At 71.7% G+C, this 112,840-nt stretch carries 106 protein-coding genes and 3 pseudogenes (2 of these 109 cut by a window edge); 72 read left to right on the top strand and 37 right to left on the bottom strand.

Going from position 1 to position 112,840, the window contains the following annotated elements:
- Positions 1-651, top strand: partial view of an epoxide hydrolase family protein gene (locus tag ABH928_RS14380; protein ID WP_370066054.1) — the 3' portion only. It extends 576 nt beyond the left edge of the window; the window shows 651 of its 1,227 coding nt (coding positions 577-1,227); its start codon lies off the left edge, out of view; the stop codon is at positions 649-651.
- A gap of 23 nt (positions 652-674) precedes the next feature.
- On the opposite strand, the gene ABH928_RS14375 is transcribed toward ABH928_RS14380, so the two are convergent.
- A complete protein-coding gene (locus tag ABH928_RS14375) occupies positions 675-1,931 on the bottom strand; it encodes an MFS transporter (protein WP_370066053.1) in 1,257 nt (418 codons plus the stop codon).
- 325 nt (positions 1,932-2,256) lie between these two features.
- Here ABH928_RS14375 and ABH928_RS14370 point away from each other — a divergent pair, with 325 nt between their 5' ends.
- Positions 2,257-3,174 (top strand): LysR family transcriptional regulator, encoded by a 918-nt coding sequence (locus tag ABH928_RS14370; protein ID WP_370066051.1) that lies wholly within the window; start codon positions 2,257-2,259, stop codon positions 3,172-3,174.
- 58 nt (positions 3,175-3,232) lie between these two features.
- On the opposite strand, the gene ABH928_RS14365 is transcribed toward ABH928_RS14370, so the two are convergent.
- The gene (locus ABH928_RS14365; protein WP_370066049.1) at positions 3,233-3,703 is read right to left on the bottom strand and encodes an ATP-binding protein; all 471 of its coding nucleotides are present in this window, start codon (positions 3,701-3,703) and stop codon (positions 3,233-3,235) included.
- 212 nt (positions 3,704-3,915) lie between these two features.
- Here ABH928_RS14365 and ABH928_RS14360 point away from each other — a divergent pair, with 212 nt between their 5' ends.
- The 4 genes from ABH928_RS14360 (at position 3,916) to ABH928_RS14345 (ending at position 6,470) form a co-directional block, all read left to right on the top strand.
- Positions 3,916-4,788, top strand: coding sequence for a helix-turn-helix domain-containing protein (locus tag ABH928_RS14360; protein ID WP_370066047.1), 873 nt, complete (start codon positions 3,916-3,918; stop codon positions 4,786-4,788).
- Complete coding sequence (locus ABH928_RS14355) at positions 4,785-5,075, top strand: DUF397 domain-containing protein (RefSeq protein ID WP_370066045.1); 291 nt, start codon at positions 4,785-4,787, stop codon at positions 5,073-5,075. Before ABH928_RS14360 ends, ABH928_RS14355 begins: the two co-directional genes overlap by 4 nt.
- Before the next feature lie 49 nt (positions 5,076-5,124).
- Positions 5,125-5,937 (top strand): SAM-dependent methyltransferase, encoded by an 813-nt coding sequence (locus tag ABH928_RS14350; RefSeq protein WP_370066043.1) that lies wholly within the window; start codon positions 5,125-5,127, stop codon positions 5,935-5,937.
- Positions 5,938-6,047: 110 nt separating this feature from the next.
- The gene (locus tag ABH928_RS14345) at positions 6,048-6,470 is read left to right on the top strand and encodes a hypothetical protein (protein WP_370066041.1); all 423 of its coding nucleotides are present in this window, start codon (positions 6,048-6,050) and stop codon (positions 6,468-6,470) included.
- Positions 6,471-6,518: 48 nt separating this feature from the next.
- Here the strand turns inward: ABH928_RS14345 and ABH928_RS14340 are convergent, their stop codons facing one another.
- Positions 6,519-7,856 carry a hypothetical protein gene (locus ABH928_RS14340; protein WP_370066039.1) on the bottom strand — a complete coding sequence of 446 codons (1,338 nt, stop codon included), beginning with the start codon at positions 7,854-7,856 and terminating at the stop codon, positions 6,519-6,521.
- A gap of 232 nt (positions 7,857-8,088) precedes the next feature.
- Here ABH928_RS14340 and rox point away from each other — a divergent pair, with 232 nt between their 5' ends.
- Positions 8,089-9,579, top strand: a complete 1,491-nt coding sequence (rox, locus tag ABH928_RS14335) for a rifampin monooxygenase (protein ID WP_370066037.1) — start codon at positions 8,089-8,091, stop codon at positions 9,577-9,579.
- 119 nt (positions 9,580-9,698) lie between these two features.
- Here rox and ABH928_RS14330 read toward each other — a convergent pair whose 3' ends face one another.
- The 4 genes and pseudogenes from ABH928_RS14330 to ABH928_RS14315 all read right to left on the bottom strand — a co-directional run bounded on the left by ABH928_RS14330 (position 9,699) and on the right by ABH928_RS14315 (position 12,604).
- Entirely contained in the window at positions 9,699-10,481 is a 783-nt protein-coding gene (locus tag ABH928_RS14330; RefSeq protein WP_370066035.1) for a maleylpyruvate isomerase family mycothiol-dependent enzyme, read from the bottom strand.
- An 89-nt stretch (positions 10,482-10,570) separates the two neighbouring features.
- Positions 10,571-10,768, bottom strand: a pseudogene (locus ABH928_RS14325) (VOC family protein); the annotation flags it as partial.
- 25 nt (positions 10,769-10,793) lie between these two features.
- Complete coding sequence (locus tag ABH928_RS14320; RefSeq protein WP_370066033.1) at positions 10,794-12,068, bottom strand: MFS transporter; 1,275 nt, start codon at positions 12,066-12,068, stop codon at positions 10,794-10,796.
- Entirely contained in the window at positions 12,059-12,604 is a 546-nt protein-coding gene (locus ABH928_RS14315) for a MarR family winged helix-turn-helix transcriptional regulator (RefSeq protein ID WP_370066031.1), read from the bottom strand. The genes ABH928_RS14320 and ABH928_RS14315 overlap by 10 nt, the downstream gene beginning before the upstream one ends.
- A gap of 85 nt (positions 12,605-12,689) precedes the next feature.
- On the opposite strand from ABH928_RS14315, the pseudogene ABH928_RS14310 reads away from it, so the two are divergent.
- Positions 12,690-13,079 (top strand): annotated as a pseudogene (locus ABH928_RS14310) (DUF1992 domain-containing protein); the annotation flags it as partial.
- 129 nt (positions 13,080-13,208) lie between these two features.
- Here the strand turns inward: ABH928_RS14310 and ABH928_RS14305 are convergent.
- Both ABH928_RS14305 and ABH928_RS14300 read right to left on the bottom strand, forming a co-directional pair.
- A complete protein-coding gene (locus tag ABH928_RS14305; RefSeq protein WP_370066029.1) occupies positions 13,209-13,853 on the bottom strand; it encodes a hypothetical protein in 645 nt (214 codons plus the stop codon).
- Entirely contained in the window at positions 13,853-14,698 is an 846-nt protein-coding gene (locus ABH928_RS14300) for a class I SAM-dependent methyltransferase (RefSeq protein WP_370066027.1), read from the bottom strand. Before ABH928_RS14300 ends, ABH928_RS14305 begins: the two co-directional genes overlap by 1 nt.
- Positions 14,699-14,871: 173 nt before the next feature.
- On the opposite strand from ABH928_RS14300, the gene ABH928_RS14295 reads away from it, so the two are divergent.
- The 3 genes from ABH928_RS14295 to ABH928_RS14285 all read left to right on the top strand — a co-directional run bounded on the left by ABH928_RS14295 (position 14,872) and on the right by ABH928_RS14285 (position 17,258).
- Positions 14,872-16,098 carry a serine/threonine-protein kinase gene (locus ABH928_RS14295; RefSeq protein WP_370066025.1) on the top strand — a complete coding sequence of 409 codons (1,227 nt, stop codon included), beginning with the start codon at positions 14,872-14,874 and terminating at the stop codon, positions 16,096-16,098.
- Positions 16,099-16,305: 207 nt separating this feature from the next.
- Positions 16,306-16,602, top strand: coding sequence for a hypothetical protein (locus ABH928_RS14290; RefSeq protein WP_370066023.1), 297 nt, complete (start codon positions 16,306-16,308; stop codon positions 16,600-16,602).
- A gap of 182 nt (positions 16,603-16,784) precedes the next feature.
- Positions 16,785-17,258 carry a hypothetical protein gene (locus ABH928_RS14285; protein ID WP_370066021.1) on the top strand — a complete coding sequence of 158 codons (474 nt, stop codon included), beginning with the start codon at positions 16,785-16,787 and terminating at the stop codon, positions 17,256-17,258.
- On the opposite strand, the gene ABH928_RS14280 is transcribed toward ABH928_RS14285, so the two are convergent.
- The gene (locus ABH928_RS14280; protein ID WP_370066019.1) at positions 17,251-18,237 is read right to left on the bottom strand and encodes a GNAT family N-acetyltransferase; all 987 of its coding nucleotides are present in this window, start codon (positions 18,235-18,237) and stop codon (positions 17,251-17,253) included. The genes ABH928_RS14285 and ABH928_RS14280 overlap by 8 nt on opposite strands.
- 205 nt (positions 18,238-18,442) lie before the next feature.
- Here ABH928_RS14280 and ABH928_RS14275 point away from each other — a divergent pair, with 205 nt between their 5' ends.
- The 3 genes from ABH928_RS14275 to ABH928_RS14265 are packed head-to-tail and all read left to right on the top strand — an operon-like array spanning position 18,443 to position 21,883.
- Positions 18,443-18,904 carry a hypothetical protein gene (locus ABH928_RS14275; RefSeq protein ID WP_370066017.1) on the top strand — a complete coding sequence of 154 codons (462 nt, stop codon included), beginning with the start codon at positions 18,443-18,445 and terminating at the stop codon, positions 18,902-18,904.
- Positions 18,905-18,944: 40 nt separating this feature from the next.
- Positions 18,945-21,191, top strand: coding sequence for a hypothetical protein (locus tag ABH928_RS14270; RefSeq protein ID WP_370066015.1), 2,247 nt, complete (start codon positions 18,945-18,947; stop codon positions 21,189-21,191).
- Positions 21,188-21,883, top strand: coding sequence for a hypothetical protein (locus ABH928_RS14265; RefSeq protein ID WP_370066013.1), 696 nt, complete (start codon positions 21,188-21,190; stop codon positions 21,881-21,883). The genes ABH928_RS14270 and ABH928_RS14265 overlap by 4 nt, the downstream gene beginning before the upstream one ends.
- Positions 21,884-21,899: 16 nt before the next feature.
- Here ABH928_RS14265 and ABH928_RS14260 read toward each other — a convergent pair whose 3' ends face one another.
- The 4 genes from ABH928_RS14260 to ABH928_RS14245 all read right to left on the bottom strand — a co-directional run bounded on the left by ABH928_RS14260 (position 21,900) and on the right by ABH928_RS14245 (position 26,949).
- A complete protein-coding gene (locus ABH928_RS14260) occupies positions 21,900-23,489 on the bottom strand; it encodes an alpha-amylase family glycosyl hydrolase (RefSeq protein WP_370066011.1) in 1,590 nt (529 codons plus the stop codon).
- 43 nt (positions 23,490-23,532) lie between these two features.
- Positions 23,533-24,432 carry a carbohydrate ABC transporter permease gene (locus ABH928_RS14255; RefSeq protein WP_370066009.1) on the bottom strand — a complete coding sequence of 300 codons (900 nt, stop codon included), beginning with the start codon at positions 24,430-24,432 and terminating at the stop codon, positions 23,533-23,535.
- Positions 24,429-25,469, bottom strand: a complete 1,041-nt coding sequence (locus ABH928_RS14250) for a carbohydrate ABC transporter permease (RefSeq protein ID WP_370066007.1) — start codon at positions 25,467-25,469, stop codon at positions 24,429-24,431. The genes ABH928_RS14255 and ABH928_RS14250 overlap by 4 nt, the downstream gene beginning before the upstream one ends.
- Positions 25,470-25,602: 133 nt before the next feature.
- Positions 25,603-26,949 (bottom strand): ABC transporter substrate-binding protein, encoded by a 1,347-nt coding sequence (locus ABH928_RS14245; protein WP_370066005.1) that lies wholly within the window; start codon positions 26,947-26,949, stop codon positions 25,603-25,605.
- A 532-nt stretch (positions 26,950-27,481) separates the two neighbouring features.
- Between ABH928_RS14245 and ABH928_RS14240 the strand changes: the two genes are divergently transcribed.
- Both ABH928_RS14240 and ABH928_RS14235 read left to right on the top strand, forming a co-directional pair.
- Positions 27,482-28,513 (top strand): hypothetical protein, encoded by a 1,032-nt coding sequence (locus tag ABH928_RS14240; RefSeq protein ID WP_370066003.1) that lies wholly within the window; start codon positions 27,482-27,484, stop codon positions 28,511-28,513.
- A gap of 89 nt (positions 28,514-28,602) precedes the next feature.
- Positions 28,603-29,901, top strand: coding sequence for a KamA family radical SAM protein (locus ABH928_RS14235; RefSeq protein ID WP_370066001.1), 1,299 nt, complete (start codon positions 28,603-28,605; stop codon positions 29,899-29,901).
- A gap of 68 nt (positions 29,902-29,969) precedes the next feature.
- Here the strand turns inward: ABH928_RS14235 and ABH928_RS14230 are convergent, their stop codons facing one another.
- Both ABH928_RS14230 and ABH928_RS14225 read right to left on the bottom strand, forming a co-directional pair.
- On the bottom strand, positions 29,970-30,662 hold the full coding sequence (locus ABH928_RS14230; protein WP_370065999.1) for a transcriptional regulator: 693 nt from the start codon (positions 30,660-30,662) through the stop codon (positions 29,970-29,972).
- 466 nt (positions 30,663-31,128) lie between these two features.
- Positions 31,129-31,635: a hypothetical protein gene (locus tag ABH928_RS14225; RefSeq protein WP_370065997.1), complete on the bottom strand. Its 507-nt coding sequence runs from the start codon at positions 31,633-31,635 to the stop codon at positions 31,129-31,131.
- Between the two features lie 328 nt (positions 31,636-31,963).
- Here ABH928_RS14225 and ABH928_RS14220 point away from each other — a divergent pair, with 328 nt between their 5' ends.
- The 8 genes from ABH928_RS14220 to ABH928_RS14185 all read left to right on the top strand — a co-directional run bounded on the left by ABH928_RS14220 (position 31,964) and on the right by ABH928_RS14185 (position 40,666).
- Positions 31,964-32,581 carry a hypothetical protein gene (locus ABH928_RS14220; protein WP_370065995.1) on the top strand — a complete coding sequence of 206 codons (618 nt, stop codon included), beginning with the start codon at positions 31,964-31,966 and terminating at the stop codon, positions 32,579-32,581.
- Positions 32,582-32,717: 136 nt separating this feature from the next.
- Positions 32,718-33,287, top strand: a complete 570-nt coding sequence (locus tag ABH928_RS14215) for a (2Fe-2S)-binding protein (protein ID WP_370065993.1) — start codon at positions 32,718-32,720, stop codon at positions 33,285-33,287.
- A gap of 14 nt (positions 33,288-33,301) precedes the next feature.
- Complete coding sequence (locus tag ABH928_RS14210) at positions 33,302-35,698, top strand: xanthine dehydrogenase family protein molybdopterin-binding subunit (RefSeq protein ID WP_370066102.1); 2,397 nt, start codon at positions 33,302-33,304, stop codon at positions 35,696-35,698.
- Positions 35,695-36,573 carry a xanthine dehydrogenase family protein subunit M gene (locus ABH928_RS14205; RefSeq protein ID WP_370065991.1) on the top strand — a complete coding sequence of 293 codons (879 nt, stop codon included), beginning with the start codon at positions 35,695-35,697 and terminating at the stop codon, positions 36,571-36,573. The genes ABH928_RS14210 and ABH928_RS14205 overlap by 4 nt, the downstream gene beginning before the upstream one ends.
- Positions 36,574-36,587: 14 nt before the next feature.
- Complete coding sequence (locus tag ABH928_RS14200) at positions 36,588-37,571, top strand: AAA family ATPase (RefSeq protein ID WP_370065989.1); 984 nt, start codon at positions 36,588-36,590, stop codon at positions 37,569-37,571.
- Positions 37,568-38,770 carry a VWA domain-containing protein gene (locus ABH928_RS14195; protein WP_370065987.1) on the top strand — a complete coding sequence of 401 codons (1,203 nt, stop codon included), beginning with the start codon at positions 37,568-37,570 and terminating at the stop codon, positions 38,768-38,770. The genes ABH928_RS14200 and ABH928_RS14195 overlap by 4 nt, the downstream gene beginning before the upstream one ends.
- A complete protein-coding gene (locus tag ABH928_RS14190; RefSeq protein ID WP_370065985.1) occupies positions 38,763-39,938 on the top strand; it encodes an XdhC family protein in 1,176 nt (391 codons plus the stop codon). Before ABH928_RS14195 ends, ABH928_RS14190 begins: the two co-directional genes overlap by 8 nt.
- 2 nt (positions 39,939-39,940) lie before the next feature.
- On the top strand, positions 39,941-40,666 hold the full coding sequence (locus ABH928_RS14185) for an SRPBCC family protein (protein ID WP_370065983.1): 726 nt from the start codon (positions 39,941-39,943) through the stop codon (positions 40,664-40,666).
- Positions 40,667-40,710: 44 nt separating this feature from the next.
- Here the strand turns inward: ABH928_RS14185 and ABH928_RS14180 are convergent, their stop codons facing one another.
- On the bottom strand, positions 40,711-42,318 hold the full coding sequence (locus ABH928_RS14180) for a PucR family transcriptional regulator (protein ID WP_370065981.1): 1,608 nt from the start codon (positions 42,316-42,318) through the stop codon (positions 40,711-40,713).
- A gap of 216 nt (positions 42,319-42,534) precedes the next feature.
- Between ABH928_RS14180 and ABH928_RS14175 the strand changes: the two genes are divergently transcribed.
- Complete coding sequence (locus tag ABH928_RS14175; RefSeq protein ID WP_370065979.1) at positions 42,535-44,034, top strand: sodium:solute symporter; 1,500 nt, start codon at positions 42,535-42,537, stop codon at positions 44,032-44,034.
- A gap of 41 nt (positions 44,035-44,075) precedes the next feature.
- On the top strand, positions 44,076-45,770 hold the full coding sequence (locus ABH928_RS14170; protein ID WP_370065977.1) for a thiamine pyrophosphate-binding protein: 1,695 nt from the start codon (positions 44,076-44,078) through the stop codon (positions 45,768-45,770).
- Between the two features lie 33 nt (positions 45,771-45,803).
- Here the strand turns inward: ABH928_RS14170 and ABH928_RS14165 are convergent, their stop codons facing one another.
- Positions 45,804-46,451 (bottom strand): hypothetical protein, encoded by a 648-nt coding sequence (locus ABH928_RS14165; protein WP_370065975.1) that lies wholly within the window; start codon positions 46,449-46,451, stop codon positions 45,804-45,806.
- Between the two features lie 20 nt (positions 46,452-46,471).
- Positions 46,472-47,143, bottom strand: a complete 672-nt coding sequence (locus ABH928_RS14160) for a TetR/AcrR family transcriptional regulator (RefSeq protein ID WP_370065973.1) — start codon at positions 47,141-47,143, stop codon at positions 46,472-46,474.
- Between the two features lie 107 nt (positions 47,144-47,250).
- Between ABH928_RS14160 and ABH928_RS14155 the strand changes: the two genes are divergently transcribed.
- Complete coding sequence (locus ABH928_RS14155; protein ID WP_370065971.1) at positions 47,251-48,297, top strand: hypothetical protein; 1,047 nt, start codon at positions 47,251-47,253, stop codon at positions 48,295-48,297.
- A 93-nt stretch (positions 48,298-48,390) separates the two neighbouring features.
- Here ABH928_RS14155 and ABH928_RS14150 read toward each other — a convergent pair whose 3' ends face one another.
- A complete protein-coding gene (locus ABH928_RS14150) occupies positions 48,391-49,461 on the bottom strand; it encodes a protein kinase (RefSeq protein ID WP_370065969.1) in 1,071 nt (356 codons plus the stop codon).
- A gap of 293 nt (positions 49,462-49,754) precedes the next feature.
- Between ABH928_RS14150 and ABH928_RS14145 the strand changes: the two genes are divergently transcribed.
- The 3 genes from ABH928_RS14145 (at position 49,755) to ABH928_RS14135 (ending at position 55,404) form a co-directional block, all read left to right on the top strand.
- Positions 49,755-50,717, top strand: coding sequence for a M23 family metallopeptidase (locus tag ABH928_RS14145; protein WP_370065967.1), 963 nt, complete (start codon positions 49,755-49,757; stop codon positions 50,715-50,717).
- 88 nt (positions 50,718-50,805) lie between these two features.
- The gene (gene helR, locus ABH928_RS14140) at positions 50,806-53,007 is read left to right on the top strand and encodes an RNA polymerase recycling motor ATPase HelR (RefSeq protein ID WP_370065965.1); all 2,202 of its coding nucleotides are present in this window, start codon (positions 50,806-50,808) and stop codon (positions 53,005-53,007) included.
- A 225-nt stretch (positions 53,008-53,232) separates the two neighbouring features.
- Entirely contained in the window at positions 53,233-55,404 is a 2,172-nt protein-coding gene (locus tag ABH928_RS14135) for a ricin-type beta-trefoil lectin domain protein (protein ID WP_370065963.1), read from the top strand.
- On the opposite strand, the gene ABH928_RS14130 is transcribed toward ABH928_RS14135, so the two are convergent.
- Entirely contained in the window at positions 55,395-56,060 is a 666-nt protein-coding gene (locus ABH928_RS14130; protein WP_370065961.1) for a hypothetical protein, read from the bottom strand. The genes ABH928_RS14135 and ABH928_RS14130 overlap by 10 nt on opposite strands.
- Positions 56,061-56,164: 104 nt before the next feature.
- On the opposite strand from ABH928_RS14130, the gene ABH928_RS14125 reads away from it, so the two are divergent.
- From ABH928_RS14125 to ABH928_RS14100, 6 genes are all read left to right on the top strand, one after another.
- Positions 56,165-56,902 (top strand): cyclopropane-fatty-acyl-phospholipid synthase family protein, encoded by a 738-nt coding sequence (locus ABH928_RS14125; protein WP_370065959.1) that lies wholly within the window; start codon positions 56,165-56,167, stop codon positions 56,900-56,902.
- A 223-nt stretch (positions 56,903-57,125) separates the two neighbouring features.
- Positions 57,126-58,211 carry an ABC transporter substrate-binding protein gene (locus ABH928_RS14120; RefSeq protein ID WP_370065957.1) on the top strand — a complete coding sequence of 362 codons (1,086 nt, stop codon included), beginning with the start codon at positions 57,126-57,128 and terminating at the stop codon, positions 58,209-58,211.
- A 3-nt stretch (positions 58,212-58,214) separates the two neighbouring features.
- A complete protein-coding gene (locus tag ABH928_RS14115) occupies positions 58,215-59,990 on the top strand; it encodes an ABC transporter permease (RefSeq protein ID WP_370065955.1) in 1,776 nt (591 codons plus the stop codon).
- Positions 59,987-61,147, top strand: coding sequence for an ABC transporter ATP-binding protein (locus ABH928_RS14110; protein ID WP_370065953.1), 1,161 nt, complete (start codon positions 59,987-59,989; stop codon positions 61,145-61,147). Before ABH928_RS14115 ends, ABH928_RS14110 begins: the two co-directional genes overlap by 4 nt.
- A 40-nt stretch (positions 61,148-61,187) precedes the next feature.
- Complete coding sequence (locus tag ABH928_RS14105; protein WP_370065951.1) at positions 61,188-61,994, top strand: COG4280 domain-containing protein; 807 nt, start codon at positions 61,188-61,190, stop codon at positions 61,992-61,994.
- Positions 61,991-62,209: a hypothetical protein gene (locus tag ABH928_RS14100; protein ID WP_370065949.1), complete on the top strand. Its 219-nt coding sequence runs from the start codon at positions 61,991-61,993 to the stop codon at positions 62,207-62,209. Before ABH928_RS14105 ends, ABH928_RS14100 begins: the two co-directional genes overlap by 4 nt.
- Before the next feature lie 52 nt (positions 62,210-62,261).
- Here the strand turns inward: ABH928_RS14100 and ABH928_RS14095 are convergent, their stop codons facing one another.
- The 3 genes from ABH928_RS14095 to ABH928_RS14085 all read right to left on the bottom strand — a co-directional run bounded on the left by ABH928_RS14095 (position 62,262) and on the right by ABH928_RS14085 (position 63,946).
- Complete coding sequence (locus ABH928_RS14095; protein ID WP_370065947.1) at positions 62,262-62,795, bottom strand: Chromate resistance protein ChrB; 534 nt, start codon at positions 62,793-62,795, stop codon at positions 62,262-62,264.
- A 308-nt stretch (positions 62,796-63,103) separates the two neighbouring features.
- Entirely contained in the window at positions 63,104-63,517 is a 414-nt protein-coding gene (locus ABH928_RS14090; protein ID WP_370065945.1) for a hypothetical protein, read from the bottom strand.
- Between the two features lie 192 nt (positions 63,518-63,709).
- Positions 63,710-63,946, bottom strand: a complete 237-nt coding sequence (locus tag ABH928_RS14085; protein ID WP_370065943.1) for a hypothetical protein — start codon at positions 63,944-63,946, stop codon at positions 63,710-63,712.
- 85 nt (positions 63,947-64,031) lie between these two features.
- On the opposite strand from ABH928_RS14085, the gene ABH928_RS14080 reads away from it, so the two are divergent.
- From ABH928_RS14080 to ABH928_RS14055, 6 genes and pseudogenes are all read left to right on the top strand, one after another.
- Complete coding sequence (locus ABH928_RS14080; protein ID WP_370065941.1) at positions 64,032-64,433, top strand: hypothetical protein; 402 nt, start codon at positions 64,032-64,034, stop codon at positions 64,431-64,433.
- A 145-nt stretch (positions 64,434-64,578) separates the two neighbouring features.
- Entirely contained in the window at positions 64,579-65,130 is a 552-nt protein-coding gene (locus ABH928_RS14075) for an isochorismatase family protein (RefSeq protein WP_370065939.1), read from the top strand.
- Positions 65,131-65,365: 235 nt separating this feature from the next.
- The gene (locus tag ABH928_RS14070; RefSeq protein WP_370065937.1) at positions 65,366-65,836 is read left to right on the top strand and encodes a hypothetical protein; all 471 of its coding nucleotides are present in this window, start codon (positions 65,366-65,368) and stop codon (positions 65,834-65,836) included.
- 51 nt (positions 65,837-65,887) lie between these two features.
- A complete protein-coding gene (locus tag ABH928_RS14065; RefSeq protein ID WP_370066100.1) occupies positions 65,888-66,265 on the top strand; it encodes a signal peptidase I in 378 nt (125 codons plus the stop codon).
- Between the two features lie 31 nt (positions 66,266-66,296).
- On the top strand, positions 66,297-66,683 hold the full coding sequence (locus ABH928_RS14060; RefSeq protein WP_370065936.1) for a nuclear transport factor 2 family protein: 387 nt from the start codon (positions 66,297-66,299) through the stop codon (positions 66,681-66,683).
- Between the two features lie 349 nt (positions 66,684-67,032).
- Positions 67,033-68,241, top strand: a pseudogene (locus tag ABH928_RS14055) (glycoside hydrolase family 10 protein); the annotation flags it as partial.
- Positions 68,242-68,562: 321 nt separating this feature from the next.
- Here ABH928_RS14055 and ABH928_RS14050 read toward each other — a convergent pair.
- Both ABH928_RS14050 and ABH928_RS14045 read right to left on the bottom strand, forming a co-directional pair.
- Positions 68,563-70,398 (bottom strand): ABC transporter ATP-binding protein, encoded by a 1,836-nt coding sequence (locus ABH928_RS14050; RefSeq protein WP_370065934.1) that lies wholly within the window; start codon positions 70,396-70,398, stop codon positions 68,563-68,565.
- A gap of 530 nt (positions 70,399-70,928) precedes the next feature.
- A complete protein-coding gene (locus ABH928_RS14045; RefSeq protein ID WP_370065932.1) occupies positions 70,929-71,492 on the bottom strand; it encodes a hypothetical protein in 564 nt (187 codons plus the stop codon).
- A 106-nt stretch (positions 71,493-71,598) separates the two neighbouring features.
- On the opposite strand from ABH928_RS14045, the gene ABH928_RS14040 reads away from it, so the two are divergent.
- Together ABH928_RS14040 and ABH928_RS14035 are read left to right on the top strand one after the other, a co-directional pair.
- Positions 71,599-72,105: a GNAT family N-acetyltransferase gene (locus ABH928_RS14040; RefSeq protein ID WP_370065930.1), complete on the top strand. Its 507-nt coding sequence runs from the start codon at positions 71,599-71,601 to the stop codon at positions 72,103-72,105.
- Between the two features lie 324 nt (positions 72,106-72,429).
- A complete protein-coding gene (locus tag ABH928_RS14035) occupies positions 72,430-73,431 on the top strand; it encodes a glycosyltransferase family 2 protein (protein WP_370065928.1) in 1,002 nt (333 codons plus the stop codon).
- Between the two features lie 34 nt (positions 73,432-73,465).
- On the opposite strand, the gene ABH928_RS14030 is transcribed toward ABH928_RS14035, so the two are convergent.
- From ABH928_RS14030 to ABH928_RS14020, 3 genes are all read right to left on the bottom strand, one after another.
- On the bottom strand, positions 73,466-74,026 hold the full coding sequence (locus ABH928_RS14030; protein ID WP_370065926.1) for an isochorismatase family protein: 561 nt from the start codon (positions 74,024-74,026) through the stop codon (positions 73,466-73,468).
- A 77-nt stretch (positions 74,027-74,103) separates the two neighbouring features.
- Complete coding sequence (locus tag ABH928_RS14025; protein WP_370065924.1) at positions 74,104-75,510, bottom strand: MFS transporter; 1,407 nt, start codon at positions 75,508-75,510, stop codon at positions 74,104-74,106.
- 81 nt (positions 75,511-75,591) lie between these two features.
- Positions 75,592-76,032, bottom strand: a complete 441-nt coding sequence (locus ABH928_RS14020; RefSeq protein ID WP_370065922.1) for a MarR family winged helix-turn-helix transcriptional regulator — start codon at positions 76,030-76,032, stop codon at positions 75,592-75,594.
- A gap of 368 nt (positions 76,033-76,400) precedes the next feature.
- Between ABH928_RS14020 and ABH928_RS14015 the strand changes: the two genes are divergently transcribed.
- The 6 genes from ABH928_RS14015 (at position 76,401) to ABH928_RS13990 (ending at position 83,805) form a co-directional block, all read left to right on the top strand.
- Positions 76,401-76,757 (top strand): hypothetical protein, encoded by a 357-nt coding sequence (locus tag ABH928_RS14015; RefSeq protein WP_370065920.1) that lies wholly within the window; start codon positions 76,401-76,403, stop codon positions 76,755-76,757.
- Positions 76,758-76,928: 171 nt separating this feature from the next.
- The gene (locus ABH928_RS14010) at positions 76,929-78,086 is read left to right on the top strand and encodes an acyl-CoA dehydrogenase family protein (protein ID WP_370065918.1); all 1,158 of its coding nucleotides are present in this window, start codon (positions 76,929-76,931) and stop codon (positions 78,084-78,086) included.
- Positions 78,086-79,711 carry a 5-guanidino-2-oxopentanoate decarboxylase gene (locus tag ABH928_RS14005; protein WP_370065916.1) on the top strand — a complete coding sequence of 542 codons (1,626 nt, stop codon included), beginning with the start codon at positions 78,086-78,088 and terminating at the stop codon, positions 79,709-79,711. The genes ABH928_RS14010 and ABH928_RS14005 overlap by 1 nt, the downstream gene beginning before the upstream one ends.
- Complete coding sequence (locus tag ABH928_RS14000; RefSeq protein WP_370065914.1) at positions 79,708-80,898, top strand: Glu/Leu/Phe/Val dehydrogenase dimerization domain-containing protein; 1,191 nt, start codon at positions 79,708-79,710, stop codon at positions 80,896-80,898. The genes ABH928_RS14005 and ABH928_RS14000 overlap by 4 nt, the downstream gene beginning before the upstream one ends.
- Positions 80,899-80,972: 74 nt before the next feature.
- Positions 80,973-82,994, top strand: a complete 2,022-nt coding sequence (locus ABH928_RS13995; RefSeq protein WP_370065912.1) for an acetate--CoA ligase family protein — start codon at positions 80,973-80,975, stop codon at positions 82,992-82,994.
- Between the two features lie 40 nt (positions 82,995-83,034).
- Entirely contained in the window at positions 83,035-83,805 is a 771-nt protein-coding gene (locus ABH928_RS13990; RefSeq protein ID WP_370065910.1) for an SDR family oxidoreductase, read from the top strand.
- 39 nt (positions 83,806-83,844) lie between these two features.
- Here ABH928_RS13990 and ABH928_RS13985 read toward each other — a convergent pair whose 3' ends face one another.
- Entirely contained in the window at positions 83,845-84,456 is a 612-nt protein-coding gene (locus ABH928_RS13985) for a TetR family transcriptional regulator C-terminal domain-containing protein (RefSeq protein WP_370065908.1), read from the bottom strand.
- A 110-nt stretch (positions 84,457-84,566) separates the two neighbouring features.
- Between ABH928_RS13985 and ABH928_RS13980 the strand changes: the two genes are divergently transcribed.
- On the top strand, positions 84,567-86,234 hold the full coding sequence (locus ABH928_RS13980) for an APC family permease (RefSeq protein ID WP_370065906.1): 1,668 nt from the start codon (positions 84,567-84,569) through the stop codon (positions 86,232-86,234).
- Between the two features lie 53 nt (positions 86,235-86,287).
- Here the strand turns inward: ABH928_RS13980 and kdpA are convergent, their stop codons facing one another.
- From kdpA to ABH928_RS13955, 5 genes are all read right to left on the bottom strand, one after another.
- Positions 86,288-87,943: a potassium-transporting ATPase subunit KdpA gene (kdpA, locus tag ABH928_RS13975; RefSeq protein ID WP_370065904.1), complete on the bottom strand. Its 1,656-nt coding sequence runs from the start codon at positions 87,941-87,943 to the stop codon at positions 86,288-86,290.
- Positions 87,940-88,851 carry a potassium-transporting ATPase subunit C gene (locus ABH928_RS13970; RefSeq protein WP_370065902.1) on the bottom strand — a complete coding sequence of 304 codons (912 nt, stop codon included), beginning with the start codon at positions 88,849-88,851 and terminating at the stop codon, positions 87,940-87,942. Before ABH928_RS13970 ends, kdpA begins: the two co-directional genes overlap by 4 nt.
- Positions 88,852-88,853: 2 nt before the next feature.
- Entirely contained in the window at positions 88,854-91,067 is a 2,214-nt protein-coding gene (gene kdpB / locus ABH928_RS13965) for a potassium-transporting ATPase subunit KdpB (RefSeq protein ID WP_370065901.1), read from the bottom strand.
- Entirely contained in the window at positions 91,067-91,156 is a 90-nt protein-coding gene (locus ABH928_RS13960) for a potassium-transporting ATPase subunit F (RefSeq protein ID WP_370065899.1), read from the bottom strand. The genes kdpB and ABH928_RS13960 overlap by 1 nt, the downstream gene beginning before the upstream one ends.
- A 73-nt stretch (positions 91,157-91,229) precedes the next feature.
- Complete coding sequence (locus ABH928_RS13955) at positions 91,230-91,670, bottom strand: SAV_915 family protein (protein WP_370065897.1); 441 nt, start codon at positions 91,668-91,670, stop codon at positions 91,230-91,232.
- Positions 91,671-92,160: 490 nt separating this feature from the next.
- Here ABH928_RS13955 and ABH928_RS13950 point away from each other — a divergent pair, with 490 nt between their 5' ends.
- From ABH928_RS13950 to ABH928_RS13940, 3 genes are all read left to right on the top strand, one after another.
- Positions 92,161-92,673, top strand: a complete 513-nt coding sequence (locus tag ABH928_RS13950) for a universal stress protein (protein WP_370065895.1) — start codon at positions 92,161-92,163, stop codon at positions 92,671-92,673.
- A gap of 66 nt (positions 92,674-92,739) precedes the next feature.
- Positions 92,740-93,537 (top strand): sugar phosphate isomerase/epimerase family protein, encoded by a 798-nt coding sequence (locus ABH928_RS13945; protein ID WP_370065893.1) that lies wholly within the window; start codon positions 92,740-92,742, stop codon positions 93,535-93,537.
- A 121-nt stretch (positions 93,538-93,658) separates the two neighbouring features.
- Positions 93,659-94,123 (top strand): CBS domain-containing protein, encoded by a 465-nt coding sequence (locus tag ABH928_RS13940; protein WP_370065891.1) that lies wholly within the window; start codon positions 93,659-93,661, stop codon positions 94,121-94,123.
- Between the two features lie 664 nt (positions 94,124-94,787).
- On the opposite strand, the gene ABH928_RS13935 is transcribed toward ABH928_RS13940, so the two are convergent.
- Positions 94,788-96,152 carry an MFS transporter gene (locus ABH928_RS13935; protein WP_370065889.1) on the bottom strand — a complete coding sequence of 455 codons (1,365 nt, stop codon included), beginning with the start codon at positions 96,150-96,152 and terminating at the stop codon, positions 94,788-94,790.
- Between the two features lie 236 nt (positions 96,153-96,388).
- Between ABH928_RS13935 and ABH928_RS13930 the strand changes: the two genes are divergently transcribed.
- The 11 genes from ABH928_RS13930 to ABH928_RS13880 all read left to right on the top strand — a co-directional run bounded on the left by ABH928_RS13930 (position 96,389) and on the right by ABH928_RS13880 (position 106,733).
- The gene (locus ABH928_RS13930; RefSeq protein ID WP_370066098.1) at positions 96,389-97,897 is read left to right on the top strand and encodes an aldehyde dehydrogenase; all 1,509 of its coding nucleotides are present in this window, start codon (positions 96,389-96,391) and stop codon (positions 97,895-97,897) included.
- 53 nt (positions 97,898-97,950) lie between these two features.
- Positions 97,951-98,898: a VOC family protein gene (locus ABH928_RS13925; protein ID WP_370065887.1), complete on the top strand. Its 948-nt coding sequence runs from the start codon at positions 97,951-97,953 to the stop codon at positions 98,896-98,898.
- A complete protein-coding gene (locus ABH928_RS13920) occupies positions 98,895-99,716 on the top strand; it encodes an aspartate dehydrogenase domain-containing protein (protein ID WP_370065885.1) in 822 nt (273 codons plus the stop codon). The genes ABH928_RS13925 and ABH928_RS13920 overlap by 4 nt, the downstream gene beginning before the upstream one ends.
- Entirely contained in the window at positions 99,716-100,531 is an 816-nt protein-coding gene (locus ABH928_RS13915; RefSeq protein WP_370065883.1) for an alpha/beta fold hydrolase, read from the top strand. Before ABH928_RS13920 ends, ABH928_RS13915 begins: the two co-directional genes overlap by 1 nt.
- Positions 100,532-100,591: 60 nt before the next feature.
- Positions 100,592-101,113 carry a cupin domain-containing protein gene (locus ABH928_RS13910; protein WP_370065881.1) on the top strand — a complete coding sequence of 174 codons (522 nt, stop codon included), beginning with the start codon at positions 100,592-100,594 and terminating at the stop codon, positions 101,111-101,113.
- Positions 101,113-101,871 (top strand): SDR family oxidoreductase, encoded by a 759-nt coding sequence (locus tag ABH928_RS13905; RefSeq protein WP_370065879.1) that lies wholly within the window; start codon positions 101,113-101,115, stop codon positions 101,869-101,871. The genes ABH928_RS13910 and ABH928_RS13905 overlap by 1 nt, the downstream gene beginning before the upstream one ends.
- A 49-nt stretch (positions 101,872-101,920) precedes the next feature.
- Positions 101,921-102,715: an SDR family oxidoreductase gene (locus ABH928_RS13900; RefSeq protein WP_370065877.1), complete on the top strand. Its 795-nt coding sequence runs from the start codon at positions 101,921-101,923 to the stop codon at positions 102,713-102,715.
- Positions 102,716-102,765: 50 nt separating this feature from the next.
- The gene (locus ABH928_RS13895) at positions 102,766-104,424 is read left to right on the top strand and encodes a thiamine pyrophosphate-binding protein (protein ID WP_370065875.1); all 1,659 of its coding nucleotides are present in this window, start codon (positions 102,766-102,768) and stop codon (positions 104,422-104,424) included.
- On the top strand, positions 104,421-105,407 hold the full coding sequence (locus ABH928_RS13890; RefSeq protein ID WP_370065873.1) for a 2Fe-2S iron-sulfur cluster-binding protein: 987 nt from the start codon (positions 104,421-104,423) through the stop codon (positions 105,405-105,407). The genes ABH928_RS13895 and ABH928_RS13890 overlap by 4 nt, the downstream gene beginning before the upstream one ends.
- Before the next feature lie 64 nt (positions 105,408-105,471).
- The gene (locus ABH928_RS13885) at positions 105,472-105,687 is read left to right on the top strand and encodes a recombinase-like helix-turn-helix domain-containing protein (RefSeq protein WP_370065871.1); all 216 of its coding nucleotides are present in this window, start codon (positions 105,472-105,474) and stop codon (positions 105,685-105,687) included.
- A gap of 2 nt (positions 105,688-105,689) precedes the next feature.
- Positions 105,690-106,733, top strand: coding sequence for a Rieske 2Fe-2S domain-containing protein (locus ABH928_RS13880; protein ID WP_370065869.1), 1,044 nt, complete (start codon positions 105,690-105,692; stop codon positions 106,731-106,733).
- Between the two features lie 61 nt (positions 106,734-106,794).
- Here the strand turns inward: ABH928_RS13880 and ABH928_RS13875 are convergent, their stop codons facing one another.
- On the bottom strand, positions 106,795-107,367 hold the full coding sequence (locus ABH928_RS13875) for a MarR family winged helix-turn-helix transcriptional regulator (protein ID WP_370065867.1): 573 nt from the start codon (positions 107,365-107,367) through the stop codon (positions 106,795-106,797).
- 323 nt (positions 107,368-107,690) lie between these two features.
- Here ABH928_RS13875 and ABH928_RS13870 point away from each other — a divergent pair, with 323 nt between their 5' ends.
- The 7 genes from ABH928_RS13870 to ABH928_RS13840 all read left to right on the top strand — a co-directional run.
- Entirely contained in the window at positions 107,691-107,996 is a 306-nt protein-coding gene (locus ABH928_RS13870) for an urease subunit gamma (protein WP_370065865.1), read from the top strand.
- A 46-nt stretch (positions 107,997-108,042) separates the two neighbouring features.
- A complete protein-coding gene (locus ABH928_RS13865; RefSeq protein ID WP_370065863.1) occupies positions 108,043-108,444 on the top strand; it encodes an urease subunit beta in 402 nt (133 codons plus the stop codon).
- Positions 108,444-110,168 carry an urease subunit alpha gene (ureC, locus tag ABH928_RS13860; protein WP_370065861.1) on the top strand — a complete coding sequence of 575 codons (1,725 nt, stop codon included), beginning with the start codon at positions 108,444-108,446 and terminating at the stop codon, positions 110,166-110,168. Before ABH928_RS13865 ends, ureC begins: the two co-directional genes overlap by 1 nt.
- Complete coding sequence (locus ABH928_RS13855; protein ID WP_370065859.1) at positions 110,165-110,857, top strand: urease accessory protein UreF; 693 nt, start codon at positions 110,165-110,167, stop codon at positions 110,855-110,857. Before ureC ends, ABH928_RS13855 begins: the two co-directional genes overlap by 4 nt.
- Before the next feature lie 56 nt (positions 110,858-110,913).
- Positions 110,914-111,534, top strand: coding sequence for an urease accessory protein UreG (ureG, locus tag ABH928_RS13850; RefSeq protein ID WP_370065857.1), 621 nt, complete (start codon positions 110,914-110,916; stop codon positions 111,532-111,534).
- The gene (locus ABH928_RS13845; RefSeq protein ID WP_370065855.1) at positions 111,531-112,502 is read left to right on the top strand and encodes an urease accessory protein UreD; all 972 of its coding nucleotides are present in this window, start codon (positions 111,531-111,533) and stop codon (positions 112,500-112,502) included. Before ureG ends, ABH928_RS13845 begins: the two co-directional genes overlap by 4 nt.
- Before the next feature lie 63 nt (positions 112,503-112,565).
- Positions 112,566-112,840, top strand: the beginning of a protein-coding gene (locus ABH928_RS13840; protein ID WP_370065853.1) for an ammonium transporter. Its footprint extends 1,111 nt past the window's final position; only the first 275 of its 1,386 coding nucleotides appear in the window; its start codon is at positions 112,566-112,568; the stop codon falls past the right edge of the window.

Below are 112,840 nucleotides of genomic sequence, written 5' to 3'. Positions count from 1 at the left end.
GGCCGCACCAGCCCCGACCAGGTCATCGGCGTGCACCTGAACCTGATCCCCGGCGCCGCGGCGTCAGCCGAGCCGACCGAGGCGGAACTCGCCGGGCTGAGCCCGGCCGAGCGCGAGCGCACCTGGGCGTCCTGGGAGCGGACCCGCGCGTGGCTGCGCGACCGGCAGGGCTACGCCGACATCCAGTCCACCCGGCCGCAGACCCTCGCGTACGCCCTCACCGACTCGCCGGTCGGCCAACTGGCCTGGATCGCCGAGAAGTTCAAGGAGTGGACCGACTCCGGCGACTGTGGCGGCGGTGGCCCGCAGGACGCCGTCGACCGCGACCACCTGCTCACCAACGTGATGCTGTACTGGCTGACGGGCACGGCCGGTTCCTCCGCCCGGATCTACTACGAGCGGGCCCACGCGGCCTACTGGGGAGAACCGCCGGAGCCGTCCCGGGCACCCACCGCCCTGGCGTCTTTCCCTGCGGAGAACTTCATCGTCCTGCGCCACATCGCCGAGCGGACCGACAACATCGTCCGCTGGACGGAGTTCGAACGCGGCGGCCACTTCGCCGCGATGGAACAGCCCGACCTGCTGGTCGGCGACATCCGCGCCTTCTTCCGCACCCTGAGCACCGGCGTGTCGGAGAAGCGCGCCCGATGACCGGCTCGCCCGGCTCGCCGGGGTCACCGGGCCAGGCGGATCGCCAGGGCGATGAGCGCGAGCACAGCGGCGCCCAGAACACCTGCGCTCGCCACGGTCCACAGTTCGCGCAGCCGGGTCCGCCCACGCCACCAGCTCCGGACGCCGGTGGCGGTGCCGGCGATGGCGGTGCCGGCCGCCGCCAGGCACAACAGCAGGGCGAGCGCGGCACCCAGCACACAGACCCCGTTCCAACCGGCGTGGGCGTGGACCACCCCGACCAGCCCTGAGCCGATCGCCCCACCCAGGAAGTAACACGTCATGTAGGCCGAGGTGATGCGTCCGCGTGCGTCCGGGCGCAGGGCGTAGATCAGCGACTGGTTGCTGATGTGCACGCCCTGGTGCGCCAGGTCCAGCAGCACGATGCCGGCGATCAGCGCCGCCAGGTGATGCGCCCCCAGGGCCAGCAGTCCCCAGGAACCGAGCAGGAGCAGCGCGCTGACCATCGTGGTCAGCGTGGTCCGTCCACGGTCCGCCAGCCGTCCGGCCAGCTGGGCGGCGACCGCACCGGCGGCACCGGCGAGTCCGAGCAGTCCGATCTCGCTGTCCGACCAGTGGTAACCGGGGCCGGAGAGCAGAAATGCCAGCGAGGTCCACAGCGCGCTGAAGCAGGCGAAGGCCAGCAGGCCGAGCAACGCCCGGACCCGCAGTACCGGTTCGTCGACCAGGAGACGCGCGGTGGAGCGCAGCAGCCGTCCGTAGCGCAGACCGGCGGATCCCCGGTACTGAGGCAGCGCCCTGTGCAGAGTGACAGCCAGGACGGCCATCGCAACCGCCGCGGCCCAGTACACCGTGCGCCAGCCGCCGACCGCGGCCAGGGCACCGGATGCGGTTCGGGCCAGCAGCATGCCCAGCACCAGTCCGCTCATCACCGTTCCCACGACCTGACCGCGCCGGTGCGGGGCGGCCAGGTCCGCGGCGAACGGCACCAGGACCTGCGCGGTCACCGACAGCAGACCGGTCAGCGCGGTGCCGGCCAGCAGCAGCCCTGCGTTGGCGGCGACCGCCGTCAGCGCCAGGGAGCACGCCGTGGCCAGGGTCAGGCCGCAGACCAGCCGACGCCGTTCCAGCAGGTCGCCCAGCGGCAGTACCAGGACCAACCCCAGTGCGTAGCCGACCTGGGCGACCGTCACCACCAGCGCGGCGGAGGCGGCGGAGAGCCGCAGGTCCCGGGCGATGGTGTCCAGCAGCGGCTGGGCGTAGTAGTTGCTCGCCACACACAGCCCGACGGCCGCGGACATCAGCACCACCGTGCCGCGACCCGGACCGTCGGCGCCGGCGCTGCCCGAACGGGGTGCGGGAGCGCCTGTCGTGGACGTTGATGGCGCAGCGGGGGAAGCCGAGGAGGAGGCCATGTCCGTTTCCTTCCGTAAGTTCAGAGCGCCGAGATCAGAGCGTCAAGATCAGAGCGTCAAGATCAGAGCGTCACCGACAACGTCCGTCGGCGGACCGCGTCGCAGCTCCCGCGGCGCCGGTCGGTCCGGGCTCGCGTTCATGCTCTCCGGCCAGCCCGGATGAATCCAACAGATGGTTGTCATGCCAGCGATCGTGGAACACGATGGATGAATGGAACTCCGCCAGCTCGTCTACGCCGTCGCCGTCGCCGAGACCGGCAGCTTCACCCGCGCCGCTCACCGCTGCTTCGTGGTCCAGTCCGCCCTCAGCCACCAGATCGCCCGGCTGGAGAGCGAGTTGGGCACCCGGCTGTTCGAACGCACGAGCCGGCGGGTGCGCATCACCGCCGCCGGCGAGGCGTTCCTCGGCCCGGCCCGCGAGGCGCTGGCCGCGATCGAGCGGGCCCGCAGTGAGGTGGCCGCGTCCGAGAGCGAGGTACGCGGCCAGTTGAGCATCGGCACCATCACCCCGCTCACCGCGGTGGATCTGCCCGACCTGCTCGCCGCCTACCGGGAGCGGCATCCTGCTGTGCAGGTCACGCTGCGCGCCAGGCTGGTCCGGGACCTGCTGCAGGAGGTGCGCGACCGCGCCTGCGACCTCGCGTTCGTCGACACCCGCCCGGAGCGGCCCCCGGCCGGGCTGGCGGGGCGGGTGCTCGCGCAGGAGGACCTGGTCGCGATCGTCCCGCACGGGCATCGGCTGGCCCAGGAAGCGCGCGTCACGCCTGCCCGGCTGGCCGAGGAGGACATGGTCGACATGCCACCCGGCTCCGGCATCCGCCGGCACAACGACGCGGCGTTCACGGCGGCCGGTGCCACCCGCACCGTCGCCTTCGAGGCGGACACGATGGCACTGCTGGAACAGCTCGTGGGGCGCGGCCTCGGCATCGGCCTGGTCCCCGCCGCCACCGCCGCGCGCATGCCCGCAGTTACCGCGGTGGCTACGACGGGCGTGCCTCCGCGAACAGTGCGTGCGGTCTGGATCGCCTCCGGAGCCTCACCGGCGGCTCGCGCGTTCCTCCAGCTCCTGCGCGAACGCACCCCGCAGGCCCCACCGGAGGAGGACGGCCCCCGGGAGGACGACTCCTGACACCGGCTGCCCGTCCGGGCGCGCGGCGTGGTGGGCCCAGGTGGCAGCGGGCCTCTGCTCAGGCGGCGTGCGGGGTGGCCGTTCCCAACATCGCCCAGACGAACTTGCCCTTGGTGCAGGTGGATCCGGCGATGCCCCAGGCGTCCGCGAGTTCCTGGACGATGAGCAGTCCCCGGCCGCTCTCCTCGTCGAGATCGGGAGCGTCCGGGAGTGTGCAGTGGGCGGGGTTATCGTCGTGGACCTCGACCCGGACCCGGCCGTCGGCCAGCAGGGCCGCGCCGCACAGCATCCTCGTGCTGGCGGTGTGCACCACCGCGTTGGTGGCCAGCTCGGACAGGAGCAGGACCGCGTCGTTCCGGGTCGCCCGCGGCACGGACCAGGCGTCCAGCTGCTCGGCGATGCGGTGGCGGGCGACAGCGACGCTGGACCGCTCGGCCGGGAGTTCCAGCCAGTGCGATCTGCGGGGACCCGCCGTCTCTAAGAGGCGGGCGTCCAGAAGCTGGGCGGTCTGGTGCCGATGAGCGCTCACGGCATCAGACTATGCTCGTCGCGATTGTCACGGCGCAACCGACTCCCTGATAATTTCAGCTTGATGTCATCCTTCTGGGGTCATCAGCGCCAAGTCTCTGTCAAAATCAGGATGGTGACTGATCATCGGAACCGATCCTCGGCACCGGAACTGATCATCCGCAGCTTCATAGGCGAGGTCCATCGGCAAGGTCCATCGGGGAGGTGCAGCCCGTGAGTGAGAGCCGTTCGGCGGCCGGCGTCGGCGCGCCCACCGTGCTGCGCATGATCCTCGGCCGACGGCTCCAGGAGCGCCGCCAGAACGCGGGCGCGTCGCTGGAGCAGGCGGCCAAGGTCCTGCGCGTCACCCCACTGACCGTGCGCCGCCTGGAGAAGGCGGAGGTCGCCCTCAAACCGCTCTACGTGGAGCGGCTGCTGGAGCGGTACGGCGCCGACCAGCAGGAGATCGAGGAGTTCGTCGCCCTGGCCGAGAAGGCCAACGAGCCCGGCTGGTGGTACGCCTACCGGGACGTGCTGCCGAGCTGGTTCTCGGCCTACGTCAGCCTCGAGTCCGGCGCGACCATGCTCCGTACCTACGAACCGCACTGCGCCCCGGGCCTGTTGCAGACCCCCGGCTACGCCCGCGCCCTGCTGGGCGGCGGTTTCCCCAACGACACCGACGACGAACTGGCGCGACGCGTGGACCTGCGACTGCGCCGCCAGAGCCTGCTCGACCGGCCCGACGCGCCCACGCTGTGGGTGGTGATGGAGGAGGCGGTGCTCCACCGCCTGGTCGGCGACCAGGAAGTGATGCGTGGTCAGATCGAGGTGCTGCTGGAGGCGATGGAGCGCGACCACATCAGCATCGACGTCGTCCCGTTCACCGCGGGCGCGCATGTCGGCGCCTGCGCGCCATTCACCTACTTCCGCTTCCGGGAACCCGAACTCCCTGACGTCGTCTACAGCGAGATCCTGTCCGCCTCCGTCTACCTGGACCAGCGCGCGGACGTCGTCGCCCACCTCGAAGCGCACAACCGGATGGCGCTGCTGACGTCGTCCGCCGAGAGCAAGGCCCTGTTGAACCGCATGCGCAAGGAGTACTCATGACTCTCACCAGCAACAACAGCGCGGACAACGGCAGAAACACGGACGACTGCAGGAGCGTCCACAACGGCATGCCCGCCGGGGACCTCGGCGAAGAGGGCTGGGAGCGCCCGTGGTCGGGGCCCAACGGCGGACAGTGCGTGGAGGTGAAGCGCCTGCCCGACGGCCGGGTCGCGGTGCGCCAGTCCACCGATCCGGGCGGCCCGGCCCTGATCTACACCGCCGAGGAGATCGGCGCCTTCGTCAGGGGCGCCAAGGCGGGACTCGCCGACCACCTGACGGCCGGCTGACGACCCGCTGACGGACAAACGGACGCACGACAACGATTTGGGGGACCCGATGAGCGACACCCGGCCCGCGAGGGGCATCATCACCAACCGGCCGCACTCCGCGCGGATGTACGACTACTACCTGGGCGGCAAGGACCACTTCGAGGTCGACGCCCAGGCCGCCGAGCAGGTCGCCGCCGCGTACCCCAGCATCTTCACCTGCGCCCGCGAGAACCGGGCGTTCATGCACCGCGCCACCCGGGTCCTGGCGCGCGAGCACGGCGTCCGTCAGTGGCTGGACATCGGCACCGGCATCCCCACCGAGCCGAACCTGCACCAGGTCGCCCAGTCCGTCGCCCCGGACGCGCGCGTCGTCTACGCCGACAACGACCCGCTGGTCCTCAAGTACGCCGAGCGCCTGATGCGCAGCACCGCGGAGGGGCGCACGACCTACATCGAGGCGGACGTCAACGACCCGGAGAGCCTGCTCGAGTCCGCGGAGCTCGCCGAGCTGCTCGACCTCGACCGGCCCGTCGCGCTCTCCCTCAACGCGCTGCTGCACTTCGTCCCGGACGCCCAGGACCCGCACCGCATCGTGCGGACCCTGCTGAGTGCGCTCCCCTCCGGCAGCGCGCTGGCGATAAGTCACTGCACGCCCGAGTTCGACCAGGACAGCTGGCAGAAGATCGAGGAGATCTACAACGGCTCCGGCACACCGGTCCGGTTCCGCACGCACAAGGAGGTGGCGAGCTTCTTCGACGGCCTCGACCTGCTGGAGCCGGGCGTCGTCGTCGGCCACCGCTGGCGTCCGGACGCCGGCCCGGCAAAGGAACTGACGGACGCAGAGGTCAGCCTGTGGGTGGGCGTGGGCATCAAGCCCTGATCCCTCCCTCCTGCTCCCTCCCGCACAGGGATCGACGTGACACAGCAGCTACAGCGCGTACAGCACCTCACGGAGCGCGACACGGATCACCATGGCGCGGTGGGGGCGCCGTGGTGATCCCGCTCCCGGCGGAGGAGGACCCGCCGGGGTCGTTCGCGGATCTGCCCCTGACGCAGTCGACCGTCTGGCCGGAGCTGTGGCAGGATCTGCCGGCGCTGGTCTTCCCGGCCCGCCCCGGCCATCCCACCGAGACCGGCTGGCTCCCGGCCGACGCGGCCGACTTCGTCGACGACGCCGTGCGCTGGCGGGCGACCCTCGACGACGGCTGCCTCCGGGTCACCCGCCCGGACGGCCTGCAGTGGTACCACGGGCTGCTCCACTCCACCCGCGCCTGGCGACGCGTCGCCCGCGCCCGGGGCCGCCTGCTCCTGGTCACCGGGCCGTTCACCCACCCCGTCGAGTTCCCGTCGGCCGCGCTCTGCGGCCACCTGCTCGTCGCCGTGGCCGATCTGGAGCTGTCGGGTCTCGTCTGAAGCTCGGCCGACCCGCCGAGTTGCTGAGTTGCTGAGCCGCCGAGCCACCTATCCGGCGCGGCGGCGCAGCAGGCCGGTCTTCCTGGTGAGTTGGGCCAGCCGCTGCTCGACCCCCTCCACCCGACCGGTACCGGGCGGCATCGCCCGGCACAGCGCGAGCAGCTGGCCGCTGTGCTGGAGCGCCGTCTCGCGCGGCAGCCGCCCCCAGATCGCGGTCGCGTTGTCGACGGCCACGGCCACCTGCTCGGCGTGCGGCGGGAACTGCTGCATCCGCAGCCGGGCCACCTCGATCAGCCGCCCGGTCGCCTGCCCGAGGTCGCCGCCCGCGAGGGCCAACTGCGCCTGGGCGTCCGCGACGTCGGCGAGCTCGGGCGCGCGCGGGCCCTGATGGCGCAGCAACTCCCTCTCCCAGGACGCGATCAGGAACGCGGCACGGGGGTGGTCGCCCGCGTGGAGCGCCGCCGCGATGTCCGCACGCGGGTCCGCGACAGCAGGTGCCGGGCGGACCGCTTCCACCACGGCGGCGTGGACGACCGGAGCGGCGGGCGGCAGTGCGACGGGCTCGGGCCGCGCCTGGACCGGCAGGGGAACCGGTGCGGGAAGTGGCGCGGGCACAGGTGTGGAAACGGGAACGGGTGTGGCCACAGGCACAGGTGTGGGCACGGGCACAGGTGTGGGCACGGGCACAGGCGCCTGCGCGGGGACCGGAACAGGAGCCGGCGGCGGGATCTCCGTCGCCAGCAGCATCGTTTCGGCGGGCAGCCCGGAGTGCCCGGCGATGTGGTGCAGGTCGGCGGGCCGGACGCCGGGCTGGGCGCGGCGCAGTTGCTCGACCAGCGCACGGGTGTACAGCGGCGCGTAGCCGTCGCCGCTGGTCCCGGGCGGGCTGACCTGACCGAACAGCGGCAGCCCGGTGGTCAGCGCAGCCGGCCCGTGCTGCTGCACCACGGCCCAGGCCTCCGGATCGGCGACCAGGTCGGCGAGCACCGTCGTGGTGCCGGGCGGGCGCTGCCGCAGCTGGTCGGCCAGCCAGACCCAGGGCAGCGCGGTGTAGCGGGTGTTGTCACGCGTGGTCTGTGCGAGGGCCAGGTGCAGCTCGTGTCGGCGTCGGTCCGCCGTCAGCTGGCCCGCCAGCGCCACCAGGACCGGGCCGGGCGTCTCTGCGGCCGTCTGGAGCTGCGCCAGCAGCAGCTGCGGATCCGACGGGTCCGCCAACTGCAGCACGCTCGCCGGGACCGGACTGCCCAGCAGTGCCTCCGTGGGCACGGTCGCCAGCAGACCCAGCGCAGCCTCCGGACGGACCGGCTGCCGTCGCTTGCCGCCGGGCGCGCCGCCGATCAGCAGCACCAGTCCGCGTGCCGCCCCTCCCCCGCCGTTGATCTCCACCCTGGCACCGTACCGGCCCGGACACCCGCGACGCACAGCCGCCCGGCGGCGACACTCCGTCGGCGGCACAGCAGCGGTGCGACAGCAGCGCGGCAAAAGCAGACAAAAGCAAAGGCAGGGAGATGAACCACTCCCTGCCAGTTTCAATCTATAGCGTATGGGGGGCCTTGCCGCAAGGCCCTGGTCCTGGCGCACAATTGCCGGCCGAACCAGAACTGCGGACGAGGAATTCATGACTGACACAACCGACACGATCGATCTGAGCGACAGGTTCGACGTCGTCGTGGTCGGCGGCGGGCCGACCGGCCTGATGCTGGCCGCCGAACTGCGCCTGCACGACGTCCGCGTGCTGGTGCTGGAGAAGGAACCGCGGCCGACCGGCCTCTCGCGCGGTCTCGGCCTGCACGTGCGCAGCATCGAGGTGATGGACCAGCGCGGTCTGCTGGACCGGTTTCTCGCCGACGGGGTGAAGCACCCCTTCTTCGGCTTCTTCGGCGGCATCACCAAGCCCGCGCCCGAGGGCCTCGACACCGCGCACGGGTACGTCCTCGGCATCCCGCAGGCCGACACCGAGCGCCTGCTCGAGGCACACGCCGTCGAGTTGGGCGCGGAGATCCGGCGCGGCTTCGAACTGGTCACGCTGGAGCAGGGCGATGCGGGTGTCACTGCGGAGCTCGCCGACGGATCGCGGCTGCGCTCCCGCTACCTCGTCGGCTGCGACGGCGGACGGAGCACGGTACGCAAGCTGCTCGGCGTCGCCTTCCCGGGCGAACCCGCCCAGCACGAAACGCTGCTGGGCGAGGTCAGGATCGGCGTGACGCCGGAGGAACTGGCCGCCGTGATGTCCGAGGTCCGCAAGACCCATCTGAGGTTCGGCGCCATGCCCATGCGGGACGGCTGGTACCGGATGATCGTGCCCGCCGAAGGCCTGAGCGAGGACCGCACGGCCCCCGTGACCCTGGACGAACTTCGGCAGCGGCTGCGGGATTTCACCGGCACCGACTTCGGCATCCACTCGCCGCGCTGGCTCTCCCGCTTCGGCGACGCGACGCGGCTGGCCGAGCGCTATCGCGTCGACCGGGTGCTGCTGGCGGGCGACGCGGCCCACATCCACCCGCCGACCGGCGGCCAGGGCCTCAACCTCGGCGTCCAGGACGCGTTCAACCTCGGCTGGAAGCTCGCCGCCGAGATCAACGGCTGGGCGCCGGAAGGCCTGCTCGACACGTACCACGCCGAGCGCCACCCGGTGGCCGCGGATGTGCTGGAGAACACCCGCGCCCAGATGCAGCTGCTCTCCCCCGGCCCGGGCCCGGCCGCCCTGCGCCGGCTCCTGTCCGACCTGGCGGACTTCGACGAGGTCAACCGCTACCTGGTCGGCAGGATCACCGCGATCGGCATCCGCTACGACTTCGGCGAGGGCGCGGGCCAGGACGAGGGACACGACCTCCTCGGCCTGCGCATGCGCGACATCGCCCTCAAGCAGGGCCGTCTCTACGACCTGATGCACGCAGGCCGCGGCCTCCTCCTCGACCAGACCGGCGGCGGCCGCCTCTCGGTTGCGGGCTGGTCCGACCGCGTCGACCATGTCCTGGACGCCAGCGAGGAGTTGGACGCCCCAGCCGTCCTCCTGCGCCCCGACGGCCACATCGCCTGGGTCGGCGACGACCCGGACGACCTGCTCAGCGCCCTGCCGACGTGGTTCGGCGCGCCGGCCGTCGGCTGAGGACTGACGGATCTGGCACACCCGCAGCACCTCGGCCGGGTTCATCCAGTGAGACCGCCACCGTTCGGTACGAGGCCGTTCGCGATTCAAGCGGCCGGTTCATGCGCGGTGGCGTGTCGTCACGCCCAGTCCTCCGGTTCCCAGGCCCAGAGCTGGTCGAGCAGCTCCCGGTCCCCGTCGAGTTGCAGGGAGTCCACCGAAATGCGTTGGTACAGGTAGAGGACCAGATCACTGGCCGTGCCGCGAATGGACAGGCCTGCCGCGTCCGGGTCCTCGCCGGTAGCGGGCAGCCGGGTGGTCCGTGCACCGTCGCCGTCGACCGTGAGGCGCCAGGAGCGGCCCTCGATGGCGTGGAAGTCGAAGGCGGTGGGCTTGTGCGGCCAGGCGCTCGTCGAGAAACTCGCGATGAACAGGTTCTCCTCGACACCGTCGAGCGCCACCTCGACAGGCAGTGAGGCCGGCTCGCCCACGCTGAGCTGGGCGTCGTAGGTGTGCACCGCGATCTCCTGGACCTGGTGCCGGGCGACGCCACCGGCGGTGTGCGGCGTCTGCGTGTAACCCCAGCCGGTGAAGCAGCCCTGGTCCGGACCGGCCTCCCGCAGGGCCGCCAGCAACAGCTCGGTTGAGGCGGCCAGCCAGGCCAGCACGGCCTCGCGCTCCTGCGGCGCGACCGCGTCACCCTGGGCCGGGGTCCTGGACGTGGCGTCCGGCCCGGCGGCGACGGTGGCGGCCCAGCGGCGGCGGCCCTCGCCGATGTGCTGCACCAGGTCGGACAGTGTCCACTCGGGGCAGGTCGGCACGGGCAGGTCGAGGCTGGGCGCGGCGGCGATCGAGGCGCGGAAGGCGGTTGAACGTTCGTCGATCAGCCGCAGCAGATCGGGAAACTCCAGAGTCTTATGCACAGCGGTGGTTCTACCATCTTGATCTACTTGCCCGACAGCGGTTTTCCCAGCCGGTGCGGCGGGGAACTCCGGCCCAGGCGAGCCCACACCTAGGGCGCGGAGCTGCCCAGCGTCAGGCAGAAGGGATGTCCCGCCGGGTCGGTGAGCACGCGGAACCTCTCACCGCGCGCCTGCGGTTCCGGCCTTCCCGCGCCCAACTCCAGCAGCCGGGCCTCGGCTTCGTCCAGATGGTCCACCTCGAAGTCGAGGTGCAGTTGCTGCGGCGCAGTCTGACCAGGCCACTGCGGGGGCACCTCGGGCCGGTGTGCCAGGTCAACCCGCGACCGCTTCTGCCTCCGGGAAGACCGTTGCCCCGCGCAGGCCGGGCGTCGCGGCCCCCACCAGCATCACCGCGCCCAGGCAGAGCAGCCCACCGCTGACCAGGGTGAACATTCCTGACGTCGCCTCAGCAACCAACCCGCCGCGCATGTTTCCGAGGTCCGGACCGGCCTGGCCGACGATCTGCTCGGCGGCGCTGACCCGGCCGAGGAGCTCGCTCGGCGTGTGGGTCTGGACGATCGTGCTGCGGGAGACCACCGCGACGGTGTCGGCGGCTCCGGCCAGGGTCAGGAAGGCGAGCCCGACCCAGGCGTTCGGCGTCAGGCCGAAGAGGGCCAACGCCCCACCCCAGGTGGCGGATCCGACGAGCATGACCACGCCCGGCCGCGCCGACCGGGTGAAGCTGCCGGAGAGCAGGGAGGCCACGACGCCGCCGACCGCGATCGCGGTGAGGAAGAGCCCGAGGGTACGCGGATCGTCACCGAACCGCTCCGCGTTGATCAGCGGGAAGAGGCTGATCGGCATCGACAGCACGGTCGCGGCCAGATCGGTCAGCAGCGCCCCACGGATGACCGGGGACCGGACCAGGAAGGCGAGCCCGTCCGCGACCCCGCGCAGGCCGGCTCGGGCGGGGGCGTCGCCGGGTGGCAGCCGGGGCAGGCCGAACGCGCCGTACAACGCGGCGGCGAAACTGAGCGCGTCGATCAGGTAGCAGCCGCCGACCCCGAGCCAGCCGACGATCACGCCGCCGAGCGCCGGTCCGAGCAGCATCGAGCCCTGGAACGCGATCCGCCGCAGCGCGAGCCCGGCCGCCAGCTGATCCCTGGACAGCAGGTGCGGCATGAAGGTGCGCGACGCCGGGCTGCTCCCCGCCGCGAGGCAGGACTGCGCCGCGAGCAGTGCCAGCACCGCCGCCACCGGAAGGTTCCCGGTCAGGCCCTGCGCGGCGAGCAGGAACGAGCACACGGCCTGCCCGCCGGTCGTGACCAGGTAGAACCTTCGCCGATCCACGCGGTCGACGAGCGATCCGGCGAAGAGTCCGAGCGCCACCAGGGGAATCGCCTGGGCGAGCCCGACCGCACCGGTCCACGCCGTGCTCCTGGTCGCCTGCCAGACCTGGAACATCACGGCGACGAGCGTCATCTGCCCGCCGAATCCGGACAGCGACTGCCCGATCCACAGCCGCCGGAAGGTCGGCGAGGACCCCAGCGGCGCGATGTCCAGCAGTGCGCCCTTCACGGTGTCGCGGAGGGCGCGCCTCAGCGCCATTCCGGGTCCTCGGCGAGCTTCTCGTCCATCCGGTCGTGAAAACTCCGGCGCGCAAGGACCCGTTCGATGTCGGTGACCACCCGGCTGAGCGGGTAGGGGATCTCGGCCTCGATCTCGGCGAGGACGGCTTCGGTCGCCCGCCACTCCGCCGCCAGACGACCCACGACGCTCCGGCCCTGCTCCGACAGCGTCACCTTCTTGCTGCGCGCGTCGTCGCCCGCGACGGTCTCCACCCAGCCGGCGGCGCGCATCGCGGCCACCTTCTGGCTCAGTGCCGAGTGCGTCCGCCCGACCGACTCGGCCAGCTCGGTGATGGTCATCGGCCCGGCCGCGTGCAGCCGCAGCAGCTCCATGACGAAGCTCGACTTCAGCCCCTCGATCGGCGCCTCCGCATAGACGCGGGCGATGTCCGCCTCGATCGCGTCCTGGAGGAACCGCAGGGGACGCCAGAGGCTCTGCTGGGTGGGATCAGGCGGAGTGGGATCAAGCCGAGTGGGATCAGGCTGGATGGAATCAAGCGCGCGCTCGTCTGCCATGCAGGCATCGTAACAGCACTTATATAAGCACTGTTATATCTGCAACCAATGCCGGGGCCGCACCCGCCGGAGGCAGGATGGAGGTATGACGGAGCGGAAACCCCCCGGCCTCAGCTTCGAGTCATGGGTCGACCAGCAGATCCGCGAAGCGCAGGAGCGGGGCGACTTCGAGAACCTGCCCGGGTTCGGCAAGCCCCTGCCCGACGAGGACAAGCCCTACGACGAACTGTGGTGGGTCAAACAGAAGCTGGCGACGGAGGGCCTGTCGATCCTGCCGCCGACGCTCGCCCTGCGCAAGGAAGCCGAGGACGCCCTGGCGGCTGCCGCGGACGCGCCGTCCGAGTCTGAGGTGCGCCGGATCGTCTCGGACATCAACGACAAGATCAGCGCCTGCCTGCGCGGGCCTGTCGAGGGGCCGCCGCTCAACCTCGCCCCCTACGACATCGGCGCGATCGTGGAGGACTGGCGCCTGCGCCACCCAGCGAAGTCGGCAGACACAGCCGCGTCCGGGCCGAGCACTCCCCCGCCGGCGCGTGACTCCCACAAGTGGGGCCTGCTCCAGCGCCTGCGACGCCGCGGGCGCAGGAGGCCGTAGCCGCCCGGTTCACAGGCCTTCGAGCCAGCGATGCCCGGGGTAGGTGTGTGCGAGAAACCCGGCCAGACGCGCACGCTGACGCGTCGTCAACTGCGGGACGGTCGACTCGAAGTCCGCCTGGTCCTTGGGACGGGCGTGCTTGGCCTTGAACAGCAGGACCAACTCGGGTGTGAGGTACGGGATGCCATCCGGGGTGTGCCCGACGATCTCGCTGTAGGGAAGCCGGATCGTCGGGTCATGGCGGGAGATCCAGGTCCCCCCGTCATGGGGCTCACGGAACACGTCGAGGCGGTAGGCCTCGGCGTCCGGATCGCGCAGCCAGGTCTGGTGCGTGGCGGCGAGCACCTCCGGTGCGGCGTTCCGCCAGATCCGGCCGCTGCTCACCGCGTCGAAGGCGTAGCCGGGGAAGCGGTCACGGATCTCGGGGAAGTCCGCGGCGGGGATCGCAATCTCGAGGTCACCGTGCGGGCGCGTCTGCCCACCCCGGAACAGGTCCAGTGCCCAACCCGCCGCCACGCACCACGGCGTGGCGACGCCGGCCAGGCGCTCGGCGACCTCGCTCGGGGTCCAGGCGGACTGCGCCCACTGCACTTCGAGGGCATCGAGCTCGGCGGGCGACAGTTCCACTCCCCCGGGCGGAAGTTCCTCGCTCATCAGCTCGTCCGCTCCTGCTCCTGTTTCCGTTCCCGTTCCCCTTCCCGCTCCTGCGTCTCGCCCTTGCGTCCCACGAGGTGAAAGACGCGGCTGAGTTGGCGGTAGGGGTCGCGGCGGCCGGCTTCGAGTTCGACGGCGGCGACCTTCTGCGCCTGCTCGGCGTCCTTCGGGTCCAGCTCGGCTCCGCCGAACTCCAGCCAGTCGACGAACAACCAGACCCCGTACCAGTCCAGCGGCTCCACGCCACGGCTGCGGATCTGCTCGCTCAGCTCCTCCACCGTGTCGCCGCGGGTCGGCAGACCCAGTACGCCGATCTCACGGGTGGCGTCGAACGCGGCCAGGGCGTCGTCCCAGCGCCGCTCCATGGCCGGGCGCACCGCACCCGCCTTGGCATTGCCCGCCATGATCGAGACGATACCGCCGGGCGCGGCGCAGCGGCACAGCTGATCGATCAGGGGCGTCGGATCCTCCAGGTACCCGAGCACGCCGTGGCAGAGCACCGCGTCGAAGCGCTGGCCCGCAAGCGCCGCGTCGGCGTCCGCGCCGTCGGCGTGCACGAGGGTCACCCGCTGCTGGACGTCCTCCGGCAACCGCTGGAGGCGCTGACGCGCCTTGTCGAGCATCCCGGGCGACGGGTCGAGCAGGGTCACCTGGTAACCGGCCTGGGCCAGCGGGAACGACTGGTTCCCCGCTCCGCCGCCGACGTCCAGCACGGAGGCGGGAGGCGGCGGCAGATGCCCCAGCAGCTGCTGGTGCATCACATAGGTGCGCACCTGGCCCTTCACCGAGGCGTAGGCCTCGTCCGCGAACTGATCGGCCAGGCTTGCCCAGGTGTCGTCGCTCACGCCACCACCGTAGTCGATCAGCTCCGTGTTCCGGTTGTGCCGTTGAACGGGAGCCGGTCCGGGTACCGGGTTACTGTCGGGGTGTCAGATGTGTTCCGAACGGGGGCCGGTGCGGTGCAGGGACAGCTTCTCGGGGGTCGGTACCGGCTGGTCCGGCAGCTGGCGAAGGAGGCATGGGGCAGGTATGGCAGGCCCATGACGGCACACTGGGCCGCTCCGTCGCCGTCAAGGTGATCACCCTGCTGTCCGGCGGCGGCAGCCGGGGGAACGAGGCGCGGACCCGGTTCCTTCGGGAGGCGCAGATCACCGGCCTGCTCCAGCACCCCAACATCGTGACCGTCCACGATCTCGGCGAGGTCCACGGCGAGGACGGCACGGCCCCCTTCCTGGTGATGGAGCTGCTCCGTGGCGAAGGGCTGGACGCGGTGCTGCGCCGGGGCCCGGTCCCCCTCCCCCAGGCGGCCGACTGGGGCGCGCAGATCTGCGAGGCGCTCGCCGAGGCGCACCGGGCGGACGTCCTCCACCGGGACATCAAGCCGTCCAACATCCAGGTCATGCCCTCGGGCGCGGTCAAGGTCCTGGACTTCGGCATCGCCCGCGCGGCCGACCCCTATGCGACGGCGGACCGGATCACCCAGACCGGTTTCATCGTCGGCACCCCGCCGTACATGGCACCGGAGCAGGCGCGCGGCAAGGCCGAGAAGCGCAGTGACCTGTACGCGCTCGGGTGCCTGCTCTTCGAGATGATCACGGGCCGTCTGCCCTTCGAGGCCGGTGACACCCTCGGCTACATCACGGCCCATCTCACCGAGGAGCCCCCCGCGCCCAGCACGCTCTCCGAGGGGATTCCGCCCGCCTGGGACGACGTCGTCCTGACCCTCCTGCGGAAGGAGCCGGGCGAGCGGTACGACAGCGCCGTCGCGGTCGCCGGAGTGCTGCGCGGACTTGCCCGAGCACCCTGGCACCCACCGACCGTGGTCGACCGGCCGAGGGTGGACCGGCCGGGGGTGGACCGGCCGGGGGTGGACCGTCCGGCGGTCGAGCACCCCGGGGTCGAGCGCCCGGGGGCGACCGCAGAGCTCGCTGCCGCACGCAGGGCCCAGTACCGGCAGTTGGCGACCGCGCTCCGGAGGCTCGAACGCCGGCGCAGCCAGGAGCGCCCGCAGGTACCTCCGGAGGCACATCCGGAGGTACCTGCGGAGGTACTGGAAGGCGTGGTCGTGCAGAAGCGGGACCAGGTGATCGGCCCGTTGCACGAGCGAGCGAGGCGCGAGCCGGGCTGGTTCCTCACCTCGAATCCCCATGCCGCCCAACCCGCCGCCTTCCCACGCCCGTTGGGCCCACACGTCTACGGGTTGCTGGTCAAGGTGCTGATAGCTGCGGCAGTGCTGACGGTGTAGGCGGCGATCTACCACCTGTCCGATCCCCGGCAGAGCTGGACGCCCGAGGGTCCGGACTACGCGGTCTTCGGCATCGTATTCCTGGGGTGCGTCCTCGCCGAATACGTCAGGTTCGGCCTGGCCAAGGACGCCCCTCGGGGCAGGGTCCTCCTCGACCGGGTGCATCTGACCGTCGAACAGGAGGTCAGGCAGCAGGGTGTCTTGCGCGTGGTGCGGTTCTCCGTCCCCTGGACCGCGATCGACCGGATCGGTGTCGCGGGCAGTGGGCGGGACGCCCCCGTCGTCGCGTGGTTCAGCCGCGGCAACGATCCCGGGCGTGAGTGGCTGCAGGAGCACGGCATCAGCCCCTACCAGGGTGGCGACGGCTACGTCCTGTGCCACCCTGCCCGCGTCGCCTACAGCAAGCTCAGCCGCCCCGCCATCCTCCAGCGGCTGCGCGCGGAGCTGACCGCCTACGCCGGAGCCAAGCACCGCACGCTTGCCGCCCCGCGGCCCAGCCACTAGTGCCTGTCCGGCGGAGTGGGCGGCGGACTTCGCGGTGGTGACCGCGACCAACCAGGGCGAGCCGGGACAGCGGGGACAGCCCCGGTCCGCATCCTCGTCGAGCCACGCGGACGACTGACCGGGCCGCTGCGGGACGATGGACACACTGAGGGGCGAAAACTCATCGCAGAAGGAGAGTTGGCGTGGTGGGGGAACTGTTGGTATCGGCCTTCTCGCTCGCGGGTGTCGCGCTCGGCGGTGCGCTGACGGCGTTCACGCAGCGCGCCGCGCAGCGGGCGGCGGATCGGGCCGAGGAGCGGCGGCAGTCGGCGGCGACCGCCGAGACGCGCAGGGCCGAGCAGGTGCAGGCGATCAAGGAGTATCTCGTGTGCGCCCAGGACGCCGAGCGGGCGGCCTACACGCGCCCGGAACCCTGGGGTGATGACGAGAACGGCTGGACAGCTCGGACACAAGCAGTGATGACCAACCTCTGGGCAGCGGATCGTGGCGTCGCCCTGCTCTGCGACCCAACCCTGGACGAACCCGCTCGTGCCTACGGGCGAGCGCTCAACCAAGCGGTCTGGCGGGAGATCGGCGGCATGGAGGTCAATGAGCACCTCGAAGAGCACAAGAGTGCCTTCATGATCGCAGCTCGCGCGAGCCTGGCCCTCACCTGACCCCGTGGGTCGGGGCTGGGCCTTGACCGGATTTGATCAACGGGGCGTCCCGCGACAGTTCCCGGAAGCCGAGGCCGTAGTAGAGCCCGCGTGCCCCAGGGTGGCCGGGTGCGCCCAGGCAGACGACCGTCGCGTGCGTGGCTCCGGCCGCGCGGGCCAGGTGCATGCCGTGGAGGAGCATCGAGCGGCCCAACCCGAGCCGTCGGTAGGCCGGGTGGGTGCCGACCGGTTCGAACTCGACCGTGCGGTTTACCTCGTCGAGCCACATGATGGCCGAGGCGGCCATGGTGCCGTCCGGGGCCTCGACCAGGACGTGCAGGTCGGCGCGGTAGCCGGGCGTCCGGCGGACGCCTGCGTAGCTCTCCGCCGTGTACGCCGTGGGAGTCCAGGCGTCCACGTGGGCCTGAACGGCAGCGTCCGGACCGGCGTCGGCGGCGGTGCGGAAGCGGAAACCGGCTGGTAGCACCGGCAGTTCGACATCGACGAGGTCACGCTCGTTGAGCTGGGTCCAGTCGCCGTCGTCGGCGAGTGCCTCGGCGTCGGACGCATAGCCGTGCGCCGCCCAGCGCTTCAGGGCGAACGCGTCGGCGGCCGACGCCAGCACCGTGCGCTCAAGACCGGCCGCCACGCCCTCGAACCAGTCGATCACCTCGTCGACCAGTTCGGCGTGGTCGGGATGGACCTGGTACGTCAGCGACGCGCCGGTGACCTCCCGCACGGACCCGTCGTTGCGCCGCACCTGGCGCGGCAGGTACGCCCAGCCCCACGCCACCAGCTCGTCCCGGTCGCTGTCGCCGCAGAACCACAGTCGACGCGGCCACGTCGCGCCGTAGGCGGCGTGCCCGTGGCCCCACACCCAGGCCAACTCCCCGTACGACGCGTCGGCGTTGACCAGGTCCAGGCGGGTTGCCGTGACGCGCTGCGCCAGACCTTGCATGAGCCTCACGTCCGCGGCGGTCAGGAGCTCGAAGTCCGTCATGACGGGCCACTGTGCCAGGGCTGCGCCGGGGCGTCGAACCGTTTTCCGACGCGGGCGGGAAGGGCATATGTCACCGGCTCGTCACCATTTCGCAGCGGCCTTTCGCCGCCCGCACCCCCACTGCCTGCTTTTGTGGACACCGGCGGATATTGGCCATAGATTCGCGGCAACCGCGACCCCGGTGTCTGGCAGGGGGAGAAACGCCATGGGGAACCAGGATCTCGATCAAGCTCTGAATCCGTGGATGTACGACAAGTCCGGGGATCTCACGCCACAGGCACAGAAACAGTTTCCCGATCTTGCCGCCGCACCCGCCGCGATCACCACCGGTGGAAGTCCGACGGCTCCCGCAGGAGCCAGTGGCCAGCAACTGGTGGTGCACCCCGACGCCCTGCGCACCGCCGGGCAGAACGCCGGACAACTCGGCAACAAGATGACCGCCGACTGTCAGAATCCCACCGGCAGCGACATGTTCACCGCCGCGACGGCGATGAACGGATGGGCGATCGGCGGCGCGATCACCACCGCGCACCAGACGTGGGAACTGCAGTTCCTCACGCTCGGCGGAAATCTGATCACCATCGGGCAGAACCTGCAGGACAGCGCCAATGGCTACACCAGCACCGAGAACACCAACCGCAGCCATATCCGTGCACTGGACAACTGAGCCACTGCTGCATTCACCGGTCGGGAGGCGACAAGCCGCCATGGTCACGTACGACGAGCTGGCCAACACCAATCTCTCCGCGCTGGACACGGTCACCACCGACCTGGAGCAGATGACGCGCGGGTGGGAGTACGACTCGGACTTCCAGGGCGGCGTGGTCACTCCGCTCTCGGCCAGTGGCTGGTCCGGGCCGGCCGCGGAGGCCGCCGCCGGGGAGTTGACCCAGGCGCGCACCCAGATCGACGCGGCGTTCACCGAGACCAGCGCGATGGCGAAGGCCCTGCGGGACGCCCACGACCAGTTCGTCGGCTTCCAGAACACACTGCGTCAGATCCAGCAGGACGCGCAGAGCCAGGGCCTGGTGATCTCCGCCGACGGCAGCCAGGTCACCTGGAACACGCCCCCCGACCTCCCGCACAACGCCGGGGTACACCAGGAGTACCAGCAGGCGATGTCCCAGGAGGCGGACGCCATCGCGCAGCGGATCAAGTCCGTGCTGCAGCAGGCCACCGACGCGGACCAGACGGCTGCAGCCGCGCTCTCCGCGGACACCGGGACCAACCAGCAGAGCTTCAACGCCGCGCCGGTCGGCGGCATCCCGGAGGAGGAGGCCGCGCAGGCGGCGAACCTGGCCCGGCAGGGCAACAACCTCACCAACGCCCAACTCGCCCAGCTGGACGCGCTGCTGAAGGCTCACGCCAACGACCCGCGGTTCACCACGGCGTTCTACAACGACCTCGGCCCCCAGGGGACGCTGTTGTCCTGGGGCCAGCTCTCCGAGGGCACGACCGGAAGCCCGCCGGTCGATCCGAACCGGGTGGCGCTGCTCAAGGACCTGCAGCAGCAGCTCGGCACGTCGCTGGCCTGCGCGACCAACACCCAGACCTGGCCGCACCTCTCCGACCAGTGGGAGGCGGGGCTGCGCGCGGCGGGATCCCAGCGGATCCAGCTGGCCGGGCCGGACAACTTCAACTACCAGCCCTACGGCTACCAGATCCTGGGCAGCATCCTGCGCACCGGGAACTACGACCCGCACTTCATCGACCCCATCGCCGAGCACGTCACCCAGCTGACGGAGCAGAACCCGCGCATGTGGGAGCAGGCCATGCCGACGCCGCCCTGCCCGGACGTCACGACCAACTTCCTGGGCAACGGCTCCGGTTTCAACCCCGTGACGGGCGTTCTGGAGGGGCTCGGGCACAGCCCGGCCGCAGCGACGGACTTCTTCCACAACCCGGAGACCCTCTACAACACCGACGGCACCCCGTCCGGCCACACGGTGACGCCCAACGGCTACCTGAGCTTCTACACCAACGGCGACAAGAACCCGCTGTGGTCGGACACCACCTCCCAGGACGCCGGCGCCCAGGCCGCAGGCGCCAACTCCGAGCCGACGGCGCTGGGCCACGCCCTCCAGGCCGCGACCACGGGCCAGGCCTGGGACGCGCCGAGCGGCCAGGTGCCCCCGCCGCACACCCCCGCGACCGACGACGTGATGAACCAGGTGGTGAACACCTTCGGCAGCAACCCGAGCCTGATCCAGGGCAACGGCGCGCCCTTCTCCAGCATGAACGGCAGCCTCGCGCACATGACCGGCTCGTACATGGGCGACGTCGACCGGACCGTCAACGCACCCTCGGGGGGCCTGCTCGGCGTCTACGGTGCCCCGGCCAACCTCGACCAGAACAACACCACCCATCTGCTGGACACCCTGGGCCGGGACCCGAACGCCTACGGCATCCTCCAGCAGGCCCAGAACGGCTACACGGCAGGTCAGTTGCAGAACGCGGTGCACCAGCCCGGCGACCTCAACGAGAACCTCACACGAGTGGCCAACCAGGGCAGCCAGATCAGCGGCATCCTCAGCAACGCGCGCGCCAACGCCGTGGCCCAGAACGGCTGGCAGTCGGACGCGGCCTACAACGCGTCCATCGACCGCAACGCTGGCTGGGCCAGCACCATCTACAGCGCCTCGGTGGGCAGCGTGGTCGGCAAGGTGCCGATCGTCGGGAGCATCCTGAACAGCCAGGTCAGCAAGATGATCACCAACATGGGCAGCAGCTTCCACCACAACTCCACGGCGCAGAGCGTCGACACCAACATCGACATCGTCAACTCGGGCAAGACGGCTGCGGGTCAGGCGGCCCAGTACGCCGTGCAGAACGCGCTGCAGGGAACCGGCCAGGATCCCGACGGCACCACCACCTACAACGTCGGGCAGGCGGCGCAGACCGGCTACGAAGGCGGCGTCACCACGGACGGCGCCTACCACCAGGGGGGCAAGTGAGCGAGCCGACGCACCGTCGCCGACGGCTGCCGCTCGTCGTCGCCGCGGTGGTCGTCGTGGTCGCCGCCGCCGTCGTGGTTCTGGCGGTGCGGCCCTGGCAGACAGTCACTAACCTCCCGCCGCAGGCCTGTTGGGGTGTGCTGACGGCTGACGACCTGCGGCCCCTGGCGGGGCAGGGCGGTGGCACGCTCAGCGCCGCGACCGACACCACCACGCTCCAGCCCGCGAGCCAAGCCACCAACGGCGGCTACCACTGCGTGCTGTCCTGGCAGGGCGGCCAGACGCCGCGCTACCTGGGCAGCGGCCCGACGATCGCCCTCTACACCGCCGCCCAGCTCCGTCAGGCCCAGGCCCTGGACGCGAGCCGCGGAGCGGTGCGGTCACTGCCTTTTGGCACCGGGACCGGCGGCGGGATCATCGCCTGGCAGGCGTCCTACGGCTACAGCATCGACCTGGCCTTCCCCTGCACCTACCACGATTCCTTCTCCGGGCAGGTCGACCACGGCTACGCGCGCGTCTCCGTCAACGCGGCCGTCGACCCCGGTGCCTCCCCCGCGCCGCCCCCGGGCCACGTGCGTCAGGCGGACGCGGGGATCGTCCTCAAGCTGGCCAAGGCGTTCACACAGCAGTACCCGTGCGGCGGGGTGAGGCTTCCGGCGAGCGCGCCGAGCATCCCCGCCTATCCGTCATAGCCCACGTGACGACTCGTCAGACAACCTCGAAGACGCCGTAGGAGAACCCGGCCGCGCGGATCTCGCCCCCGGTCACCTCGACCCCGTGCACGGCCAACGGACGCAGGCCGCCCCCGACGCCCAGTATCGGCACAGAGGCCGTGGCGGGCTGCTCACGGCCGTTGATGACGACGAGGTGGGTGTTGCCGCGCAGGTAGACGAAGGGGTAGTCGCGGTGCAGCACTTGCACCGGCGCGGCGGAGCCGAGGGCGGGGGTGGTGCGGCGGAGGTGGATGAGGCGGCGGACGTGGTGGAGGAGTGAGTCGGGGTCGGCCTGGCCGGCGGCCACGGTGGGGCGGTCGGGGGCCGGGTCGAGTGGGAGGTAGAGGTGGTCGGCGGGGGCGGTGGAGAAGCCCGCGTTGGGGGTGGCGTCCCACTGCATGGGGGTGCGGGAGCCTTGGCGTGCTTCGGGGCCGAGTTGGCTGCCTTCCTTGTCGGGCAGTCCGGGCAGGTAGCGCATGCCGATCTCGTCGCCGTAGTAGATGACGGGCAGGGAGGGCCAGGTGAGTTGGAACGCGAAGGCGGGGGCGACCATGTCGCGGGTGCGGGGGCCGCAGGTCAGGCGGGAGAAGTCGTGGTTGGCCGTCGGCAGGGCGACGTGGCCGGAGCCGTCGCTGGCGGCGCGGGCCTCGTTCCAGGCGTCGAGGAACGGGCCCATGGTGCCCTTGCCGTCGGGGTCGAAGTAGCAGGGCTGGCCGTCGGCCCAAGCGCCTTGGCTGCCGGTCCCGTTGTCCCACAGGGAGCGCAGCGCCGGGCCGGTGAAGTGGAGGAAGAAGTCGGAGTGGAAGCCGGCCGGGATGGATGTCTTGGGGTCGCCCCATTCCGACAGCAGGGCGCGGTCGGGGTGGGCGTGGTCGATCCACTGGCGCATCTCGCCCCAGAGCTTTCCGGTTTCGACTTTGTTGGGGTCGTCCTTGACGAGGGAGGCGGCCATGTCGACGCGGAAGCCGGCGATGCCGCGGTCGAACCAGTGGCTCATGATTTCGCGCAGCGCGGCCCGGTTGGCGCGGGGGCCGTCGGCGTCGACGGGTTGCCGCCATGGTTCGGCGTCGTCGGTGCGGGCGTAGCCGAAGTTGAGGGCGGGTTGGATGGGGTAGAAGTTGGCGAGGTAGAAGCCGCCGCGGGCGCCCTGGTTGGGGATCCAGTCGCGGACGGGGGCGGTGATCTTGTCGGCCCAGATGTAGCGGTCGTCGCCGGGTGTCTGCGCCGAGTGCTGGAACCAGGGGTGCCGGTGTGAGGTGTGGCCGGGGACCAGGTCGAGCATGACCCGGATGTCCCGGCGGCGCGCCTCCTCGACCAGGTGTGCGATGTCGTCGTTGGTGCCGTAGCGGGGGGCGATGGTGAGGTAGTCGGCGACGTCGTAGCCGGCGTCGCCGAACTCGGAGGTGAAGCAGGGGCTGAGCCAGAGGGTGTTGACGCCGAGCCAGGACAGGTAGTCCAGGCGGTCGGTGATGCCGGGGAGGTCGCCGATGCCGTCGGCGTTGGAGTCGGAGAAGCTCTGTGGGTAGATCTGGTAGAGGACGGCGTCGGGCAGCCAGGCGGGGATGTGGCGGGCGGCGTCGGTCATGAGGGTGCGGTCTCTCCAGGTGCGGTATGTGGGGAGGTGCGGGTCAGCCCTTGACGGCACCGGCCGTCAGGCCGGAGACGACGGCGCGCCGGAAGATCAGCACCAGCAGCGCGATCGGCAGCATCGCCACCGTCGCGGCGGCGAAGATCGTGCCGTACGGCGTGGTGAACTGCCCGCCGAAGAGGGCGATGCCGACCGGGATGGTGCGGTGCTGGTCGTCGTTGTTGAGCGTCAGCGCGATCAGGAACTCGGTCCAGCAGGCCACGAAGGTGAACACCCCGGCGGTGAACAGGCCCGGCTTGGCCTGCGGCAGGATCACGCTGACGACGGTCCGCAGCGGTGAGGCTCCGTCCATCCAGGCGACCTCCTCCATCTCCTTCGGGATCGCCAGCATGTAGTTGCGGATGATCCAGATCGAGAACGGCAGGTTGAGCGCCGTGTAGACGACGATCAGGCCCTGGTAGGAGTTGAGCCACCCGGCGTCCCGCATCAGCAGGTAGAGCGGCGCGGCCAGCGCCACGGTCGGGAAGAGCGAGATCATTAGCAGCGCGGTCATCACCGACGCCTTGCCGCGCAGCGGCAGCCGCGCCAGCGCGTACCCGGCTCCCGTGCCCAGGCTCAGCACGAGCACGGTCGAGATGACGGTGACGACCGCGGAGTTCACGATGTAGGTGGCGAAGTGGTAGTTGCTGAACGCGTTGCTGTAGTTCGAGAAGGTCGGCTGATGCGGGATCAGCGTCGGGTGCGCGGCGCCGACGTCGGTGGTGGACTTGAGCGAGGTGGCCACGAGCCAGTACAGCGGCGCGGCGACGAACGCCGCGACCAGCAGGGCGGCGAGGTTGGTCCCGTTGACGATCCGCCGCCATCCGCCTGGTCGGCGGTTGATCACCACCGGACGTGCGGCGACCGAGGTGGGCTTGGAACCGGAACTGACGGTGCTCATACGGTCTCCTCCTGACCGACCTGGGCCCGGAAGACCTTGAGGAACAGCAGGCAGCCGACCAGCACGATCGCCGCCGTGGTGGTCGCCACGGCCGCGCCGGGGCCGAACTTGAGGTCCTGGAACATCACCCGCCAGCCGAGCATGGCGAGCGACTCGGTCGAGGTGCCCGGTCCGCCCTGGGTCAGCACGAAGGGCAGGTCGAAGAGCCCGAACGCCTGCAGGATGCGGAACATCACGGCGATGGCCAGCGTCGGCCGCAGCAGCGGCAGGCGGACCCGCCAGAAGATCGTCCAGGCGCCCGCGCCGTCGATCCGGGCCGCCTCGACGACGTCGCCGGGCAGCATGACCAGGCCCGCGAGGACGATGATGGCGACGAACGGCGTCGTCTTCCACACGTCGGCGACGCCCATGGCCACGGTCGCGTCCACCGGTGTGCCGAGCAGGTTGACGTCGTGTCCGGCGATGGGTGCGAGGATCTGGTCGACCAGGCCGTAGACGCCGTTGTAGAGGTAGGACCACAGCTCGGCGGAGACCACGGTGATCATCGCCCAGGGCAGCAGGAGCAGCGCCATCAGCCAGCCGCGTCCGACCTTGAGCCGCTCCAGGACCAGGGCGATCGCCGTACCGAGGACCATCTCCACCGCGACCGTGCCGACCGTGTAGATGACGGTGAACCACAGGTCGTGCTGCCAGCGCGCGGAGCCCACCACCAGCGAGAAGTTGGAGCCGGTGAATCCGGACAGCTGGAAGCCGTTGGCCGTCACGTTGACGTTGCTGAGGCTCATCACGACCGAGAACACGATCGGGAAGATCGTCACGGCCGCGACGACGAGCAGCGCGGGGCTGGCGAACAGCCAGCCGAGGCGGGCGTAACGGCGCTCCAGCGCCGACGCCTTGCGGCGCTTCCGCGCCTTCGGCCCGGCCGTGGCCCTGGGCCGCGCGCTCGCGGGGACGGCGTCTTCGGTCAGCGTGTCGGAGCTCAGTGTGGCTGAGGTCGGCGTGGGCGGGCCTGCCGCCTCGGGGTCGTCGGTGGTCACGGGGCACCTGCCTTGGCTGAAGCGGCTGAAACAGCTGGAACGGGATGGCCTGCGGGGGCCGGCCGTGGGACGGGACAGGACGGAACTGCCGTCCCACGACCGGGTTCGGTTCCTAGGTGGTGGTACCCGTCGGTTACAGCCCGCCACCGCCGATGGCCGTGCCGATGGCCTTGTCCGCGGCCGACAGCGCCGAGGACGGGGAGGTGGAGCCGGACAGCGCCGCGTTGATGTTGCTGTAGACGCTCTGGCTGACCTGCGCGTACGCGGCCACGTTGGACGGGCGCGTCACCAGCTTGTTCTTCGCCGCGACCGGGAACGCCGGGTTGGCGGACTGCACGCTCGGGTCGGCCAGGACGCTGGCGACCGTCGGGATCTCGCCGCCCTGGACAGCGATGATCTTCTGAGCGGCGGGGCTGGCCATCCACTTCACGAACGCGACGTCAGCCGCCAGGTTCTTGCTGTGCGGGTTGACGTAGAGGTTCCACCCGCCGGTGACCGAGTAGCCGGGACCGGTCTGGCCCGCGAAGGTCGGCAGGTTGGTGATGCCCACGTTGCCCGCGATCTTCGAGGAGGACGGGCTGTTCGAGTCCGCGTACGCGTAGGTCCAGTTGCGCAGGAACGCGGCCTGCCCGGAGGTGAACAGCTGCTCCGACTGCTGCTCCTGGAAGGTGGTGACCGCCGCCGGGGCGACGCCGCTGCTGACCAGGCCGCGCATGTAGTTCAGCGCCTTCAGCGACGCGGCCGAGTTGATCTCCGACTTGGTGGCCCCGGAGTCGACGATCTGGCCGCCGGCGTCCGCGTCGAACTCGGTCCAGTCACAGGTCAGGCCCTCGTAGGAGGCGAACTGGGCGGCGAAGCCGTACTTGACCGCCCCCTGCTTCTGCAACTGGGCCGCCTCGGACTGCAGTTGCTCCCAGGTCGTCGGAACCGGCAGGTGCGCCTTGGCCAGCAGGTCCTTGCGGTAGAAGAGGAACGCGTTGTCGGTGAAGAGCGGCACTGCCATCGTCTGGCCCTGGTACTTCAGGCCGTTGACCAGACCCGGCGAGAAGGTCTGCCAGAAGCTGGACGGCAGGTAGCTGTCCAGCGGCAGGGCGAGGCCGGCCTTGCCGAACTGCGCGGGCCAGACGACGTCGCCGTTGTACACGTCGAAGCTGGAGGAGCCGCCGGAGATCTGGGTCGTCAGCGTGGAGCGGTAGGCGTCGGTGTCGCTCGGGGCCTGCTCCAGGTTGACCGTGATGCCCGGGTTGGCCTTCTCGAACGCCGCGATCAGCGTCTTGCGGACATCCGTTCCGGTCGGGCCGAACTGGTTGGCGAACCAGGTGATCGTGCCCTTCGCGGGCCCGGACGCCGAAGGCAGCGCTCCCCCTGTGGAGCCGGAACCGCCCGAGCTGGAACTGCAGGCCGTGACCGCCAGCAGGAAGGCCGTCGCGCCCAAGGCCGTCGTCACGGTGCGTACTCGATTGCGGGAACTGCTGGACATGGGTGACGCTCCTCACGGTAGTGATCAGCATCGACACCCTGATGGATCCCGATTGCTGTACGTAGTCGGAGTTCTGACGGGTGATCGGTCGGCCGGTTCGGGCAGGCAGGTGAGGATAGGCGAGCGCTGGGATGAGGACAAGAAGTCCGGAAGGTGACGGACAGGAAGTTCAGGCACTGGACAACGCGTCCCGCGCCGCCTGCACCTCCCGCGCGTCGGACGTGTCCACCTGCGGCCGGCAGGCCGGTGCGGGCGACGCGCGGGTGACAAGAACTATCCGCACCGACTTGCGTTTCGCTCGGGTGACGAGAGTGTGTCCGGTGATCTTTTCTTGCGTCAAGAAAGGTACTCGGGGCGTTATCCAGCCGATACCGATCAGGAAGAGGAGCGCTCCGGTGCATGCACCCATGGAGCCGGGGTACTAAGGCCGTACGGACGTGCCCGCTCCCCGGGCACGTGTTCCGTTTCAGGGCGTTCTCGCCTTCTGGGCGTGCTGCGGCTACGGGGGTGGCGGGTGTTCGGGGACAGCCGCGTGCGACGGGGCGTACTGCTGATCTGTGCGGCAGTCGGCCTCTGCGTCGGCCTGTGCATCTGGTTCGCCCAGGGCTTGCCGGACTTCCGGCAGAACCTGCTGCTGAACCTGGCCCCGGAGCTGCTGACCACGATCGTGACGCTGCTGGTCATCCAGCCGATCCTGACCCGGCTGGAGGAGGAGCGCGTCCGCGAGCACCTGCGGTTGGACTACCCGTCGTTCTGCGACAGGGTGGCGCACACCCAGGACATCGTCTGCGTGCTGGACACCTTCTCGTACCTGATGTCCGGCAACAACGCCGAACGCTTCGCCGACGCCGCGCGCAACGCGATCGGACGCGGCGCGACGGTCCGCGTCATGCTGCTGGATCCCGACTCGCTGGCCGCACGGCAGCGGTCGCACGAGCTGAGCGCGGACGTGCGCCGCGAGATCATGCGGAACCTGCGCGACCTGCGGCAGTTGGCGGAGCGCCTGCCGGCCGCGCGGCGGGACCAGCTCCAGGTGCGCGTCTACGCCAACGCGCCGTCCATCCAGCTGTACCGGTGCGGTGAGCGGATGATGGTGAGCTTCTACCCCGTGGACCGCCTCTCCGGCGAGGGACAGCAGCTGGAGGTGCGGATCACCACGCCGCTCGGCGCCTTCGTCTCCGAGCGCTTCGCCGAACTGTGGACCCGCTCCCGACCGGTCCAGGAAGTGCTGACCAAGAACGTCCAGTTCGTCGACGAGGACGGCGGGGGCGCGCGGGAACCGCTGCGGCTGGAGTACGTCGACAGTGACGGCGGCCTCGTCCTGAGCGACCGGCGTCTCGTCGTGGAACTCGCCCGGCACCGCGACGGTCCGGTGCGCGTCACCGTGGGCGACCGCCCGGAGCGGATCTTCCAGCTGGAGCTGATCGACACCGCGGAGGCGGAGCTGCTCGCACGGCTCCGCGCGGCGTTCGTCGACAAGTACGGTGACAAGTACGCCGACACGTACGGTGAGGACGCCGAGGTTTTTGTCCGGCTGCACGAGACCCGCCCGACTCCGGTCTGAAGCGAGGGCATCAGGGGTATCAGGGACAACAGAAGCAGCAGCGGTACCAGCAAGGGCAATGCAGTCAAGCAGTGACAGAGGTTCGGTACGTGCCAGTGCAGAACGGTGATCGTCCAGTCTTCCGGGCTCTTTCCCTCCCCCACCTCGACGCCCTGCTCGCGCGCGCCGGGCTGAACGACCAGGACCGGATGCGGGCCCGGGCCGTGGCCGAGGTGCTGCCGTTCCGGACCAATTCCTACGTGGTCGACGAGCTGATCGACTGGCAGGCGGCGCCCGACGACCCGATCTACCGGCTGGTCTTCCCGCAGCCGGACATGCTGCCGCGCGCCGACGTCGACCGCATCGCCACGATGCTGCGCGAGGGCGCGTCGGCCGACCGGCTGCGCGCCGACGTGCACGAGCTGCGGCTGCGCCTCAACCCGCACCCCAGCGGCCAGCTCGACCTCAACACCCCGCTGCTGGACGGTGTGCCGACCGAGGGCATGCAGCACAAGTACGCGGAGACGCTGCTCTTCTTCCCGCGGCAGGGCCAGACCTGCCACGCCTACTGCTCGTACTGCTTCCGCTGGCCGCAGTTCGTGGGCGAGCCCGACCTGAAGATGGCCAGCGGGGACGCGGAGGCGCTCAGGTCCTACGTGGCCGCGCATCCGGAGCTCACCAGCGTCCTCATCACCGGCGGCGACCCGCTGATCATGAGCAGCTCGGTCCTGGCCCGCTACATCGAGCCGCTGCTGGACATCCCGCACCTGGAGTCGGTCCGGATCGGCACCAAGGCGCTCTCCTACTGGCCGCACCGGGTCCTGACCGACCCGGACGCCGACGGCCTGCTGCGGCTGTTCGAGCGGGTGGTGCAGAGCGGGCGCAACCTCGCGCTGATGGCCCACTACTCGCACCCGCGCGAGCTTGCGAACGCCTCCGCCGAGCAGGCTCTGCGCCGGGTGCAGTCCACCGGCGCGGTGGTGCGCTGCCAGGCGCCGCTGATCCGCGGCGTCAACGACCGGGCCGAGGACTGGGCCGTCCTGTGGCGCAGGCTGGTCGCCCTCGGCGCCGTCCCGTACTACATGTTCGTCGAGCGGGACACCGGCCCGCAGGACTACTTCGCCGTTCCACTCGGCCGCGCCTACGAGCTCTTCCGTGACGCGTACGCGCAGATCTCCGGGCTGGCGCGGACGGTGCGCGGGCCGATCATGTCGGCGACGCCGGGCAAGGTCCAGGTCGACGGTGTGGCCGAGGTGGCCGGTCAGCGCGCGTTCGTTCTCCACTACGTCCAGGCCCGCAACCCGGAGCTCGTCGGCCGCCCGTTCTTCGCGGCCTACGACCCGGACGCCCGCTGGCTCACCGACCTCAAGCCCCTCGACGGCACGGGCGCCCTCCCGGGGCTGAGCTGACACGCTGACGGACCGTCAGTACCAATGGCCCCTCCCGGCGGGCTTTCGGGAGGGGCCGGCGCACGAGGTCATGGCTCCAGGTCGGCCAGGGTGTTCCAGAACATGAGCTCGTAGCTCTGCAGCATCCGGCCGTACTCCAGCACGTCGCCGTCGGCCTGCCCCTGCCCCTCGGCCTGCCCCTGGCCCTGCCGCTGCGCCTGCGCGACCACGGCGATCGCGCGGGCGTCGGCCTCCGGGTCGGGCGCGGCGAAGAAGTCGAAGAAGGCGCAGGCACGGTCACCGAACCCGTAGCGGTGGCGGAGCGCGTCCGCGACGGTGGCGCAGTAGCCACCCCAGGCGGCGAAGTTGGCGGTCAGCGCGAGCACCACGCCGGTCGGCTCGCCGTTGACTGCGAGCCAGGCCAGGTAGGCCGGGTACGCCTGACACCCGGGCAGCGGCGCCTGCGCGCGCAGCGCCGCGTCGTCCGCCAGACCGCACGCGGCGGCGAAGGGCGCCAGCAGCTCCAGCGCCTGGGTCTCACCCGCGGCGAGCTCCGCGAAGTAGGCCCCGCCCGGCGAGTCCGCGCAACGCGCCGCCAGCAGCAGGAAGCTACGGCGGTCACTGGCAATGATCCGCCGCTGCTGCGCAGCGAGCGCGGCCAGCACGCCCGGCGGCGCGCTGCCGTCCGCGATCCGCCCGATCAGCCGGTTCTCGTCAGCGTGCGGCGCCAGCTCCGCGCGCACGCGGGCCAGCAGCTCACCGGCGTCCTGTGCCGTCGTCATGGCTGCACCTCTCCCCCTCGGTTGCCCTCGATTCCTGTTGTATGTGTACGTATCACGGCGGACCGACAGCACGCGGCGAGACGCGCGCACGGGCGGGTGAGGGCCAGGGTCAGGGCCAGGGCCAGGGTCGGGGTAGGGCTCAGGGCGCGTCCTGACGTGGGGTCGGAAGGAGCAGGCGGCGGCGACGCGGGGCGGAGTGGGCGGAGACGAGCCGGTCCCACTCCGGATCCGGGCTTCCCGGCACCGCGCGGCCGACCGCCGCCCATGACGCGGCGATCGCATTGAACAGGGGCGTGTCGCTCGACCGCGCGGCACTGTTCGGAGCACGCCGCGGAAACGGTTCCGCAGGAGTCACGTCCGGTTCAACGAACCCGACCGCCCTGCGGCACGCCCGGTCAGCCGCCCGAGTGAGCGCGCCATGCGGTACCGGAGCGCGCCGGGCCCGCGTGCGCGCCTGGGGCCTGTGTCAGCTCTGCTGCTCGACGGCCTGCCGAACGTCCCGCATCAACTTCCCGATGACGTCGGACCCGGTCCCGAACACCATCTTCTGCTGGTCGGGCTTCGGGTAGTACGAGACGCTGCCCATCGTCGTGGCCGTCATCCAACTGCACACCGTGCTCTCGGTCGCGAGATCCCCGTTCTGCAGGAGCTCCGACGCGCAGCCTGCGGTGCCGGCGTGGGGTCCGGGATCGACCGGCATCGAGTTGGTGGTGATCCTGTCCCCGGCGCCGTCCTCGGTGGTCTTCGGCGCCGCGTCGACCAGAGCGGTCAGCTTCGAGGGATCAAAACCGGAGCCGTTGTAGCCCGCGATGATGATGTAGACGTCGTACTGCGGGTCGTCGTAGACCGCGACGGCGGGCGTCCCGCCGGTGACGCCGAGGGGTGCGGCCTCCTGCGCGAGGGTGGAGCTGATCTTCGCCATCGCGTCGCTCGGAAGGGTGGTCTGTTTGAGACCCACCACCGTGCTCGGCATCCGGAGGGTCCAGCCCCCCGCACTCCCGGCGGCCTCCCCACCAGAGCTCCCGGCGGCCTTCCCACCCGAAGTCGTCCGGCTCGCCCCCACCGGCGACGCGCTCGACGCGCTCGACGCGCACGCACTGACGGCAAGCACGAGCGCGCCCGCCGATATCCCGGTCAACGTCTTGGCCCACACGGTTTTCGTCCACAGCATGGGTCCACCCTGCCGTGCCAACGCGACTGCCTGTCGCGAGGTTTGCTTACTGCACCCGTCAGCGTTGCTAAGCCGGTCGTCTAGGGTGGACGAACCGTCATGTACGCGAGAGGTACGCGAGGGAGCCGTCATGGACCTGCACAATCCCGCGCCCGTCACCGTCGACCAGGTGGTGCAGGCCTTGTCCGTGCTGGGCCAGGAGGTCGTGGCGGATCCCGAGTACCGGCCCTACGGCCCGACCCGGGACGACCTGCCGGAGCTGCTCGGCGGCCTGCTGGGCCGGGTGGAGTTCGAGGTGGCCACGGTCGTGGACCCCAACGACGATCCGCCGCACGCCATGTCCGAGCTGCAGGGCGGCTGGCGCACCGAGAGCGACAACCCCGACGTCCACCGGGCGGTCCTGGTCAACCGCCTGCACCGGACGGCCTTCGACATCGGCGCCGCACTCGGCGCGGATGACGTGACCGCGGTCGGGGAGGTCATCGGCGGAGAAGTCGTCGGCGAGGTCGTCGGCGAGGTGGACGGGGACCAGGAGGAGGAAGAGGCGGTCGGCCCGCCCGGCGTGGCAGGCGCGGCGGTCTGCGCGCTCGCCGCGGCGGATCTGCTCGCCGCGCAGGACGCGGTGGACGACGGCCGCACCCGCGCGGCCCACCACGCGCTGGATTCGGTCGAGGGCTTCCTCGCCCAGGCGCTGCTCACCGCGCACTTGCTGCGGTTGCAGCTGAGGGCGGAAGAGGAAGAGGAGTAGAAGAGGAGCAGGGGCCGACCCGTGGGAGCGAAAGCCTGCCGCGCAGGGCGCGTGGGCGCGGCCTAGTGTAGTGATATAGGCGGATTTCTGCCGTTTCGGGCCCTGGGTCGCAGGACCCGATCGCTCAGGAGGGCAGATGGCCACAACTCCGATGCCCCGGGCGTCCTCGGCCCGGATCCATGTGAACGTCGACGGCGTGGACCACCTGGACGAGGTGGAGCCACGCCTGCTGCTGATCCACTACCTGCGTGACCGGCTGGACCGGACCGGCACGCCGATCGGGTGCGACACCGGCAACTGCGGTGCCTGCACCGTCGATCTCGACGGGGTCAGCGTCAAGAGCTGCCAGGTGCTGGCCGTCCAGGCGGACGGCTGCCGGGTGACCACGATCCAGGGGTTGGCCGGTCCGGACGGGGCCTGGCACCCACTGCAGAAGGCCTTCCACGAGCAGCACGCGCTGCAGTGCGGCTACTGCACACCCGGGATGATCATGGCGGCCCGTGACCTGCTCAGGGAGACCCCGGACCCCACCCCGGAGCAGGTCAGGGACGCGCTGGAGGGCAACCTCTGCCGCTGCACGGGCTACCAGAACATCGTCCGCGCCGTTCTCGCCGCCGCGGCGGAACTGCGTCGCCAGGGCGCACCCGAGCCGCGCGGCCAGGCCGCGGACGTTCCCCAGGCGAGCGGTCAGGAGGCCCCGGCATGACGGACACAACGGGCATGACCGAGCAGGCCCGCGTCCGCGAGGTCGGCCGCGCGCGGACCCGCAAGGAGGACGCGCGGCTGGTGACCGGGCAGACCACGTGGACCGACAACATGTCCGCGCCCGGTCTGCTGCACGTGGCGATCCTGCGCAGCCCGATGGCCCACGCGCGGATCACCCGCGTCGACGCCACCCCGGCGCTGGAACGCGAGGGCGTCGTCGCCGTGTTCACCGGCCGTGATCTGGCCGAGGGACTCGGCTCGCTGCCCTGCGCCTGGCAGGTGACGGAGGACATGGTCCTCCCCGACCACCCGCCCCTCGCCGTCGACGAGGTGCGCTACGTCGGCGACCCGGTCGCGGTCGTCGTGGCCCGTGACCGCTACGCGGCGGCGGATGCCCTGGAGGACGTCTGGGTGGACTACGAGCCGCTGCCGCCGGTGATGGACCTGGAGGCGGCGCTGGCCGACGGCGCGCCGCTGGTCCACGCGCACAAGGGAACCAACCACTGCTACACCTGGCCGCTGGTCTCGGGCGACTACGAGTCCGCGCGAGCAGCGGCCGACATCGTCGTGCGCCGCCGCCACCACCAACAACGCCTGATCCCCAACGCGATGGAACCGCGCGCCTGCATGGTCGTCCCGGTTCCGGCCACGGGTGAGTACACCCTCTACTCCGCCACCCAGATCCCGCACATCCTGCGGATCATGATGGCGCTGACCACCGGCATCCCGGAGCAGAAGCTCCGCGTCGTCGCCCCGGACGTGGGCGGCGGCTTCGGCTCGAAGCTGCAGGTCTACGGCGAGGACGCGATCATGCTGGCGCTGGCCCGCGCGCTCGGTCAGCCGGTGAAGTGGACCGAGTCGCGCTCGGAGAGCTACCAGGCGCAACACCACGGACGCGGCCAGATCCAGGACATCGAGCTGGCCGCGACCAGCGACGGCCGGCTGCTCGGCATGAAGGCCGACATCCTGGCCGACATGGGCGCCTACCTGATGATCATCACGCCGGGCGTGCCGCTGCTGGGCGCGTTCATGTACCCGGGCATCTACAAGATGGACGCCTACGACTTCCACTGCACGGGCGTCTTCACCACCCGGACTCCGACCGACGCCTACCGCGGCGCGGGCCGTCCCGAGGCGACCTTCGCCATCGAGCGGACCATGGACGAGCTCGCCGCCGAGCTCGGCCTGGACCCGCTGGAGCTGCGCCGCCGCAACTGGATCCGACACGAGGAGTTCCCGTTCACCACCGTCGCGGGCCTCACCTACGACAGCGGGAACTACGCGGCGGCAACCGACCGCGCCGTCGCGCTCTTCGGCTACCAGGACCTGCGCGCCGAGCAGCGGGCCCGCCACGCCAACGCCGACCCGGTGCGGCTCGGCATCGGGATCTCCACCTACACCGAGATGTGCGGCCTGGCCCCGAGCCGGATCCTCGGCTCGCTGCGCTACGCGGCGGGCGGCTGGGAGGCGGCGTCGATCCGGGTGCTGGCGACGGGCAAGGTCGAGGTGATCACCGGCACCAGCCCGCACGGCCAGGGCCATGTGACGGCGTGGAGCCAGATCGCCGCCGACGCGCTCGGCGTGCCGTTCGAGGACGTCGAGGTGATGCACGGCGACACCCGCGTCGCGCCGCAGGGCATGGACACCTACGGCTCGCGCTCGCTGGTGGTCGGCGGCATCGCGGTGCACGAGGCGGCGCTCAAGGTCGTCGCCAAGGCGCGGAAGCTGGCGGCGCACCTGCTGGAGGCGAGCGAGGACGACCTCGACTTCGCCGACGGCGTCTTCACGGTGCGCGGCTCGCCCGAGGCGAGCAAGACAATCCAGGAGATCGCCTTCGCGGCGTTCGCCGCGCACGACATGCCGGAGGGCATGGAGCCGACGCTCAACGCGGAGCACCTGGTCGACCCGGAGAACTTCTCCTACCCGCACGGCACCCACCTCTGCGCGGTCGAGGTCGACACGGAGACGGGCGCGGTCGCGATCCGCTCCTACGTCTGCGTCGACGACGTCGGACGGGTCGTCAACCCGATGATCGTCGAAGGCCAGGTGCACGGCGGCGTCGCGCAGGGCATCGCGCAGGCGCTGTACGAGGAGGCGGTGTACGACGAGGCGGGCAACCTGGTCTCCGGCACCATGGCCGACTACCTGGTCCCGGCCGCGCCGGACCTGCCCGACCTTGTCACCGACCGGACCGAGACCCCGTCGACCTCCAACCCGCTCGGCGTCAAGGGCGTCGGTGAGGCGGGCACCATCGCCTCCACCCCGGCGGTGGTCAACGCGATCATGGACGCGCTGCGCCCGCTCGGCGTCCACGACGTGCGGATGCCCTGCACGCCGGAGCGCATCTGGCGGGCCGTCAGGGACGCCGCCCACGACAAGGCGGAGAACTCCCGGAAGGGGGACGCGTCGTGATCCCCGCGAAGTTCGACTACGCCCGCCCGCAGAGCGCGGAGGAGGCCGTCCAGGTCCTGGCCGAAGCCGGGCCGGAGGCGAAGGTGCTGGCCGGGGGCCAGAGCCTGATGCCGATGCTGCGGCTGCGGCTCTCCTTCCCCGAACTCCTCGTCGACGTCGGCGGCGTCGAGTCGCTGCGTGGCGTCCGCGAGCAGGGCCGGGAGCTGATCGTCGGCGCCATGACGACGCATCACGACGTCATTCGCGACCCGCGCGTGCGGATGCACGCCGGGCTGCTGGCCCAGGCCGCCGCGACCGTCGCCGATCCGGCGGTGCGCCACCGCGGCACCCTGGGCGGCTCGCTCGCCCACGCGGACCCGGCCGGGGACCTCCCTGCGGTCTGCCTGGCGCTGGACGCGACCATGGTCGCGCTCGGCCCGCAGGGCTACCGCTCCGTCCCGGCGGCGGACTTCTTCGTCGACTACCTCCAGACGGCCCTGCGGTCCGACGAGTTGCTGATCGAGATCCGCCTCCCGATGCTGGGCGACTGGGGCTTCCACTACGAGAAGTTCCACCGCACCGCGCAGGCGTGGGCGGTGGTCGGCGTCGCGGCGGCGGTGCGCCGTGAACGGGACGGCGGCGGGATCGCCGAGGCGCGGATCGGCCTGGTCAACATGGGCCCACGGCCGATGCGCGCGCACCTGACCGAGACGGCGCTCGCGGGCGCCGACGCGACCGAGGAGGCGATCGGGCGCGCCGCGACCATGGCCGCCGAGGGCGCGCATCCGCCGACGGACCTGTCCGGCTCCGCCGAGTACCGCGAGCACCTCACCCGCGTCCTGACCCGCCGCGCCGTCCTGGCCGCCACCGGCGCCGCCGCAGCGGGCGCGGTCTGAGGAGGGCGCACGGGATGATGGAGCCAGCATCCGAGCGGCGAGCTGAGGCGCAGCGCAGCGGAGCGGAAGCGGAGCGCGACAAAGGGCCCGAGCGGACGGAGCCGGAGAGTCCGCAGGCGATGCGGTCCCGGCTGGAGGAGACCGGCTACCTCGTGGACGAGGGCCTGGCCGTCGCCTGCTTCCTCGCCGTGCGGCTGCACCGGCCGGTCTTCTGCGAGGGTGACGCCGGGACCGGCAAGACCGCCCTGGCGTCCGCCCTCGCCCAGGCCCTCGACGCGCCGCTGATCCGACTCCAGTGCTACGAGGGCATCGACGCCGCCCAGGCGCTCTACGACTGGGACTTCCCACGGCAGTTGCTGCACCTCAAGGTCGCCGAGGCGGGCGGCGCGGCCGGCGCTCCCGATGCCGAACTGTTGGAGGACCAGCTCTACAGCCCGCGTTTCCTCATCGCCCGTCCGCTGCTGCGCGCGCTGACGACCTGGCCGTCGGTGCTGCTGGTCGACGAGATCGACCGCGCGGACGAGGAGTTCGAGGCACTGCTGCTGGAGCTGCTGTCGGAATGGACGGTGACCGTCCCGGAGTTGGGCACGCTGCGCGGCGAACGGCCTCCCGTCGTGGTGCTGACGTCCAACCGCACGCGCGAGGTCCACGACGCGCTCAAGCGGCGCTGCCTTTACCACTGGTTCGACCACCCGGACTTCGCCCGCGAGGTCGCCATCGTCCGGCGACGGCTGCCGGAGGTGACGGAACGCCTGGCGGTCGAAGTCACGCACGCCGTACGGGCATTGCGCGCCCGCGACCTGCTCAAGCCGCCGGGCGTGGCGGAGACGTTGGACTGGGCGGAGGCGCTGCACGCACTCGGCGCGACGGCGTTGGACGCGGAGTCGGCGACGGCGACGCTGGGCGCGGTCCTCAAGTACCACGAGGACATCGAGCAGGCGCGCAGCCTCGACCTGACGGCGCTGCTCGCGGGCGCGGCGTCCGGCGGTGCGCCGTGACCTGCCCGGTCGCGACGGTCGACGCACCGCCGTCTCCCGGCCTCCCCGCCGAGTTCACCGCCTGCGCCGCGACCTCCGCCGTCGTCGGGTTCGTCCGGACGCTGCGCGCGGCCGGGGTGGACGTCGCCCCGGGGCAGGTGCGCGGGTTCCTGAGTGCGCTGGACGTCCTCGGACCGGCGCTGCGACGGGACGTGTACTGGGCGGGACGGCTCACCCTCTGCGGTGACCGGGACGACCTCGACCGCTACGACCGCGTCTTCTCCGCGTACTTCGGTGTTCGCGCACGCGGCGTGGACGGCCGACGTCCGCTGCCGCTGCGGCCACGGCCGCGCCTGTCCGTCGGCGTCGAACCGACCGGCGACGGTGAGCCCTCGCCTGCCGTCGACCGGCCGCTGGCCGCGCTGGCCAGTTCGGCGGAGGTGCTGCGGCACCGGGACATCGCGGCGACGACCGACGCCGAGCGCGCCCAACTCCGCCGCCTGCTCGCCGCCCTGGCCCTCGACGGCGAGACCCGCCGCACCGCGCGCCGCCGCCCGTCCCGGCGCACTCGCGGTGAGGTGGACGTCCGCCGCACCATGCGTGACCTGCTGCGCCACGGCGGCGAACCGGTCCGCCTGCTGCGCCGCACCCGCGTGCGCACACCGCGCCGCGTGGTGCTGTTGGTCGACGTCAGCGGGTCGATGGCCCCCTACGCCGACGCGCTGCTGCGCTTCGCCCACGCCGCTCGCACCGCCGCTCGCACCGCCGGGCCCGCGGCTTCAGCTACCGAGGTGTTCACCCTCGGCACCCGACTCACCCGCGTCACCAGCCACCTGACACACCGTCAACCCGAGCTGGCCATGGCCACGCTGAGCCGCGCCGTGCCGGACTGGAGCGGCGGGACGCGGCTCGGCGAGACGCTGCAGGCGTTCCTGGGCGGCTGGGGCCGGCGCGGCATGGCCCGGGGGGCGGTGGTGGTCCTGCTCTCCGACGGCTGGGAGCGCGGCGACCCGGCCGTCCTGGCGACGCAGATGCAGCGGCTGCACCGGCTCGCACACCGGGTCGTCTGGGCCAACCCCCGCAAGGGACAGCCGGGTTACGCGCCGCTGGCGGCGGGCATGGCGGCGGCGCTGCCGAGCGTGGACGTCTTCGTCGAGGGGCACAGCCTCGCGGCCCTTACGCACCTGGCCGCCGTGGTGAGAGGAGCGGCTGATGCGTGAGATCCTGCCCGCGCTGCGGCGCTGGTACGCGGCGGGCGCGGAGTTCGGTCTGGCCACGGTCGTCGGGGTGACTCGCAGCGCGCCCCGCGCGCCGGGCGCGGCGATGGCGGTCGGACCGGGCGACGAGGTCGTCGGCAGCGTCTCGGGCGGCTGCGTCGAGGGCGCGGTCTTCGAGCTGGCCCAGGAGGTCGTCCGCACCGGCCGGGCCCGGCTTGCGACCTTCGGCTACAGCGACGACGACGCCTTCGCCGTCGGGCTGACCTGCGGCGGTGAGATCACCCTCCTGGTCCGGCCGGTCTCGGCCGCGCTGGACCCCGCGTTCGGCGCGGTGGCCGAGTCCGTGGCCGAGCAACGGCCGGTCGCGTTGGCAACCGTGCTGGCAGCGCCCGACGACACCACTGTCGGCTCGGTCCTCGCCGTCTGGCCCGACCGCGTCGAGGGGTCGCTGGGTGCAGGGCCACTGGGCGCGGAGGGACTGGACGCCGCCGTCACCGCCGACGCGCGCGGCGAGCTGGCGCAGGGCGTCACCGCGCAGCGCCACTACGGCCCGAACGGCGAGCGCCGGATGGATCAGGTGACCGTCTTCCTCGAGTCGTTCGCTCCCCCGCCGCGGCTGCTGGTCTTCGGTGCGATCGACTTCGCCGCCGCCGTCGCCGACCTCGGGGCCTTTCTCGGCTACCGGGTGACGGTCTGCGACGCCCGCCCGGTCTTCGCCACCGCGCGTCGGTTCCCGCCGCAGGTCGAGGTGGTCGTCGACTGGCCGCACCGCTACCTGGCGTCGATCGCGGAGACGGAGGTGAGCCGGTCGACCGCCATCTGCGTGCTCACCCACGACCCGAAGTTCGACGTCCCGCTGCTGGAGGTCGCGCTGCGCACGCCCGCCGCGTACATCGGCGTCATGGGCAGCCGCCGCACCCACGAGGACCGGCTCGCACGACTGCGCGACGCCGGCGTCGACGACGCCGCACTGGCCCGGCTGCGCGCGCCCATCGGCCTGGACCTGGGCGCGCGGACGCCCGAGGAGGTGGCGGTCTCGATCGCGGCGGAGATCGTCTCCACCCGCTGGGGCGGCACCGGCACCGCGCTCTCCGCCACGACCGGCGCCGTCCACGGCCCGGCCCCGCACGCGCAACCGCCCGCGAACGCGCCGACCAGCGCGAGGAGTTGAACATGCAGCTGCACCACGTGACAACCGTCCCCGCCCCCACGGACGAGGTGTGGCGCGCGCTCGGCGAGATCGAGGACCTTGCGCCGTGCCTGCCCGGAGCAGCCGTCGACCATGTGGACCGTGCTGATCACGACACCGTCTACGGCTCGATGACGGTCAAGGTCGGCCCGATCACCGTCGCCTACCGGGGCCGCGCCGTCGTCGACGAACGCGACGACGCGCACCACCGCATGCTCGTCCACGCCTCCGGTCGCGAACAGCGCGGCGCGGGAACGGCGCAGGCGACACTGGTGGTCGCGGTCCACGAACAGTCACCGGGCACGACGGAGCTGGACGTCGATACCGACCTGACCATCACCGGCCGCCCGGCCCAGTTCGGACGCGGCGTCATGGCCGACATCGGCGACCGCGTCATCGCCGAGTTCGCCGACCGGCTCTCGGCCCAACTCGCCTCGGCCACAGCCGCTCCCGCTGCCGTTCCAGCAACCGAGGAGGCACCGGCCGCCACGACCGAAGCCAAGGTAGCGGCTGAGGTCGAAGCCGACGCCACCGTCGAGAACGAAGCCGAGCCCGCGCCGCCGCCCAAGCTCGGCAGCGACGACGCCCTCGATCTCGGCCCGATCCTGCTCCCCGTCGTGCGCCGCGCGGCCCTGCTCGCGGCGTTCGCGTTGGCGCTGGCGATCGCGGAGCGTCAGCTGCGCCGCGCAATCGCGCGCAGGCGGCGCTGACCGCCGTTGACGGCCGTTGGCGGCCGTTGAGTTGACGACAGGCCCTACACCCGATCCAGCCAGCGCAGGGCGAACCAGAGCTCCATACGGGTCTGCGGGTCGTCCAGGTCCGAGTCGAGAAGCGCGGCGACACGCGTGACGCGCTGGCGGACGGTGTTGCGGTGGACCCCGAGAGCCGCCGCCGTGCGGTCCCAACTGCCGTGCGCGGACAGCCAACCGTGCAGGGTCTCCACAAGGACGTCGGCTCCCGGCGGCCCGGCCGTCAGCAAGGGGGCGAGTAGGTGCCGGGCCTGCGCCCGGGCCTCGTCGGGGTCGACCAGCGAGTGCACGCCGTTCTGCGCTCGGGGGTGCCGAACCGTCCGGCGGTCGGTGGCCAGCGCGCGGTGGAGGGCGCGCTCGGCCTGCGCAGCCGCCGCGCGCAGGTCCCCGGTCCCGGCCGGTGCGCTCACGCCGAGGGTCCAACCGAGCCGGACAGCGTCGGGGAAGTCCTCGAAGACCTCCGCCTCGCCGGTCGGCATGCGGTCCTCCGCCGTTGTCGGCAACGGGATCACCGCGCGCAGGGTGTCGCCGTCGACCTCCAGGCAGGCCGTGCCCAGCGCCGTCCCGAGCGCCGCCAGGTGGACGCGCGCCGACCGCGCCGAGCCGTCCGCCCGCGCGGCGGACCTGCGTCCCGCCACCACCGACCAGCGTGCCGCCGATGCGTCGCCCGACGGATGAAGCAGCGCGGCGAGTTCCCCCGGTCCGGCTCCCAGCAGGGCACGCAACAGGGCACCGGCCGTGGGTGCGTCGGCGCCGAGTGCGTGCCGGGGACCGGTCAGCAGGGAGAGCAGCACGACGCCCATCCCGGCGACGGACCGGTCCACCGAGGTCTGGCGTCCTGCGGTGACCAGCGCCAACTGGAGCGCGCCGCTGCTCTCGCCGCCCGGCACGGTGTGCAGGATGAGCTGCGCCTCGCCCACGTGCTCGACGGCCGCCTCGGGGACCCGGCCCCCGGCCGCGCGGAGGCGTCCCCGCTCACGGGCGAGGGCGAGCAGGCGTTGCCGCGCGCTGTCGGCGGGGTGCGAGCCACAGGCGACGAGCTCGTGCCCGTCGCCGTCGAGCAGCGCCGTCCATGCTCCGAGGTGCCCGGCCAACTGCCGCAGCACCGACTCGACGGCGTCGGGTCGCGACGCGGCAGCGGCCAGGTCGGACTGGGCGCGCGACATCCGGCGCAGCTCCCGGCTGCGGGCCTCGGCCATGGCGAGGTGCACCACGCGGGACACCGCGACGAAGGGCGTCTCGGGCGGCACCAGCAACAGTGGCAGGCCCCAGTGGGCGCAGGCGGCGAGCAGTTCCGGGGGCACCTCGTCGTGGACAGGCGCGAGGCCGAAGCCGAGGGCCGCCACTCCCGCGCGGACCAGGCGCTCCACGTAGGCGTCCAACTCGGCGTGCCCGGTGCCGAGATGGCGTCCGGCGGTCAGCAGCAGCTCCCCGCCGAGCAGGTACCGGCTGGGATCCTCCCACTCCGAGGTGTGCACCATCGCGACCTCGCGGTCCTCGACCGGCCCGGCCACCTGGCGCACGCCGAGCCCGGCGTCGGACAGGACGACGTCCAGCGGGACCGCCGTCAGTCCGGCGAACGCCGGGGAATCAGCCGGGGGATGCGCGGGCATGCCATGCCCCTTCCGGGTCGAGGTCGCGTTCCGGGTCGCATTCGCGGGCGAACCTGGTCGAGGGCGAACCTGTGTGCAGACCGTCCAGCAGAGCTTGCGGGAATGGAGGAAACCTACACTTCCAGGCTGCTCGGCGGCAGCCCTAGGTTCTTCCGCAGACCCCCAACTCCCCCACAGCTGGACCGCCACCCCCGGGCGGTCGGATCGGAGGCCTGCATGGCTGTCGACTACGTGGTGATCGTCGCCTATCTGGTCGGAATCGTCGGCGTCGGCTGGTGGGGCGGACGCCGCGCCCGTTCCAGGAGCGACTTCCTGGTGGCCGGACGCCGCCTCGGCCCGACCATGTACACCGGGACGATGGCCGCCGTCGTCCTCGGCGGCGCCTCCACCATCGGCGGCGTCCGCCTCGGCTACACCTACGGGATCTCCGGCGCGTGGATGGTCTTCGCCATCGGCCTCGGTCTGCTCGCCCTGAGCGTCTTCTTCTCCGGCCGGATAGCCCGGCTGAAGGTCTACACCGTCGCCGAGATGCTGTCGCTGCGCTACGGCGACGCGGCCAGCGTGATCTCCGGCGTGGTGATGTGGATGTACACGCTGATGCTCGCGGTGACCTCCACCATCGCCTACGCCAGCGTCTTCGACGTGCTCTTCGACATCCCGCGCTGGGCCGCCATCGTCATCGGCGGCGCGATCGTCGTGGGCTACTCGGCCCTCGGCGGCATGTGGTCGATCACCCTGACGGACATGGTGCAGTTCGTCGTCAAGAGCGTCGGCGTGCTGCTGCTCCTGCTGCCACTGGCCGTGATCAAGGCGGGCGGATTCGGCCGGATGGAGGCGCGGCTGCCGCACGGGTTCTTCTCCCCCACCTCGATCGGCGGGCAGACGATCTTCACCTACGTGCTGATCTACACCTTCGGCATGCTGATCGGCCAGGACATCTGGCAGCGCGTGTTCACCGCCCGCAGTGACAGGGTCGCCGCCTTCGGCGGCACGGTGGCGGGCGTCTACTGCCTCGTCTACGCACTCGCCGGGGCGGTGATCGGGACCGCGACCAGGGCGCTCTATCCCACCCTGCCCGGCGCGGACAGCGCGTTCGCGACCATCGTCAAGAACGCCCTGCCGCCCGGGGTCAAGGGCCTGGTTCTGGCCGCGGCGCTGTCGGCGATGATGTCGACCGCGAGCGGTGCGCTGATCGCCTCCGCGACCGTGGCCGAGAACGACATCTGGCGCCGCGTCAGCCGACGCCGGAACGCCCTCTCGACGGACGGAACGGCCGTCGCCGAGCGGGACGAGGTGCGGTCCAACCGCATCTTCATCCTCGTCCTCGGCGTCGCCGCGACCGTCGTCGCCTGCCTGCTCAGCGATGTCGTCTCCGCCCTGACCGTCGCCTACAACCTGCTGGTCGGCGGCCTGCTGGTGCCCATCCTCGGCGGGCTGGTGTGGCGGCGCGGCAACCTCCAGGGAGCGCTCGCGTCCATCATCGTGGGCGGGTGCACGGTGATCGTGCTGATGGTCACCAAGGGAGTGCTCGCGAACGAGCCGATCTACTACGGCCTCGGCATCAGTCTCCTCGCCTACGTCGTGGTCAGCCTGCTGACGCCGGCTCCGGACGCGGCCAGGCTGGATGCCTGGCGGCGCAGGATCGCCGGTGAGACCACCTCGGTGGACCCGACAACGGCCGCGGACGGCCGACCGGCCGCAGCATCTGCCGCCTGACCGGCCGCACACACCACGCAAGCTGATCGAAAGGAACCTGAGTGAACACCACCGGACCGCGCGGCAACGCCACCCCGTCGCGCGCCGCGCGCTTCGGCGGCGACCTGGTGGTCGAGTCCCTGACCGCGCTCGGCGCGGACAGTGTGCTCGGCCTGCCGGGACAGCACGCCCTCGGCCTCTTCGACGCCCTCGGCCGCAGCCGACTGCGCTACCTGGGCCTGCGGGTCGAGAACAACGCCGGTTTCGCCGCAGACGGCTTCGCCCGGCTCCGTGGCACCGTGGCACCACTGCTGCTCTCCACCGGGCCGGGCGCGCTGACCTCGCTGGCGGCGCTGCAGGAGGCGGCCGCCGCGTCCGTTCCGGTGCTGGCGATCAGCAGCCAGATCCCCTCGGCCGGGCTCGGCGGCCGACGCTGCGGCTACCTGCACGAACTCGTCGACCAGCAGGCGAGCTTCCGGGACGTGGTGAAGTCCGTCCACACCCCGCGCAGCGCGTCGCAGATCCCTTCCGCGATCGCGGCGGCGTGGGAGTCGGCGCTGACCGTGCCGTACGGCCCGGTCTGGGTGGAGATCCCTCAGGACGTGCTGCTCGCGCCGACCGAGGTACCGCCGGTGCGCGACCTGCGTGCCGAGCCCCGGGCCGTGCAGCCGCGTGCCGAGCTGGTCGCCGAGGCTGCCGCGCTGCTCGCGGCGTCCGAGCGGCCCGCGATCCTCGCCGGTGGCGGCGTGGTGAGGGCCGAGGGCGGCGAACAGCTGCGGGAGCTCGCGGAGTTGCTGCGCGCGCCGGTCGCCTGCACGTTCGGCGGCAAGGGCGCGTTCCCGTGGGAGCACCCGCTCTCGCTGCAGTCCTGGCTTGAGGACCGGCACACCACCGAGTTGCTGGAGGACGCGGACGTGCTGCTGGTCGTCGGCTCCGGGCTCGGCGAACTGTCCACCAACTACCGCACCTTCGCCCCGCGCGGCCGGATCGTCCAGATCGAGGCCGACGCGGGCAAGCTGGAGTCCAACCATCCGGCCTTCGGCATCCACGCGGACGCCGCCCTCGCACTGTCGGCCCTCTGCCGCGCGGTCGCGCAACGCCCCACCGACGGCCGCGCGGAGGCGCGGGCGGCCGGGCTGCTCAAGCAGGTGCGCGAGCGGATCGACGGCCAGGGGCTGGAGTTGGAGCAGCAGATCCTGGCCGCCGTACGCGACGCGCTGCCGGACGAGGCCCCGGTGTTCTTCGACATGACGATCCTCGGCTACTGGGCCTGGTCGGCCTGGGACGCGCGGCGCCCCAGCGCCATGCAGTCCGCCCAGGGCGCGGGCGGTCTCGGCTACGCGTACCCGGCCGCGCTCGGTGCGGCCTGGGCGCTCAACCCGGTCCCGGCCCGGTCACCGCAGCGTCCCGTCCTGGCCGTCTCGGGCGACGGCGGCGCGATGTACTCCCTCGCCGAGTTGGCCACCGCGCGCCAGCACGACCTCCCCGTGACCTGGCTGATCGTGGACGACGGCGGCTACGGCATCCTGCGCGAGTACATGACCGACTCCTTCGGTGCCGCAGTCGGGACCGAGCTCGCCCGCCCGGACTTCGTCCGCCTGGCCGAGTCCTTCGGTGTCCCGGCCGTCGCCACCACCCCGGAGCGCCTGGCCAAGGACCTCGCCGCAGCCCTGGCCGCGCCCGGCCCGTCCGTGGTGGTCCTCCCCGCCACGCTGCGGATGTTCGCGCCGACGCACCTGGACGAGCCGGACTGCTGAGCGTCGTCCGACGCGCCGCGGTGATCGGGGTGATCAGGCAAGTGAGCCGGAGGAGCCGGCCTGCGCCTGGTCCCCGACGGCCGAACGGCTCCCGCCGTAGGAGGCGACCAGCGCGTCCGCGACAGCCGACGCGTCCGCATCGGCCACGTCAGCCGGGTACTCCGGCAGCAGGTCGTCCCAGACCGGCAGCCACGACCCGAACAGCTGTGCCTGTCCCTCGGGCCTGGCGAAGAACCAGATGTGCAGGTGCGCGGCGCCGTCCCCGATCCGGTAGACGTGCGCCCGCGAGATGTGCGGCAGCGCCTGGATGTGCCGGACGACGTGCGTGGTGAGCACCCCGAGTTCGGCGGCCAGTTCGTCGGAGAGCTCCGCCATGTCGCAGTGCTCGCGCGGGTACAGCATCAGCACCAGCGGCACACCGACGCCCGGGATCCTGGCCAGCCGCCAACGCTCGTTGAACCAGATCCCCTCGTCCCGGGCGCGGCAGTCGCCGCAGTCGGCCGGGTCCTCGCCGTGCCGGTCCGGCTCGGGCAGAACCGGCGGGCGCAGCGGCGAGACCCGCAGCCCGTCCTGCTCGAACGGGCTGATGCCCCAACCGGTCATCCGTGCCAGGGGAAGCCGGCCCTCGTCGTCAGCGGCGGCACGGGCGCGGTCGTAGAACTCTTCGGGTCTCAAAGCCATGATCGGGAGAGTAGCGTCGATCAGTCGTGTGCGGTCTGCATATCGGACTGATCACTCGCATGGCCCGAGCCTGCGCTGCGACCGCGCACCAGCGGCAGGAAGACCTCGTCGACGATCTCCACCAGCACCTCGTCCGGCACGGCCGGGACGCCGCGCGTCACGTACTCGTTGCGCAGCAGCGCCGTCGGCGCACCGGCGACCCGTGGATGGAGCGCCTCCGGGGCTGCCTCGCCGCGCGCGACGGCGCGGCCGAGGACCGTGAGCCAGGCGGCGTCGAGCCCACCCAAGCTCCCGTCACCACTGCTGCTGCTCGCCGACGGATCGCGCAGCTCGGCGAGGAGTTCAGGGACGCCGCCGGCGGCGGCGATCAGCCCGCGCAGGATCTCGCCGTAGGGCGAGGACCAGGTGGTGTTCGCGCGGCGCAGCAGCTCAAGCGCGTCGCCGCGCAGCGTTCCGGTGTCGGGCAGAACCGGCTCGGCCGCGGCGAGGCGACGGTAGGCGGCGACGCCCAGGGCGACGCGGTTGGGCCAACGGCGGTAGAGGGCGTTCTTGTTGGTACCGGCACGGCGGGCGACCTCGTCCATGGTCAGCCCGGCGACCCCGGACTCGGTCAGCACCTCCGCCGCCGCCTGCAGGATCGCCTCCTCCAGCTCCGCCCCACGCCGCCGCGTCGCGCGGTCTCCCTCGCTCACTCCCGCGTCCCTTCCGCCGTTCCTACGGCACGGATCGTACGCCGACACCCGCTTCGGTTTAGAGTACGGTACGTACCGTACCTATTCCCCGAGGGCAGGACTTCCGCATGCGCGCGTTCGGCATCAACTACGACACCGGCTTCACCAGCGCCGGAACGACTACCCACGAACCCTTCGACGAGGCCGTCGTCGGCCGAGAGATGCGGATCATCCGCGACGAGCTGCGCTGCGACGCCGTCCGCATCACCGGCGGCGACCGCGACCGCCTGGAGATCGCCGCCCGCCACGCCGCCCGTGCGGGGCTGGAGGTCTGGTACTGCCCCTTCACCAACGGCCTCACCCAGGCCGAGCTGCTCGACTTCCTCACGGACAGCGCCGAACGCGCCGAGAAGCTCCGCCTCGACGGCGCGGACGTCGTCTTCCTCACCGGCTCGGAGATCTCCCTCTTCACCGACGGCTTCCTGCCCGGCGACACCTTCTCCGAGCGCGCGGGCGTCCTCGCCGACCCGCAGCAACTGCGCACCAGACTGGGCACGTTGCCCGCGCTCGTCAACACCTTCCTGCGCGAGGCCGTCGACGCCGTGCGGGCCCGCTTCGGCGGGCGGATCGGCTACGCGTCGCTGCCCTTCGAGGGCGTGGACTGGACCCCGTTCGACATCGTCGCCTCCGACGCCGGCTACCGCGACGCCCACAACGCCGACCAGCTCGACCGCGGCATCCGCGCCCTCTGCTCCCACGGAAAGCCCGCCGCTGTCACCGAGTTCGGCTGCGTGACCTACCGCGGCGCGGCCGACGTCGGCTCACGTGGCGACTCCGTGCTCGCCTGGGGGGACGACGCCCGCCCGGTCGGGTTCACCTCCCAGGTCACGCGCGACGAACAGGAGCAGGCGACCTACCTGCTCGAACTCCTCGACACCTTCGACCGATCGGAGCTCGACGCCGCCTTCGTCTACACACTCGCCCGCTACGACCTCCCGCATGCGGAGGACACCCCGGACCGCGACTTCGACCTCGCCTCCTCCGGCGTCGTCAAGGTCCTCCCCGACGGCGGCACCGGCGCCACGTTCCCGGGCGTGCCCTGGGAGCCGAAGGCCGCCTTCCATGCCCTGGCCGAGTACGGCCGTCGGCGCTCCAGCGAGGAAGTGCCCTCGTGATGCGCGACGCCGTGCTCGACCGGGCCGACGCGGTACGCGGCTCTGCCGCCGGTGCGACCCATGGTTGACCGGGCTCACCGACCACCGAGGTGATCAGGGACGGGGTGGCGTGGCGGTGGTCGGTCCGGACGACTTCACGCTGCCGGCGATCGCCGCACTGATCGCCGTCAGGGTGCTGAAGATGATCGCCAGTCCGTTGGCGACACCAGCGCCCCCGTCGAAGCCGAAGACGAACTGAAGGTGAGCGCCGAAGTCCTCACCCTGCAGTGGCGCCACCAGGAGGATCGCCAATATGTAGAGCACGCAGAGCGCGCACAGCGTCCACGCGCCGGCAATCCTGCGGGCGAATGCGAACCCCGCTGGGACCAACAGCACCCCGCCGCCGAGGAGACCGAAGGCCACGTTCTCCAATGCCGGGCTGAACCCGGCATCGGCCGCCCAGTGGGCGCCGAGGAAGTTGTACACCCCGAACCAGACAAGCATGGCGGCGGTGAGCAGCGCCGTACTTCCGGCGATCATCGCTGCCACAGAATTGGCCCTCGCCTTGGGCAGCGCCGGACGCGGGCTCGGCCCGCCACCCCACGGTGCGGGCGCCCCGACGGGAAGGACGCCGGGCCCGGCCGGCGCGAACCCCGGTGCCAACGCGGGTGCCTGCGCGGGCGCGGGCGCGGGCGGCTGACTGTCGACGTGTGTCGGCACGTACGCGGCCCCACCGGTCCGCGCCACCTCCTCCAGCGCCGCCAACGCCTGCGCCGCCCCGACCCGCCGGGCCGGATCCTTCGTCAAAAGCGCCGTAAGGACCGCCCCCAGACCCTCCGCACGCAACGCAGGACGCGGCATCCCGGTCACCACCGCGATACACAACGCCGTGAACGTCTCGGCACTGAACGGCGGCTCCCCCTCCACCGCGCAGTACAACGTCGCCCCCAGCGACCACAAGTCCGTCGCAGGCGTAGGAGGCTGACCCGAAAGCTGCTCAGGCGCCATATACGCCGGCGTACCGATGAGCGTCCCGGTATGGGTCAGCGCCATCGTGGAATCCACCATGTGCGCGATACCGAAGTCAGTGATGACCACCCGATCATCCACCAGCAACACGTTGTCAGGCTTCAGATCACGATGGATGATCCCGGCCGCGTGAGCACGACTCAGCGCGCGCAGCATCGCCGCACCGATCCCCGCGACCCGCCGCACCGGCCCACCACCAACACCACAGAGCACGCCCCCGGCCCACCAGACAGACGATCAGCGCCACCGGTCACCCGGCCGGGACGGGAGCGCGCCGCCGGCAGCTCCTGTTTGAACAGTGGCTACCCTGGGGCGATGTGATCCGACTGCGCACGCACGAGCACCTCCCGGGCCACGCCGCACGACTGAGGTCGCTCGGCTGCGGGAGAGCGAACGGCGCAGAGCAGCCGTGGCTGATGGGCCACCAGATCTGACGGGGGACAACGGGGATGCGCGACGACTCAGAAGCTCTGCATCCGGCCATCCGACGCAGTACGGCGATCCGAGCCGTGCTCGGCGTCGGGCTGTGGCCGGTCGTGCTGGCCGACTCAGAGGTGCGGTGCCTGACGGGCGACTCCTGGAGCTCCACCGTCGATGCGTTGGCCTTCGTCGCACTCGCGACCGTCGCCTACGTGGGACTCGGCATACCCGTCGCCGCCACGGTTCCCCGCTGGGAGCGCTGGGCGGCGACCGCCATGACGGTCGGCCTCGTCGTCGACGTGGCCCTGCGCGCTCCTCGCCTGCGCGACGATCTCGCCCTCGGCAATGCCGTCCTGCCGGCGATGGCCGTGATGCTCGCCGTCGTTGCCCTGGCCGATCGACGGGACCGCCTCGGCGGCCGTTCCTCCACTCTCCACTGGCCTTTGGGGGAAGGGGACTGGCAGATCGTCGAAGGCAACGGCCGACTGCTGAACCACCACTGGACCGTCCCTGCCCAGCGCGGTGCCTTCGACATCGTCGGCCGCGCCCACGACGGGCGGTCCAGCCGCGTGCTGTTCCCGCGACGGCTGGGCGACTACCCGATATACCGCGTCCCTGTCCTCGCCCCGGCCGACGGCACCATCGTCATCACCCGAGACACCTACCCCGACCACCCCACGGCCGGCTCGCATCCGGCGGGCAACCACGTGGTCATCGACACCGGCCAGGAGCGCATCCTGCTCGCCCATCTCGCTCCGGGCTCGGTCAGGCACACCCCCGGGGACCGCGTCCACGCGGGAGAGGAGCTCGGCCTGGTCGGCTCGTCCGGCAACTCCACCGAACCGCACCTGCACATCCACGCCGTCCGCGACGGCGCACCGCTCACCCTCGTCTTCCGCGACGCGCCCGGCGGCCACCGCCGTGGAGCCCGGGTGCGGGTGCAAAACGAAAAGCGAGAGGATCGACCACCTCTCGCCACTCTCAAGATATAGCGCATGGGGGGCCTTGCGGCAAGGCCCCCTCTGTGGCGCACAATCGTCGACCTACCGCCAGTACCTGCGGATATGGGAGTTTCACCCCGTGCGTCCACGCTTGACCGCCGTTGCCACCACCGCCAGCGCCTTCGACCTCCCCGACCGCCTCTCCGCCAAGGCCGACCCGACCCTGATCGCCGCCGACGAGCAGCACTTCGCCGCGATCGCCGAAAGCCTCGACGCGGCGATCGCCGACGTCGCAGGCCGTCTGGACGCTGCCCTCAAGGCCCCCGGCGGGGCCGGGCGGGCCGCGATGGACCGGGACGCGGAGGTCCACCGGCTGACCGGTCGGCTGCGCGCGCTGCGGCGCTTCGGCCTGGACCTCTGTCTCGGGCACATCGTCCCCGCAGACGATGCAGCGGACGCGGAGCCCGTCTACGTCGGACGGCTCGGCCTCACCGACAGCGAGGGCCGTCGGCTGCTGCTCGACTGGCGCTCCCCCGCCGCCGAGCCGTTCTTCGCCGCGACCCACGCCAACCCGATGGGACTGGCCAGCCGCCGTCGCTACCGCTGGACACGCGGCCGGATCACCGACTACTGGGACGAAGTGTTCACCGCCGACGGGCTCGACGGGCGCGCCGCGCTCGACGACCAGTCGGCGTTCATCGCCAGCCTGGGCAGCACCCGTTCGCCGAAGATGCGGGACGTGCTCGCCACCATCCAGGCCGACCAGGACGCGATCATCCGTGCGAGCTCGCGCCGCGCGCTGGTCGTCGACGGCGGTCCGGGTACCGGCAAGACCGTGGTCGCGCTGCACCGCTCCGCGTACCTGCTCTACTCCGACCCGCGCCTGGGTCACCGGCGCGGCGGCGTGCTGTTCGTCGGCCCGCACCAGCCCTACCTGAACTACGTCTCCGACGTCCTCCCCAGCCTCGGCGAAGAGGGCGTGCAGACCTGCACCCTGCGCGACCTGGTCGCCGAGGGCGCCGACGCACCCGCCGAAACCGACCCGGAGGTGGCGCGGCTGAAGTCCTCCGCGGGCATGGTCAAGGGGATCGAGCAGGCCGTCGGCATCTACGAGGAGCCGCCCACCGAGGGCATGACGGTCTCCACGGACTGGGCCGACGTCCGCATCACCCCCGACGACTGGGCGGACGCGTTCCGCGCGCCCACGCCCGGCACGCCGCACAACGAGGCGCGCGACCAGATCTGGGAGGAACTGGCCACCCTCCTCATGGAGAGGCTCGGCATGGTCGACGACCTGGACGGGCCCAGCGTCCCGCCGGAGGCGTTCCGCAGGTCGCTGCTCCGGGACGAGGAGCTGGTCACCACCCTCCACCGCGCCTGGCCGCTGCTCGAACCGACCGACCTGGTCGGCGACCTGTGGACGGTCCCGGCCTATCTGCGACTCTGCGCGCCCTGGCTCAGCCGCGACGAGATCCGGACGCTGCAGCGCGAGGACGCACAGGCCTGGACCGTCTCCGACCTGCCGCTGCTGGACGCCGCGCGCCGACGGCTCGGCGACCCGGAGGCGGAACGCCGCAAGCGGCGGCACGACGCCGTCGTCGCCGCCGAGCGCGCGCGGATGGCCGACGTCATCAAGGACGTGTTGGAGGCCGACGACGACCACGAAGGCGCGGTGACCATGCTGCACGGCCAGGATCTGAAGGACACCCTGGTCGACGAGTCCGCCCTGCCCGCCGCCGACCCGGACCGGCTGGCCGGCACCTTCGCGCACATCGTCGTCGACGAGGCCCAGGAACTGACCGACGCCGAGTGGCAGATGCTGCTGCAGCGCTGCCCGTCGCGCAGCTTCACCATCGTGGGCGACCGGGCGCAGGCCCGGCACGGATTCACCGAGTCGTGGGAGGAACGGCTGGCACGGATCGGGCTCGACCGCGTCGACATCGCCTCGCTGAGCGTCAACTACCGGACCCCGGAGGAGGTCATGACGGAGGCGGAGCCCGTGATCCGCGCCGCACTCCCGGACGCCAACGTGCCGACGTCGGTCCGCAGCAGCGGGATCCCGGTCGCCCACGGAACGGCTGCGGAGCTGGAGTCGGTCCTCGGCACCTGGCTGGCCGCGCACAACGAGGGCGTCGCCTGCGTCATCAGCATGGACGAGCCCACGGCGGCCGAACGACCGCGCGTGCGGTGGTTGACGCCGGAGCTGTCGAAGGGCCTGGAGTTCGACCTCGTCGTCGTGCTCGACCCCGCCTCCTTCGGTGACGGCATCGAGGGGGCGGTCGACCGCTACGTCGCGATGACCCGCGCGACGCAGCAACTCATGATCCTCACCAGCTCCTGATGTGGCGTCATGTCAGTTCACAGAGGCACAGGCCCGTCATATCCGATCTTCGCGTTCAACAAGTGACCCCGACAGCCGGGGACTCATGAGCAGCCGTTTCCAAACGCCCATGTCAGCACGGCATTCGCAACTGGTCCAGACCTTGTGTCGCGCAAACCATTGACGGTGCCATGACTTCAAGAGTTCAATCGTCGGGCCCCGCTCCCCGAGCGAAAGGTCCCCCACATGTCCCTTCCCTGGCACCGGCGCGGCCGAAGTCGACTCTGGCTCCAGGCCGCAGCCACCGTGCTGTGCCAACTCACGCTGGGCGCAGTGGCTCTGGCTCCGGCCTCAGCCGCTGCGGCCCCCGCCGTCACCGTCGGCGCGACCGGCCAGATCACCGGCTACGGCGGCCTGTGTCTGGACGACCGCTCCGCGTCCACCGCCAACCTCAACCCGATCCAGGTCTACACGTGCAACGGCAGCGCCGCGCAGCAGTGGACGGTCGGCTCGGGCAACACCCTTCAGGTGTTGGGCAAGTGTCTGGACGTCAACAGCGGCGGAACCGCCAACGGCACCACCGTGGACCTCTACGACTGCAACGGCACCGGCGCCCAGGTCTGGGAGCCGCAGACCAACGGCTCCCTGCTGAACCCGCAGTCGGGCAGGTGCCTGGACGACACCAACTGGTCCACCACGCCCGGCACCCAGGCCCAGATCTGGGACTGCGGCGGCACCGCCAACCAGCAGTGGACGCTGCCGACCACGAACACGACCAGCAACCCCTTCGGCCCCAACGTGCTGGTCTTCGACCCCTCCGAGTCCGCGGCCACGATCCAGAGCCAACTCGACTCCGTCTACAGCCAGCAGCAGTCGAACCAGTTCGGCAGCAGCCGATACGCCCTGCTGTTCAAGCCGGGCAGCTACAACGTCAATGTCAACGTCGGCTTCTACACCCAGGTCCTCGGGCTCGGAGCGTCGCCCGACGACACCACCATCACCGGCGGCGTCAACGCCGACGCGCAGTGGAACGGCGGCAACGCCACCGAGAACTTCTGGCGCGGGGTGGAGAACCTGGACATCGCGCCCTCGTCCGGCAGCACCAAGTGGGCCGTGTCCCAGGCCTCGCCGATGCGCCGCGTGCACGTCCAGGGCAATGTCGTCCTCGACGACAACGGCGGCTGGTCCAGCGGCGGCTTCTTCGGTGACTCCAAGTTCGACGGCCAGGTCAACTCGGGCTCGCAGCAGCAGTGGCTCTCCCGCAACGACGAGTTCGGCAGTTGGACCGGCTCCAACTGGAACATGGTCTTCGTCGGCGACTCGGGCGCGCCCGCGCAGAGCTTCCCCACCCCGCCCGACACCACCGTCGCCCAGACGCCGACCAGCGTCGAGAAGCCGTATCTGACGGTCGACTCCTCGGGCAACTACAGCGTCTTCGTGCCGTCCCCACGCACCAACTCCACCGGCACCGACTGGAGCAACGGGCAGACGACGCCCGGAACCTCACTGCCCCTCAGCGCCTTCTACATCGCCACCCCGTCCGACACCTCGGCCACCCTGAACGCCGCGCTGGCCGCGGGCAAGAACCTGATCTTCACGCCCGGCGTCTACCAGCTCACCGACACCCTCCAGGTGACCCGCCCCGACACGGTCCTCCTGGGCCTCGGTCTGGCCACGCTGGAGGCCGACAACGGCGTCACCGCCATCTCCACCGCCGACGTCGGCGGCGTCCGGATCGCCGGCCTGATCGTCGACGCGGGCGCCACGAACTCGCCCTCGCTGATGCAGATCGGCCCGGCAGGCGCCTCCGCCGACCACTCCGCCGACCCGAACGTGCTCTCCGACGTCTACTTCCGCGTCGGCGGCGCGGCGGTCGGCAAGGCGAGCCAGACGCTGGTGGTCAACAACAACTCCACCATCGGCGACAACCTGTGGCTCTGGCGCGCGGACCACGGCAACGGCGTGGGCTGGACCTCCAACACCGCCGCCAACGGCCTGGTCGTCAACGGCACCGACGTGACGATGTACGGGCTCGCCGTGGAGCACTACCAGCAGTACCAGGTGCGGTGGAACGCCAACGGCGGCCGGACCTACTTCTACCAGTCCGAGATGCCCTACGACCCGCCGGACCAGGCGAGTTGGATGAACGGCGGCAGCGACGGCTGGGCCTCCTACGAGGTCGCGCCGGGCGTCACCGACCACCAGGCCTACGGCCTGGGCGTCTACTGCTACTTCAACGTCAACCCGAGCGAGGTCGCCGACCACGCCATCGAGGTCCCGGACACCTCGGGCGTCGCGTTGCACGACGCCATGGACGTCTCCCTGGGCGGCACGGGCACGATCGACCACATCGTCAACGGCACGGGCGCGACCGTGAACAGCAGCTCGACGGTCGCGGACCTGACCAGCTATCCCTGATCCGGCTCCGCTCCCTCACCATCGCCTGCCGGGCGTCGGAGTCCGACGCCTCCGACGCCCGGCAGGTCCTCGGATGGGGAGAACGTGTCGAGGCCGCTGAACAGCGGGAGGCGGTACAGGGGCGGCGGCTGGCCGGGCAGGCCCATCCGTTCCCAGGCCAGACAAACGGTGCGGCGGTACAGCTGCCGGGCCCGCAGGAACAGCAGCAGCGCGAGCGGCAACTCCACCAGACACGCGGCGGCCACGCTGCCCCAGACGCCGCGGGTGCCCCAGTCGAGCGTGATGTCGAACCACGCGTCGCACAGGAGCAGGGTCCCGGCGACGACGGAGAGCGGAATGAGCAGCTGCCGCCGCAGCCAGGCCGCCAGGCCGGTACCGGTGAGCGACAGCAGCAAGAGCACGTCGAACCCGACCCACGCGGCCGACCAGTGCCGCGCCTCGAACTGGTCCGGCAGCGAGAACGCCAGGTAGACCGTCCAGGGCACCAGCACGACCACGCACAGCGCCAGGAACCGCAACGCCCGCCGCCGCCTCCGCGCAGCGGTCTCCGACAGCACCGGCCGCAGCCTGCTGCCTCCCGTGCGGGAGGTCCCGGCCGATGCGGAGCACTCTGCCGATGCGGACGTTCCTGCCGATGCGGAGGTCTGCTCGTCCATCGCCCGACTCCCTGCTGTGCGCTGCACCGGGACCGTCCCAGGATACGAAGCCCACGGTCGGAAAAGCGCATGCGGCCGTCCACGACCCGTGCCACGCTCCACCGATGAATCGTGACCGGATCTCCCGACTTGCCCATACTGATCACCCGATCGCCGCTCCGCTCGACGACGATGCGGTGCGCCTGCTGCTGGAACAGGCGGTGCCCCGCGAGGACGTGCGGGTGCTCGACCTCGGCTGCGGGGGCGCGGAGTGGCTGCTGCGTGCGCTCGGCGCGTATCCGCGGCTCCACGCCGAGGGGGTCGACCTCTCCGAGGCGTCGCTGGCGGACGCCCGGGACGCCGCACGCGCGCTCGGCGTGGCGGACCGCCTGGCGCTGCACCACACCGACGCCGCCGATTTCACCGCGACCCAGCCGTTCGACCTGGTGCTGAGCGTGGGCGCCACGCACGCCTTCGGCGGCCTGCTGCCGACGCTGGCGGCGGCGCGCAAGCACCTGGCACCCGGCGGGCGGGTGCTGGTCGGCGACGGCATCTGGGAGAGCGAGCCCTCCCCGGAGGCCGTCGCGATGCTCGGCGACTTCGCCGACCTCGCGACCACCGTGGACCGCGTCGTCGCCGACGGCTGGACCCCCGTGCACGGCCACGTCAGCACCCGTCGCGAACTCGACGCGTACGAGTGGCACTGGACGGGCGCCCTGGCCTCCTGGGCGCTGGAACACCCCGCCGACCCCGACAGCGCCACCGCACTGGCAGCCGCCGCGACCCATCGCGACGAGTGGCTCCGCGTCTACCGCGACTGCTTCGGCTTCGTCTGCCTGGTCCTGCGCCCGACACCCGCGTGACCGCGGCGGCTACCCTCCCGCCGTGGCCGCCGCACATCCGCCGCTCCCGACTGCCTGCCGCACCGCCCCGCACACCGCCCGGCACACCACCCGCGCGCCCGGCGTGATCACGTCCTGACGTTCGCTGCGTGTTCACGTCCGGGTTGCCGGTGACAACTCTTCCGTTTCCAGCGTTGCTTCACGGTTCTAACCACTGTTACTTTTCACTTGTGCTGGAGCGGACATGTCTCTTCGAACTGCCATGGGTGCGCGTAGATCCTCGATCGGCGTCGTCGCCGCCGCGGGTCTGGTGATGGCTGTGGTTTCCGGCTGCGGGTCGAGCACGGGCACGAGTGCGAGCACCGGTGGCAGCGCTGCCGCGTCGGGCGCGCCGGTGCCGCTGGTCGTCTACTCGGCCCAGGGCTACGACTCGGCCATGACCACCGCCTTCCAGAAGGCGACCGGTATCCCCACCAAGCTCGTCGACGACAGCACCGGCCCGCTGCTGGCCCGCGTGCAGGCCGAGCGCGGCAACCCCCAGTGGGGTGTGCTGTGGGTGGACGGCGACGAGGCGTTCGCCTCGATGGACCAGGCGGGCATGCTGGTCAAGGGCTTCGAGCCGAACGTCCAGCTCAACGCCGCCGGTCAGGCCGTCGTCCCGAAGGACCAGAGCTACGTGCCGACCGGTCTGACCGTCACCGCGGCCGTCGTCTACGACGCGTCCAAGACGCCGAACCCGCCGACCAGTTGGCAGGCGCTGCTCACCTCCGCCTGGAAGGGCGAGGTCGGCATGAACGACCCGTCCGTCTCCGGTCCCACCTACCCGTTCGTCGCGGGCATGTTCAACCAGCTCGGCGGTGACAGCCAGGGCCAGGCGTTCTACAGCTCGCTCAAGTCCAACGGTCTGCACATCTACCAGACCAACGGCGACACCCTGCACGCGCTGCAGACCGGCCAGATCAAGGTCGCGCTGATCCAGAGCTCGGCCGGTATCGCCGCCGGGACCAAGGACAAGAACATCAAGACCACCTACCTGCCCAAGGTGACCTCGCTCCCGAGCGTCATCGGCATCGACGCCAAGGTGTCGTCCCAGGAGCAGGCGGAGGCCGAGAAGTTCGCGGACTTCGTGCTCAGCGCCCAGGGCCAGAAGGTCATGCTGAGCGGCGACCCCAACGGCGACTCGCTGTTCTGGCCGATCGTCCAGGGCGTCTCCCCGGAGGCGGCGCTGCCCGCCCTGTCCACGGTGCCGACCCAGGCGATCGACCCGTACACCTGGGGTCCCAAGGAAGGCACCGTCAACACCTGGTTCACCAACACGATCGTCCACTGACCCATGACCGACACCACGCTCGCCCCCGGGCCGCGCACCGCCGTCGGTGCGGCCCGGGTCCCCCGACGCTTCGCGTCGCGCGGCCGTGCCGCCGGTGCGCTGCGGCTGCTGCCGTGGATCGGCTTCGCCGCCGTGCTGCTGCTCCCGGTCGCCGGCTTCCTGCTGGTCGCGATCAGCCCCAAGTCGCTGGGGCAGGGCGACTCCTGGTTCACCCTGTCGTCCTTCCAGCAGGTGCTCTCCGGCTGGACGCTGCACGCGCTGCTGGACTCGCTGCTGGTCGGGCTCGGCGCCGCCGTGCTCGCCACGGTCGTCGCCGTCGCGCTGGCCTGGCTGACGGAGCGCACCACGCTCGCCGGTCAGGGCCTGTGGCGGCTGCTGCTGTGGGCCCTGCTGCTGGCCCCCTCGTACCTCGAATCGCTGGGCTGGACCTGGCTGGTCGAGCAACAGGGCGTGCTGGACCGCATGCTGGGCCACGACCCGGCCGTGCTGCGGTCCGTGGTCTTCGGCCCGGTCGGCGTGATCTGGGTGCTCGCCTCACGCGGGGTGCCGTTCGCGTACCTGGCGATCACGGCCGTCCTGCGCGGTCTCGGCCGTGAGTTCGAGGACGCCGCGCGTACCCACGGCGGCGGTCGGCTGGCCACGGCGCGGGTCATCCTGCCGATGCTGGCGCCCGGCCTGTGGGCCGCGCTGGCGATCGTCTTCGCCGAGTCGATCTCCGACTACGGCGTGGCCGCGACGCTGGCTTCGCAGGGCAACTTCCCGCTGGTCACGGGGGCGATGGAGCAGTCCATCTCGACCTTCCCCGCCGACTTCCCGAGCGCCTCGGCGATGGGGTGGTTGCTGCTGGGGCTGGTCGGGATCGCCCTGCTGGCGCAGCGCCGGTCGATGCGCGGACGCAGCTTCCAGATCCTGTCCGGCCGCACCCGTCCGGCGCGCCGGACGCGGCTCGGGCTCGGCGGTCAGGTCGCGGCGCTCACCGGCGTCGTCGGCTTCTTCCTGGCCGCGGCCGGGGTCCCGGCCTTCGGCGCGGCGGCGGCCTCGCTGCTGCCCTCCGGTGGCCAGGTGTCGCTGTCCGCGCTGGGGCTGGGCAACTTCCGCCATGTGCTGCACTCGGGCGAGTTGATGTCCGCGCTCGGCTACTCGGCGCGCCTGGCCGCGATCACCGCGTGCGCGGCGGTCGTCCTCGGCGCCGTCGCCGGACGGGCGTTGGCCCGCCAGAGCGGCGGACGCGCCGGGCGACTGCTGGACCTGCTGCTGCTCGCCGCGATCGCGCTGCCCAGCGTGCTGCTGGCCAGCGGCTACATCTTCACCTACAACCTGCCCATCGCCTCCAGCCTCGGCATCGACCTGTACGGGACGACGACGCTGCTGGTGCTCGGCTACCTCGCGGGCGCGCTGCCGTCGGCAGCCCGGCTGCTGTCCGGGTCGCTCGGGCAGGTCAGCGACTCGCTGCTGTGGGCGGCCCGCACGCACGGCCGCCGCTCGGCGGCTGCCTGGACCGGAGCGGTTCTGCCGCTGGTCGCGGGCTCGCTGGTGTGGACCTGGCTGATCGCCTTCTGCGGCACCCTGCTGGAGCTGCCGGTCTCCCAACTCCTCGCCCCGCCGGGCGAGGAACCGCTGTCGGTGGCGATCACCCGGCAGCTTCAGGGGTACGACCTGGGTGCGGGTGCGGCGATGACGGTCGTGGTCGTCCTCGGCGCGCTGGTCCTGATCGCCGTCGTCCTCGGCGCGATGCGCCTGTTCCTGCCCGCGGCCCGTCGTCTGGAGGCCCTGTCGTGACCGAGCAACTGCAGGTCGAGAAGCTGAGCAAGTCCTTCGGGTCGACGCGGGTGCTGAACCAGGTCTCCTTCACCGTCGAACCGGGCCGGTTCCTGGTGCTGCTGGGGCCGTCCGGCTCCGGCAAGACCACGCTGCTGCGCTGCCTGGCGGGCATCGAGCGCGCCGACGGCGGCACCGTGCGCTTCGGCGGGCGAGCGCTGGCCGAGGGCAGGGTCCATCTGGCGCCGGACCGCCGGGATCTGGCGATGGTGTTCCAGGACTACGCCCTGTGGCCGCACATGTCCGCCGCCGGGAACGTCGGCTACGCGCTGCGGCGACGCCGGCTGCCCCGTCCGGAGGCGGAGCGCCGGGTGCAGGAGGTCCTCGAACGCGTCGGCCTGGCCGACCACACGGACCGCTATCCGCACCAGCTCTCCGGCGGCCAGCAGCAGCGCGTCGCCCTGGCCCGCGCGCTGGTCGCGAGCCCGGGACTGCTGCTCTTCGACGAGCCGCTCTCCAACCTGGACGCGGACCTGCGCGAGCGGCTGCGCGTGGAGATCTCCACGCTGACCCGCGAGAGCGGTGCCACCGCCGTCTACATCACCCACGACCAGTCCGAGGCCTTCGCGCTGGCCGACGAGGTCGGCATCCTGGAGGCCGGGCGCCTGGTCCAGCTCGCCACGCCGGAGTCCGTCTACCACCGCCCGTCCACCCCGTTCGTCGCCCGCTTCACCGGCCTGGCCGGGGAGTTGACGGGCCGTACGGACGGCCCTGCGCACCAGGACCGCGTCCTGCTGACCACGGAGGCGGGGTCGTTGGTCGCCACCTGCATGGGCCCGTGCGGCGCGGACGGGACGTCCGTCCAGGTCCTGATCCGTCCGGCGGCCGTCACGATCACGGACGCGCCGGACGCCCCGGACGCTTCGGTCGGCGGCGGTGACGGCCTGGCCGGTACGGTCACCGACACGGCGTACCGGGGACGCGGCTACGACCACGTCGTGGAACTCGCCGACGGCTCCCGGCTCACCGGCGTCTTCGACAGACAACCCCATCTGCGCGGCACCCCCGTCCGCGTCACTCTCGACCCGGACGGCTGCTTCGCCTACCCCACGTCGCCCTCGCACTCCGACGGCGACGACTCCCACCTGTTCAACCGCACACCCGTGGAGATCCCATGACCATCCGTCTTCGCTCAGAACTGCACCCTGGAGGTGGCCGATGACGTCGTACGTACTCTTCTTCACCGTCCTGCTCGCCTGTGCGGTGGAGGCCGTCGAGGCGTTGACGATCGTGCTGGCCGCAGGCACCAGCCGGCACTGGGGCTCGGCCTGGCAGGGCACCGTCGCTGCACTGCTGACCCTGGCGGCGACGGTCGCCGTGCTCGGCCCGGCCGTGGGACAGATCCCGTTGGGCGCGCTGCGCCTGGTCGTCGGCGCGCTGCTGCTGGTCTTCGGCCTGCAGTGGCTGCGCAAGGCGGTCATGCGCGGCTCCGGCTACAAGGCGCTCCACGACGAGGAGAAGGCCTTCACCGAGGAGATCGCCGCAGCAGAAGGCGCGGCTGCCGGTGGACGCGGCCGGGTCAAGGACTGGTACGCGTTCACGCTGTCCTTCAAGGGCGTCTTCCTGGAGGGCCTGGAGGTGGCGTTCATCGTCGTCACCTTCGGCGACAACCAGCACGACATCCCGGTGGCCGTGCTCGGCGCGGTCGTCGCCGTGCTCGCCGTGGTCGCCGCCGGCTTCGCGGTCCGCGCGCCGCTCGCCAAGGTCCCCGAGAACACCATGAAGTTCGCCGTCGGGACGATGCTCACCTCGTTCGGCATGTTCTGGGCGGGCGAGGGCACCGGGGCCCACTGGCCCGGTTCGGACACGGCACTGCTGGTCATCGTCCCCGCCGTGGCCCTGCTGGCCATCGGATACACGGCGCTGCTGCGCCGGGCCCAGGCCAACGACCTGGCGGCTGCCGCCTCGTCCGCGTCCGCTTCCACCCCCGCCGACCCGGCACACCCCGAGGGGAGCCTCACATGAGCGTCATCGCCGCCCTCAAGTCCTTCGGGCAGTTCTGGTACGACTTCATCGTCGGCGACGACTGGCGCGTGGCGCTCGGCGTGGCCGTGGCCCTCGCGGCGACGTGGGGCCTGACGCAGTCCGGCGTGAACGCCTGGTGGCTGCTGCCGATCGCCGTCGCCGGACTGCTCGGCCTGTCACTGGCCCGGGTCGTCAAGGCCGCACGGCAGAAGTAGCGGCGCTGGTCGCGCCGCCCGATGTGAACTCGAAGAGGGGGATGACCGCCTGTCAGCGGCCGTCCCCCTCTTCGGCGTAGACGCGCCCGGCGTACTCGTCCAGCACCTGCGCGCACCGCTCCAGCGCGGCCTCGGCCGCCGCCTTGCCGGCGGCGCCGAGTTCGTCGCGCGCCGAGACCTTGGCGAACCAGTTGCGCAGCTTCACCAGGTCCTCGTCGTTCTCCTCCAACTCGGCGTAGGTGAAGTGCTCGGCCCGGTACTCCTTCTCGATCTGCCCGAGGAAGTCCTCGCAGCGGTCGACGATCTCCTCGTACTCGTCGTTGCGCGCCGCGTTGAACTGGTCCTCCATCTCGGCTCCGCCGCCGAGCACGCCCGCGTCCAACAGCGACGCGGTGCCGCCCATCTCGACGATCTCGTTGCGCAGCAGCCGCAGCGCGCGCTCGGACGGGCCTCCGGCCGGCAGCGCGGCCACCGAGTTCTGCAGGTAGATCGCGCCCAGACCCTTGAGCTTCCGCCACACCCCCGCGCGCAACCGTGTCGGCTCCGCCGGGATCTTGTAGACCAGCACCAACCAACGCAGACTCACGGCCTGCCGCTCCGAGGCGCCCAGCCCCACGATCTTCCTCCCGCACCGATCCACTGCCTGCCGCAACAGTACGTGACCTGACCGCACTCCACGCAGTCCGCGCACTCCACGTGCCCGAGCCCACCCATCATGATCACGCCGACCGATGACGGCCGGTTGCAGTCGGGGTGGCGTACGAACCGTGGGCAGATGAACACGGAGCAGCGGCCCGGCCCTCCCCTACCCTGCGGGCCGCGCGGTGCCGGGCGTGGCCCGCAGGGCGTTCGCGGGGCCGGGCGACACTCAACGGCCCGGCCCCACACCCGCGTTCAGCGCACGACGTTGACCGTGACCGGGTCGGACTCGGCATCCAGCCAGGTCTTGCCGCCCGTGGAACTCTGCACTCCCTCCAGCACTCCGCGCAGTTCCAGCACGCCCTGGTGGCCCGCACGGACCCAGCCGTACCCGACCGCGTTCTGCCGCGTCGGGTCGACGATCCGCCCGCACCACACGGTCTGCCAGGTGCCACTGGTGCCGTAGTGCTCCTGGACGCAGAACCGCTGCCATCCGCTGTTGTCGCTGACGCCGGTGCCGTGCACGGTGAACCACTGCCCGACGTGCTGGGCGTGCGGGCTCGCCTGGAAGTCGATGCTGCTCTTCGCCGACGCGCTGCCGATCCCGGCGACCGCGACGGTTCCCGCCATCGCGCCGACGGTGAGCAGTCGGGCAAAGGTCTGGAACACGATGTACCCCCTCAGGTGATCTCGTTGCTGACATCTGCCCTCACGCCCCGCCCGGCCCACCGGTTGCCCAGTCGTGAGGAGTCCGGCCGTTCAGCGGGGGTGCCCCCACCAGCCTGTCGTGCGCACCCCGACCTGTGACGGCCGCCCCGCAGCGGCTGTCACGCTCCGATGAGCCTGCGGGCGTGGGGCGTCCTAGCCTTGAGGAGTGAAGGGCGTATTCGTCGCGACCGCGACGGCCTGCGTCTTGGCCGCCGCCGCGGCGTGCAGCAGCAGTGGACCCTCCCGGTCCGTGAGCACCCCGACCCGCACGGTGACAGCCACGGTCACCCACCAGGCCGCGCCCGCCCCTGCGCCGGCCACCACCGCGTCCACGTACCCGGCTTCGCCCTCGTCCAGGGCCCCGACGCCGGCACCGAGGGTGACCGTCACCACCACCGCGCCTGCGCCTCACCACCCGGCCGCGCCGTCCTCCACCGCGCGAGCCGCAGCACCCACGGCGCCCCCGGCGCCCACGGTGACCGTCACGACGACAGCGACTCCGCGCCCGCCACCCGCGCCCCCAGCACCTCCGACGTCGACCGCCCCGGCCACGTCCACTCCGGCCACGTCCAGTCCGCCGCTGACCAACGCCTCGGCCGTGGTCGAGCAGTACTACCAGGACCTCACCGACCACGACTACGCCGCCGCCTGGGCCCTCGGCGGCAGGAACATCGCAGGCGAAAGCTACGCGCAGTACGTCGCCGGCTTCGCCGACACCGCGTCGATCAGCCTCGGCACGGTCAGCGACTTCGGCGCCTCCCAGGTCCACGCCGTGCTCTACGCGACCCAGACCGACGGCACGCTCCAGGTCTACGAGGGGACGTACACCGTCACCAACGGCCAGCTGGTGGGCGCGTCCATCCGACGCATCCAGTGACGCGTCAGCTCTCACGACGCCGCACTCCACGCCGCGCGCATCCCGGGCGCCGAGCAGCTCACCTCGGCCACTGACGCTGTTTGTCAGTGGGGCGTCCTAGCGTGGGTGGGGACACAGGATCCGCGACGAGAGACGAGGGCTTCCCATGACCACCCTGCCCGACCGCCCGAACAGCGCTCTGCTGATCATCGACGTCCAGAACGGCGTGGTCGAGCGGGTCCACGACCGTGAGCGTGTGATTGCGAACATCGACACTCTCGTCGGGAAGGCCCGCGCGGAGAACGTGCCGGTGGTCTGGGTGCAGCACTCCGACGGCGACCTCGAGCGCGGCAGCGAGGCCTGGCACTACGTGCCCGAGCTGGTCCGGCTGGCCGAGGAGCCGCTCGTCCACAAGTCCCACGGCGACGCGTTCGAGGAGACCGACCTGGAGGCGCAGCTCGCCGCGCGCGGGGTGGGCCGGCTCGTGGTCACCGGTGCCCAGACGGACGCGTGCGTCCGCTGCACCCTCCACGGGGCCATGGTCCGCGGCTACGACGCCACACTAGTCGGCGACGCCCACACGACCGAGGACCACTCCGCCTACGGCGCCCCCTCCCCGGCCCAGGTGATCGCGCACACCAACCTGTACTGGCAGTACCAGAGCGCTCCCGGTCGCCAGGGCGGGACTGTCGACACGGAGAAGGTCAGCTTCGACTGAGCACATCGGTTGAGCACATCAGCGGCGTCATGGGGCACTCCTGCTGCTGCGCCGAGTCCAGTTGACGCCTGGTCACGGACGCGACGCGGGCGCACGGGGCCGGGCGCGCGGATTCACCCGTCCGAACAGGTGACCTCTCGGCCGGGCAGCCACGTCCAGACGCGTCCACCAGGCAAGAGTGGTTCGCGTACAGCCCGTGCTCCGGGCCTGTGTTCGAGCGGAGGAGACCTCACAGATGCGCGTTCCCGTTCGCCTCGTAGCAGCGCTGCTGCCCCTCGCTGCCCTGATCGCCCCTTGTTCCGCGCAGGCGGTGGCCCACCCGGTGGCCGCCGACCACACCGCGGGCGTCCGCGGCGGGAGCCCGGACTCCGCGGCCCACCGGGTGGCCGACTTCTACGGCGCCTACGTCGACGCCGTCTCCGACGGCACGGACAGCCTCGGCCACGAACTCCGCAGCCACTACCTCACCCGCGACTTCCAGCACCGGCTGACCGTCTGGGAGGAGGCCAACCACGCCGACGGCGTCCTGCGCGCCCAGGACGTGCCGACCCACTGGCAGGTCAGCTACCACGACTCGGGCGCCGGACACCTCTTCACCACGGTCACCCTCACCTGGGGCACCGGCCCCCACGCCACTCACACCAGGCTGGCGGTGCAGAGCGACCTGAGCACCAAGCTGATCTCGGACATCCAGGAGGAAGCCTGATCCCTGGCCCCCGGTGACCTGCTGGTAGCGTGCGGCGGCGTGAACGACAGCGTGAAGGACTCCGTGTACGTGGGTAATGCCGGCGCCGACGCGGCGCTGGACCGTGGTTGGATCCTGGGCCACTTCAAGGAGCCCGGCGATCCGCGCCACAGCGAGGACGTGGAGATCAAGTGGGGCGTCCACCCGGCCGGTGACAAGCGGCTGGAGTGGGTCGAGGGCGAGCACCGGACGGCCCTGCTGGTGCTGATCAGCGGCCGGTTCCGGATGGAGTTCCGCGACCGGAGCGTGGTGCTGGAGCGTCAGGGTGAGTACGTGGTGTGGGGTCGGGGCGTCGACCACTCCTGGGTCGCCGAGGAGGAGTCCGTCGTCATGACGGTCCGGTGGCCGTCCGTCCCCGGCTACGCGGTGCAGCCGCCCACCGAGGAGTAACGACCCGTGCGGCGCGGGTAGCGTGACGGGCATGAATGCCGATCGCACCGGTCAGTTGACAGAGGAACTCCGCTCCGCGGAACGCCGGCTTCAAGCCGCGCAGCTTGCCGCTGACGCCGATGCACTTGATGTGCTGCTCGACGACCGCCTGGTCTTCACCGGGCCCGACGGACGCCTGTACGGCAAGAATGACGACCTGGAGATCCAGAAGAGCGGTCGTCAACGCCTCACGCGCGTCGACGAGGAGGACCTCACGGTCCTGGTCGACGGCGCGACCGGCGTCACCTGGTTCCTCGGCACGCTCGCCGGAGCGCTCGAGGGGCAGGAATTCACCGCGCGCGTGCGCTACACCCGCACCTGGGTCCATACGCCGGGGAACGGCTGGCGCGTCGTCGCCGCTCACGTCAGCCCCGCCTGAGACCGGGCGCTCACCGGGGCCGACGAGGACACCCGCCTGGGCGCCCTCAGCCCGTACCAGCGCACCGCGCTGGCCGCCGCGCTCGCGCGCGTCCCCGCGGACTGAGCTCCGACCTCCCGCTCCCGGCTCCTGACTTCAGACTTCAGACTCCCGACATCTGACCCCTGACGTCCGACTCCGACTGTGCGCTCTCCGGAGGACATCGGTCTTGGCGGCGGCCATCGCGTGGTAGCCATCAGCCACCACGTCCTCGGCCGCCCCAGGAGCACCCGTGCCGGACCACCCGCCCTCCCCTGCCGCGCTCGCCCTCCCGACGACCCGCCGCGCCGTGCTGCGGAGCGCCACGGTCCTGGTGACGGCCGCCGTCGGCCTCCCCCAACTGGCCACCGGTGCCGCGGCTGCAGTCGCGGCACCAGCCACAGCCAACCGCTCGGGCCGCGAGCTGCGCGGCGAGTGGATCGCAACCGTCCGCAACGCCAACTGGCCGTCCCGGCCCGGGCTGACGCCGACCGAGCAGCGGGCGGAGCTCGTCCGACTGTTCGACCACGCCGCCCGGCTCGGGCTGAACTCCGTGTTCGTGCAGGTGCGCCCGACCGCCGACGCCTTCTGGCCGTCGCCGTTCGAGCCGTGGTCGCAGTATCTGACCGGTGTTCAGGGCCAGGACCCCGGCTACGACCCGCTCGGCTTCATGGTCGACGCCGCCCATGCGCGCGGCCTCGCCCTGCACGCGTGGTTCAACCCCTACCGTGTCTCGGTCCATGACGACGTGGGGGCGCTCGTCCCCGACCATCCCGCCCGACGGCACCCCGACTGGGTGGTTCGCTACGGCGGGCAACTCCTCTACAACCCCGGCGTCCCGGCCGCGCGCGCCTTCGTCGAGGACGCGATCCTGGACGCGGTCGCGCGCTACCCGATCGACGGCGTCCACTTCGACGACTACTTCTACCCCTACCCGGACGGCACCACGCCCTTCCCCGACGACGACGCGTTCGCGACGTACGGCCAAGGCTCAGGCTGGACCGACCGCGCCGCCTGGCGGCGCCACAACGTGGACCTGCTGGTGCGTGAGATGCAGGCCCGGGTGCGTGCCGTCCGTCCCGAAGCGGCCTTCGGCGTCAGCCCGTTCGGTACCTGGCGGAACGCCTCGACCGACCCGCGCGGCTCGGCCACCGCAAACCTCCAGTCCTACGACGACCTCAGTGCGGACACCCTTCGCTGGGTCCGCAACGGCTGGGTCGACTACATCGCCCCGCAGCTGTATTGGAGCATCGGCACGCGCGTCGCCGACTACGCGGTGCTGGCCCGGTGGTGGGCGAACGCCGTCGACGGCACAAACGTCCAGCTGTGGATCGGGCAGGGCGTCTTCAGAGTGGGCATCCCCGGCCAGCCCGCCGCCTGGCAGGACCCCGGCGAGTTGTCGCGCCACCTCACGCTCGACGCGAGCCTGCCGCAGATCGACGGCGAACTCCTGTACAGCTGCACGGACGTGATCGCCGACCGGCTCGGCGGCGTCAGCACGCTGGCTGCCGACCACTGGCAACGGCCCGCGCTGCCGCCGGTCCTCCACCGACTCGCCGCAGGCCGACCGCCGCTGCCGCCGCTGGTCGCGGCGGCTCCCGGCTCCGCCACCGGAACGGTCACCCTGACGTTGCGCGCGCGGGCGGAGCACGCCGCCCCGAGCCGCTATGCGATCCGGCTGCAGCGCCAGAACTCGAAGGCCGCCCTCGGCACGCTGGTCGCCGTTCTCCCCGGCGCGCCCTCCGCGTCATGGACCGGACCCGCCGCGGCCGACGGCTGGAGCTACGCGGCGACGTCCGTCGACCGCGCCAACCGGGAGAGCACGCCTGTCTCCGCCGACTGAATCGGACAGCATCGCCCGTCAGCCGACGCTTGCCTCGACCGTCAGACGTCCCTCGCTCAGGACCAGGTGGGTGTCCGCCCAGGCGTACGGCGCCGGGCCCTGGGTGACGATCAGCACCGCACGGTCCGCCGTGCGACGGCGCAGCGCGGCCACGGCCGCGGCGGCGGACTGCGGGTCCAGGCCCGCCGTGGGCTCGTCCAGGATCCAGACCGCGGAGTCGCGCAGGTACGCGCGGGCGAGCGCGAGTCGGCGCAGCTCGCCGCCCGAGAGCTGGGGCTGGAGGGGGTCGAGGACGGTGTCGTAGCCCTGCGGCAGGCGGGACACCGCCTCGTGGAGGCCCGCCTCCCGCGCCGCTGCGGTGATCTGGGCGCGGGTCGCGTCCGGTCGGGCCACGGCGATGTTGTCGCCGACCGGAGCAGGGAGCAGGTCGGTGTGCTGCGGCACCAGGGTGAGTTCGTCGCGCAGGCGCTCGGTGGGGAGTTGGTCCGGTCGGCGGCCGTTCAGCAGCACCTGACCGTCGGTCGCGTCGACGAGCCGGAGAGCGAGGCGTACCAGCGTGGACTTCCCGGACCCGCTCGGCCCGGACACGACGACGGTTCGGCCCGCGCCGAGCACGAGGGACACCTCGCGCAGCGTGTCCTGCTCGGCGCCGGGGTAGCGGACCGAGACGTCGCTGAACTCCAGTGCTGCGGCGGACGCTTCAGGCTCCGCCGCGCCGCCGACGGCACCTACGCCCTCCGCGACCGGCGCGTCCCAGATCTCGGCGACCCGATCCGCGGCAGCGGTGGCGGTGGTGAACAGCAGTGCGGTGCGCCCCAATGACTGCAACGGCGGGTAGAGACACCCGAGGAAGGCCGCGAAGGACATGAGTTGACCGACCGTCATCCGGTGGTGCCCGACCTCCCAGGTGCCGAGACCGATCACGCCCAGCACACAGCCGGCCTCCAGGACCACGACTACCTGGTGGTAGCACTCCTCCAGCCGCACCGCCGCCATGGTGGCCCGCAGCCAGCCGCCCGCCTCGACGTCGAGCCGCTGCTCCTCCTCCCCCCGGCGGCCGAACATCCGACGCAGCGTCCCACCCCGCAGCGACTCCTCGATCACCGCGCTCACCGCACCGTCGGCGGCACGCTGCGCGCGGGCGGCGACCTCCGCGCGGTCCGTCATCACCCGTGCGACCAGCCAGAACACGGGCGCGGCAGTGAGTACGGCCAGAGCCATGTCCCAGCGCAGCCAGAACAGCGCGGCACTGAACAGCACGGCGCTGACCACCGCGGACGCGATGCCGATCGCGCCGGTCACCGCCAGTTCCTCCACGGCAGCGACGTCACCGGTCAGCCGCTCGACGAGGTCGCCGGGGCGGTGGCGCCGGAAGAAGTCGGCCGGAAGCCGCTGCAGGTGCGCGAAGACCCGCGCCCGCAGGCGCAGGATGAACCGCTCCCCGACCCACGCACCCAGACAGTTGCCGCCGAACCCGACCAGCGCGGCAAGGAGGCTGACGGCCAGCCAGACGCCTGCGGGCCCCCAGTACGCCCGCAGCGAGCCCGTCTGCAACGCGCTGTCGGTCAGCTCCCCGAAGAGCAACACCGCCACGGTCTCCGCCAGCGCGGTCACCACCAGCGACACGCTGACCAGCACCAGCCAGCGCCGGTCACCTCGCGTCAACGGCCAGAACCGCACCAGCGCACGGAGCCCGGACGCGTCCGCCTGCGCCGGCTCCGTCGACTCCCCCGACTCCGCCGGCGCATCGCCGTCGTCGTCCACTGCGGACGACCGCCGGCCTGGTAGCGCCTCGACTTCGGCATCCGCCGGAGCGGAGATCCCCGCCTCCTGCGTCGGCGTGGACGTACCCATCCGCCCCACTCCTCTCGAATCCCCACAACTGACCACAACTCATGCCGAAGGGGCGGGTCCGCTGCCCCGTGCCGCGGACCCGCCCCGAAGTGACTCTCGCCGTCTACCGCCTCAGCGGCGACGTTCAGCGGCCGTGACGGCCCCAGCCGTGGCGGCAGTGGTGCCGACGGTCGTGGTGGCGGTCGTGCTTCCAGCCGTGGCGACGGAGGCCCGGGAAACGAAGGCTCATCAGAGTTCTCCTTCTCAAAGATCCTTACTGATTCCAGTTCCAGCACTCGGTGGAGGAACTGAGTAGATCGTGGCAAAACTTCGAGACGAAGGTGGCGTTCTGTTGCTGAGAGACACGTGAGATTACACGGCGTCAGTTCACGTCTGGCACTCAAGAAAATAAGCCGAACGTGGGACGGTGTCCGTCACGCGGACGGAGCAACGAATATCCGACGTACACAAATCGCAGCTGCTCGAGGGCTCCGGTGAGCAGTGCCATGACCGCGCGATCCAGATGAGAAACTCTCACCCGGCGGCGGAGGTCACGACGCGCCGCCCTCGCCGGGCCTGCGGCGTTGGTACTCGTTGTACATGCGCTTGTTCTCCGCCAGCGTCTCGTCGACCGCCCGCTTCACCGGGCTGCCGCCCTCGTCCCGCTCCTCCCGTCGATCATTCGCAACGAAGGATGAAGGGCGCCGCGGTGCTTCCCCGAGCCTCGCCCTGTCGGCCGCAGCCCGGTCCGCTGCAGCCCGGTCCGCCGCAGCCTGCCGCCGCGCCTCCCGCTGCCGCCATTCCTCCCACCGGGCCTCGGTGAGCCACAAGGAGCCACCTCCGGGGAGTCCGGTCCCGAGCAGCAGCGAACGGCTCGCCTCGGACCTGACCGCGCCTTGGCGTTCAAGCTCCGCCAGCACCGCTTCCAACGCGGTGGGCGAGGTGCGCGGCGGGCGGCTTCTGAACCGGCGATATCTGAAGGCGCCGCGCTTCGCGTCGAGAGCCAGCGCGATCGTCCCCGCCGACGTCGGTTTCGTCATGGTCTCCATGACGTCGAGGACTTCCTGCGGTGTCGGGCTGTAGGTCGGTTCTTTCCATCGCTCGCGTCGCCCCATGGAACCCGGCCTCCCCGCTCGTCGCGCTTCCACCCCGTTGGTCGTCGGTCATGTGTACCGACGAGCGCGGAAGCGGCTCCGGTTCTGTACGGATAGGGTCGTGGCCATGAGCGCCTACGAACCGATGCCCTTTCACCTCGAAACCGAGCGGCTGATCCTGGAACTGGGGACCGGGGCGGACGCCGAGGAACTGTGCGCCCTGGTCGGCGAGCGCGAAAGCGACGGAACGACCGTCGAGCGGGCCCGGGCATACATCGAGGAGGCGCGTGTCGAAGCCGCGAAGAACGGCTTCGCACTGCTGCACATCCGTCGACGCGACGAGGGGGACTTCATCGGCTACTGCGGCCTGCTGATCGGCCGTGGCTCCCCCGAAGAGCCCGAGATCGGCTACGAGCTGTTCAAGCGGGTGCACGGGAACGGCTACGCCACCGAGGCGGCCCGCGTCGTCGTGGAGGCCGCGGCGGCGACCGGGCGGCAACGGCTCTGGGCCACCGTGGGCGGCTGGAACGCTCCGTCGTTCCGGGTGCTCGAAAAGGTCGGGTTCGAGCGGGACCACGTCACCCTGGACGAGAAGGGCCGCGATCGGGTGTGGATGACGCGCACGCTACCGTGACGACGTACGTAGGCACGTACCGCGCCTGCATAGCTTCGCGCACGCCCAGGTACCACGCATCGTTCGTCAACCGACGGTGCCGGTGCTCGGGGACCGCCTGCGCCAGGCGCCGAACCCTCGCCGTATCCCCGCCCAACTCTTGGTGTTCACAAGGACGTTGAAGATGAGGAACAGTCACATCCGGACACCGGTGTGACCTGCGTCGCCCCTTCGTGCACCTTCTGAGGTGATCTTGTGAAGGTCTGCGGCCGATTGCATAACGATGCTGCCCCACGCGGGGGCCCGATCTTGTTCACGCGCAGGTCCGGGCCCTAGGTTCCCGCCATGTCCAGCTCTCCGTTGATCAGCTTCGTCCTGCCTGCGCACGACTCGCGCAAAAGCCTGGAGCCCTGCCTGCAGTCCCTCCTGGGCCAGTCGTTCCAGGACCTGGAGGTCATCGTCGTCGCGGACGCGTCGCCCGAGTGCCCGGTCGACCTGATCGAGGACCTCGCACGGACCGACCGACGCGTCACCGTCGTGCGGCTGGACGAGGTCGCGAGCATCGGCCGGATCCGGAACGCGGGCGTCGCCCGTGCAACCGGGCAGTACGTGGGTTTCCTCGACACCGACCTCATCGTCTGGGGCGGCGCCGTTCAGGCGATGGCGGACCGGCTGGCGAGCTCTCCGGGGCTGAAGATGCTGCTCTTCGACCACAACCGGCTGCACCTCGGCAAATCCTGGCCCGGCGCCGCCTCCGACCTGCTGGCCCGTCAGGGGCGCGCCCCCTTCCGCCTCACCAACCAGCCGGAGCTGTTCGGCACCGCCGCGCACTGCTGGGACAAGCTGTTCCGTCGCGAGTTCTGGAACGAACAGGCACTCAGCTTCCCGGACGGGCTGCACGAGGAGATCCCGGTCGTGTACCGGGCCATGCTCGCCGCCGGCAGCGCCGCCGTGCTGCAGTGGGACTGCGTGCAGATCCGGCGCAGGCACACGCAGCACCCGGCCGGATCGCCGGGCGGCACGCAGTTCGACGTCTTCGAGCGGTACGAGGAGACGTTCGGCATGCTGGACGACGGCCTCCGGGCGACCGTGGCACCGCACCTGTTCACCCGGATGATCCGTCACTACCTCTTCCTGCTCGCCCTGGCCGACTGCATCCCCACCGACGAGCGGCAGGCGTTCTTCCAGAAGGCCAGTGAGCATTACCAGCGCTACCAGCCGAGCGGCTACGAGCGCCCGAAGGGCAAGGAGGGCGTCAGGTTCCAGCTGATGGCCAACGGCGCCTACGGCGCGTTCCAGGGTGCCAAGCTGCCGATGCTGGTCCGCGGCGTACTGGGCCGCTCCTGACGCCGCGGGCCCGGCCTGACCCACACGACAGCCCCTAGGCGCCTATGCGGGTGAGGACTTCGGCGGTGGTCCCCGTCTCGCCGAGGCGGGGGAAGATCACCGTCGCCGAGTTCTCGTGCGCGGCGGCGTCGAGGTCGGTCATGGCGTCGAGGGGCAGCGTCACGTGGAAGCCGTGCTCGTGGGCCTGTCGGGCGGTGGACTCGACACCGATGGCAGTGGAGACACCGCAGACGACGACCTGGGTGACGCCGAGTTCCTTGAGGTGTTCCGCCAGGTCGGTGTTGTGGAACGCGCCCCAGGTGTACTTGGTGACGGTCTTGTCGCCGGGCTGCCGGTTGAGTTCCGGAAGCAGGTCGGTCCAACCGTCGGGGAGCGCCGCGGCCGAGGCCTCGAAGCCCTGCTCGGTGCGGCCCGGGGAACCGCCGGCGACGTTGACGAGGACGACGGGGAGCTTCTTGGCCCGGAAGGCGTCGGCGAGCTTGACGGCGTTCGCCAGGACGGCGTCGAACGGGTGGACCGTCGGCAGGTGAGGCGCGACGGCCTGGAGGTCGACGACGATGAGGGCCGTGTCGGGGTCGATGGTGGTGATGGGCATGGGTGTCTCCTTGGATCAGTTGATGTGGTGTTGCGCGGTCGGTGCCGGGTGGGCCGGTCACTGCCGGTCAGCCCCGGTCAGTGCCGCGTGGGCCGCAGGGTGCGGTCGGCGAGGGTGAGCACCACCAGCACGAGGCTGACGGCGGTCATGATCCAGCCGATCTGGTGGACGCCCTGGTCGGTGACGCTGTGGTGGAAGACCAGGCCGGTGACGGCGCTGGCGCCGATGGAGCCGACGTACCCGAAGGTCCGCAGCAGCCCGGACGCGGTGCCCAGCTGATCGGCGGGCGCGTGCTGGGTGAGCGAGATCTGGTTGCCGGCGGTCGAGAAGCCGATGGCAAGACCGAACACCAGGGTCAGGACAACCACGGTGCCGATCCAGACCGTTGAACTCAGCAGCAGGACGCCGACCGATCCGAGCAGGCAGGTGGCAGCGGCTGCGACGACCGGTCCGCGGACGAGACCGCGCCGGGAGAGCGGCGTGATGATGAGACCCGAGATCAGGGTCATCGGCAGCAGGAGCAGTCCGGCGGCCGACTCGTTGAAGCCACGGACGCTCTCGATCCACTGGGTGATGCCGTAGAGGACCACGTACACACACAGCTGGGTCAGGCCGAAGCGCAGGTAGGTGTTGGCGAGTCCGGGGTTGGCGGCCAGGAGCCGCACATCGAGGAAGGGCGTTCGCGCTCGCAGCTCCCGCAGCACCAGCACCGCCCATATCGCTATGGAGAGCGCCAGGATCCACCAGTGCACGGCAGGCAGGTCGAACAGGAAGATCAGCAGCGTCAGCATGGCTCCGGCGAAGCCGACGATCCCGGGCACGTCGAGCTTTGACGCGATGTCACGCGCGCTCATCCGCTCGGCACGCCTCGGGTCGGGTTCGATCCAGGCGACCGCGGCGACGAACGCGACGACGGCGACGGGAACGTTGACGAAGAAGACGGCCCTCCAGGTCAGGGCGTTCACCAGGACCCCACCAAGGGGAAGACCGAGCGAGGCGGTGGCGATCCCGGCGATCATGAGTCCGCCGAGGACGCCGCCCGGCGGCTTGTCCATGCCCGCGTCCCGCGCGCGGCGTTGGATGAGCAGCATCGCCGTCGGGTACGCGCACGAGGTGCCCAGTCCCACGACGACCCGGCTCACGATCAGCATCCACAGGCTGTTCGCGAAGCCGCCCAAGAGGCCGCCGAGGGCGACCATGACGATGCCGGACACGAAGACGCGCCTGGGCCCGAACACCTCGGCGGCCTTGCCCGCAGTGGGCTGGGTGATGGAGCTCGCCAGGTAGAGGGCGGCCACCAGGGCCGCGGTCTGGCCGATCTGGATGCCCAGGTCGTGGGCGATCGGTAGCAGCGCCGTCGCGATCAGTGAGCTGTTGATCGGGTTGAGGGCCGAACCGAGGAACAGCGGCGTGGTGAAACGCCACGAGAACGGGCGTCCACCGTCCGCGGGAAGAGTCGCTGAGTGCCTTTCGGTCAATGACATATGCACGTCCTTGAGTGCGGTCGAGGCCGCACGTCATCGCCTCCGCATGCTCGGGCATGGGAGTTGGTTCGCATCGAGAGTTCAGATGCGCTGGGCCAGGCGTTCCAGCAGCGGCGCCGCGGCCGCGAGAAGGGCGACCTCGTCGTCGGTGAACGAGTCGGCGAGCGCGAGGGCCATGCGATCGGACAGCGCGTTACGGCCGGAGTGGAGGGCATCGCTGCCCGCGCCGGTCACCGTCAGCAGCGATCGCCGCCGGTCGTCGGGGTCCGCGGATCGCGTCACCAGCCCGCGCTGCTCCAGCGACGCGACGGTGGAGCCCATCGCCTGCGGCGTGATCTGCTGCTGACGCGCCAGATCGGCGACGGTGGTCGATCCGCCGCGCTCGATCTGCGCCAGCGCCGCCAGCTCCGGGGCCGTCAGCTCCCCGGAGGCCACGGTCTCGCGGGTGCGCCGCTTGATCATCCCCACCGCGACGCGGATCGCGGTGGCGGTGGACCGGTTCAGATCATCGCGAGCGTTCATAATAAGAAGGCTAGCCTTCCAATGGCAACATTGCAAGTCCAGACTTCCTAATACGCCGGGAGCGGCGCGAGCGCGCGCTCGACCTCGCTGTGATCCGGGAGGGTCCGACGGCTTCACCACCCAGCAGGCTCACGAGCCGGTCCGGATGGTCGCCGAGACGGACGGAGGACAGATACAGCCGCATCGCGCGACCGCACCAGCGCTAAGAACGCGACAGGACGCGTGATCGCGTCGTACGGAGCGCGTCAAGGAAGTCAAGATCGACTCGAAGATCACGATGGAATATCCTGCGGCGTCCGCAAGTGGACGCACGCTCAACCGATGCTCCACACCACCGCATTCACGACCAGCACACGGGGGACCGCGCCATGGCACAGCTTCTGATCGAGGAGAACTTCCAGCACCTCGACGGCCAGGACGTCGAGTACCTGATCGAGGCGTTCGAAGAGCTCGGGCTGAGCACGGAGCCGACGCAGCCGCGCAGCGAACCGACGCGACGCGGCTGGGTGCTGACGCTGCACTGGCTGAGAGACGAGACGGAGACGGTCACCGACCCGATCCTGGGCGAGGCGGTGGCCTCGGCGGTCCGGGACGTGCTGGGCAAGGAGCACGAGGTCGGCTGCGGTGGGACCAGGGTCCGGGGCCGGACCCTCCCGGCGCGGATCGACATCCGCGACCGCACCGGCGCGCTGGTCACCACGCTTGCGGTGCCGCCCGCCCACTGAGCGGCTTCCCGCGCACGGCAGGACGACGAGCCGACCGCCCGCACAGGTGGTCGGCTCTCCTGCGTTACTGAATGCAGGTTCAGTCAGTAGAACCGTTGACAGCCCCTCCACCGGCTCCGGATACTGAACGGCAATTCAGTTGGAAGCGTCCGCGTCGCGCCTGGAGGCACCGTGTCCGTGCTGCCCGTAGAGCTGTGCCCGCTCACCCCAGAGCAGAACGACATCGTCGAACTCACCCGCAGCTTCGCCAAGGAGGAGATCCGCCCACGTGCCCGCGCGGTCGACGAGGCCGACACGCAGACCCCCTGGGACCTGTGGCGGGCGGCGGCCAAGGTCGGGATCACCGGCTTCATGCTCCCCGAGGAGTACGGCGGCGGCGGGTTCACCGACGTCTTCTCGCAGTGCCTGGTGCAGGAGGAGCTCTGCGTCGGGGACCTCGGCATCGGAAACCTGCTCTGCTCCAACGGGTTCTTCGCCGACCCCGTGCTGGAGCTCGGCACCGAGGAGCAGAAGCGCATCTGGCTCACCCCGCTCGCCGGTCCCGACACCCCGATGACATCCCTCGCCACCACCGAGCCCGGCGCCGGATCCGACGCCGGATCCATCACCACCACGGCCACCCGCACCACCGGCGGGTATCTGCTGCGCGGCCAGAAGGCGTGGATCTCCAACGCGGGCGAGGCCGACTTCTACGTGGTCTTCGCCAAGACCGACCCCGCCGCGCGCTCACGCGGCGTCAGCGCCTTCCTGCTGCACAAGGGCACCGAGGGGATGACGTTCGGCGAGCCGATGCGCAAGATGGGCCAGCGCGCCATCGTCTGCCGGGAGGTCTTCCTCGCCGACGCCTTCGTGCCCGAGGAGAACCTGCTCGGCGCGGAGGGCCAGGGCTTCAAGGGGCTGATGCGGACCTTCGACATCTCCCGGACCGTCCTGGGCGCCGCGGCCACCGGCGTGGCGCGCGCCGCCTACGAGTACGCCCGCGACTACGCGCGCACCCGCGTCCAGTTCGGCAAGCCGATCATCGAGCACCAGGCGGTGGCGTTCCGGCTCGCCGACATGCGCACGCGGATCGACCAGTCCCGGCTGATGACCTGGCGCGCCGCCAAGCGCCTCGACGCGGGCCTGGACGCGACGGCCGAGGCCGCGATGGCCAAACTGACCGCCTCGGAGACCGCCGCCTGGTGCACCTGGGCGGCGGTACAGACCCTCGGCGGCTGGGGCTACTCGCGCGAGTACCCGGTCGAGCAGTGGATGCGCGACGCCAAGCTGGAGGAGATCGAGGAGGGCACCTCCGACATCATGCGCCTCGTCATCTCGCGGAGCCTGTGATGGCAGAGCGATCCCACATCACAGGCGGTGAGGCGGTCGTCCGGGCGTTGGCCGCGCACGGGACCGACCTGGTCTTCGGCATCCCCGGCACCCACAACCTGGAGCTCTACCGGCACCTCGGACGTTACGGGATCCGGCATCTGACGCCACGTCACGAGCAGGGCGCCGGCTACGCGGCCGACGGCTACGCCCGGACCACCGGACGCCCAGGCGTCGCCGTCACCACGACCGGGCCTGCGCTGCTGAACATCGCCGCCGCCGTCGGGCAGGCGTACTCCGACAGCGTGCCGCTGCTGGTGATCTCCCCCGGGATGCCGCTGCGGCACCCCCGGCAGTCGACCGGCCTGCTGCACGAAATGCCCAGCCAGACCGAGGCGTTCCGGCACATCGCCGCGTTCAGCCACCGGGTCTCCTCGGTCGCGGAGATCGGCGTGGCGGTGGCGCGTGCGTTCACCCTGTTCCAAAGCGGGCGGCCCCGGCCCGTGCATATCGAGATCCCGCTGGACCTGCTGGAGACCGCCGAGCCTGCGGGCGAACCGCGCGTCGCTCCTTGGACCGCGTTCCCCCGGCCCGCTCCGCAGGCCGTCGCCGAGGCGGCGGCCGTGCTCGGCGCGGCCCGACGACCGGCGCTGATCCTGGGCGGCGGGGCACGCGGCGCGAGCGATGCCGCCCGCGCCCTGGCGAAGCGGCTGGGTGCGCCCGTCGTGACGTCCGCCAACGGCAAGGGCGTCGTCCCGGAGTCGCATCCGCTCTCGCTCGGCGTGGCGCTGCACAGCCCGGCCGTGCAGAAGTGGCTGACGGACCGTGACGTCGTCCTGGCCGTCGGGACCGAGCTGGCCGAGTCCGACCTGTGGTCCGGCCCGCTCACCCTGAACGGCACGCTGATCCGGGTGGACCTCGACCCCGCGCAGATGTACGCGGGCCTACCCGCGGACCTCGCCCTGGTCGGCGACGCGGGCGAGGTGCTGCGCGACCTGCTGGCCGCCGTGGCGCAGTGCCCCGGCGACGACACCCCCGCCGCGGTCGCACAGCTGCGCGCGGCACGGGGCGCGGAGTCCGCGAGCCGGGACGCCCGCTGGCTGCCGTTCCTCACGGCGATCCGCTCCGTACTGGCTCCCGACGCCGTGATCACCTCCGACAGCGCGCAGGCCTGCTACTACGGCGCGCTCCCCCACCTGCCCGTCGACCCGCCCGGCCGCTACCTGCACCCGACCGGCTTCGGCACGCTCGGCTACGCGCTCCCGGCCGCGATCGGGGCCAAGGCCGCCTGCCCGGAGCGTCAGGTCGTCGCGCTGAGCGGGGACGGCGGACTGCAGTTCAGCGTCCAGGAGCTCGGCACGGCCACCCAGCTGGGGCTGCCGCTGCCCGTCGTGGTCTTCGACAACGGCGGCTACGGCGAGATCCGCGACGAGATGACCGCGCGCGGGGACGCCCCGGTCGGCGTCGACCTGCCGTCCGTGGACCTCCCCGCGCTCGCCCGCGCCTACGGCGGCCACGGCGCCCGGGTCACCACGCCGGACGAGCTGGCCGCCGCGCTGCGTGCGGCGCTCACCACCCCCGGACCCACCGTCATCACCGTTCCCGAAGCCGTTTCCGAAAGCGTTCCCGAGGAGGCAGACCGATGAGCGGAACACCGTCGACACCGCTGATGTCGATCACCTGGACCGACCACGTCACCGGCCGCCGCGGCTATCTCGTCGTCGACCGCCTGGTGCGCGGGGTGTCCAGCGGCGGGCTGCGGATGCGCGCGGGCTGCACGCTGGAGGAGGTGACCGGCCTCGCCCAGGGCATGACGATGAAGGAGGCCCTCCACTACAACCCCGAGGCCCGCTACATCCCGCTCGGCGGCGCCAAGGGCGGCATCGACTGCGACCCGCAGGACCCCGAGGCGTACGGCGTGCTGGTCCGCTATCTGCGCGCCATGCGCCCGTACGTCGAGAGCTGTTGGACCACCGGCGAGGATCTGGGCCTGCGTCAGGACATCGTCGACCGGGCCGCGGCGGAGGCGGGCCTGGTCTCCTCGATCCAGGCCGTCTACCCGCTGCTCGACGACGAGGGCACCGCCCGCAAGCGGCTGGCGGACGCCTTCGCCGTCGAGGTGGACGGCATCGGGCTGGACGAACTGGCGGGCGGCTGCGGCGTCGCCGAGGCCGTGCTGGTCGCCCTGGACCGGGCGGGCGTGCCCTACGCGGGGACGCGGGTGTCCGTGCAGGGCCTGGGGACGATGGGCGGGGCCACCGCCCGGTTCCTCGCCCGCGCGGGGCTGCGGATCGTCGCCGTCGCGGACGTCAAGGGGACCCTCGCCAACCCCGACGGTCTCGACGTCGAGGCGCTGCTCGCCGCCCGCGACGCCTTCGGCACGGTCGACCGCGCCGCCCTGCGTCCGGGCGACGTCGAACTGCCGGGCGACGCCTGGCTCGCGGCGGACGCGGAGGTGCTGGTCCCGGCCGCCGTCTCGTACTGCGTCGACGCGGCCAACCAGCAGCGGATCAAGGCCCGTTGGATCGTCGAGGCGGCCAACATGCCGGTGCTGCCCGAGGCGGAGCAGCTGCTGGCCGCACGCGGTGTCACCACGCTGCCCGACGTGGTCGTCAACTCCGGTACCAACGCCTGGTGGTGGTGGACCCTCTTCGGCGACATAGGCGCGGAAGCCGACGAGGCGTTCGCCCATATCCGCCGCTCGATGCGCGCCCTGATCGAGCTGATGCTCGCCCGCGCCGACGCCGACGGCAGCACCCCGCGCCGCGCCGCACACGCCATCGTGGCCGACCGGCTGCCGGAGCTGGCGGACCGGTTCGGGTGGTACCGGTGACGGCTTCTCCTCCCACCAGCGCTGCATCTCCCGCCAGGGCCGCATCTCCCGCCAGGGCCGCATCGACGCTCGACGTGCTCTTCGACCCGCGCTCGGTCGCCGTCGTCGGCGCGTCGGAGAACCCGGAGAAGTGGGGTTACTGGCTGGCCATGGGCGCGCTGACGGGTCGTCAACTCCGCGAGGTCCATCTGGTCAACCGGCGCGGCGGCGGCCTGCAGGGCGTGCCGTTCCTGCCGAGTCTCGGCGCGCTCCCCGGCCCGGCCGAGCACGTGGTGGTGGCCGTGCCGCCCGCGCACGTCCACGGCACCGTGGCCGAGGGCCTCGCGGCCGGTGCCCGCTGCTTCACTGTGGTGACCTCAGGCGGCGCAACCGTCGCCGAGGAGCGCGAACTGGCCGCGCTGATCACCTCCCACGGAGCGCGGCTGCTGGGTCCGAACTGCATGGGCGTGGTGGACACCGGCAGCCGACTCCAGCTCAGCTGGGGCGAGTTCCCGGTCGGGGCGGTCGGGCTGGTCTCGCAGAGCGGCAACCTCGCGCTGGAGATCGGACGGCTGCTGGCCCGCTCGGACCAGGGCTTCTCGCGCTTCGTCTCGCTCGGCAACCAGCGCGACATCGACGCCGCCGACGCGCTCGAAGCGCTCGTCGCCCACGAGCCGACCCGGGTGATCACCGCCTATATCGAGGACTTCAGGGACGGCAGGCGGCTGGTTCGGGTCCTGGCCGAGGCGCGACGGGCGGGCAAACCGGTGCTGCTGCTGACGGTCGGCCGCAGCGAGGCGTCCGGGCGCGCGGCAGCGTCCCACACCGGCGCCCTGGTCAGCGCCCGCTCGACGGTCGCCGCCGCCTGCCGGGACGCGGGAGCGCTGCTGCTGGACAGCGCCGGTGAACTCGTCGACACCGCCGTCGCGTTGCTCTCCCCTGCGCTGCCGCGAGGCACGCGGGTGGCCGTCGCGGGCGACAGCGGCGGCCAGGGCGCGCTGGCCGCCGACGCACTCGCCGTCCACGGGCTCAGCGTCCCGCCACTGCCCGCCGAAGCGTGCGCCGGGCTGGCCGCGTACCTGCCGGCGGGCGTCGTGCCCGCCAACCCGGTGGACCTGGCCGGAGCGGGCGAGGCCGATCTCGACAACTACGCCGGGATCGTCACCACCCTGCTGGAGCGCGGCGAGACGGACGCCGTCCTGCTGACCGGCTACTTCGGCGACTACGCCAGCGCCAACCCGCAGCAGCAGGACCACGAGTGCGCCGTCGCCCGGCGGATGGCCGAGGCGGTCCGCGCGTCCGGCAGGCCGCTCGTCGTCCACACCATGGCCCGGGACACCCCGGCCCTGACGGTCCTGCGCGCGCACGGCGTCCCGGTCCACGAGCGCATCGAGCAGGCCTGCGCCACGCTCGCCCACGCGCTGCGGTGGACGCGGCTCAAGCCCGGTTCCGTCCCCGAACTCCCGGCCCGAGCGGGCGACGTGCTCACCGACGGCGGCTACGAGTCGACGCGTGCGCTGCTGCGCGGCTACGGTCTCGCCTTCCCCGAGGCGGCCTTCGTGGCCACCGCCGACGAGGCGGTCGAGGCCGCGCGGCGGATCGGCGGTCCGGTCGCGCTCAAGGCGATGGGACTGGCCCACAAGACCGAGGCGGGCGGCGTCGCGCTGGATCTCCGCGACGAGGACGCGCTGCGCTCGGCCTTCGCCCGGATGCGGGCGGCCACCGGGGCGGACCGCTACGCCGTCGAGGCGATGGCCCGGGTGCCGCACGCGGTCGAACTGATCGCGGGTGTGCGTCGCGACGCCGCGTTCGGGCCGGTCGCCATGGTCGGCATCGGCGGCACCACCGCCGAACTGCTCGGCGACACCGCCCTCGCCCTGGCCCCGCTCACCCGCGACGCCGCACGCGAACTGCTGCTCTCGCTGCGCCACGCCCCGCTGCTGACCGGCTGGCGCGGCGCACCGCCCGTCGACCTGGACGCGGCGGCCGAGGCGGTCACCGCGCTCGTGCAGGCCGCTGTCGACCACCCCGAGCTGGGCGAGCTGGAGGTCAACCCGCTGCTCGTCCACCCGGGCGGCGCGGTCGCCCTCGACGCCCATGCCGTGCTCGCCCGCTGATTCGCCGCAGACCTCGGAAGCTTCGAAAGGACCAACCTCCGTGTTCACGGATCGCACGTTCATCGTCACCGGCGGCGGCAGCGGCATCGGCCGCGCCATCGCCCTCGCGCTCGGCGACGCCGGAGCCCGCGTCGCCGTCGCCGGTCGTACCCCCGAGCGGCTGGAGGAGACCGTCGCGCTCCTCGCCAAGCAGGGCGCCGAAGGCCTCGCCGTCCCCACCGACGTCCGCGACCCCGCCGCCGTCGATGCCATGGTCGACTTGACTGTCTGTCACTTCGGCTCCGTCGACGGCCTGGTGAACAACGCCGCGGGCAACTTCGTCTCGCCCGGCATCGACCTGAGCCCGAACGGCTGGAAGTCCGTCATCGACATCGTCCTGAACGGCTCGTTCCTCTGCACCCGGGCCGTGGCACGGCAGTTGCGCGAGCAGGGCACCGGCGGATCGATCCTCTCGGTCATCGCCACCTACGCCTGGCACGGCCATCCGGGCACGGTCCACTCGGCCGCCGCCAAGGCGGGCGTGCTGGCGATGACGCGGACCCTGGCCGTCGAGCTCGCGCCGCTCGGGATCCGGCTCAACTGCATCGCGCCCGGCCCGACGGAGACGGAGGGCGCGGGGGCGGCGCTGTGGGCCGACGACAACGCCCGCGCGCAGGTCCTGGCAACCGTCCCGGCGGGCCGCTTCGCCGATCCGGCGGAGGTCGCCGACGCGGCGCTGTTCCTACTGGGCGACCGGGCCTCGTACCTGACCGGCGAGTGCCTCACCATCGACGGCGGGCAGTGGCTGGGCAAGCAGATCTACGGCCGCTGATGCCGCTGATGCACCGTCAGAGCACAGGAGGGGCAGCCGTCAGCGGGAGAGAGCCTCCCGCGTCACGCCGAGCTCTCGGGCGAGGGCGTCGTCGACCCACTCCAGCATCGCCTTGCGTGACAGCGAGCCCGTGTAGGCGGTCATCTGCACGGCCAGCCCGTCCAGCAGGGCGGTCAGCCGCCAGGCGGCGCCCTGCGGGTCGTCGCAGACGTACTCGCCGGCCGCGGCCCCCTCGCCGATCACCTCGGCCAGCGCCGCCTTCCACTGCTGGTCGAGCTGCTGCACCACCTCGCGGAGCCCGGCCTCGCGCAGCGAGACCGCCCAGCCCTCGATCCAGAGCGTCCAGCCCTTCGCCTGCCCTGTCGGCGCGTACCAGCGCACCGCGGCCCTGAGCCGCTGCACGGCGCTGCCGCGCCGGCCGAGCAGCTCGCGCAGCCGGGCCAGGTCGGCCTCGGCGGCGAAGGCGAAGGCCTCCGCGACCAGCTTCTCCTTGGTCGCGAAGTGATAGATGATCAGCGCGTTGCTGACACCCAGGGCGGCAGCCACGTCGGCGACCCGGACCGCCGCGACGCCGCGCTGCCCGATCTGCTCGACGGCGGCGCGCAGGATCTCCGCCCGCCGCTCCTCCACGCTCAAACGCACTCTCGCCACGGCGCCACCTTATACGGCTGCCTGTTCAGACTCTTGACACCGCCTCGCGGCGGCACCACAGTACCCCTACTAACTGCACATTCAGTCAGTTGCGCGAGGAGTCACCCCCCATGACCCAAGCACCGCAGCCCCCACGGTCCCCCCTGCACCCATCCCCCCAGCACCCGCAGTCCGCCACCCCTGACCTGTCCGAAGGCTGGGCCGAACAACGCTCGCGACTGCGCAAGGACCTTCGCCGACGCGACGTCCTCTTCTTCCTGATCTGCACCCTCGTCGGCCTCGACACCATCGGCTCGGTCGCGGCCCAAGGCCCGCAGGGCCTCAGTTGGATGGCGGTCCTGGCCGTCGTCTTCTTCCTCCCCTACGGCCTGCTGGTCGCCGAACTCGGCTCGGCCTTCCCGGTCCAGGGCGGCCCGTACGTCTGGACCCGGCTGGCCTTCGGCCGGTTCACCGCCGGGCTCAACCAGGTCCTGTACTGGATCTCCAACCCGGTCTGGGTCGGCGGCAGCCTCTGCATCATCGCGCTGACCACCTGGGAGCAGTTCTTCACCCCGCTGCCCGGCCTGTGGAAGTACGCGGCCGGGCTCGTCTTCATCTGGATCGGCGCGTTCGCCGTCGTCCAGTCGGTCCGCGTCGGCAAGTGGGTGCCCATCGCCGGGGCGGTCGCCCGGATCGTGCTGCTGGGCTTCTTCCTGGTCTCCGTCGTCGTCTACGCGATCGAGCACGGCGTGCACGCGCTGCCGAGTGGTCAGTTCGCGCCCACCTACGTCGGGTTCGTCGGCCTGGTCCCCGTGCTGATCTTCAACTACGTCGGATTCGAGCTGCCCAGCTCGGCGGCCGAGGAGATGAAGAACCCACGGCGCGACATCCCGCTCTCCATCCTGCGGTCCGGGCTCGCCTCGCTGGTCCTCTACGGCGGCCCGATCCTGGGCATCCTCTTCGTGCTTCCGGCCAAGGAGATCGGCGGCCTCGGTGGCTTCATCGACGCGTGCAAGGCGGTGTTCACCGTCTACGGCGGCCATGTCGCCGCCGACGGCACGATCACGCTGACCGGAGCGGGTTCCGTCCTCGGCGGGATCGCGGCGGCGGGGCTCATCATCGGCCTGCTCACCAGCGGCATCACCTGGGCCATGGGCGCGCACCGCGCCCAGGCCGTCGCCTGCGCGGACGGGGCGGGCCCGGCCTGGTTCGGCAGCATCTCCGAGCGCTACGGCACCCCGGTGCGGGTCAACGTCCTCTCGGCGGTGCTGGCGTCCGTCCTGCTGGTGGTCGCGCTCAACCTGACCCAGGGCAACGGCGAGAAGTACTTCGCGGCGGGGCTGGGGCTGGCCATCTCCACCACGTTCATCTCCTACGTGATCACCTTCCCCAGCCTGGTCGTGCTGCGGCGCAAGTATCCGCGAACCCCGCGCCCGTACCGGGTCCCTGGCGGCATGGCAGGCGTCTGGGCGGTGACGATCCTCGCGACGGGGCTGGTCGCCTTCACCGTGGTCGACCTGATCTGGCCGGGCTTCGGCGTCGGCTGGTTCGGCACGAGCGGCTCCGCCGCGGCGTCCTTGCCGCCGAGCTTCGCGCAGCAGCGGCTGCAGTACACGCTGAGCCAGGTGGTGCCGCTGGCCCTGTTCCTGGTCATCGGGCTGGTCTTCTACGCGTGCGGCGCGCCCGCGCGGCGGCGGAGCGCTGAGCGCGCGGGCGCGGGCGCGGGCGCGGGCGCGGGCGCGGAGTCCGGCGAGCTCCTGCCGGACGCCGCCACGGAGGATCTGGTTCCGGGCCTCTGACGTTGCGACACCTCAGGGGCGCGGGTCTCTGCTCCGCGCCCCAGGTGTCGCACCTACTGCAGCCCCTCCGCGATCGGCCCGAGCGACAGCGCCGGCAGGAAGTTGAGCAGCGCCAGGATCAGCGCCGCCCCCGTCGCGAGAGCGATGAAGTTGATCCCCTGCGCCCGCAGCGTGCCCGCGGTCACCACTCCGGGGCGCTGACGTGCCAGCCGACCCGACAACGCCAGGAGGAAGACCATCGGCAGATACCTGCCGACCAGCATCGCCGCGCACATCAGCAGGTTGTGGAAGTTCGTGGCGCCGTTGAAGCCCGCCATCGCGCTGCCGTTGCTGTTGACGTTGCTGGTGTAGGCGTAGATCAACTCACTCAAGCCGTGCGGCCCGGAGTTGCCCATCGACGAGCGCCCCTCCGGCAGGGCGACGGCCAGCGCGGAGAAGAACAACACCGCCGTCGGCCCGACCAGGGCATACAGCACCACCTGCCGCATCTCACCGAAGCCGATCCGCTTGCGCAGGTACTCCGGCGTGCGACCGACCATCAGACCGCCGATGAAGACGGCGATCAGCACCGCGATCAGCAACCCGTAGAGCCCGCTGCCGACACCGCCGGGCGCGATCTCGCCGAGCATCATCGCCGCCATCAGCACGCCGCTGCCGAGGCTGGAGAAGCTGTCGTACGACGCGTCCGCAGCGCCGTCCGCCGAGCCCGTCGCCGAGACGCCGAACAACGTGCTGCCGGAGACGCCGAACCGCTGCTCCGTCCCCTCCGTCTGCCCGCCGACCGCCTGGGCGACGGTTCCGGTGTGGGCTCCCTGGGCCAGGCTCGCGCCGACCAGGAGCAGGCCGAAGAGGATGCCGACGATGGCCAGCAGCGTCCAGCTCTGCTTCAGGCTGCCGATCATGCGGCCGAACATCCGGACGCAGGCGACCGGGACCACCAGCATCAGCACGATCTCGATCGCGTTGCTCAGTGCGTTCGGGTTCTCGAAGGGGTGGGCGCTGTTGGCGTTGAAGAAGCCGCCGCCGTCGCCGGAGAAGAGCTTGACCGGCTCCCAGGAGCCGACCGGACCACCGATCAGCGTCTGCGTGCCGCCCGCGACCGTCTGCACGGTGTGCGCGCCCGTCAGGTTCTGCTCGACGCCGAGGCCGATCAGCACCAGGCCGCCGATGACGGCGATCGGCAGCAGCACCCGGAAGCAGGTGCGGACCAGGTCCACCCAGAAGTTGCCCAGGTCGTCCGTGCCGCGCCGAACCAGGCCGCGGACCAGCGCCAGCGCGACGCAGAGGCCGACCGCGGCCGAGGCGAAGGCCTGGACGCCGAGCCCGGCCATGACCACCAGGTGGCCGGTGGTGGCCTCACCCGCGTAGTTCTGCCAGCTGGTGTTGGTGGTGAAGCTGACGGCGGTGTCGAGCGCCAGCCGCCACGACATGCCACCGTGGCCGAGCGACCAGGGCAGCCACTGCTGGCAGGTGAGGAGCGCGAACAGCGCGGCGATGCTCATCGCCGAGAACGCCAGGACGGCGGTCAGGTAGTGCTTCCAGTCCTGCTCGCGGTCGGGGTCGACACCGCAGAAGCGGTAGAGCACGCGTTCGGCGCGCCCGTGGCCGCCGCCGTCCAGGGCGCGGGCCATCCAGTCGCCGAGCGGCACGTGCAGCGCGACGACGACCGCGATGACGGCCAGCGCCTGCATCCATCCGTAGAGGCTCATCGGGAGGCACCGCCGTTCAGCGGGTAGGAGCGGTCCAGCGCCAGGTTGAGCTCGACCACGTCGACCACCGGCTCACCGAGCAACCCGAGGGTGCGGCCGGTGGTGTAGGTGCTGATCAGCTGCAACACGGTGGCGAGCTCCAGGTGTCGGACGCGGGCGACCCGCGCCGCCTGAAGGTGCGCGTAGGCGGGGCTGATGTCGGGGTCGAGGCCGCTGGCGCTCGCGGTGACCGCGTCGGCGGGGACGGCCGGGTCGGCGGGCGCGTCGCCGCGGATCGGGGTGACCAGCGCGCCGCTGTAGTCCTCCCCCGGCTTGGCGCACTCGACGGTGACGCCCTGGTACGTCGTCAGGAACGGCTTCTCCGGGCAGGCCTGGTTGAGGCTGACGGCGCGCTGCACCGTGCCGGTCAGACCGTCCGCGCGGTAGACGCCGAGCACCGCGCCGACACCGTCCGGCGTGCAGAACGCCCGGGCGCCGCTGACGTGTTCGAGCCGGCCGACGGCCAGGCTGCGCGCACAGACCGTGCTCAGCAGGCTGGAGACGGCCGGGTCGTTCTTGCCGGTGGAGAGGTGGTCGACCACGCTCTCCGAGCCGAGGTTGCTCGCACCGGAGGATGTCGGGTCGTAGCCGGCCGCACCGGCGTCGCTCGGGCGCGGCTGGAAGTACTGCGGCAGCGGGTCGCCCTTGGCGTCGCTGAAGCTCTGCCCGATCAGTGAGCTCGCGTCAGCCGCCTTGCCGGGACCACCCAGCGCTGAGCCCTGGGCCGCGTGGCGCAGTCCGGGCACCTGCGCGACGGCGGTCATGCCGAGCGGGTAGGCGAGGCCGAGCAGCAGGGTCAGTGCCAGCACCACCCGTGCCGCGACGAGATGTTGGGCCACCCACGAGGGCAGCCTGGAGAGGGTGTTCATGGTCAGATCCCCGGGATGAGCTGGACGATCGTCAGGTCGATGAGCTTGATGGCCAGGAACGGCACGAGCACGCCGCCGAGGCCGTAGATCCACAGGTTGCGGGTCAGCAGCGCGGAGGCGCTGCTCGGCCGGTACCGCACGCCGCGCAGGGCCAGCGGGATCAGCGCGACGATGATCACCGCGTTGAAGATGACTGCGGAGAGGATCGCCGAGGTCGGCGAGTGCAGCTGCATGATGTTGACCGCACGCAGCGACGGGTAGACCGCGCCGAACATGGCCGGGAGGATCGCGAAGTACTTGGCGATGTCGTTGGCGATCGAGAAGGCCGTCAACGCGCCTCGGGTGATGAGGAGTTGCTTGCCGATCTCGACGATCTCGATGATCTTGGTGGGGTCGGAGTCGAGGTCGACCATGTTCCCGGCCTCCTTGGCCGCGGTCGTCCCCGTGTTCATCGCCACGCCGACGTCCGCCTGGGCCAGGGCCGGGGCGTCGTTGGTGCCGTCGCCGGTCATGGCGATCAGGTGGCCGCCCTCCTGCTCGCGCTTGATCAGCGCCAGCTTGGCCTCGGGCGTCGCCTCGGCCAGGAAGTCGTCGACGCCCGCCTCCTCGGCGATCGCCCGCGCGGTGACGGGGTTGTCGCCGGTGACCATCACGGTCCGGATGCCCATCCGGCGCAGTTCCGCGAAGCGGGCGGCCAGACCGGGCTTGACGGTGTCCTTGAGGTGGATCACGCCGAGCACGCGGGCGGGCCGAGCGTCCCCGCCTGCCGTATTGGACCAGGTCTCGGCAACAGCCAGCGGCGTGCCACCGGCGGCGGACACCTGGTCGACCTGCGCGCCGAGGGCCTCCGGGACGACGCCCCCGTGCTCCTCGACCCACGCGGCGACGGCCGCCGCCGCGCCCTTGCGCAGCCGTCGGCCGTCCGGCAGGTCGACGCCGGACATTCTGGTGGTGGCGCTGAACGCCACCCAGACGGCGTCGGGCGGTGAGGCGACCCGGCCCCCTGTGCCTGAGCCGCCGATTCCCGCGTCGTCGACGAACTCGACCACCGAGCGGCCCTCGGGCGTCTCGTCCGCGAGGCTGGAGAGCCGTGCCGCGTCGGCGAGTTGACCGAGCGGGGTGGACCCGACCGGCAGCAGCGCGGCGGCTCGCCGGTTGCCGAAGGTGATGGTGCCGGTCTTGTCGAGCAGCAGCGTGTTGACGTCGCCCGCCGCCTCGACCGCGCGCCCGGACATCGCCAGCACGTTGCGCTGCACCAACCGGTCCATCCCGGCGATGCCGATCGCCGAGAGCAGGCCGCCGATGGTGGTCGGGATCAGGCAGACCAGCAGCGAGACCAGGACGACGCCGGTCACCCCGGCGCCGGTCAGCGCGGCGGTGTCGTGGGCGGCGCCCATGTACTGCTTGGAGAAGATCGCCATCGGCTGCAGCGTGACGACCGCGACCAGGAAGACGAAGGTCAGCATGACCAGCAGCAGGTTGAGTGCCAGCTCGTTCGGCGTCTTCTGCCGGTCGGCGCCCTCGACGAGGGTGATCATGCGGTCCAGGAAGCTCTCGCCCGGCTCCTGGCTGATCCGCACCACGATCACGTCCGACAGCACGGTCGTCCCGCCGGTCACCGCACAGCGGTCGCCGCCGGACTCGCGGATGACGGGCGCGGACTCACCGGTGATCGCGGACTCGTCGACGCTCGCCACACCGGCGATCACGTCACCGTCGCCGGGCACCAGTTGGCCCGCCACGACCGCGACGACGTCGCCGCGCCGCAGTTCGGCGGCGGCGACCTCCTCGGCCCGGCAGCCGTCGACGGCGGTGCCGAGCTCGGGGGCCCAGTCCAGCAGGCGGCGGGCGGTGGTCTGCCGCCTGGTCCGGCGCAGCGAGTCGGCCTGCGCCTTGCCGCGGCTCTCCGCGACCGCCTCGGCCAGGTTGGCGAAGACGACGGTCAGCCAGAGCCAACCGGTGATCAGCCAACCGAAGAGCGAGGAGTGAGCGATCGTCAAGCCGGTCGTCAGTACCGCACCGACCTCGGTGACGAACATGACCGGGTTGCGGTAGAGGGTGCGCGGGTCGAGCTTGCGGAGCGCGGCGGGCAGGCCGCGCCAGAGCTGCTTCGGGTCCAGCAGACCGCCGCCGACGCGGTGCGACCGGTCGGCGTCGGGCGGTCGGACGGGCTGCGCCACGTCCGGCGGGGCGGGGGTTCGGGTGGCGGCGGTCATCAGAAACGCTCCGGGTACTTCACGGCGGCTGTCAGGTAGGCCACCAGGGCAGCTGCCACCAGCAGGCCCACCACGTTGTCGGCGGTCACGGCTCACGCTTTCGTTGGTGCGAGGGGGTGTCGAACTGTCGGCGTTCGGGTTCATGCGGGCAGGACCGAACCGTCAGCGCTTTGCGCCGACCGGACGGCGACGTTGCGTCCCGGGCACGGGGGCTCCGGCGACGCCCACGACCACGTGGGACGGGACACCACGGGCGGGGACCTGCTCCGGCCAACGCGCCCATCCGGCGGTCGACTCGGCCGATGAGGACGCCGTCGGTGACGAGGCGACCACCAGCGGGTCGACGGTGAGTTCGGCGACACCCAGGGCTGCGGCCATGCCACGCAGCGAGGCCTCGGAGAGGCGGACGCACCGGTGCTCGGCACCGAGCACCGCGGCGAGCTGGCGCTCGCTGGTGAAGGCGATCGCCGTCCGAGCACCGCGCGGCGAACGGAAGAAGCGGATCACCTCCCCGGCAGGACCCGACCGGACCGGGACCAGAAGCAGTCCAGCCGGGATGCGTTCGCCGGGTTCGGGGTCCTCGCCGATGACAGGGGTGAGCATCACGGGCGCCTTTCGACAGAAGGGGTGAGGGGGCGTCACCCGGCTGCCTTCTTGCGGCCGGTGAGCGCGCCACGAAGGCTATTCCCGCTGCTCCCGAGCCTGGGCCCGGTCCTGACGCGTTCCTGACGCGCGCGGCGGCAATGTTGTCGGCGTCGTGCCGTGCGGGTGACGCCGATCACTCGCGGGACCGCCGTCGGGCGGTCACAGCACCCGCGCGGGGCGCTTGACAGCACCGTGGTGGAAAGACGGCGTCAAGACATCCCGCCGGCGCGTAAGGCATGCGTGAGGAGAGGCCGACCACCGCCGCTCGCCGATGTTGAATCAGCTGCACGGCGGGGCGCGCAGCGTCCTCACAGCCTGACTCCGCTGCCGCCCCGCCGGACCAGCACGCAGCTCAGCACCCCGCCAGATCTCAGCACTCAGACCGGAACGGGTCCGCGTCATGGAGAACAGCGCGCCATCGCTCGTACACGGCGGACACGGCCGTGTCGTGGTCGGTGTCAGTGGCAGCCCGACCAGCCTGCACGCGCTGCGGGCCGCCTTCGCCCGGGCGTCCGAGACGCGGCGCCCGCTGCTGGCCGTGCTCGCCTGGAGTCCCCCGGCGGGCGAGGTCACCCACCGGGTGCCACCGGGCCCGTCACTCGTCGCACTGTTCGGCCGCGAGGCGGCGGAGCGCCTGCGGTTGAGCCTGGCGGTCACGGTCGGACGGCTGGACGGGCGCGTGCCGGTGCACACGGCGGTCGTGCGCGGCGACGCGGGCGTGCTGCTGGTCGCCACGGCGAGCGACGACGACCTGCTGGTGATCGGCTCGGGCGAACAAGCCTGGCCCGAGCGCCTCGTGCACGGCCGCACCGCCCGCTACTGCCTGCGCCACGCCCACTGCCCGGTCCTGACGGTCCCGGCTCCGCCGCAGCTCACGGCGCTCCCCCGCGCCGAACGCCACCGCCTGCCGGACTGCTTCGCACAGGCGGAGACCTGCGATCCGCAGCTGCCGTACCTCTAGCACCGGTAACACCGGTCATGCCGGTAAACGCTTTCCAATGCCGCTCGTGCGATCTAGGCTGCTCTCGTGCGCCTCGCCCTCTCGACGCTCGGTCTGCCCGGCCTGCCGCTGGCCGACACCGTCCGCCTCGCTACCCAGCACGGCTGGCAGGGACTCGAACTACGTTGCGCCGCAGGCGAATCCATCCATCCTGAGCTCAGTCCCGACGAACGCCGCGCGGCGCGCCGCCTGCTGCAGCGGTCCGGCATCACACCGCTCTGCCTGGCGAGCTACGTCGGCGTCGTCGCCCCGGGGGACGACGCACCGGTCGTCGCCGCGCTCCGCGCCCACCTCCGCCTCGCCGCCGACCTCGGCGCACAGTCCGTCCGCGTGTTCCCGAGCGGCGGGAACGGCCCGCTCGCGGACGGGGACCAGCGCGCGGCGCACCGCCTCACCGCCGTCGCCGACGAGGCGGAACGACTGGGCGTGCGCGTCCTGCTGGAGACCCACGACTCCCACCGCGCCGCCCGCGACGTGGCGCGCGTCGTCTCCCGGGTCGACCACCCGTCGGTCGGCGCACTGTGGGACCTGATGCACACCTGCCTCGCGGGAGAGTCCCCGTCCGACTCCTGGGCGGCGGTCGCCCCGCATCTCGGCCACACCCAGGTCAAGGACGTCGCCGGCCCTGACGACCTCACCCCGCTCGCCCTCGGCGCAGGCGTTCTGCCGATCGCGGAGTGCCTCGCCCTGCTGCCGCCCGACAGTTGGGTGTCCTGGGAGTACGAAGCACCCTGGCACCCAGCCGCGCCCCCACTCCCCGCCCTCCTCGCCGAAGGCGCGCGCTACCTCTCCCGGTCCGGGGCTCAGCGCCCCCGGACTCCGTGACGACGGACGCCTGATCCCGGCATCCCGGTCAACGATCCTTCGCCCGGAAGGGGTCGTTCTGCCGGGACCCGAGGTGGGCATGAAGAGAAGGGAGGCGTCGGCCACCGAAAGGATCACTGACATGCCCCTGACTGTTGCACAGGTCCTCGCTGCCAAACCCGACGGCGGCGGCACGGTTCACACCATCGGAAGGGACCGCACGGTGCTCGATGCACTGACGCTGATGGCAGCGAAGGGGATCGGCGCGCTCGTCGTCATGGCCGAGGGGCAGATCGCCGGGATCGTCACCGAGCGGGACTACGCCCGCAAGGTCGAACTTCACCGACGCTCGGCCGCCACCACACGCGTCGAGGAGATCATGACCGCGAAGGTCCGCTACGTCGAACCGACCCAGAGCGCGGACGAGTGCATGGCGCTGATGACCGAGCACCGCATGCGCCACCTGCCGGTCCTCGACGCCGGACGGCTGAGCGGCATCATCTCCATCGGCGACCTGCTCAAGCAGCAGCTCGCCGACCAGCAGTTCACCATCGACCAGTTGGAGCACTACATCCACGGCGCACCGAGCTCCGCCCCGCCGTACTGACCACGTCCGCGCGTTCACCCCCGAGGTCGCCGCGTTCCCGGCAAAGCGAACCGCGCGGGCGCGTGAACCCGGCGTGAGCACGAAGTGGCCGGACTGCGCTGCTGTCTCAGGCAGAGATCAATCGTTCGCCGATGGCACGGAGTGGCGGCAACGCGGGTAGCAAGTCCGCGAAGAGATCGAAGAGATCGTCGTGGAAGGGATGGACGCGGGCCATGAGCAGCGACACGTGGCATACCGGATTCACCCATTGGATAGTGCAGCAGGTGCGCGCCAACGGCATCGTCGAGCAGGAGATCCCCGAGGCGTTGCTCTGGTGCTGGACCAGCGCCGCCCGGTCGACCGGTCTGGACCCGGAGGACGTACGGGAGATCGCCGGACGCACCGGGGCGGCCGAGAGCGACGTGCTCGCGGCATGCGGGCGCGACAACGCGCAGTGCCGCCGAGCAGGACCGGTTCGACCAGCCGGACCTGGTCGCGCTCGACGAGTACCTCGACACCGTCCTCGGCGGTCTCTTCCCCTCATCGTGAACGGACAGCAGGCCCTGCCTGCCGGCGGCCCCTCCGTTCGACGCCCGCCGGGAGGGCACCCCGGCGGGTGGCCGCCCGCCGGGGTAACGGGCGGCCACCGGTCATCCGGCGGTTGCGGTCAACCGCGAAGGAGCGCTCAGGAGTTGAGCTCCTCCAGGGTGCGGCCGCGGGTCTCGGTCGCGAAGAGGGCGACCACCGTGCCGACCACCGCGACGCAGCCGAGCTGGGCGAAGACGGTGGCCAGGTCGCCGCCTCCGCTCAGGATCGCGCCGACGGCGATCGGGCCGAGGATGATGCCGAGGCGGTTCCACACCCCGCCGAACGCCGAACCCATGGCGCGGGTGCGGGTCGGGTAGAGCTCCGGGGTGTAGAGGTACAGCGTCACGTTGGTGGCGTAGACGAACAGCGTCGCGACCGAGGCCAGCACCGCGACCTGTCCGCCGCTGTGGACGCCCATGCCCGCCAGGACGAGCAAGGCCACGGCCGCGCCGCCCATGCCGAGGACGAGGGCGGGACGACGGCCGATGCGGTCCACCAGGAGCGCCACGACCAGACAGCCGACCAGGCCCGTCAGGTTGCTGAGCAGGGTGTAGTCCAGCGCCCTCTGCAACGTCAGGTGGAAGTGCGAGGTGTAGACCGAGGGCAGCCAGGAGGCCGTGCCGTAGTTGACGTAGTACGCGACGAACCACAGGGCCGAGACCACTGCGGTGCGTCTGAGGTAGCGCCCGGCGAAGAGGTCACGCAGGCTGCCGCGTGACTCCTCCCGCACGCTCGTTGCGGCAGGCGGAGGCAGCTCCTCGCCGCTGGACGCGGCGATCTCCGCCTCGATCCCGGCGAGCACGCGCTCCGCCTCCGCGGTGCGCCCACGGGCCAGCAGCCAGCGCGGGGACTCGGGGATCCGACGCTGCAGGAAGGCGATCAGGACGGCCGGAACTCCGCCGATGACGAAGAGCGCGCGCCAGCCGAAGGTGGGGACGACCCAGCTGGCGACCAGGGTGGCGGCGGCGAGTCCGGCCGGGAAGATCAGCTCGTACATCAGCACGAAGCGCCCGCGGCGCTCCGACTTGGCGATCTCGTTGATGTAGGTCGCCGCCACCGGCACCACACCCCCGATGCCGAAGCCCTGGATGGTCCGGAACAGGAAGAAGAGGGCGAAGCCCGGGGCCGCGGCGACCGCGAAACTCGCCACCGCGGTGATCGCCACGCCGAGCGCGACGGTACGGACCCGGCCGATCCGGTCACCGGCCCAGCCGGCGGCGACCGCGCCGAGCAGCATGCCGATCGAGCTGCTGGTGATGATCTCAGTGCCCTGACCTGCGGTGAGATGCCACTGCTTGGTGAGCACCGGCAGGGTGGACGCGGTCAGCAGTTGGTCGAAGGCCTCGAAGAAGGTCACCGCACCGATGACGGTACGGACCTTGGTGTGCCAGCGGGACTGGGGGAGTCTCTCGATTCTGGCGGCGACGGAGGCGACGGCCGTGGTGGGCGCCACTGTGGCCATGCGGGTTCCCTTCGAATGGGAGCGGGGGTGTCGCCGACCTTAAGAGGAGCTATCTAAGCGGTCAATAGCTTTGGCCTTAGTGATTACGGCTTCTCACCTCGTGGACGCTCCACCCGCAGTCGGACATATCCACGCGACACGGCAAGAAGTTCCCCAAGGGCCTTGCGCGGAAATAATTAAGCACTTAGATTTCTCCGCACCGAACGACCGCCCGGAAGGAATGGGTGCGCATGAGCATGCAGTCGGAGCCCTCCCACAGTCCCCACAGCGTGGAGTTGCCGGCCGACGAGATCCTCGTCGGCGGACGCTGGCGCCGTGGCCGTGGCCTGACCATCCGGCCTCTCGACCCGGCCACCGGCCAGGAGTTGACGGTCATTCAGGCTGCCTCGGTCGAGGACGTCGAGGAGGCCGCCCGGGCGGGTGCCCGGGCCGCCGCTGACCCGGCGTGGCGGAGCCTGCTGCCGCACGAGCGGGCCCGCTACCTCTACCGGATCGCGGAGCTGATCGAGCGCGACACCGACACGCTGTCCGCGCTGCAGACCGCCAACACCGGCAAGACGCGTGCCGAGACCACTGCCCTGGTCCGCAGCGCCGCCGGGACCTTCCGCTATGTCGCCGCCACGCTGGAGACCGCGGAGGATGCCCTCACCCCCTCCCGTGGCTCCTACCTGACCATGAGCGTCCACGAGCCGCTGGGCGTGGTCGGCGCGATCACACCGTGGAACTCCCCTATCGCCTCCGAGGCGCAGAAGGTCGCCCCGGCGCTGGCGGCGGGCAACGCGGTGCTGCTCAAGCCCGCCGAGTGGACGCCGTTGGTCGCGCTGGCGCTCGGGCGGATCGTCGAGGAGGCCGGTCTGCCCGCCGGTCTGCTCTCGGTCCTGCCGGGCAAGGGCAGCGTCATCGGCGACGCGATCGTGCGGCACCCGCTGGTCGCCAAGGTGACCTTCACCGGCGGCACCACCACCGGACGCACCATCGCGCACCACGCCGCCGACAAGCTGATCCCGGTCTCCCTGGAGCTGGGCGGCAAGTCCCCGACGGTCGTGCTGCCCGATGCCGACCTCGAACAGGCCCTGGCGGGCGTGCTGTTCGGGATCTTCTCCAGCAGCGGCCAGGCCTGCATCGCGGGCTCCCGGCTCTTCGTGCCGGAGTCGATCTACGAGCAGTTCGTCGGTGAACTCGTGCGCCGGACGCGGCAGTTGCGCGTAGGGCCGGGCACCGACCCGACCACCCACGTCGGCCCGCTGGTGCACCCGCGACACCGGGACGCGGTCGCCGCCCACGTCGAGCTGGCCCGCAAGGAGGGCGGCCGGATCCGCTGCGGCGGCGCGGCCCCCGAGGGCGAGCAGTACGCCGGTGGCGCCTACTACCTGCCGACCGTCATCGACGGCCTGCCGAACGACGCCCGCACCTGCCAGGAGGAGATCTTCGGCCCGGTGCTGGTCTGCCTCCCGTACCAGGACGAGGAGGACCTGCTGGCCCAGGCCAACGACTCGGTCTACGGCCTGGCCTGCGGCATCTGGACGCGCGACGCCCGCGCCGCCTGGCGACTGGCCGGGCGGTTGGAGGCCGGGACGGTCTGGATCAACACCTACAAGCAGTTCAGCTCCTCCACCCCGTTCGGCGGGTTCAAGGAGAGCGGCCTGGGCCGGGAGAAGGGCCGCGACTGGATCCGCTCCTACCAGCGGCAGAAGTCCCTGTACTGGGGCACCGACGCCGACCCGCTGCCCTGGGCGGCCGTCTGATGCCACGTCGGACATCGAGGCCGAGCCACCCGCACCAACCCCTGGAGATCCCCATGAGCCTGACGGTCGCGCCGCCCCCGCCCGTCGCCCGGCTGCGCCGACTGCGCGCGGTCGAACTGCGCACCCCCCACTTCGCCGCCTCCGGCGACTTCTACCGCGAGGTCTGGGGCTTGGAGCAGGTCGAGTCGGACCGCGACGGCAGCTGGCTGCGCGGCACCGGCGACAACCACCACGTGCTGAGCCTGCAGCGCGCCGAGGCCAACGGCCTGGGCCGGATCAGCTTCGCCGTGACGACCCCGGCCGAGGTCGACGAGGCCGCCCGACGCCTGCTCGCCCGCGGCATCGTCCCGGTCGCGGGCCCCGGTCGGCTGGACCAGGTCGGCGGCGGCTACGGGCTGCGCTTCACCGACCCCGAGGGCCGCCTGATCGAGCTCTCCGCGGACGTCGAGGCCGTCGTCCCGCGCGACCAGCTGGGCTCGCCCGTGCCGGTGGGCGTGACCCACGTGGTGCTGAACACCGTGGACATCGACGCCGCCGTCGCCTTCTACTGCGAGGTGCTCGGCATGCGGGTCTCGGACTGGTCCGCGCACCAGATGGCCTTCCTCCGCATCAACAGCGACCACCACTGCATCGCCTTCCACCAGGCGGAGTGGGCCTCGCTCAACCACGTCGCGTACGAGATGCCGTCGGTGGACCACTTCATGCGCGGGCTGGGCCGGCTCAAGCACCACGGCATCGCCCCGCAGTGGGGACCGGGACGGCACGGGCCCGGCAACAACACCTTCTCCTACTTCACCGACCCGGCCGGGCTGGTCTGCGAGTACACCTCCGACGTCGCCCAGGTCGTCGAGGACCAGTGGCTCTGCCGCACCTGGCCCCGGACGCCGGAACTGTCCGACCTGTGGGGCACGGCCGGGCCGCCGTCCACCACCATCCGCAGCCACATGGCCGGGATCCCGGACCCGGGCCCGCTCGCCAACCGCGAAGGAGCGCGCGCATGAGCACCGTCACCGAGGCACCCGGAACGACCGCGACGCGGCGCGTCGGGCTGGTCGGCTGGGGCGCGATCGGCCAGGTCGTCGGCAACGCGCTGGCCGAAGGCCGGGTCCCCGGCGCCGAGTTGGTCGGCATCGTCGACAACCGCACGCTGACCGGTCTCCCCGCCCAGCAGCTCGCCTTCGAGCAGGCGCTGGAGTCCTGCAATCTGATCGTCGAGGCGGCCGGGCAGTCCGTGGTCCGCGAGTGGGGCGAGCGGGTGCTCGCCGCGGGCGTCGACCTGTTGGTCTGCTCCAGCGGCGCGCTGACCGACGCCGCGCTCGCCGAGCGGCTGCGCACGACCGGTCCCGGCCGGGTCTACTTCACCGGCGGCGCGGTCGGCGGCCTGGACCTGCTCCAGGCGGTGCGCGGCCTCGGCCCGCTGACCACCGTCCGGCTCACCACCACCAAGCTGCCGCGCACGCTCCTCCAGCCGTGGATGGACGCGGAACTGACGGGGCGTCTGGAGCATGCGGAGGGGCCGGTCGAGGTGATGCGCGGCACCGCCTGCGACGTTCCGGCCAAGTTCCCCAAGTCGACCAACGTGGCCGCGTCCGTCGCCCTCGCGGTCGGCGACCCGCGCGCAGTCGAGGTGGTCGTGATGGCCGACCCGGCGGCGGTGCTGACCCGGCACGTGATCGAGGCCGAGGGCACCCACGGCAGCTACCGCTTCGAGGTCAACCACCGCCCCGACCCGGTCAACCCGGCCACCAGTCAGGTCGTCCCGCACGCGGTGCTGCGCAGCCTGGACGCGGTGCTGGGCCGCTCCGGGATGGTCCTCTAATGGATGTGGAAGCGCTCGCCGACGGCGTGCACGTCGTCGAGTCCGGGCCCCGCCTGGTCAACGGCAAGGACGCGCCGCTGCTGCTCTGCCTGCACGGGATCGGCTCCTCCTCCGCCTCGTTCGCGCGGCTGGCCGAGGACCTCGCCGACAGCGTCCGCGTCGTCCGCTGGGACGCTCCGGGCTACGCGGCCTCCGCCGACCCGGAGCAGGCTCCCGGCCTGGACGGATACGCGGACGCCGCAGCGGAGTTGATCCGGCGGCGCGGTGGGAGCGCCCACGTGCTCGGCGTCTCCTGGGGCGGCGTGATCGCGCTGCGGCTGGCGGTCCGTCATCCGGAGCTGGTCGCCTCGCTGGTGGTGGCCGACTCCAGCGTCGGCTCCGGCGCCGATCCGGACGCCACGCGGCGGATGCGGGCCCGCGCCGGTCAGTTGGCCGAGCAGGGTCCTGTGGCGTTCGCCGCCGAGCGCGGACCGCGCCTGGTCTCCGACGCGGCCCCCGCCGAGCTGGTGGACCGTGTGGTGCGCACCATGGCCGACAGCATCCGCCTGCCCGGCTACGGCTACGCCGCCGAGGCGATGGCCGAGGCCGACCTCACCCCCGAACTGCCGCAGATCACCGCCCCCGTACTGGTGGTCTGCGGCGAGAAGGACCGCGTCACCGGCCCGGCGGCCTCGCAGGCCGTCGCCGGAGGACTGCGGCGCGTCGCCTACGTGGTGATCGCCGACGCCGGGCACCTGGCCAATCAGGAGCAGCCGGACGCCTTCCACTCCTGGGTGCGCGCACACCTGCACGTCACCGCGCGCGTGCCGTTCTGACCCACCCAAGCTTTCTGACTGTCCGTCACATCAGCTCGCCAGCAAGCAAGGAGCATCTCCATGCCGCTCGACCCCACCCCGTACCACGACGGCTCCGACCTGGCCTCGTTCACCGACTCGCTGATCGCCACCAAGGCCTCGCGCGAGCCCGACTGGGACACCCTCGCGTTCCAGGCCAAGGCCGGTGACCAGTACCGCCGCGCCCAGATCCGCTACGTCGGCTCCGGTGCGACCGGCAACCACGAGGGCGACAACCGGATCCTCCCCTCCGGCGGCTTCACCTTCTCCAACATGCTGCTGCCGCCCGGCGCCGAGGGCCCCGAGCACACCCACCACGACGTCGAGGAGGCCTTCTTCGTCCTGGAGGGCCAGGTCCGCGTGGGCATCCACCGCGGCGCCGACGAGATCGAGTACCGCACCCTCGGCTACCGCGACATGATCGTGGTCCCGGCCGGTGTGGCCCGCTCGCTCAAGAACGAGGGCGACACCGACGCGCTCTTCTGCGTCGTCATCGGCACCCAGAAGCCGCAGGTCCCGACCTACCCCGAGCACTCGCCGATGCACGGCGTCACGCGCGGCTGATGGCCGACGACACAGTACGGCGCACGGTCGTCGTGACCGGTGCGGGCCGCGGCCTCGGACTGGCCACGGCGCACCGGATCGGCCGCGACGGCTACCGCGTCGTCGTCGCCGAACTGGACGCCGAGCGCGGCGAACAGGCCGTGGCCGAGCTGCGGGCGGCCGGCGTCGACGCGGTCTTCCACCCGCTCGACGCCGGCTCCCCCGAGTCGGTCGACGCCCTGGCCGCCGCGCTGGCCGCGGACGGGACCCGGCTCTACGGCCTGGTCAACAACGCCGCTCTGGCGAACGCGGTGGGCGGCAAGCCGTTCCACGAGATCGACGTCGCGGCCTGGGACCGGATCGCCACGGTCAACGCGCGCGGCCCCTGGCTGGTGGCGCGCGGGCTCTGGCCGCTGCTGGCCGCCGAGGGCGAGGGACGGATCGTCAACCTGGCCTCCGACGCGGCGCTCTACGGGTCGCCGCGCCTCGCGCACTACGTCGCCTCCAAGGGATCCGTGATCGCGCTGACCCGGGGGATGGCGCGGGACGCGGGCGACGCCGGGGTCACCGTCAACGCGGTGGCCCCGGGCCTGACCGAGGGCGAGTCCGCGGTCGACATCCCGGCCGAGCGGCACGAGCTCTACCGGCTGAACCGCGCGGTGAAGCGTCCGCAGCGGCCGGAGGACCTGGTCGGGCTGATCGCCTTCCTGGTCGGCCCCGAGTCCGGCTACATCACCGGCCAGACCTTCGCCGTCAACGGCGGCTTCACCATGCACTGAGCAATGCACTGAGCACTGCACTGACAGCACCACGAAGAGGGAGAACACCATGGACCTGGGCCTCTCCGGCCGCGGCATCCTGGTCACCGGAGGCAGCTCCGGGGTCGGCCTCGCGACCGTCCGCATGCTGCTCGCCGAAGGGGCCAAGGTCGCCACCTGCGGACGCCGTGCGGACGCGCTCTCGGGAGCCCTCGCCGGGCTCGCCGAGCGCTACGGCGACGACCACCTGTTCCACGCGCCGTGCGACGTGCGCGACGCAGCGGCGGTCGACGCCTTCGTCAGCCGCGCCGCCGAGCAGCTCGGCGGCCTCGACGGACTGGTCAACAACGCGGGCGCCTCTCGGATGAAGCGCCTGCACCAGACCACCGCCGAGGACTGGCGTGACGAGCTGGACCTGAAGTTCTCCGGCGTGCTCAACCCGACCCTCGCCGCACTGCCGCACCTGCGGAGGTCCGACGCGGCCTCCGTGGTGAACATCAACGCGGTGCTGGCCAAGCAGCCGGAGCCGCACCTGATCACCACCAGCGCGGCGCGGGCCGGAATCCTCAACCTCTCCGCCTCGCTGGCCCAGGAGCTCGCCGCCGAGGGCGTCCGGGTCAACTCCGTCTGCCTGGGCCTGATCGACACCGGTCAGTGGACCCGCCGGTTCCAGGCCGACGACGCCGGGATCGACTACGCCACTTGGCAGGCCGAGTTCGCCGCCCGGCGCGGTATCGCGCTCGGCCGCTTCGGCACCGCCGACGAGGTCGCGTACGCGGTCACCACCCTGCTCTCCCCGCGCGCCGGGTACATCACCGGCGCCAGCGTCGACGTCGCCGGCGGCGTCCACCGCGGCACCCACTGACACCCCCGCACCGCCCCCGCAGTACCGGCCGTACCGAAGGAACTCCCCCCATGACCCCACCCAACGGCGGCGACCTGCTGGTCGAGCTGCTCCGTGCCCACGGCACCGACACCGTCTTCGGTGTCGTCAGCGTCCACAACCTGCCGCTCGTCGAGGCCGTCGATCGCGAGCTGCGCTTCGTCCCCGTCCGGCACGAGGCCGCCGCGGTCAACGCCGCCGACGGCTACGCCCGTGCCACCGGCCGTCTCGGCTGCGCCCTGACCAGCACCGGCACCGGTGCGGGCAACGCGGCGGGCTCGCTGATCGAGTCGCTGAGCGCCGGGACGTCGGTGCTGCACGTCACCGGTCAGATCGACACCCCGTACCTGGGCCTGGGCCGCGGCTTCATCCACGAGACCAAGGACCAGCCCGCCATGCTGACGGCGGTCTCCAAGCACGCCGCCACGGTCCACGACGCCGCCTCGGCCGCCGACGTGCTGCGCGAGGCCGCCGCAGCCGCGCTGGCCGCGCCGGGTGGCCCGGCCAGCGTCGAGTGGCCGATCGACCTGCAGTACGCGGAGCAGACGCCCGGTCAGATCAGTGCCCCCGCCGCTGCCGTGGCAGCCCCGCTCCCCGACGCTGCCGCCCTGGACGAGGCCGCCGCGCTGCTCGCCGCCGCCCGGCGTCCGTTGATCTGGGCGGGAGGCGGCGCGACCGGCGCCCGCGCGGAGCTTGCCGAACTGCTGACGCTGACCGGCGCGGGCCTGCTGACCAGCAACTCAGGGCGTGGCTCGGTCCCCGAGGACGACCCGCGCGTGGTGGGCAACTACGCCTCCGCCCCGGCGGGCAGGGCGCTGCTGGCCGAGGCGGACCTGCTGCTCTCCGTCGGCACGCACTTCCGCTCCAACGAAACCCACGACTACCGGCTCGCCGTCCCGGACGCGCACATCCAGATCGACCTGGACCCGGCCGCGCCCGGCCGCGTCTACCCGGCCAAGCACGGGCTGGTCGGCGACGCCGCCGCTGTGCTGGGCGAACTGGCCACTCGGCTGCGCCAGGTGACCCCGCGCACCGACGCCGCCTGGCCCGAGCGCGTGCGCCAGGCCCGGCAGGAGGCACGCGACAGGCAGCGTCACGCCATCGGCCCGCAGGCCGCGATCTGCGACGCGATCCGCGCCCACTACCCGGCCGGCAGCGTGATCGCCCGCGACGTCACCATCCCCTCCTCCACCTGGGGCAACCGGCTGCTGGAGCTCACCGACCCGGCCACCAACGTCTTCCCGCGCGGCGGCGGCATCGGCCAGGGCCTGGCCATGGGCATCGGCGCGGCGGTCGGCCGTCCCGACGTCCCGACCGTGGTGATCGCGGGCGACGGCGGCCTGGCCGTGCACCTCGGCGAGTTGCTGACGCTGGCTCAGGAGCGGCCCCGCCTGTCGCTGCTGGTCTTCAACGACGGCGGCTACGGGGTGCTGCGCAACATGCAGGAGGCGGGAGGCGGTCGGCGCCACGGCGTGGACCTCACCACGCCCGACTTCTTCCTGCTCGCCTCGTCGCTGGGCCTGCCCTTCCACCGGATCACCCAGGCCGACGACGCTGACGCGGTCCTACGTGAGGCTGCGGCTGCCGACGGCCCGACCGTGGTGGAGGTCGACCTGGCCGCGCTCGGCCCGATGAACGTCCCGTTCACGCCCCCGGTGAGCGTCCCCACTGCGACGGGAGGTGCCCGATGAGCCGCACCGAGGACCGCGACATGAAAGAGCGTGACCTGGACCTGCTGGTGCACCGCACCACTTGGGAGGCCGACGGGGTGCTCTCCGTCGAGCTGGTCCACCCCGAGGGCGCGGAGCTGCCCGCGTGGACGCCCGGTGCGCACATCGACGTCCATGTCGGCGCGCACGTGCGGCAGTACTCGCTCTGCTCCGACCCTGCCGACCCGACGCGGTACCGGATCGGCGTGCTGCGCGAGCCCTCCTCGCGGGGCGGCTCGGCGCACGTCCACGACACGCTGCGGCCGGGACAGACGGTGCGGGTGCGCGGGCCGCGCAACCACTTCGAGCTCGACCACGCCGCCGAGCGCTACCTCTTCGTCGCGGGCGGCATCGGCATCACGCCGCTGCTCGCCATGGCGCGCGACGCCGCCCAGCGTGGTGTCCCGTGGCAGCTGGTGCACGGCGGACGCCGCCGCGACTCGATGGCCTTCGGCGCCGAACTGCGGGCGCTGGCCCAGGAGTCGGGCGCGTCCGGCTCCTCCGGCAGCGTCGCGTTCGTGCCCGAGGACGAGTGCGGACGGATCGACCTGGACGGTCTGCTGACCGACCTCGCCCCCGGCACCCAGGTCTACTGCTGCGGTCCCGAGCCGCTGCTGGCCGCCGTCGAGCAGCGCTGCGACGCCCGCACCGAGCGCTTCGCGGCCCCGGCCGCCGCGCCCGCCGACCCGTCCGGTGAGTCCGCCTTCGAGGTGGTCTGCAACCGCAGCGGCACGACCGTCACCGTCGGGCCCGGCCGCTCGACGCTGGAGGCGCTGGAGGCGGCGGGCATCCCCGTCTCCTCCTCCTGCCGGGACGGGATCTGCGGCACCTGCGAGACCCCCGTCCTCGACGGCGAGGTCGAGCACCGCGACTTCCTGCTCACCGACGACGAGAAGGCTGCCGGGACGTCGATGATGCTCTGCGTCTCCCGCGCCCGCTCCGCCCGTCTCGTCCTCGACCTCTGAGCTCGAACTGTGAGCTCGACCTATGAGCCTCACCACCGCTTCTGCGATTCCCCACGGAGCAGCCATGGACCAGTACCTGAACATCCGTCAGTCCCGGGACGGCAAGCCCGCCCCCTACGAGATCCGGCTCGCCGGAGCTGTCGAGGAGGTCTTCGGCGGCGGCGACCACGACCTCGCCGGGCTCGTCGCCGGGCTCAACGACCGCGGTCTCTTCGCGCCCGACGGCGCCGCCTGGACCGAGCAGACCTTCACCGCCGAGATGCAGCGCCTGGGAGCCTGACCATGCCGACGACCACCCCCTCATCCATCGGGCTGGACTCCACCAGCGCCGACGAGATCTTCGCCACCGGCCTGCGCAACCAGTGGTACGCCGTGTGCCCGTCCGAGTTCGTCCCCGCGGGCGGGATGCGCCGGGTCACCCGGCTCGGCCGCGACTGGGTGCTGTTCCGCCGTGGCGACGGCACCGTGCACATGCTCGCCGACCGCTGTCCGCACCGCGGCGCGCGGCTGTCCCAGGGCAAGCACCTGGGTGACCGGATCGCCTGCTGGTACCACGGTGTCCAGGTCGACGGCCAAGGCACCGTCACCTCCGTGCCGGGCCTGCCCGGTTGCACGCTGGAGGGGCGCACCCTCGTCCAGGCCCCGCCGGTCACCGAGGTCGGCGGCGCGATCCTGGCCTACTTCGGCGACAGCCGGAACCCCGAGCCGTGCGAGCTCACCCTGCCGGAGCCGCTGACCGACCCGGACGTCACGTCGTTCCTCTGCTACGCCGAGTGGAACGCCAACTGGCGCTGGGGCATGGAGAACCTGCTCGACCCCATGCACGGTTCGTTCCTGCACCGCGACTCGCACAGCATGTTCGCGGGCGAGACCACGGCCAAGTTCCGGATCCGCGAGACCGGTCGCGGCTTCTTCTTCGAGAAGACCGACCAGCGCGGCGTCAACTTCGACTGGGTCGAGCTCTGCCGGACCGGCGTCGACTGGGTCGACCTGGAGATCCCCTATCCGCCGACGGCGGGCCCCGGCGGCCCGTTCGGCATCGTCGGCATGGTCACGCCGATCGACGCGGACCGCAGCGTCGTCTTCTTCTGGCGCTACCGCAAGGTCCAGGGCTGGGAGCGCGACGTGTGGCGCTTCCTCTACCGAACAACGCTGGAGCCGCGCCACTGGGAGGTGCTGGAGCAGGACCGCCTGGTCCTGGAGGCCCTCCCCGCCGACGCCGACCAGGCGGAGAACCTCTACCAGCACGACCTCGGCGTCGTCCGGGTGCGCCGGATGTACCGCGCCGAGGCCGAGAAGCAGGCCGCTGCCGCCGTCACGCCCTGACTGCGGTCGGCAGCACAAGCCGAAGAGCCCCGAGCCGATTCCGGCCCGGGGCTCTTCGGTCTCAGTCCTGGGGCGCTGTGGCCTCGTCGCCCACCTGCTCGGCAGCCGCGTCGAGGGAGGTCTCCAGCCGGGCCAGCAGCGCGGCGAGCAGGCGTCGTTCGTCGCCGGAGAGGCCGGCCAGCATCCGGCGCTCGTTGTCCAGGTGCCGCGCGAAGACCTCGTCGACCAGCTTCAGACCACGCTCCGTCAGCCGCGAGCGGACGATGCGGCGGTCGTTCTCGTCGCGCTCACGGACGATCAGTCCGTCCTTCTCCAGCCGGTCGGCGCGCAGCGTCATGCCCGCGCTCGTGATCAGCCCGCTGGCTGCCAACTGCCCGGCCGTCAGCCGGTACGGCGCGCCGGCGCGGCGCAGCGCGGTCAGCACGTCGAAGCCGGCGATGTTGAGGCCGTACTCCTCCAGCGAGTCGGTGAGCAGCGACTGGTACCGCGCGAAGGTGCGGTGCAGCCGGGCCATCACCTGCAGCGGTTCGGTGTCCAACTCCGGGCGCTCGCGCCGCCAGTCCGCCACGACCGCGTCGACGGCATCCCCCGTGCCCTCGCCTGTGCTCGCTGCACGGGACCGCGGGTACCCCATCTCGGACCTCCTGCCCGGCCGGCTGCCATGCCTGCTGCCGGACATGATCCTATCGCCCGCCCCGGGTCCGGTTGGGCCGGGCGGGTGGCGTTCGGGCGGCTGATCAGTGCGTTCACGATCCGATCACGCCGGTCCGCTGTAGCTTCCGCCAGGGCGGACAAGAACTGATTAAGGAAAGTCTTCGGACCTTCAACAACGTGTTGACGCCACGCGGCCACACCTCTACCTTCCTCTCAAACGGAAAGAACTTTCCGTATTGTGGAAGAACCCAGGCCGCCCGGCTCCTCGCGCGGCCGTCCCGCGCCCGCAGAAGGAGCGCCCCCATGAACCTCGCGCCGCGTGAGATCGACAAGCTCTACGTGTACGTGGTGGCCGACCTGGCCCGCCGACGCCGCGACCGCGGTCTCAAGCTCAACTACAGCGAGGCCGTCGCGCTGATCAGCGAAGGCATCCTGGAGGGCGCCCGCGACGGGCGCACCGTCGCCGAGTGCATGGAGCTCGGCAAGGACATCGTCGGAGCCGACGACGTGATGCCCGGCGTCCGCGCGATGCTCCCGCTGCTGCAGATCGAGGCCGCGTTCGTGGACGGCACCAAGCTCGTCTCCTGTCACGACCCCATCGGCGCCTGATCCGCGGCGTTGTCACCATCCGCGCAGCCCGCGAAAGAGAGCATCCATGTCAGCAGGCAGACCCGCCTATCTCTACGGAGAGGCGCCGGTAGAGATCAACGCCGGTAGGGCCACGACGCGTGTGCGCGTGAGCAACACCGGGGACCGGGCCGTCCAGATCGGCTCGCACTACCACTTCTTCGAGGTCAACCGCGCCCTCGACTTCGACCGCGAGCAGGCCTTCGGCATGCATCTCGACCTCCCCGCCGGGACCGCCGTCCGGTTCGAGCCGGGCGACACGCGTGAGGTGGACCTGGTGGCCTTCGCCGGGCACCGGCGGCTGGTCGGCTTCAGCGGACTCGTCGACGGCGGCCTCAACTCCGCCGAAACGCGCGCCACGGCACTGCGCCGCGCGGCCGAGCGCGGCTTCCTCGGCGCGCGCCCGGGCAGCAAGGCGGGTGAGCTCTGATGGCGCTCATCCCCCGCAGCCAGTACACCGACCTCTTCGGCCCGACCGTCGGCGACCGGTTCCACCTCGCCGACACCAACCTGGTGGTCGAGGTCGAGAAGGACTTCAACGAGGGCCACTACGGTGACGAGGCCGTCTACGGCGGCGGCAAGGGCATCCGCGACGGGATGGCACAGGACCCGGCCGCGACCAACCTCAAGGGCGCCCTCGACCTGGTGATCACCAACGTCGTGGTGCTGGACCCGGTACTCGGCGTGGTCAAGGGCGACATCGGGGTCAGGGACGGCTTCATCACCGCCGTCGGCAAGGCCGGGAACCCGCGGCTGCAGAGCGGCGTGCACCCCAAGCTGGTGATCGGTCCCGGCACCGAGGTCGTCTCCGGCGAGCACCTGATCGCCACCGCGGGCGGCGTGGACACGCACATCCACTTCATCGCCCCGCAGCAGGCCCAGGAGGGCCTGACCAACGGCATCACCACCTTCATCGGCGGCGGCACCGGCCCGACCGACGGCACCAACGGCACCACCTGCACGCCCGGTCCGTGGAACATCGGCCGGATGTACCAGGCGGTCGAGGAGATGCCGGTCAACACCGGACTGCTGGGCAAGGGCAACGGCTCGCTGCCGGAGGCGCTGCGCGAGCAGGTCGAGGCGGGCGTCTGCGGCCTCAAGGTGCACGAGGACTGGGGCGCGACCCCGGCCACCATCGACACCGCGCTGCGCGTGGCCGACGAGTACGACGTCCAGGTCGCCATCCACACCGACACGTTGAACGAGTCCGGCTTCTACGAGGACACCCTCGACGCGATCGACGGCCGGACCATCCACACCTTCCACACCGAGGGCGCGGGCGGCGGCCACGCCCCGGACATCATGCGGATCGCGGGCGAGCCCAACGTCCTTCCCTCGTCGACCAATCCGACGCTGCCCTACACCGTCAACTCGATCGACGAGTTGCTCGACATGGTGATGGTCTGCCACCACCTGAGCCACGACATCCCGGAGGACGTCTCCTTCGCCGACTCCCGGGTCCGGGCGGAGACCGTCGCCGCCGAGACCGTGCTCCACGACGAGGGCGTCATCTCGATCTTCTCCTCCGACTCCCAGGCGATGGGCCGGGTCGGCGAGACCTTCGCCCGTGCGTTCCAGACCGCGCACCACTGCAAGGACCAGCGCGGCAAGCTGGACGGCGACAGTGAGCGCAACGACAACCAGCGGGTGCTGCGCTACCTGGCCAAGCTCACCATCAACCCCGCGATCGCCACCGGCACCGCCGACTGGATCGGCTCGCTGGAGCCCGGCAAGCTGGCGGACATCGTCCTGTGGCCGATCCACTCCTTCGGCGCCAAGCCCAAGCTGGTGATCAAGGGCGGCATGGTCAACTGGGCGCTGATGGGCGACCCCAACGCCTCGCTGCCGACCACCCAACCGATCTACTACCGCCCGATGTTCGGGGCGATGGGCAAGGCCCGGCAGGCGACCCGGGTCTCCTTCATGTCGCAGGCGGCGATCGAGCGCGGCGTCCCGGCCGAACTCGGGCTGGACAGCCGGGTGCTGCCGGTGCGGGACTGCCGCACGGTCGGCAAGCAGCACATGGTCCGCAACGACGCGCTGCCCAAGATCCAGGTGGATCCGGAGACCTACCAGGTCACCCTGGACGGCGAACCCGCCACCATCGAGCCGGCCCGGACGCTCCCGCTCAACCACCTCTTCTACCTCGCATGAGCAGCTCTCTGGACCAGCTCCTGGTCAGCCTCCAGCTCTCCGACTCGGCCTTCCCGAGCGGCCTCTACACCCTCTCGCACGGCCTGGAGGGCTACCTCCAGGCCAAGCGGGTGGACGCCGACGGCATGCCGCCGCTGCTGGAGGACCTGCTGCGCCACTCCGTCGGCCCGGCGGACGCCACCGCGCTGGCCCTGGCCCACCGCGCGGTCGGCGACGGCGACTGGGCCGCGGTGGTCGAGGTGGACCAGCGTCTCTTCGCGAGCAAGCTCAACCGCGAGGCGCGCCAGGCCTCGACGCGCACCGGGCGGCAGATGCTCGACACCGCCCGCCTCGCCCTGGGCTGCGCGGAGTTGGACCGCTACGCGGAACTGGTCGCGTCGAAGGCCACACCGGGCTGCCAGCCGGTGGCCGCCGGGGTCGCCTACGCGTCGAGCGGTGTCCCGGCGGAACAGGCCGTGGCGAGCGACCTGTTCGCCTTCGCCGTCAGCTTCGTCAGCGCCGGGCTGCGGCTGCGCCTGACGGACCACCGCCGGGCGCAGATCACGCTGCGCGAGCTCGCGCCGGTGATCACGGAGGTCGTAGCGGCGGCGCTGGAGCGCGAGTCGGCGGACCTGGGCGGCTGCGTCCCGGTCGCGGACGCGATGTCCGGACGCCACGAACGGGCCGAGGCACGGATGTTCGTCTCATGACCGGCCATGACCGACACCCACACCGACACCAGGACATGCAAGAGAGAAGGCAGAAGATGACGGACGACGTGCTCCGTGTGGGCATCGCCGGGCCGGTCGGCTCGGGCAAGACGGCGCTGATCGAGGCGCTCGTCCCGGTCCTGATCGCCCGTGGCCGACGGCCTGCGGTGATCACCAACGACATCTACACCCAGGAGGACGCCGACCACGTCCGCCGCAACCTGGCAGGCGTGCTCGACCCCGAGCGCGTGGTCGGCGTCGAGACGGGCGCGTGCCCGCACACCGCCGTCCGGGACGACCCGACGATGAACCTGGCCGCGGGCGCCGAACTCCTGGAGCAGTTCCCGGACGTGGACACGCTGATCTACGAGTCGGGCGGCGACAACCTGACGCTGACCTTCAGCCCGCTGCTGGTCGACATGTTCTTCTTCGTGCTGGACACCGCCGAGGGCGAGAAGATGCCGCGCAAGCGCGGTCCGGGCATCACCGACTCCCACGTGCTGGTCATCAACAAGATCGACATCGCCCAGTACGTGCGCACCGATCTCGACGTGATGTCCTCCGACGCCGACCGCGTCCGCGAGGGCCGTCCGGTGGTGCTCACCAACAGCCTGACCGGCGAGGGCCTGGACCAGGTCGCGGACCTGCTGGAGACCTACCGACGGGTTCCTGCGTGAAGACCGTCGCCGCCCGGCCGGGCGGGCGGGCCGACCGGCTGACGCCCGCGCACTACGAGCCGTCCCGTGTCCCCGCCGAGGTGCGGCGGTACGCGGGACGGCCGCAGGCGCTGGGCGTCGGCAGGCCGGGGAAGATCGGGCTGCTGGAGCTGGGCTTCGAACGGATCGGCGCGCGGACGGAGTTGGTGACGCACTACCAGAAGTCGCCGCTCCAGATCATGCGCCCGCTCTACTTCGACCCGGCCCGGCCGGACCTGGCCGTCACCCTGCTGATGTCCACCGGCGGCGGCATCGTCCAGGCCGACCGGCTGCGGATGGACCTGCACTGCGGCGCGGGCACGGCCGTCCACCTGACAACCCAGGCGGCCACCAAGGTCCACCGGATGGACGCCGACTACGCCGCGCAACAGGTCTTCCTGCACGCCGACGCGGACGCCTACGTCGAGTACCTGCCGGACGCGACCATCCCCTACCGGGACTCGCGCTTCTACCAGCGGACCGTGATCACCGTCGCACCCTCGGCCACCGTGCTCGCGGGCGAGACCGTGATGGCGGGCCGCCTGGCGCACGGGGAGCGTAACGCGTACCAGGTCTTCGCCTCCGACCTGGAGTTCCGCCGCCCCGACGGCCGCCTGCTCGCCCTGGACACCGTCCGGCTGACCCCCGGCCGGAACGGCGGCGGTGTCACCGGCCCGGCGGTGCTGGCCGGCCACGACCTGGTCGGGACCTTCTACGCGGTCACCCCGCTGGCCCCCGCCGCCGAGGTCGCCGACGCGCTGTTCCGCGCACTGGACGGGTTCGGCAGCGGGCTGCTGTTCGGCGTGAGCGTACTGCCCGGGGACTGCGGGGCGTGGCTCCGGGTCCTCGGCGCCGACTCCCCCGCCGTCACCGCCGCGCTCCGGCACGCCTGGGACGCCGTCCGCCGCCTGCTGATCGGCGCGCCCGCACCGGAGCTGCGCAAGTCCTGACCCCACAACGGCACGACCGTCACCGTGCTGTCCGGCACGGTGCCCCCGACCGGAGAGACTCGGATGCCCTCCCACCTCGATACGGGTAACACCGCCTGGCTCATGGCGAGTACCGCCATGGTCCTGCTGATGACCCCAGGCCTCGCCTTCTTCTACGGCGGCATGGTCAAGACCAAGCACGTGCTGGTCATGCTCAAGATGAGCTTCGTCTGCCTGGCGCTGGTCACCGTGCTCTGGCTGGCCATCGGCTACAGCCTGGCGTTCGGCAAGGACGTCAACGGCTGGGGCCTGATCGGCACGCCGGCCCACTGGATGATGCACGACATAGGTATGAACAG

The organism is Streptacidiphilus sp. MAP5-3, from assembly GCF_041262505.1.
Classification (GTDB): Bacteria; Actinomycetota; Actinomycetes; order Streptomycetales; family Streptomycetaceae; genus Streptacidiphilus.
This window is presented reverse-complemented; position numbering and strand designations above follow the sequence as displayed.

Bases quoted from the DNA above. Each gene is read 5' to 3' on its own strand.
- ABH928_RS14150 (WP_370065969.1), bottom strand. From the start codon at position 49,461: ATGCTGCGCGCGCTGAGTCGTGCTCACGCGGCCGGGATCATCCATCGT.
- ABH928_RS14060 (WP_370065936.1), top strand. From the start codon at position 66,297: ATGAATGCCGATCGCACCGGTCAGTTGACAGAGGAACTCCGCTCCGCG.
- ABH928_RS14145 (WP_370065967.1), top strand. From the start codon at position 49,755: ATGCGCGACGACTCAGAAGCTCTGCATCCGGCCATCCGACGCAGTACG.
- ABH928_RS14005 (WP_370065916.1), top strand. From the start codon at position 78,086: ATGGCAGAGCGATCCCACATCACAGGCGGTGAGGCGGTCGTCCGGGCG.
- ABH928_RS13920 (WP_370065885.1), top strand. From the start codon at position 98,895: ATGAGCACCGTCACCGAGGCACCCGGAACGACCGCGACGCGGCGCGTC.
- ABH928_RS14350 (WP_370066043.1), top strand. From the start codon at position 5,125: ATGAGCGACACCCGGCCCGCGAGGGGCATCATCACCAACCGGCCGCAC.
- ABH928_RS14070 (WP_370065937.1), top strand. From the start codon at position 65,366: ATGCGCGTTCCCGTTCGCCTCGTAGCAGCGCTGCTGCCCCTCGCTGCC.
- kdpA (WP_370065904.1), bottom strand. From the start codon at position 87,943: ATGAGCCTCTACGGATGGATGCAGGCGCTGGCCGTCATCGCGGTCGTC.
- ABH928_RS13915 (WP_370065883.1), top strand. From the start codon at position 99,716: ATGGATGTGGAAGCGCTCGCCGACGGCGTGCACGTCGTCGAGTCCGGG.
- ABH928_RS13980 (WP_370065906.1), top strand. From the start codon at position 84,567: ATGACCCAAGCACCGCAGCCCCCACGGTCCCCCCTGCACCCATCCCCC.
- ABH928_RS14370 (WP_370066051.1), top strand. From the start codon at position 2,257: ATGGAACTCCGCCAGCTCGTCTACGCCGTCGCCGTCGCCGAGACCGGC.
- ABH928_RS13885 (WP_370065871.1), top strand. From the start codon at position 105,472: ATGGACCAGTACCTGAACATCCGTCAGTCCCGGGACGGCAAGCCCGCC.
- ABH928_RS14040 (WP_370065930.1), top strand. From the start codon at position 71,599: ATGAGCGCCTACGAACCGATGCCCTTTCACCTCGAAACCGAGCGGCTG.
- ureG (WP_370065857.1), top strand. From the start codon at position 110,914: ATGACGGACGACGTGCTCCGTGTGGGCATCGCCGGGCCGGTCGGCTCG.
- ABH928_RS14100 (WP_370065949.1), top strand. From the start codon at position 61,991: ATGAGCGTCATCGCCGCCCTCAAGTCCTTCGGGCAGTTCTGGTACGAC.
- ABH928_RS13925 (WP_370065887.1), top strand. From the start codon at position 97,951: ATGAGCCTGACGGTCGCGCCGCCCCCGCCCGTCGCCCGGCTGCGCCGA.
- ABH928_RS13855 (WP_370065859.1), top strand. From the start codon at position 110,165: ATGAGCAGCTCTCTGGACCAGCTCCTGGTCAGCCTCCAGCTCTCCGAC.
- ABH928_RS13910 (WP_370065881.1), top strand. From the start codon at position 100,592: ATGCCGCTCGACCCCACCCCGTACCACGACGGCTCCGACCTGGCCTCG.
- ABH928_RS14315 (WP_370066031.1), bottom strand. From the start codon at position 12,604: ATGGCAGACGAGCGCGCGCTTGATTCCATCCAGCCTGATCCCACTCGG.
- ABH928_RS14320 (WP_370066033.1), bottom strand. From the start codon at position 12,068: ATGGCGCTGAGGCGCGCCCTCCGCGACACCGTGAAGGGCGCACTGCTG.
- ABH928_RS14155 (WP_370065971.1), top strand. From the start codon at position 47,251: ATGCGCGCGTTCGGCATCAACTACGACACCGGCTTCACCAGCGCCGGA.
- ABH928_RS14185 (WP_370065983.1), top strand. From the start codon at position 39,941: ATGCAGCTGCACCACGTGACAACCGTCCCCGCCCCCACGGACGAGGTG.
- ABH928_RS14165 (WP_370065975.1), bottom strand. From the start codon at position 46,451: ATGGCTTTGAGACCCGAAGAGTTCTACGACCGCGCCCGTGCCGCCGCT.
- ABH928_RS13940 (WP_370065891.1), top strand. From the start codon at position 93,659: ATGCCCCTGACTGTTGCACAGGTCCTCGCTGCCAAACCCGACGGCGGC.
- ABH928_RS14260 (WP_370066011.1), bottom strand. From the start codon at position 23,489: ATGACCGACGCCGCCCGCCACATCCCCGCCTGGCTGCCCGACGCCGTC.
- ABH928_RS13930 (WP_370066098.1), top strand. From the start codon at position 96,389: ATGCAGTCGGAGCCCTCCCACAGTCCCCACAGCGTGGAGTTGCCGGCC.
- ABH928_RS14295 (WP_370066025.1), top strand. From the start codon at position 14,872: ATGGGGCAGGTATGGCAGGCCCATGACGGCACACTGGGCCGCTCCGTC.
- rox (WP_370066037.1), top strand. From the start codon at position 8,089: ATGACTGACACAACCGACACGATCGATCTGAGCGACAGGTTCGACGTC.
- ABH928_RS14375 (WP_370066053.1), bottom strand. From the start codon at position 1,931: ATGTCCGCGGCCGTCGGGCTGTGTGTGGCGAGCAACTACTACGCCCAG.
- kdpB (WP_370065901.1), bottom strand. From the start codon at position 91,067: ATGACCGCCGCCACCCGAACCCCCGCCCCGCCGGACGTGGCGCAGCCC.
- ABH928_RS14215 (WP_370065993.1), top strand. From the start codon at position 32,718: ATGGCCACAACTCCGATGCCCCGGGCGTCCTCGGCCCGGATCCATGTG.
- ABH928_RS14125 (WP_370065959.1), top strand. From the start codon at position 56,165: ATGAATCGTGACCGGATCTCCCGACTTGCCCATACTGATCACCCGATC.
- ABH928_RS13870 (WP_370065865.1), top strand. From the start codon at position 107,691: ATGAACCTCGCGCCGCGTGAGATCGACAAGCTCTACGTGTACGTGGTG.
- ABH928_RS14020 (WP_370065922.1), bottom strand. From the start codon at position 76,032: ATGAACGCTCGCGATGATCTGAACCGGTCCACCGCCACCGCGATCCGC.
- ABH928_RS14130 (WP_370065961.1), bottom strand. From the start codon at position 56,060: ATGGACGAGCAGACCTCCGCATCGGCAGGAACGTCCGCATCGGCAGAG.
- ABH928_RS13865 (WP_370065863.1), top strand. From the start codon at position 108,043: ATGTCAGCAGGCAGACCCGCCTATCTCTACGGAGAGGCGCCGGTAGAG.
- ABH928_RS14355 (WP_370066045.1), top strand. From the start codon at position 4,785: ATGACTCTCACCAGCAACAACAGCGCGGACAACGGCAGAAACACGGAC.
- ABH928_RS14230 (WP_370065999.1), bottom strand. From the start codon at position 30,662: ATGACGACGGCACAGGACGCCGGTGAGCTGCTGGCCCGCGTGCGCGCG.
- ABH928_RS14030 (WP_370065926.1), bottom strand. From the start codon at position 74,026: ATGCCCATCACCACCATCGACCCCGACACGGCCCTCATCGTCGTCGAC.
- ABH928_RS14200 (WP_370065989.1), top strand. From the start codon at position 36,588: ATGATGGAGCCAGCATCCGAGCGGCGAGCTGAGGCGCAGCGCAGCGGA.
- ABH928_RS14120 (WP_370065957.1), top strand. From the start codon at position 57,126: ATGTCTCTTCGAACTGCCATGGGTGCGCGTAGATCCTCGATCGGCGTC.
- ABH928_RS13875 (WP_370065867.1), bottom strand. From the start codon at position 107,367: ATGGGGTACCCGCGGTCCCGTGCAGCGAGCACAGGCGAGGGCACGGGG.
- ABH928_RS14115 (WP_370065955.1), top strand. From the start codon at position 58,215: ATGACCGACACCACGCTCGCCCCCGGGCCGCGCACCGCCGTCGGTGCG.
- ABH928_RS14015 (WP_370065920.1), top strand. From the start codon at position 76,401: ATGGCACAGCTTCTGATCGAGGAGAACTTCCAGCACCTCGACGGCCAG.
- ABH928_RS13900 (WP_370065877.1), top strand. From the start codon at position 101,921: ATGGACCTGGGCCTCTCCGGCCGCGGCATCCTGGTCACCGGAGGCAGC.
- ABH928_RS14280 (WP_370066019.1), bottom strand. From the start codon at position 18,237: ATGACGGACTTCGAGCTCCTGACCGCCGCGGACGTGAGGCTCATGCAA.
- ABH928_RS14035 (WP_370065928.1), top strand. From the start codon at position 72,430: ATGTCCAGCTCTCCGTTGATCAGCTTCGTCCTGCCTGCGCACGACTCG.
- ABH928_RS14305 (WP_370066029.1), bottom strand. From the start codon at position 13,853: ATGAGCGAGGAACTTCCGCCCGGGGGAGTGGAACTGTCGCCCGCCGAG.
- ureC (WP_370065861.1), top strand. From the start codon at position 108,444: ATGGCGCTCATCCCCCGCAGCCAGTACACCGACCTCTTCGGCCCGACC.
- ABH928_RS13880 (WP_370065869.1), top strand. From the start codon at position 105,690: ATGCCGACGACCACCCCCTCATCCATCGGGCTGGACTCCACCAGCGCC.
- ABH928_RS13970 (WP_370065902.1), bottom strand. From the start codon at position 88,851: ATGAACACCCTCTCCAGGCTGCCCTCGTGGGTGGCCCAACATCTCGTC.
- ABH928_RS14275 (WP_370066017.1), top strand. From the start codon at position 18,443: ATGGGGAACCAGGATCTCGATCAAGCTCTGAATCCGTGGATGTACGAC.
- ABH928_RS14270 (WP_370066015.1), top strand. From the start codon at position 18,945: ATGGTCACGTACGACGAGCTGGCCAACACCAATCTCTCCGCGCTGGAC.
- ABH928_RS14175 (WP_370065979.1), top strand. From the start codon at position 42,535: ATGGCTGTCGACTACGTGGTGATCGTCGCCTATCTGGTCGGAATCGTC.
- ABH928_RS14180 (WP_370065981.1), bottom strand. From the start codon at position 42,318: ATGCCCGCGCATCCCCCGGCTGATTCCCCGGCGTTCGCCGGACTGACG.
- ABH928_RS14075 (WP_370065939.1), top strand. From the start codon at position 64,579: ATGACCACCCTGCCCGACCGCCCGAACAGCGCTCTGCTGATCATCGAC.
- ABH928_RS14245 (WP_370066005.1), bottom strand. From the start codon at position 26,949: ATGTCCAGCAGTTCCCGCAATCGAGTACGCACCGTGACGACGGCCTTG.
- ABH928_RS14210 (WP_370066102.1), top strand. From the start codon at position 33,302: ATGACCGAGCAGGCCCGCGTCCGCGAGGTCGGCCGCGCGCGGACCCGC.
- ABH928_RS14190 (WP_370065985.1), top strand. From the start codon at position 38,763: ATGCGTGAGATCCTGCCCGCGCTGCGGCGCTGGTACGCGGCGGGCGCG.
- ABH928_RS13895 (WP_370065875.1), top strand. From the start codon at position 102,766: ATGACCCCACCCAACGGCGGCGACCTGCTGGTCGAGCTGCTCCGTGCC.
- ABH928_RS13890 (WP_370065873.1), top strand. From the start codon at position 104,421: ATGAGCCGCACCGAGGACCGCGACATGAAAGAGCGTGACCTGGACCTG.
- ABH928_RS14000 (WP_370065914.1), top strand. From the start codon at position 79,708: ATGAGCGGAACACCGTCGACACCGCTGATGTCGATCACCTGGACCGAC.
- ABH928_RS14050 (WP_370065934.1), bottom strand. From the start codon at position 70,398: ATGGGTACGTCCACGCCGACGCAGGAGGCGGGGATCTCCGCTCCGGCG.
- ABH928_RS13905 (WP_370065879.1), top strand. From the start codon at position 101,113: ATGGCCGACGACACAGTACGGCGCACGGTCGTCGTGACCGGTGCGGGC.
- ABH928_RS14220 (WP_370065995.1), top strand. From the start codon at position 31,964: ATGGACCTGCACAATCCCGCGCCCGTCACCGTCGACCAGGTGGTGCAG.
- ABH928_RS14255 (WP_370066009.1), bottom strand. From the start codon at position 24,432: ATGAGCACCGTCAGTTCCGGTTCCAAGCCCACCTCGGTCGCCGCACGT.
- ABH928_RS14045 (WP_370065932.1), bottom strand. From the start codon at position 71,492: ATGGGGCGACGCGAGCGATGGAAAGAACCGACCTACAGCCCGACACCG.
- ABH928_RS13935 (WP_370065889.1), bottom strand. From the start codon at position 96,152: ATGGCCACAGTGGCGCCCACCACGGCCGTCGCCTCCGTCGCCGCCAGA.
- ABH928_RS14025 (WP_370065924.1), bottom strand. From the start codon at position 75,510: ATGTCATTGACCGAAAGGCACTCAGCGACTCTTCCCGCGGACGGTGGA.
- ABH928_RS13955 (WP_370065897.1), bottom strand. From the start codon at position 91,670: ATGCTCACCCCTGTCATCGGCGAGGACCCCGAACCCGGCGAACGCATC.
- ABH928_RS14135 (WP_370065963.1), top strand. From the start codon at position 53,233: ATGTCCCTTCCCTGGCACCGGCGCGGCCGAAGTCGACTCTGGCTCCAG.
- ABH928_RS14105 (WP_370065951.1), top strand. From the start codon at position 61,188: ATGACGTCGTACGTACTCTTCTTCACCGTCCTGCTCGCCTGTGCGGTG.
- ABH928_RS14225 (WP_370065997.1), bottom strand. From the start codon at position 31,635: ATGCCGAGCACGGTGGTGGGTCTCAAACAGACCACCCTTCCGAGCGAC.